Source organism: Streptomyces sp. NPDC093600 (assembly GCF_044764755.1).
Classification (GTDB): Bacteria; Actinomycetota; Actinomycetes; order Streptomycetales; family Streptomycetaceae; genus Streptomyces.
Map to the genome: position 1 here is coordinate 113861 of NZ_JBIWIU010000006.1, position 115343 is coordinate 229203.

The following is a 115343-nucleotide window of genomic DNA, read 5'->3' on the forward strand; positions in this document are numbered from 1 at the left end:
AACCAGAAGTTGACGCCGGTGAAGCCCAGCGCCGGGACCCGTACGCCCTGCCGCTCGTTGGTGTTGGCGAGGACGGTGAGCCAGCCCGTGTCGGCGGCGCGGGCGGCCGTCCGCGCCTGGCTCGCCCCCGGCATCAGGATGTAGGAGTACGAGGCCCACGTCGGATCGGTCCCGTGGTCGAACCAGAGGGTGAGGTACCGGCGGGTGACCGGATCGGACACGGCGCCCCTGTTGATGTCCGACCAGGCACCGGTGCGCGCCTGGCGCAGAGCCTTCAACGAGGTGGCGCCGCCCGGGAAGACATACCCGGCGTGTCCGGCGAGATGCGCCCACCGGGCCCCGGTGAGCGTGCCCGTCCAGCCGAGGGTGGTGGGCTGGACCGCGCCGTCGACGGTGAAGGCGTGGACGCCGCTCCCTCCGAGGTTGCGGTTCTCCACGACGGATTCCACCCCCGTGCCGTCCCGGCCGTGGATTCCGGCGCCCAGGCAGACGACCGCGTCGTCCAGGAAGAACCACGACTTCTTGGCCAGGAGCGTGGACGACAGCCCCTTGAGGTACTGCCCCACGGCCGCGTACGTGCCGTCGGTCGTCCCGCCGACCCAGCGCACGTCGGGCCGGGCCGCGCCCCAGACGCCGCCCTCGCCGTCGGCGAGCGGCTTGCGGGAGGCGGTGGTGCCGGGCAGCCGGTAGGGATCGACCGTCGGCCAGAAGCCGTCGCTGTACTGCCCGTTGGCGAAGTCGCCGCCCCACCAGTAGAGCATTCCGGATCCGCTGTGCCAGGCACGCAGGTTCTCGCCGTTGCCGTTCTCGTAGTACGTGATCCTGTTCGACGCCATGGACAGGCCGGCCGCCCAGCCCGGGCGGCGGTGCACGGCACGGTCCATCCCGGGGAAGAGGCGGTGCCCCGACGGCTCGGGACTCGCCGTGGACGTACCGTCGTCGACGGCCTTGAGGCGGGCCAGCGCGGAGACATTGAGAGCCGGGCTGGCGAGCAGCGGGCTGTAGTAGTCGCGCGCGATCCAGCCCTTGACCATGCCGTCCCAGCGGGTCTTCTCCGCCGTCGACGCGCTCTGCGAGAGCAGCGCGACGCAGGCGATGATCGCGTGGCCGCGCAGATGGTCGCTCTGCCGGATGCCCCGGGTGTCCGACCTCTGCACGCCCCGGCTGATCGCACGTCCCGAGACGGCGTCCATGGCCAGGCCGTTGAAGAGGAAGGGAGCGTACGCCTTCTCGACCGAGTCGAACACCACCTGCCGACCGCTGTCGGTGGCCTCCCACGCCGAGCCCTTGAGCAGCGCGAACAGCATCGACAGACCGCCGAGCATGACCGCGCCGTAGGAGCCCGCGTACGGGACGTGGGTGTGCTGGATGAAACTGCCGTCGGCGTGGAGCCCGTCGCCGGACGTCACGTACGGGAAGACCGGTGAGAGCGCGTCCCGGGCGAGGGCCAGCTTCGCCGCCGACGCGCCGACGACACCGCGCAGCGCGAGCACACGGCACAGATCGACCCGGTTGGCACCGGTGGAGGTGCCGGTGTAGTGCGCGACCGCGCTGTCCGGGACGAAGTGGTCGACGGCGGCGCAGTGTTCGGTGATACGGGCCGCGCCCAGGAACTCGTACAGGAGGGCGTCGATGTCGAGCAGCGCCTGCGGGATGCCGATCTGCCAGCTGTACCAGTTGCCGTAGCGGGCTTGGTTCGCGTTGTAGGCCTGGTCGTGGAGATGGTCGAGACCGGCGAGGATCTCGGCGCGCAGCGTCGCGTCACCGGTGAGACCGGTTCCCGGCTGGCAGTAGGCCTCGGCGAGGGTGCGCAGCCGGTTGAAGCTGGTGTTGAGGTTGCCGGAGTACGTGTACGACTCGGCGTCGGTGTCCGGCTCGGGGTCCGCGTAGGGCAGGTCCGGCCAGAGGGAGCCGTTCGCCGGGGCCATGGAGGAGCGCAGGTCGCGGGCGGTGGCGCCGAGCGCGGCGAGTTTCGAGGCGAAGGGCTCGGCGGCCGGGTCGAAGCCGGTGCCGAGGAGGAGGCCGCGCCACTTCAGGCGGAGCGTCTCGTAGGCGTCGGCGGCGTGGGCGGGTGTGGCGAAAACGGGGACCACGAGCGGCGCGGTGGCGGCGGCGCCCAGGGCCGCGCGGAGCAGGCCGCGCCGGGACAGCAGGGAGGCGGGGACGGAGGAGTGCATGGCAGAGCTGACCTCCTGGGGAGGAACGCCTGGGGGGTGGGCGGTCTGGCGGACAGCATGCCGGGGACAGAAAGCGATTGCTACCCCTGAGAACGGAGAAGGGCGGGCCGTGGGCGGCGGATTCGGAAGCAGACGCTCCACCCCGGGGAACCCTCGGCCCGTCCGGCCCGTCCGGCGTGGTCAGCCTCGCGCCCCCCGGTGGGCCGGCGCACGGGTGGCGGGTGGGGCGCCGGCCCCGGGGTGCGAGCCTGGCTACTCGGTCGTGTTGGGCCCGTGCGCCGTGCTCGAGCGACCGGCGGCGCCGTGGCCGCTGTCCGTCCGCACGGTGGCGGCCGGCTTCCTGAGCGAGTTCAGGTCGTGCGCGTAGGTGCCCACCGCGTGGGCGATGACGTCGATGTTGATGTCGAACGCCGTCATGCTGATGTTCTCGACGGTGTCGCCGGCCGCGTGGTAGTTCACGTCGAACGCGAGCCCCGCCGTACCGCCGAACTTCGCCGCCTCCGCAGGGGACTTGATCGCCTCCGCGCCGCTGAAGGTACCGCCGGAGGGGATACCGGCGTCGACGAACGGGCCGTGGTCGAAGCGCCCGACGAACGGCGTGCCCGCGTGCTGCAGGCTCCGCCGGCCGAGGAACCCGGCGATGTCGCGCTCCAGTTGGGCCGACCCCTCCGGGGCCATCTGGGTGTTGGCGCCGTCCGAGTTGTCGCCGTCGAAGACGAACAGGCCGTAGTTGGGCGAGGCGATCATCTCGAAGTTGAGGTAGAGCTTGATCTGCTGCTTCGCGAGGGGTGTGAGGCCGGCGAGGTAGTGATGGGAGCCGATCAGGCCGCTCTCGGCCGCCGACCACCAGGCGAAGCGCACCTTGTTGCGCGGGCTCTTCTCCTTCGCGGCCAGCTTCAGGGCGACGTCGAGCAGCCCGGCGGAGCCGGAGCCGTTGTCGTTGATGCCCGGTCCCGTCGGCACCGAGTCCAGATGCGCGCCGAGCATCACGGTCTCGGCCGCGTCACCACCGGGTGTCTCGGCGATGACGTTGGGCGTGGAGCGCTTCTCCTGGAGCTGGCGGATCTCGAAGGAGAGGTTCACCGGCCCCTCGGCGAGGTCGGCGGCGAGCCTCTCGCCCTCGGCCTTGCTGATCCCGCCGGTGGGTATTCTGGCGGCGGACGGGTCGCCGAGTGTGCCGGAGAGCGGGCCGTAGCCGGCGTCGATGTTGTTGTAGATGAGGGCGCCGATCGCGCCCGCGGCGGCGGCCTGCGCCTGCTTGGCGGCGAAGCTGCAGCCGCCGCGCTTGATCAGCGCGATCCTGCCGGTGAAGTCGCCCGCGGCGTAGTCACCGGGCTCGCAGCCGGTGGTGCCGTCGGCGTCGACCGGGACGGCGGCCAGATCGGCCCGGACACCGCCGACCGGAGTCGACGTGGTGTAGGTCAGGGCCTTGATCTCGATGTCGTGCGGTACGGGCGTGACGGCGGAGAGCTTCTCGGCCAGCGTCTCGGTGTAGACGAAGTCGAACCGCTGGTACGCGACGTCGTAGCCGGCCTTCTTCAGCTGCTGGTACACGTACGCGGCCGAAGCGTCGTGCCCGAGCGAGCCGGCGACCCGGTGACCGCCCGCCGAGTCGGCTATCGCCTGGAACGTCCGCAGGTGCCGGTGGGCGTCCTTCGCGGAGGCTTCGCGAACGAGCGCCTTCGAGAGCTTGGCGGCGTCCTTGCCCGGCGTGTCCTTGCGGGCCGATGCGGGCGGGGCGGAGGCCAGCAGGAGCGGGGTCGCGAGTGCGGCTGCGGCCAAGGTGGCCACGGCTCTGCGAGGGGATGCGTGCACAGAAGTCCTTCCCGGTGCGGACAAGTTGAGGGGAAGCTAGCGATATCGAGGGGGTTCTGTGAACAGATTCGCCACAACTCGCGTTGCGAGGCGCCGTGTTGGTATCGCCCCGCACGGGTCGCATTCGGAAGTGCCTTGACCGGTGCGACGTGCGGATTCCAGGCACATAAGGGCGAGGGTGTGCTGGATGAAAGGCTGAGTGGGTCGGCGATGGTGAACACCCGAGCGCCGTCGTGGTGTTGGCGGACGCCGATCGTCCGCTCGGCCGTACTCGGTGATCTTTGGTGTGGACCAGAAGTCGCTATGCCGGACGTTCGTGGCCGTCCGAGTTCTTTCGGTGGATTTGTATCGCCGAGCCATGGTGTCGAGGGGCCCGGATAGCGCAGGCGAGCCACTTGACGTCCTTTAGGCGGTACGGCATGATCATGCCGATCTCCGGCCTTTCTCTCCCTTTTGCACCTTCTGTGTGAGGGGAGAATCGGTCGCGGGAAGGGGTGGGAGGGGGAGCTGTGTCCGACATGTCGGCGCGGGGAAATCCATCGCAGGATTCTTGTGTCGAGGACGAAAGGCTGGCGGCGGAATTACTCGCCTGTGAGCCCGAGTTGCTCGACGTCTATCGGACCAGGCTCATCGAGCAGCGCAATCCGCTGGGGATGAATGCGGAATCCTGGGAATTGTGCCGCGACCAGGCCCGGGGAATCCTTTCGGAATGCCGTGACGCGCTGGCGAACGGCGCCGGGACGCCGCACGATCGGACCCCCGCCCGGCACCCGCGCCCTCCGGACGGCATCCGGACCGCCCAGGGCTCCGTGCCGGTCCACGCCCTGCGCGCGGGGTCCGCGCTGGTCCAGGTCGTGGCCGAGTTCCTGGGGCGATCCGTCACCCCCCGGCCGTACGGCTCCCTGAGCCGGATGAGGCTGATGGTGATGGTTCAGGAGGCCGTCACCCGCCGCCTGGAGGAGCGCGCGGACGCCGACGACCTGCGCCTGCTCGAAGCCGTACGGGAGTCCACCAGGCAGAGCCGCGAGGCGATGGCGCGGGAGATCCACGACCGCGTCGGCAGCGCGGCCGGCCTCGCCCTGCGCCGGCTGGAGCTCTACGAACTCACCCGGAACGTCTCGTCGGCGACGGACCCCCGGCTGGACGGCGTGAAACAGGCGATCCTGGAGACGATGCACAGCACCCGGGGCCTCGTGACCGGACTGCGCGGCCGTACGCACTCCGTCGGCTCGCTGAGGGTGGCGCTGTCCGCCTTCGTCACCGCCATGGCGATCGACAGGCCCGTGGTGGAGCTCCGGATCGAGGACGTGGACGACCCTCTGCCGGACACCCTCGGCGACGGCCTCTTCCTCGTCCTGCGTGAAGCTCTGCGCAACGCCCTGGCACACGCCCGCGCCTCCCGCGTCACCGTCGACGTGCGGAGCGAGACCAGGCGATTACAGGCGTCCGTCACCGATGACGGAGCCGGTCTGCCCCAGGAGTGCGGAGCCGGCAACGGCATCGCCTCCATGACGGAACGGATCCGGTCGCTGGGCGGCCGGTTGGAGATCACGAGCGCACCCGGGGGCGGCACGACCATCGAGCTCTCGGTGCCGATGGGGGAGGAATGGCATGCGGACGGATGACGAGCCGAGACCCTGGAGACCGGGCGAGCCGATTCGCATCGTCGCGGTCGACGACCACTCGCTGCTGCGCGGAGCTCTCTGCCAGCTGCTCAACGCGGAGGACGACCTGCGCGTCGTGGCCGAGGCCGACACGTCCCGGGGCCTCGGCGACCTGGTGGAGAGCACCGGAGCACACATCGTCCTGCTCGACGTGGAGATGCCCGACCACCACGCGCCCACCGTGGTCAGCGAGCTGACCGCGCGCTTCCCGGGACTGCGTGTGCTGATCCTGTCGATGCACGACGACCGCCCGCTCGTGGACGAACTGCTCGCCCGGGGGGCCCACGGCTATCTGCACAAGAGCGCCCCTCGCGCCTCGTTGCTGTGCGCCCTGCGCGGCGCCATGGCCCACCACACCCAGGTCATGATCGCCCTTCCGTGCAGCGCGACCCCGAAGAGCGCCTTCCGCGGCGCCGGACAGTCCCTCTCGCCTCGCGAGCGGGAGGTCCTCGCCCTTGTCGCCGGTGCGCTGAGCAACCGCCGTATCGCCGGCGAACTGGGCATCACCGAGGGGACGGTGAAGCGGCACCTGCGGAACATCTTCGAGAAGCTCGGCGCCGCCTCCCGCATCGAGGCCGTCAACATGGCCGTGGAGGCCCGGCTCATCGAGCCCGCGAGGAAAGGCCCGTACCCGCCGCTGATCACCGAGACGGCGCTCCGCCCGCGGGGGACGACGGGACTCGGCCGGGAGGCGCGTCACCGCACGGCCCGGTGACCGGCCGCACGTCACCGGGGGTTCGTACGCCTTTCGGAGTATGCCCGATGCTCCCTGCAGGGCATGGTGCGCCCCCGGTCGCCGGATTACATTCGCCGCCATGCCTCGAGTGACGCCCTGCCAGACGCACATGCACGGCAACGGGACTCCCGGCGCGTGGTCCGGACGTACCTCCCGGCGCGCGCCCTGGTGACCGGCCCGGGGTACTGACGCATCGCCGAGACGCCGCCGGCCGCCACCGGCCGGACGCACCGGCTCTTCATGGACGCACGATACGCGGCGCGACCCGCCGCCTTCGCGACCCCGGGGCCCGAACGGCCACCACCGGGACCCGACATGAGAACACGCGAGCCCGAGGGGTGAACGGGAACATGACCGGCACGGGGGCACCTCTACGCATCCAGCTCTTGGGACCGATACGTGCCTGGCGGCACGGAGAGGAGGTGGCGCTCGGCTCACCCAAACAACGTGCGGTCCTCAGCCTGCTCGCCAGCAGGGCGGGCGAGGTGGTGAGCGGGGAGACCATCACCAGCGCCCTGTGGGGCAGCGACACCCCGCAGACGGCGGTCAACGGCGTCCACACCTATGTGGCCAGGCTGCGCCGCGCCCTGGAGCCCGGCCGCGGCGCCAGGGCGGCCAGTACGGTCCTCTCCTCGGAACCCGGGGGCTACTGCCTGCGTGTGGACCCGGCGGAGGTGGACGCAGCGCTCTTCGTCGAGCGGCACGGCCACGCGCGCAGATCACGCGACGGCGGCAGTGCGGAAACGACTCTGCGGCTGTACGAGGACGCTCTGGCGCTGTGGCGGGGCGAGGCGTACTCCGGGATCCCCGGGCCCTTCGCCGCCATGGAAGGCATCCGCCTGCGGGACCTGAGACTGACCGCGGTCGAGGAGTGGGCCGCCGTCATGCTGGAGGCCGGCCGGTACGCCGAGGCGGTCGACGCGCTCTCGCGCGCCGTGTCGGAGGAACCGCTGCGCGAGAAGCTCCGCTGGCTGCTGATGCTGGCGCTCTACCACGCCGGCCGCCAGGCGCACGCGCTCGCCGTGTACACCGAGACCCGGCGGCTGCTGCGCCGGGAGCTGGGCATCGAGCCGGGAACCGAACTCCAGGACCTCCACCGGCGGATCCTCGCCGGGCAACGGGAACTGCGGCCCATCGGCGGGCACATGGCCCCCCGGCCCCGGCAGGGGCCAGGCTCCGGTGTCCCCAAGCCCGCCCAACTGCCCTCCACGGCCTGGGGTTTCACCGGGCGCGATCGGGAGCTGAGGCAGCTGGAGGGCCTCCTGGCCGACGCCTCCGCCCAGCGGAGCACCCCGGTGATCGTGGCCCACGGACCCGCCGGCGTCGGCAAGACCGCCCTCGTACTGGAACTGGCGTACCGGCTCGCGCCCCGCTTCCCCGACGGCCAGCTCTATGTGGACCTCTGCGGCAACGGGCTGCGCGGCCGGCCGCTGAGCGCATCGGACGCCCTGCTGCACCTGCTCACCAGCCTCGGAGCCGACAGCGCGCGGATACCCCGGGACGTGGCGGGCCGTGCCACGCTCTACCGCAGCCTGATGTACGGCAGACGCATGCTGGTGGTGCTCGACGACGCCCTGAGCGCGGATCAGCTCAGGCCCCTGATCCCGCGCGGCGCGTCGTGCGTCGTGGCCACGAGCCGTCAGCGGTTCGGCGGACTGGCCGCACGGGACGGGGCGCGCACGGTCGCCGTCGAACCGCTCGCCGACGAGGAGGCGGCGCGCCTGCTCATCACCCTGTCCGGAGGACGGCTCGCCGCAGGCGCCGAGGCCGCGCGGCGGCTGGCGGCGCTCTGCGGTGGCCTGCCGCTGGCGTTGCGCATCACCGCGGAGGGGCTCACCGCGAACCCGGGCGTCCCGCTGGGAACGCTGGTGGAGCGGTTCGCGGCGGAGAGCGGCCGACTGGACCGCCTCACCGTGGAGGACGACGCCCTGGCCAGCGTCCGCGACGCCTTCGAGACCTCGTACCAGGCGCTGCCCGCCGAAGCGGCGAGGATGTTCCGCCTCCTGGGGCTGTGCAAGGACGGGCCGATCACGGTCCCCGTCGCGGCGGCGCTCGCGGACACGGACCGCGACACCGCCCGCAGGCAGCTCGACCTGCTGGTCGCCGGCCATCTCCTGGAGGAGCACGGCCACCGCTACCGCCTCCACGACCTGCTGGGGATCTACGCGGCCGAGTGCGCGAACCGCGAGCCGATGCTGAACCGGAGGGCGGCCCTGGCACGCCTGGCCGAAGCGAGTCCGGGTGCCCCGCACGAGGGGGAGGCGGCGGCTGAGGACCGGAGCGAGGCCCTCGCGGTCGCCCCGGCGTAGCGCCCGGTCCCGGCCCGGGACCGCCGGGGATCTCACCGCGCGGTCAGGGCACTGTCGTCGGGCCCGGTCGGCATGGCGCGCAGTCTGCCGACCGGGGACAGGAAGATCGGGACCAGCATCGCGGCGGAGACCAGGCCCGCGATCCACAGGGCGCCGTGGAGACCCACCAGCACCGTCAGCAGACCCCCGACCGGCCCTCCCAGCGCGCCGCCGCCGTACAGCAGCATGCGCATCGCGGCCGTCATCCGGCCCATCAGGTGCTGCGGAGTGATGGTCTGGCGCAGACTCACGATGAGGACGTTGGAGACGCTGCTGCCGAAGTACTCCAGGAAGAACGAGGCCACGAACAGGCCGATGAGCAGCCAGCGCGGACCGCCCGCCACGGGTATCAGCAGGGGGCCCAGGAAGATGATCGACACCGACACCCGGTAGGCGGTGCCCACCGACAGCCGGCGCACCACCATGCCGGACACCAGCGCGCCCAGCAGACCTCCCACCGCGGCCGCTCCCATGACGAATCCGACCGCCGCCGCGGACAGTTCCCTGTCGCGCACGGCGTACAGCAGGAACAGCGTCTGCACCAAGGTGAGGAGGAAGTTGCAGGAGCAGCCGACCAGTCCCATCGCACGCAGCCAGCGGTTGCCGAACACCCAGCGCAGGCCCTCGGCGAGTTCGGCGCGCAGCCGGCGTTCGGTCGTGGGCGCCTCCGGGGCGGGTTCCGGCTTCCTGATGAGGAGCAGTGACAGCACCGACAGGGCGTACGAGAAGGCGTTGGCGGTCATGGCGAAGGGCGCCGAGAAGGCGCTCACCAGCGTGCCCGCAAGCCCCGGTCCGGCGATGTCCGCCGACGACAGCGTGGCGTTGAGCTTGGTGTTCGCCTCCAGCAGGCTGCGCCGGTCCTTCACGAGCACCGGAACGTACGCCATCCAGCTGACGTCGAAGAGGACCGACGCCACCCCGATGCCGAGCGCCAGGGCGTACAGCGCCGGGAGCGTCAGCAGGCCGAAGTGGTGGAGCAGGGGCACCAGACCGATCAGTACCATCCGGACCAGGTTGGCGCCCAGCATCACCGGCCGCTTGCGCATCCGGTCGACCCAGACGCCGAAGAGCAGGGCTAGCCCGAGGAAGGGCACCAGTTGGGCGAAGCGCAGCAGGCCCAGCTCCTCGGCCCCCACCTGGAAGACCAGTACCGCGGTGAGGGGCAGTGCGAGATGGGTGATCTGGGTGCCGTACAGGGAGAGCGCCTCGCCCGCCCAGAACACCATGAAGTCCCGGTTGCGCCAGAGCGACCGAGGGGGGCCCGCCGCCTCGGCCTCCGTGGCCGGTGCGGTGGGCGTGCCGTGCTCCGTCATGCGGGAGTCGCCTCTCGTAGGGCGTGGTCGACGATGGCGCTGATGGCGCTCAGCCCCGGGCCGTGCCACACGGAGTGATGGTCACCGGGTGCGTTGTGTTCGGTGAGCCGGCTGACATAGGGGCGCCAGTCCAGCAGCCTCTCCGTCGACTCCGTGGCCTTGATCAGGATCGCGGGGCCCTGGTGCACCGAGTCAAGGCGGTGCTCTCGCATGGCCCGGACGTGCGTACGGAACAGGGCGTACCGCTCCAGCAGGAACTCCGCGTCGAACTCCTCGGGCACGGCGCCGTCGCGCTCCACCGCGGCGAAGATCTCGCCCGGCTCCGCCTCCGGCCCCAAGCCCGCCAGCGCCTTGTCGACGGCGGGTGCCCGGTCGCGGGTCACGCCGAGGAAGTCGTACAGGAAGTAGCGGGCCAGTTGGTACTCGGGCGGCACCGCCTGCGTACCGGGCAGCGCCGCGTCGACGATGACGAGCAGGGGCACCTCCTCACCCGCGGCGGCCAGCAGCCGCGCCATCTCGTAGGCGACGACCCCGCCGAGGGACCAGCCGAGCAACTGGTACGGGCCGTGCGGGCGGGCCGCCCGGAGCGAGGCCGTGTGCAACTCGGCGAGCTCCGTGATCGATGTGGCCGGCTCGGAGACGCCGTCGAAACCGGGCGCCTCGAACCCGAACACGGGACGCCGCGGGTCCAGTTGGTGGGCCATCGGGGAGTAGCAGTACGGCGAGCCGGAGACCGGATGGACGCAGTGCAGCGGGAGCAGGTCGCCCCCCGCCCGGAGGGGGACGAGACTGTCGACGGAGGGTTCGATCATGGTGCCGGTGCTCCCTTCGAGGCCGGGGCGGGGGCCGGGGCCGGTGCGGCCTGCGCGAGCCGCTGGTCGATGACGGAGGCGATGTCGCCGACGGTGCTCCCGCCGTACAGGAGACGCACGTTCACCCTCACGCCGAAGTGCTTGTTCAGCCGCGTGACGGCGCGCATCGCCTGCAGGGAGTTGCCGCCGACGGTGAAGAAGCCGCTGTCCGCGCCGATCCCGGGCACTCCGAGCACGGCCGCGAAGATTTCGGCCACTTTCCGCTCGGTCTCCGTGGCGGGTGCCACCTGGCTCCCCCCGGGCCCGCCGGTGTCGTCGGGCGGTGCCGGCAGCGCCTTGCGGTCGACCTTGCCGTTGGGCGTCAGGGGCAGCTCGTCCAGGACGACGACGGTGCTCGGCACCATGAAACCGGGCAGGGACCGGGCAGCGTGCTCGCCCAGCGGCCCCGGCTCCACGGCCCGGCCCGCCTCGGCGACGACATAGGCGACCAGCCGCCGGTCACCCGTCCCGTCGGGGTGCGCGGTGACGACCGCCTCCCGGACGGAGCCGTGGGAGCGCAGCACGGCCTCGATCTCGCCCAACTCGATGCGCAGACCGTGCAGTTTGACCTGGAAGTCCGCCCTGCCCAGCAGCTCGATCAGCCCGTCGGGCCCGTAGCGGGCCACATCGCCCGTCCGGTAGAGCCGCTCACCCGACACCTCGCCGCAGGACCACTCGAAGAACCGCTCCGCCGTCTGCTCCGGCCGGCCGAGATACTCCCGGGCCAGCCCGATCCCCGCCAGGAACAGCTCGCCGGGAACACCCGGCGGCACCGGCTGGAGGAGTTCGTCGAGGATGTAGGTGCGCTGGTTGGCCATGGGGCGCCCGTACGGGATGCTCGTCCAGCGGGAATCGGTCTTCACCACCTCGTAGAGGGTGGAGTGGATGGACGACTCGGTGGCCCCGCCGAGGGCGACGAAGCGCAGGGCGGGGGCGATCGCCCGGGCCCGGTCCGGGAGCGACACGGGGATCCAGTCGCCGCCGAGCAGGGCCAGGCGCAGATCGCCGAGCGGCCGCGCACCCGTGCTGTCCAGGTGATCCACGACCATGTCGAGCAGGGCGGGAGCCGAGTTCCAGACGGTGACCCGGTGGGCGGCCAGCAGCTCCGCCCAGTGCTCGGGGTCCTTGGCACGCTCCGGCTCCGGCAGGACCACGGTGCCGCCCGCGGCCGTCAGCCCGAGGAACTCGTACACGGACATGTCGAAGCTCGGCGACGACAGCGCGAGGACCCGGTCGCCTGCCCCCACCCCGAAGCGGGTGTTGAGGTCCGCGATGTTGTTCATCACCCCGCGGTGGCGCAGGGCGATCGGCTTGGGCTCACCGGTGGAACCCGAGGTGTGGATGATGTACGCGAGATCGTCCGGTGTGGCGCCGCCCGCGGGCCGGTGGGCCGGGCGCTCGGTGAGGAGCGCCTCGTCCCGGTCGAGGAGCACCACCGGAGTGGACGGCCCGACGTCCGGGAGGCTCGCGGCCGGGCCGCTCCGGCTGACCACCACCGCGCAGTCGGTGCCGGTCACCATCGTGGCGAGGCGCCGGCGCGGGTAGTCGGGGTCGAGCGGCACATACGCGCCGCCCGCCTTGAGCACCCCGAGGATGGCGACCAGCAGTTCGGCGGACCGGTCCAGGCAGATGCCGACCCGCCGGTCGGGGCCGACGCCCAGGTCCCGCAGATGGTGGGCGAGGCGGTTCGCCGCCTCGTCGACCTCGCGGTACGTCCGCGTCCCGGCGCCGCCCACCAGGGCGTCGGCGTCGGGCGACGCGTCGGCGCGGGCCTCGAACGCGGTGTGCAGGCACACCCCGTGCGGCAGGTCCGCCTCGGTGTCGTTCCACTCGACGAGCATCCGGTGGAGTTCGTCCTCCGGGAGCAGGCGCAGCCGCGACACCGGCGTGTCCGGGTCGGCGAGCCCGTCCTCGAGGAGTGTGCGGTAGCCGGCGAGGAGACGGGCCATGGTGGCCCGGTCGAAGAGTTCGGGGGCGTACCGCAGCTCCGCTCGCGGAAGGCCCTCGTCGTCCTCGCCCGGCGGACGCAGCACCAGCTCGAACTCGTCCGGCGGCGTCGACCCCGCGACCGGCTCCGGTACGGCGTCCGCGTCGCCGGAGCGGGCCAGCTCGGCCAGGGTCGCCGTCCCGGTGACGGTCCGGTCCAGCCGGACGGCACCCCGCGCGGGAGTCCGTACGGCGAAGCCGAACGCGGACTGTCCGCTCCAGCGGTGGAGCAGCGCGGTGAAACCGGCCAGCAGCATCTCTTCCGTGGCGGTCCCGGCCGAGGGGCCGAGCCGCACGTCGACGTGGTCGGTACGTTCCGGAGTGGTTCCGGGCTTTCGCGGCCGGTCGGCCGGCAGCAGTGCGGGCGGCGCCGGTACGGGCGGCCTCAGGGGGGCGGTGTTCCGGCTCAAGACCTCTCTCCCGGCTCGCGGTCGGAGCCTTCGGCGCCACCGATGGCGGCGCCGAAGGGCAGGGGGTGGGTACGGCACAGGGCGGCGACCTCGGCCGCGACACGGTCGCGGACCTCGGGATCGGTGCGGAACTCGGTGTCGCCGAGCACGGTGGTGGCGGCGAGCACCTCGTCGAGCAGACCGGCGCAGACCCGCATCTCCTCGGGACCCATGCCGCGTTGCGCCGGCACGTTGGTGCCCAGTCGCAGTCCTCCGGCGACGAGCGGGGGCTTGGTGTCCTTGGGGATGCGGTTGCGGTTGGTGAGGATGCCGCACTCCTCCAGGGCGCGCTCGGCGACCACACCGGTGATGCCGCGGTCGAGCATGTCGAGGAGCACCATGTGGTTGTCCGTGCCGCCGGTCAAGACCCGGTGACCGAGGCCGGCCAGGGCGTCGGCGAGTGCCGCGGCGTCGTCGACGACCAGCCGCATGGTCGCCTTGAACGCCGGTTCCGCCACCAGCTTGAGCGCGTGGGCCTTGGCCGCGATCGACGCCGGGTTCGGCGTTCCCTGCGACTGGGGGAAGACCGCGCGCTGCATCAGCCGGGCGAGCGGCGTGCCGCGGCCGTCCGGGCCGGGCGTCCGGTGCTCCCGGCCGATGAGGATCAGCCCTCCGCGCGGCCCGCCCAGCTGCTTGTAGGTACTGGTGGTCGTCACATGGGCCAGGTCGATGGGGCTGGGGTGTTCCCCCGCGGCCACCAGACCGGCGATGTGCGAGATGTCGGCCACCAGATAGGCCCCGACCGAGTCCGCGATCGCCCGGAACCGGGCGAAGTCCAGCGTCCGCGGATAGGCGCTGGCGCCCGCGATGAGCACCGTGGGGCGGTGGGCCCGGGCCAGCTCGTCCACCTGGTCGTAGTCGATGAACCCCTCGTCGTCGAGGCCGTAGTGGACCGCCCTGTAGTGGCGCCCGGTCACGGAGGCGGCGGAGCCATGGGTGAGATGGCCGCCGGAGTCCAGGTCGAGGGCGAGCAGGACCCCGCCCGGGGGCAGCAGCGCGGCCAGTACGGCCTGGTTGGCCGAGGAGCAGGAGTGCGGCTGCACATTGGCGTAACGGGCGCCGAAGGCGTGTCTGGCCCGCTCGACGGCCAGCCGCTCCGCCACGTCGAACCGCGCCGCGCCGGGGTGGTAGCGGGCCCCCGGATAGCCCTCGGCGGTCACGTTCGACAGGGCCGCGCCGCCGGCCGCCAGGACCGCCGGGCTCGCGACGCTGGCGGACGCCACCATGGCCAGGGTGCCGGCCTGCTCCTCCACCTCGCGGTCGAGGACCCGGGCCAGTTCGGGATCGGTCCCGCTCAGCAGCGCCGCTCCCCGGCGCAGGAGCAGAGCCTGCGCCGAGTCGAAGCCGGAGGGGGCAGAGCCGGAGTCGGAGTCGGAGCGGGCGTCGGACACGGTGGCGGTGGCGGGCCGGGTCCCGAAGCTGTTCGGCCCGGTGTGCGGGGACGGGATGGGTACCCGTGGGGCATCAAGCACGGTTGCCCGACGCCTCCTTGGACGCCAGCAGCGCGTCGATGGCCGTCGCGACCGTGGCGACCGTGGCGCCGCCGTACAGCAGACGGACGTTGACCTTGACGCCGAAGTGCTTGTTGAGCCGGCTCACCACCCGCATCGCCTGGAGTGAATTGCCGCCCAGCTCGAAGAAGTTGGCGTCGGCGCTGATGTGCGGCACGGACAGGACGGCGCCGAAGACCTCGGCCACCTTCTCCTCGGTCGCGGTCACCGGGGCGACGAAGCTCGCCGTCCCGTCACCCGTACCCGACACCGGGGCGGGGAGCTTGGCACGGTCGATCTTGCGCGCCGCCGTCAGCGGGAACTCCGACAGCTCCACCCAGGCCGTCGGCACCATGTACTCGGGCATCGTGCGGCCCAGGTGCTCACGGAGTTCGGCCACGGTCGGGGAGGTGTCGCCCAGAACGGTGTAGTACGCCACCAGCTGCTTCTCCCCGTAGTCCTCGCGCAGCAGCACCAGAGCCATGCGGACCTTCGGGTGGGTGAGCAGCCCCGACTCGATCTCACCGAGCTCGATCCGCAGGCCGCGCAGCTTCACCTGGTTGTCGAGCCGCCCGATGAAGTCGATCTGCAGATCGCGGGTCCAGCGCACCAGGTCCCCGGTGCGGTAGACCCGGCCCTCACCCAGGAACGGGTCGGGGACGAACTTCTCGTCCGTCAGCTCCGGCAGGTTGAGATAGCCGCGGGCCAGGCCCTCGTCACCGCCGATCAGCAACTCGCCGGGGACACCGACCGGTACGAGGTTGAACTGCTTGTCCACCACGTAGTGCAGGCGGCTGAACTCGGGCCTGCCGATGGGCGGCGAGGACAGCCATTCCTTGTGCTCGCACAGGTACTCGGTGGTCGCGATCGACGCCTCGGTGGGGCCGTAGAGGTTCAGGAACATACGGCCCGGCAGGTTCCACTTGTTGACCAGTTCGGCCGGCAGGGCCTCCGCACCGCCCATGATGTACTTCAGATCCGGGTACGGCCCCGCCTCCACCACGGACAGGATCGCGGGGGACAGCCCGGCGTAGGTGACCCGCTGGTCGCGGATCAGGGCACCGAGGGCCTCGGGCGACGAGGCGTCCTCCGGCGCCACCAGCACCATCGCGGAGCCGCTGATCAGCCCGGCGAAGATCTCGCCCTGGGACATGTCGAAGGTCAGCGCCGGCAGCTGCAGCAGCCGGTCCTCGCTGGTCCACTCGCCGAAGCTGCGCCGGTACGCCTCGACGAACATCCGCAGGCCCCGCTGCTCGATCATCACGCCCTTGGGGCGCCCGGTCGAACCCGAGGTGTAGAGGACGTAGACCAGGGACTCGGGCCGCGCCCACTCCTCCAGCGGCTCGTCGTCCGGCTGCGCCTCGATGAGCTCCCAGTCGGCGTCGATGCGGACGCTCTCCCAGCCGCACGACTCCGGCAGGTCGCCCAGGGCGGCCGCCCGGGTGACGACCAGCGGGCTCCTGGTGTCCCGCAGCATGTGGTCCAGACGGGCGTTGGGGTGCGAGGGGTCGATGATCGTGTAGGCGGCGCCGGACACCATGACGCCCAGGATCGCCACGAGGGCGTCCAGGTCGCGGTCCATCGCGATCGTTACGACCTCTTCCTGCCGGACACCGCGGGAGCGGATGTACCGGGCGAGCTTGCCGGCCCGGCGCATCAGCTCGCCGTACGTCATCTCCACTCCGCGGCAGACGGCCGCGACCAGCTCCGGGTTGTCCCGGGCGATCCGCGCGATCGTCGCGTGCACCGGCTCCGTCGGGTAGTCGAAGTCCTCCCCTCGGCCCACTTCCAGCAGCTCGCGGCGCTCCTCCTCGGACAGCAGCGGCAGCGCGGAGACCGGGGTGTCCGGGGCGTCCGCGGCGGCGGCGAGCACGTTACGGAAGTGCCCGACCATGGCCTCGACGCGCCAGCGGTCGTACAGGTCGGTCGCGAACTCGACGATCAGACGCAGCCGTTCGGCCCCCTCCACGAAGCTGAAGGACAGGTCGAACCGCGAGCGGGAGGTGGCCAGCGTGATCGACTCGGACGTCAGCCCCGCCAGCTCCAGCGCGTCCCCGGTGCTCGACTCGCCGAGCAGCTGGCAGGCGATCTGGAACAGCGGATTGCGCCCCGCGTCGCGTGTCGTCTGCACCCGGTCCACGACGTGGTCGAACGGCACGTCCTGGTTGTCGTACATGTCGAGGTTCGCGTCGGCGATGCGCTCCAGGAGCTCGGTGAAGGTGACACCGCCGGACAGGTCGCAGCGCAGCACGGTCATGTTGATGAACAGACCGACGACGTCTTCCAGGTCGGGGTCGGTGCGGCCGAGCATGGGGACGCCGAGCGCGATGTCGTCCTGGCCGCTGTAACGGCTCAGTACGACGTTGAGCGCCGCGGCGACCACCATGTAGAGGGACGCGCCCTGCTCGTGGGCGAGGGTGCGGGCCTTCGCGAGCAGTTCGGCCGGGAAGTCGACCACGAAGGTCTCGCCGTTCTGCGTGGGCTCCGCCGGCCGGAGCCGGTCGGCGGGCAGTTCGAGCGCTTCGAGACCGGCGAGGCGCTCCTCCCAGAACTTCAGCTCCTCCTCCCAGACACCGTCGGCCCGCTGCTTGCGCTGCCGCTTGATGTGGTCGGCGTAGCCGACGGGCAGCTCCGGGAGGGAGGGTGTGCGGCCGGCGGCCAGATCCGTGTAGCCCTGGGAGATCTCCCGGCTGATGACACCGCCGGACCAGCCGTCGGTGACGATGTGGTGGAAGCTCATGCCGAGCACGTGGTCGTCGGGGGCCATCCGGAACAGCTGGAACCGGAAGACCGGCCCCGCGGCCAGGTCGAACGGGGTGTCCGCCTCGGTCTGCAGCGCCTGGTGCAGCGCGCTCTCGGCGTCCTCGGGGGACAGGCCGGAGAGGTCCCGCACGGGCAGCGGGCGGTCCTCCGCCGGTGAGACGACCTGGTAGGGGACGCCGTCCGCCGAGTGGAAGGTCACCCGCAGCTGCTCGTGGCGCTGCGCCAGCAGGTTGAGCGCGCCCTCCAGGGCGGAGGTGTCGAGGGGGCCGCGCAGTCGGTAGGCGAGGGGGACGTTGTAGGTGGTCTCCCCGGGGCTCATCTGGTCAAGGAACCACAACTGTTCCTGTCCGAAGGACAGTTGGATGCGCGAATCGGCGGTGTGCATGCTCATCGTCACAGGACTCCATTCGGCTGTTCAGGTGGGCGCCCGGCGGGCGCGGGAGCAGCCCGGCCGGACACACGGGGGCGGCGGAGCGAGCCCCTACGGCGGCAGCGAGCAGGGGCGGAGAGAGCGGGGGTGAGAGCCGGTGCCTCGGAGGACCGGGCGTCCCCTAGGGGAAGGGGGACGGCAGCCCCCGGGGCGGCGCGGCGGGACGACAGCCCCGGGGGGAAAGGACCGGGACCGGCAACCCCGGGGGAAAGGAGGACCGGGACGGTAGTCCCGGGGAAAGGAGTACCGGGATCGGCAGTCCCGGGTTCAGCGGGCCGGTGCCGTGCCGGCCGCCGCAGGAGAGGGCCTGAGCACCCGCTCGACGCGGCCCAGTCCCTCGGCCACCGCCTCGGGGGAGCGCGCGAAGCAGATCCGGAAGCCGTCACTGGCACCGAGCGTCTCGCCGGGCATGAGCAGCACGCCCTGGTCCAGCGCCCTGCGGCACATCGCCAGCGGCTCCTCGCCGGTGGTCAGCCAGAGCCAGGCGAACGGGGTGTCCTCGGGTTCCACGAGGGTCACCGCGTCCGCGTTGCGCCGGGCGAAGTCCCGGACCAGGGAAAGACCCTGGCGGGTGAGCTCGTGGTAGGAGCGCAGATGCCGCTCGCGATGGGCCAGCACATCGCAGGCGAGCGTCTCGCACAGCACCGAGTTGGAGATGGTGGACAGGAACTTGCGCCGGGCACAGCGCTCCACGACGTCCGGTGGGCCGTAGAGCCAGCCGACCCGCAGTCCGGGGAAGCCGTACACCTTGGAGAGGCTGGACACGGAGATCACCCGGTCGCTTCCGACGGCGGCGGAGCGCGAGAGGTCGAGCGCGTACTCCTCGTCGAGCAGCAGATGGGCTCCGGTACGCGACGCCAGCGCCACCAGGCCGTGCAGGTCCTTCTCCGCGATGCGCCGACCGGTCGGATTGCACGGGCTGTTGGCGACGATCAGCCGCACGTCGGGCCCGGCCACCGCCTCGGCGGCCTCGACGTCGAAGCTGAGATCGGGGCGGAACCCGACCAGTTCGACCTGGCAGCCGAGCTCGGGGGGCACGTCCCAGGACTGCTGCCAGCCGGGCCGGAAGGCGATCACCCGGGACCCGGGGGTCAGCAGCGCCGCGTAGACGAGGTAGAGCGCCTGCTGGGCGCCCTGGGTGACGAGGACCGAGTCGGCCGCCCCGCCGTACAGGCCGGCGATCGCCTCGCGCAGGGCGCCGAGGCCCCGGTCGTGCCCGTAGTCGAGCTCAAGCCCTGCCGGTACGTCGAGGGCGTCGAGGCGTCCGGGGACCATGTTGCTGTCGCCGAGGTCGATGTCGAAGCGGCCCACGGCGTCCTCGAACACCCACCGCTGGATGGGATAGTCGCGCGAGCGCGGCGAGGAGAGGGTCACCGTACGCTCCCCGCCGGCGCCGTCCGGTCGAGCCGCGCGCGCAGGGCGGGCGCGAACGATCCGGCGGCCACCTGCTCCGCGTCGCCGGTCATGGTGACCCGGCCGTCCTCGGCGACGGTGATCTCCACAGTGCCCCCGGGCATCCTCACCTCGACCCGGTCGTCGCACAGCCCGAGTTCGCGCGCGGCGGACACCGCGGCACAGGCACCGGCGCCGGACGCCGTCACGTACCCGGCGCCGCGCTCGAACACCTCCAGCTCCATCACGGCCCGGTCCACCATGCGCGCGAACTGCACGTTGGTGGCACGGGGGAACCGGACGTGCCGGGCTATCCCCGGGCCGAGCCGCCGGGCCAGCTGCGGGGACGGGGCGTCCACCATCACCACGGTGTGCGGATTGCCGTTGTACACGCAGGTGACGGTCAGCTCCTCGCCGTCCACGGACAGCGGTACGCGCACCGCCCGGCCGGTGTACGGGGACCCGTCCACCTGGAGCAGGGGCAGATCGGCGGCGTCGAAGCTGGGATGCCCCATCCCGACCTCCACCCGGCCCCGGCCCGCGTCGAGGACCCGTACCGCGGAGTCGCCCGCGGCCGTACGAAGGGTGAACTCACGGCCCGCGGCCCAGGCGCCCGCCTCCTGCTCGGCGAGGTGCAGGGCGAACATACGCAGACCGTTGCCGCTCCTGCCGCAGTCGGACCCGTCGGAGTTGTACAGGTCGAGCATGACCGGCACACCGGGGCGAGGCGGCTCCAGCGGTCCGTGGAGGACTCCGTCCGCCCCGACACCCCGGTGCCGGTCGCAGATCAGCCGGATCGCCTCGGGGGACAGGGGGACGTCGGTGTGGCGGGGGTCGATCACCAGATAGTCGTTGCCTGCGGCCTGGTACTTGAAGAAGTCGATCACGGATGATCTCCCTTGGCTGGGGGCGCGGCGCCGCCCCGAGGCGGCGTGCCTCACCCCGGGGCGGCGCCCCGGTTCACTGCTCGGCGAGAGCGGCGGCGTCGTGGTCGTCGCCGTACCACTTCTCCGCCCACCGGGAGAACGCGACGATGACGATGTCCCGGTGGCCCGGGCCGCCGTCGGCGGAGAGCACGTCCGTGACGTCATGGGCGAGCGCCCTGTCATCCAGCAGGACGGCCTGTCCCGCTTCGAGCGTGCCCGTCCAGAACGGCGCGTCGGCCCCGGGGTTCCACAGGCGGGTGGTGCCGCCCGCGACGTTCACCTTGTTGAGGACGGCGATCATCACGAACTCGTGCCCGTCGTGGTGCACCCCCTCCGGAGTGAGGGGCCCCGGCCTGCCGCCCTCGGCGCGGGTCCTGTTCTGGTGCACGTTGATCTGCCAGTCCTCGGATCTGTCGAGACCGAGTTCACCGATGCCGAATCTGATCAGCGGCGTGAAGTCCACCTTGATCGGCTCGTAGACGCGGCGGATGCCGCCACCGACCGCGTTGAACTTCTTGTACGTCGTGTAGTCGCGGTGCGGGAGACGCTCGAACGACCACTCGTCGTCGCCCTGAGGCGTGAGGCGGTACTGCGAGAACCGCTTGAAGCGGGTGCCGTTGCCCATGTACTCGTCGACCGGGCAGTCCTCGTAACTGGGCAGGATGTCGGGCGAGACTTCGGGCAGGTCGATGATGGCGAACCGTTCGCTGCCGAGGGGCATGGTCTCTCCTTCAGAAGTGAGGATCTCGTCGGACGTCAGGAGGCGACGGAGGGCATGCGCTCGTCGAGATAGGCGGCCGAGGAGTTGAGCCGCCACAGGATTCCGCGGGCGATGGCACGGCGCATGTGCGCCGATCCGGCGGCGGGCAGCACCACGTTGTGGAACCATCCCTGCGCGTGCTGGGAGTCGATGGTGATGTGCAGCCGGTGATAGGTGATCCCCACCTCCGGCAGACCCAGCCGCTCCCAGGCGTGGACGACCTGGACGAACCTGTCCGGTGCCATCCACTCGGTCATGCCCAGGAAGCCCACGGCCTCCGGGTACATGGAGCGGTGCCGGCACAGCATCACCGCGAGGTTGCCGTTGAGCAGCGAGGTGGCGGTGAGCGAGCGGTCGAGCTCGTCCTCCGAGATGTCGAAGACCTCGTAGATCTTGTTGAAGAGATGGGTGTGGACCTGGGCGTGATCGCCGTTGCCCATCTCGTCCCAGAAGTTGGCGGCGATCTCCATCTTGGCCGCGCCGGCGGTGCCCACCTGCATCATGGCGAGCAGGTCGTCGAAGCGGCCGTCCACGACCGACTCCTGCATCACGTAGTTCCGCAGGTCGCTCTCGGTGGCCGTGTTGCGGATGAACTCGTGGTAGTAGGGGTGCTTGTACACCCGGTGGTTGCGGGCGGTGTTCTTGAGCCAGGACAGGTACTCCCGCGGCTCGGTGGGCGCTTCTTCGAGCAGCCCCGGTTCGATCAGCCGGTCCTGGGCGGCGGCGGTGGCGGTCTCCAGGAGCCGGGCTATCTCGTACACGACGACCGATCCCTCGGCGCTCTGCTGCCGCGGGATCTTGGTGTACAGCTGGTAGATGCGGTCGAGCAGATACTGCTGCGCGTACAGGGCGCCGCTGTCGCCAGCGGCCGCCGCTGCGTTGATGTCGGCCACCTCGCCCAGGACGCGACTGCGCTCGCTGCCCGACAGCGCGGAGTCGACCTTCTCGGGTGCGGAACCGAGGCATGCGCACACCCTGTCCACGGTGGACAGAAGTGGGTCACCGGATACGGTCGGACCCTTGGAGCCGCCGACTTCTGGCATGTGTTTCCCCTTGGATTCACTGGGTGTGAACGAAACCCTGGCCGGCCGTCCCCGTCATGCGCGGAGAGCAGAACTCCCGCCGGGGAGGCGGCCGTTGCCATTCTGCGGGGCGCTCACTGGACGGATGATGTACACCGTCTGTACGAGCCAGGCGACGGGCGGCCGGGGGTGGGTCACCACCGAGGTGAAGCCGTTATGCGCCATCCGAGAGGCGGGCCAGGGCCACGGCGGCGTGGTGGCCCCGCGGGGCGAGGACGTCGGAGAGGGTCCACCCCGGGGGAGAGGCGGGGACCGGACCGGCACCGACGTAGTCGGCGGCCGGGTCGGCGGAGAGGCCGACGCCCGTCCCCTTGAGGTACGCCTCCTTGCGGGTCCACACCCGGGTGAAGGCCGGTGGACGCCCGGGGGCCGGCAGGATCGCGAGTTCGGCCGCCTCCCGAGGGTGCAGCACGTCGGCCACCTCGGCGATGGCCGCCGGGTCGGGGACCGGCTCCACGTCCACGCCCACGGGCGTGGTCGCGAAAGCGAGCAGGCTCAGGCCCTCGCAGTGCGACAGCGAGAAGTGCAGGCCGCCTCCGCGCACCACCGGTCTGCCGTGCGGCTCGTCGCAGTGCGCGCACGGGGCACGCTCGACGACCACCTCACGGGCCGCCACACCCAGGTAAGCGCCCAGCAGCAGGCGCAGGGCGACATGGGCGCACGCGTACGCGTCCCGGTCGGCGGCCCGCACCAACTGGGCGGCATGGGCGAGTTCTTGGTCGTCGAGGATGTCGGGGGCGTGCCGGGAGGCGTACGCCCGGTACTCGTCGGTGTCCACCAGCCACAGCGCGGGAACGGCCGGGCGCGGCGCGGCGGGCGGGTCGAGGCGGGAGCCGGACAGCCGGCGCGGAACCAGCAGCCGTCCGGTGTCGGTCGCGGCCACGCGGGGCGCCTCCGGGTCGGGGTGCTCGGGGCGCCGTCAGAGGAAGGCGGCCAGGCCGTCGAGGAACCTGTCCACGTCCTCCGCCGTGTTGTAGGGCGCCAGGCCCACCCGCAGCGCGGGGCCCTCCCACTTCAGCGCGGCGAAGGGCTCGTACGCGTAGAACTGCCCGGCCGGGGCCAGGACGCCGAGCCCGGCCAGGTGGACCTGCGCCTCGCGCGCGTCGCGGCCTTCGAGGGTCATCAGGAGCGTCGGGGTGCGGTCCTGGGCCTTGGAGAGCAGGGTGACGGCGTCGCCCAGGGCCCGCAGGCCCTCCTCCAGCCTTTCGCGCAGCGCCCGTTCGTGCTCGTGCACCGACTCCATGGACCGCGTCAGCCGCTCCCTGCGCGAGGCTCCCGTCCCCGGGTCCAGCGTCGCCAGGAAGTCCACGGCGGCGGTGGCGCCGGCCAGGATCTCGTACGGGAGCGTGCCGAACTCGAAACGCTCCGGCACGGTGTCGGAGGAGGGCAGGAGCTTGTCCGGGCGGAGGGTCTCCAGGAGTTCGGGCGCTCCGGCGAGCACCCCGCAGTGGGGACCGAGGAACTTGTACGGCGAGCACACGAACAGGTCCGCCCCCGACGCCGGCACGTCCACGAGGTGGTGCGCCGCGTAGTGCACCCCGTCCACGTACACCAGCGCGCCGACCTCGTGGGCCAGGTCGGCGATCCGGCGGACGGGCGGCTTGGTACCCAGCACGTTCGAGGCCGCCGTGACCGCGACCAACCGCGTCCGGGGGGAGAGGACGCGCTCGTACGAGTCGAGGTCCAGCTCCGTCGTCCCCGGGTCGATCTCGATCCAGCGGACCCGCACCCCGGCCCGCTCGGCCGCCTGGATCCAGGGCCGGACGTTGGAGTCGTGGTCGAGCCGGCTGACGACGATCTCGTCGCCCGCGTTCCACCCCTTGGCCAGGTGGCGGGAGAAGTCGTACGTGAGCTGCGTGGCGCTGCGCCCGTGGACGATGCCGTTCGCGGGCACGTGGAGGAGGTCGGCGTAGGCGGCGCGGAAGTCCGCGACGGCCCGCTCGGCGTTGAGCTCGGACGGACTGACGGTCCCCCGGTTGGAGAGGGGCCCGGTCAGCGTGGCGGCGATGGCGTCGGCGACGGGGCGGGGGGTCTGTGTGCCGCCCGGCCCGTCGAAGAAGGCGAGACCGTGATCGAGCGAGGGGAACTGCGCCCGGAGGGCGGTGACGTCGATGGCCATGGCCTCGGCTTTCTGTCGCACGACTTTGCCTGGGGGCGGGTGCCCGGAACCGACCTAGACTCTGGCAGCCGACGGCACTTCACGTAAACACAGCCTCATCCGAAACTTCCGGCCACCTTCCTGGCCGTCGTTCGATCCGAACCGCCGTGCGATCCGAGCGCGGCCCGTCAGGGGGCCCGGCGGGCGTTGAGCCGGGCGGCCTGGCGCGTCAGGTGATCGCGCTCGGCGAGGTTGGGCGCCTTCCGGGCCGCCTCGGCGTACAGCCGCGCCGCCGTCGCCAGGTCGCCGTCGCGCTCGTGCAGGTACGCCGCCACCGCGGTGCGGCGGGGCACCGCGTCCTCCCTGCCCGGGGAGTTCCGGGAGGAGTCGTCCAGCGCCGCGAGCGCCGCAAGGCCGGCGCGCGGTCCGTCGGCCTCGCCGACGGCCACCGCGCGGTTGAGCCGGGCGACCGGGCTGTCGGTCAGGCGCACGAGCTCGTCGTACCACTCGACGATCTGCACCCAGTCGGTCTCCTCGACGGTGGGCGCGTCGGCGTGGAGCGCCGCGATGGCGGCCTGGGCCTGGAACTCGCCCAGCCGGTCGCGGGCGAGGGCCGCCTGCAGGATCGCGACGCCCTCCGCGATCGACGCGGTGTCCCACCGGCCGCGGTCCTGCTCGGCGAGCGGCACCAGGCCGCCGTCGGGAGCGGTACGGGAGGCGCGCCGGGCGTGGTGGAGCAGCATGAGGGCGAGGAGCCCCGCCACCTCCGGGTGGTCGATCGCGGCCGCGAGCCGCCGGGTGAGCCGGATGGCCTCGGCGGCGAGGTCGACATCGCCGGAGTAGCCCTCGTTGAAGACGAGGTAGAGGACGCGCAGCACGGTGGCGACATCGCCGGGCTGGTCGAACCGCACGCCGGAGACGGTCCGCTTGGCCCGGCTGATGCGCTGCGCCATGGTCGCCTCGGGCACCAGGTAGGCCTGGGCGATCTGGCGGGTGGTGAGCCCGCCCACGGCGCGGAGCGTCAGCGCGACCGCCGACGACGGCGTCAGCGACGGGTGGGCGCACAGGAAGTAGAGCTGGAGCGTGTCGTCCACCGCGGGCGCCGGACCGGGCGCCGGCTCCTCGGCGACGAGGTCCTCACGGCGGCGGCGGGCGGTGTCCGCCCGGGTCGCGTCGAGGAACTTGCGCCAGGCCACCGTGACCAGCCAGCCCTTCGGGTCCCGGGGAGCCTCGGCCGACCAGACGCGGACCGCCTCGACCAGCGCCTCCTGGACGGCGTCCTCGGCCGCCGCGAAGTCGGCTCCGCGGCGGACGAGGACGGCGAGCACGCTCGGCGTGAGACTCCGGAGCAGCGCCTCGTTCATCGGTGCGGTCACTCCGTGATGGTGGGCGACTCGCCGTAGAACGGGCGCAGCTCCAGCCACTCGTGGATGGGCTTCCCGCCCGCTCCGGGGGCCGCCGACAGCTCCCCGGCCAGCTCGACGGCGCGGTCGTAGCTGTCGACGTCGATCACCATCCAGCCGGCGATGAGGTCCTTGGTCTCGGCGAACGGGCCGTCGGTGACCGGCGGGCGCCCCTCACCGTCGTACCGGACCCAGGCCCCCTCGGGGGCGAGCGCCTGTCCGTCGACGAACTCGCCGGTCTCCTCCAGCCGGGCCGCGAAGTCGCGCATGTACCGCATGTGCGCCGAGATCTCCTCCGGTGTCCACTGGTCCATGGGCACGTCGTTGACCGGAGCCGGAGCGCCGCGGTAGTGCTTGAGCAGCAGGTACTTGGCCATCGTGTCTCTCCTCGGTCCTGGTGCGACCATTCTGGTCACGTTCACCCCTGGGACGGAGCTGGCCACGGGTTCTCGACATGGCCGTACGAGATTTTTTCCGGCTCTCGTGGAGAAGCGTCCCGGTCGCGGGCTGATCGGTCGCTCGGCGTTGACGCGCCCGAAGTGTGAGCGTCCCCGCCATGATCCACGGCTCCTGGATCCCTGACACCGCCGTGTGAGGGCCCTTCCGACGAGGACTTCTCAGCGCGGCGGCAGGAGAAGCCGGGGCAGCTCGCCCGTCTGGCTCTGGGCGCCCGGCCGCAGCCCGGACGCGGTGCTGTTGGCCCACTCCATGGTCACCACGGGGGTCTCGCCGCCGCCCACCTCGACCGTGGCCCCGGCGAACCTCTCGCCGTCGGCCGTCTTGGTCCGCAGCGCGTCCGCGACGCCCCGGGCGTCCTCCGCGGACTCCGTCAGGGCGCACAGCCGCTCCCGCGACGTGCCGTCGGGCCGGGCGTGGGCTCCGATCGCGAACAGCGTGAGGCCGGGCAGCCGGTTCTCCGGGTCCTTGCCGTAGAAGGCGGCGTGGTAGGCACCCTCGCCGATGCGGCGGACGACGGCCTGGTAGGCCGGGTCGTCGGCGACCGAGGGCTCGGCCCGCGCCGGCGGCGGCAGACCGCCGCCCTGCCCGAAGGAGGAGGACCGGACGGTGTCCGAGACGGCCACCCGCGCGTCCTCCTTGCGGAGCACCACCCCTCCGACGGTGTTCTCCCTCGTCCAGCCACGCTTCGTCAGGGCGCCGGTGACGGCCGCGACGGCGAAGCGACCGGTCAGGCGGGCGGCCTGCCACAGGCCGCGACGCCCGCCAGGAGAGCTCCGGCGAGCACGCCCCCGTGCCGGTGCGCCATGTACGTCGGCCGTACCCTGTCATCCCGGTCCCCTCGTCCCCCGCGTCCCGCGCGCCCCCGCGGCCCGGTCCGGAGCAGTCTGCCGGCCCGGCCGCACGGCGGCGCGGTCTGGCTCGGTCGAAGATTCCTCGCGGAAACTTCGCCGTTTTCTGTTATCGAGGGGGCGCACCGCGGTCTCCCAAGTGCTGGGCATCGACAACAGGCGGGACAGGCAGGGTGAATCAAGGCGTGAGCACACAGAACGGCACGGACCTGGTCAGGGCGGCGCAGGGCGGAGCCCGGTGGGCGCAGGATCAGCTCGTCGCCGCCTATCTGCCCCTGGTCTACAACATCGTGGGCCGGGCGCTGAACGGTCACCACGACGTCGACGACGTCGTGCAGGAGACGATGCTGCGCGCGCTCGACGGGCTCGGCGGCCTGCGCTCGCCGGAGAGCTTCCGGTCCTGGCTGGTGGCCATCGCCATGAACCGCGTCCGCAGCCACCACCACACACAGCAGTCGGGTCTGCGTACCCATGGCCTCGACGACGCGGGCGAACTCGCCCACGCGGAAGCCGACTTCGTGGACCTGACGCTGGTCCGGCTGAACCTGTCCGGCCAGCGGCGCGAGACCGCCGAGGCGACCCGCTGGATGGAGCCGGACGACAGCGCCCTGCTGTCCCTGTGGTGGCTGGAGTGCGCCGGAGAGCTGACCCGGCACGAGGTGGCGGCCGCCCTCGGACTGTCCCCGGAGCACACGGCGGTGCGCGTGCGGCGGATGAAGGAGCAGCTGGAGGCCGCCCGCGTGGTCGTACGGGCCCTGTCCGAGAATCCGCTGTGCCCCACCCTCCACTCGGGGCTCGACACATGGGACGGCCGCCCCTCCGCGCTGTGGCGCAAGCGCATAGCCCGGCACGCACGCGACTGCGCGCACTGCGCGGGCCTGTGGAGCGGCCTCGTCCCGGCGGAGGGGCTGCTCGCCGGACTGCTGCTCGTACCCCCGGCGGCGCTGCTGCTCGCGAGCGTCCGCGAGCGCGCCGGCTTCGCGCCGGCGGCCGCGTCCGCCCCTTCCCCGACGCCCGGGTACGAGGGTGGCGGAACTGACGAGTTCGCGCCCGCGCCGGGATACGAGAGCGGTGGCGCCCACGAGCGGGGCGGGCCGGCGGGTCCCCGCGCGCCGTACGCCGCCCGGGGCGCCGGTCGCGCCGCCGGGCCGGGCACCCGGAGCGCCCGCCGCCACCAACGGCGCGCCCGCCGCCGGGCCGTCGTGGCCGCGGGCATCGCGGTGGTGGCGGTCACCGGCGGGTCCTTCGCCCTGATCACCGGCCCCGAGCGGGACACGGAGCCCGCCGACACGATACGCGCGGCCGCCCCCGGCACATCCCTGCCGGCCCGTCCGGAGCCGACCCGCCCCGAGCCGACCACGGCCTCACCCTCGGCCACTCCTTCGCCGTCGACGCCGCCGAGCCCCGTCAAGAGCCCGTCCGCCACCGCCGGCCGTTCCGCGAAGCCCTCGCCGCCGAAGGCCCCCGCCACGCGCACCGCGTCGCCCGCGCCCCGGCCGAAGTCCGCGGACACGACGGCGGAGTCCGCTGCGGACCCCACCGCTCAGCAGGTGATCGACCTGGCCAACTCGGAGCGTGCGCAGGCCGGTTGCGGCCCGCTGACCGCGAACCCCCTCCTCGACGAGGCCGCTCGGAGGCACTCCGAGGACATGGCGGCACGGGACTTCTTCGACCACACCAACCCGGACGGCGACGGCCCGGGCGAGCGCGTGACGGCCGCCGGATACCGGTGGACGACGTACGGCGAGAACATCGCGAAGGGGCAGCGCACCCCCGCGCAGGTGATGGAGTCCTGGATGAACAGCCCCGGGCACCGGGCGAACATCCTGAACTGCTCCTTCGAGGAGATCGGGATCGGCCTCCACGACAGCGGCGGCCCGTACTGGACCCAGGTCTTCGGCGCACGCTGAGCCGGGGCGCCGCCGCCGCGCGGCGACAACGGCGATCCCGCTACTTGTTGACGTCGAAGCCCTGGTCGGTGCCGTACGTGACGCTGGCCCGCTGCCAGTCCTCCAGGCCCTTGGAGAGCGGGGTCGAGGAGACGTACGCCTTGCCCACGGTGTCGTTGAAGACGGAGTTCGCGTACACCTGGTACGGCAGGTACGACCAGCCGGTGCCGACCGTGGCGGCCGACTCGGCGAAGATCTTGTTGGCCTGCTGGCCGCCGAAGTAGGGGAACGCGGTCTCGAGGAACTTCTTCGACTCCAGGTCCGCCGTGGTGGCCGGGAAGGCGCCCTCGGCGACGCGGGCCGAGGCACCTGCGCCGGTCGTGGCGTACTCGATGAAGGCGTAGGCCAGTTCCTTGTTCTCGGCGGCCCTCGGCACGGCGAGGGAGCTGCCGCCGTTCTCGGCGCTCGTACGGGCGCCCGCGCTCCACTGCGGAAGCGGCGCCACCCGCCAGTCACCGGAGGCAGAGGCGACGCCCGAGGTGAAGTTGGCGGGCATCCACGCGCCGATCGCCAGCGTGGCGATACTGCCGTCGGCCAGCCCCTTGTACCACTCGTCGCTCCAGGAGGTGATCGGCGCGACCAGGTCCTCGTCGAGCAGCTTCTGCCATGTGCCGGTGTACGTCTTGGTGCCGGCGTCCCCGAAGTCGATGGACACATCGGTACCGGACGTCTTGTAGGGGCGGCCCCCGGCCTGCCAGATGAGACTGGTGGTGGATCCCGCGTCGCCCGTGTCGTTGGTGATGAAGACCTTCGGGTCGGCCTTGTGCAGGGCGCGTGCCGCCTCCACGTACGCGTCCCAGGTGGCGGGGACCGCGATGCCGTGCTTGTCGAAGACCTTCTTGTTGTAGAAGAGGGCCATGGGGCCCGAGTCCATGGGCAGGGCGTAGACGGACCGGTCGTACGTCACCGCGTCCCACGGGCCGGGGCTGAACGTCTTGTCGAACGCGGCCGCGCCGTAACCCGAGAGGTCCTCCACCGACTTGGCGATGGCGAACTGACCCAGGGCGTAGTACTCCACCTGCGCCACGTCGGGGGCGCCCGAGCCGGCGGCGATGGCGTTCTGCAGCGCCGTGTACTGCTTGTCGCCGGTGCCGGCGTTGACCAGCTCGATGTCGACCTGGGGGTACTTCTTCTCGAAGTCGGCGGCCGCCTTCTTCAGCGTGGGTTCCCAGGCCCACACCGTCACCTTGCCGCCCTTCTCCAGAGCGGACTTCACGTCCTTCGGACCGCCGCCGCCGCCGGCGTCGTCGGCCGGGCCGGACGAGCCGCAGGCGGTCGCGCCGAGGACCATCGCACAGGCCGTGGCGACGGCACCGAGAAGCCGGCGGGTGCTGTTCGTTCTCATGGGGTGGTGCTCCTGGTTCGGTGTGCGGGCGGGCGGGCGGGCGGGCGGATGCGGATGCGGGGCGACGGGGAGCGCGCGGCTACTCCTTGACGCTGCCTGCGGCCAGGCCGGACTGCCAGTACCGCTGGAGCAGCAGGAAGACCGCGACGATCGGCACGATCGTGAGCAGCGAGCCCATGATGATGAGGTCGAAGACGGCCTCGCCGCCCGCTGTCTGCGCCTGGGCGTTCCAGGCGTTGAGCCCGAGCGTGAGCGGGTACCAGTCCGGGTCCTTGATCATGATCAGCGGCAGGAAGTAGTTGTTCCAGGTCGCGACCATCGAGAAGAGCAGCACGGTCACGGTGCCCGGCATCAGCAGGGGCAGCGCGATCCGGACGAAGGTGCGCAGTTCGCCGGACCCGTCGATGCGGGCCGCTTCGAGCAGTTCGGCCGGCACGGCCTCGCGGGTGAACACCCACATCAGGTACAGGCCGAAGGGGGAGATGAGGGAGGGGATGATGACGGCCCACGGCGTGTTGGTGAGCCCCATGTTGCTGAACATCAGGAAGGTCGGGACCGCCAGGGCCGTGCCCGGTACGGCCACCGCTCCGATGACGACGGCGAACACGGCGCGGCGCCCGGGGAAGTCGTACGTGGCGAGCGCGTAGCCGCCGAGGACGGCGAGGACGGTGGCGCCTCCGGCGCCCGCGGCGACGTACAGCACGGTGTTGAGCAGCCAGCGTACGAACACGCCGTCGTCGTACGTCAGCGTGCGGGAGAGGTTGCTCCAGAGGTCGAAGTCCTCGGCGAACCACAGGCCGAAGGAGTTGAGCAGGCCGTCCTGGTCCTTCGTGGAGTTGATGACCAGCCAGACGAGGGGGAGCAGGGTGTAGACGAGGACAAGACCGGTCAGGAGCGTCAGCGGAACGCTGCGACGGGGGTCGAGCGGGGTGTGGGGGCGCCGTCGCCGGGTGACCGGTCGGCCGGCGGTACGGGAGGACGTACGGGAGGGGGTACGGCTGGTGCGGGCCGTGGCGGTCGGAACGGGACCGGGATCGGGACCGTGATCGGGGTCCGCCGCGGCGTTCGCCCGGGTGTCGTCGAGGTCGGGGGTGGTCATGGCTCAGCCCTTCCGCATGCCGCGCAGCTGGACGGTGTAGGCGATGACCGCGGTGATGACACCCATCACGATCGCCACGGTCGCCGCGTAGTTGTGCTGCTGGCCGGAGAAGGACAGCGAGTAGGTGTACAGGTTGGGGGTGAAGTCGCTGGTGATCGCGTTCGGGGCGAGCTTCTGCAGGATGCTCGGTTCGTTGAAAAGCTGGAAGCTGCCGATGATCGAGAAGATCGTCGCGATGACCAGGGCGCCGCGGATGGCCGGCAGCTTGACCGAGGCCACGATCCGCCACTCCCCGGCGCCGTCGATCGCGGCCGCCTCGTAGAGCGAGCGAGGGACGACCTTGAGCGCCGAGTAGAGGATCAGCACGTTGTAGCCGACGAACTCCCAGGTCACGATGTTGCCGATGGAGGCAAGGACGAGCGCGGGGGAGAGCGGGTCGGGCAGCGAGACACCGAACGCGTCGTTGACGTTGCCGACCAGGCCGAACCGGGTGCCGTAGATGAACCCCCACATGAGGCCGGCGACCACGGCGGGCACGGCGTACGGCAGGAAGACCGCGATACGGAAGAAGCCCGTGCCGTACAGCCGGCCGCTGTCGATCGCGAGCGCGACCAGCAGGGCGATGCCCAGCATGACCGGCACCTGCACCGCGAGGAAGAGACCGACCCTGGCCAGGCCCTCCCAGAACTCCGGATCGGTCAGCGCCTGGCGGTAGTTGTCCAGGCCCACGAAGGAGGTCCCGCCGACGAGGCGGTCGCGGAAGAGGCTGAGGTAGAGCGCGTATCCGATCGGAGCGAGGAAGACGAGCCCGAAGACCGCGACGAACGGGCCGGCGAAGCCCCACCCGGCGAGCGCTTGCGCACCGGGGCGGAACCGCGCGCGTCGACGGGGTGGTGATACCGCCTTCGCGGACGTCGGCAGGAGCGTCATGGTGGGTCCTCGTGTCGGTGACCGACCGGTCCGGGCGGGGAGGGAGAAGGCCCTCGGGGCCGGAGAGAGCCGGATCGGGAGCTGCCCCGATGAGAAATGTTTACGTAATCATCGGTAGCGTGATGGTGACACTCCCACTGGGGGGCGTCAAGCACGAAGCAGTGGTGAATGGAAGGGATTCCGGTGGCGGAGAAGGATGCGCCCGCACGTACGGGGACGGGCGACGGGGGCGGGGGCCGGGCGGCCGAGAAGGGGCGGCGGCGGCGCGTCTCGATGGCGGACGTCGCACGGGTGGCGGGCGTCTCGTCGCAGACGGTCTCCCGCGTCTCCAACGGAGACCCGGCGGTGGTCGAGAAGACGCGGCAGAAGGTGCTCGACGCCATGCGGCAGCTCGGCTACCGGCCCAACAGCGCCGCCCGCGCCCTCAAACGCGGCGACTTCAGGACCATCGGCGTCATCACGATGAGCCTCTCCAGCACCGGCAACGTGCGGACGCTGGAGGCCATCGCGAGCTGCGCGTCCCGCGCGGGGTACGCGGTCACGCTGATCCCGCTCGACGCCCCGACGCAGGACAACGTCAAGGGCGCCTTCACGCGCCTCGACGAGCTCGCGGTGGACGCGGTCGTCCTCATCATGGAGGTGCATCTCCTCGACACGAGGTCGCTGACCCTGCCGCCCCATGTGACCGTGGTCGTCGTGGACTCCGACGCCGGCGACCGCTTCCACGTGGTGGACACCGACCAGGGCCAGGGCGCGCGGACGGCGGTACGGCACCTCCTGGAGCTCGGTCACCGCACGGTCTGGCACGTCGCCGGACCGGAGGAGTCCTTCGCGGCGGGCCGCCGCGAGGCCGCGTGGGAGGCGACGCTGCGCGCGGAGGGGTGTGAGGTGCCGCCGCTCCTGCGCGGTGACTGGACCTCGGAATCCGGCTACGAGGCGGGCCTCCGGCTGGCGGAGGAGGCCGGCTGCACTGCGGTGTTCGTGGCGAACGACCAGATGGCCCTCGGGGTGCTCCGCGCGCTGCACGAGCGCGGCAGGCGCGTGCCGGAGGAGGTCAGCGTGGTCGGTTTCGACGATGTGGCGGAGGCGGGCTCGTTCATCCCCCCGCTGACCACGGTCCACCAGGACTTCGCCAGGGTGGGGGAGTTGTGCGTCGACGCGGTCCTACGGGAGTTGAGCGGCGAAACACTGGACCGGGGCACGACGCTGGTCCCGACCCGCCTCGTGATCCGAGCCAGCACCGCCCCGAGCCCGGCGTGAAGGAGGCCCCGCTCGGCGGGGCTGGGCGCGACGGGCCCGGCGACCGGGCCGCGTGAACCGGCCGACTCGGCCGGTGCGGGCTGCACCTGACTGTTGTCGGTCGGCGGGGACGAACTCGACGACCTGGCCTGCACCGACGGGCGCGGCCGGAGAAACGCGACTGGCGCGGCCAGGCATGGGCGGTGTTCGGGAACGCACCTGACCGGCCGCCGGCGGCGGGAAGGAGCCCGGCGGGGCCGGCGTGCACCGGCTGTCGCGGTCGGGGAAGACCTGGGCGAGCCCGTCGGGCTGGCGTGCACCGGCCGACGCGGCCGGCCCTGCGGGCCGCACCTGACTGGTCGTCAGCCGAAGGCAAAGAGCCCGACGTGCTCGCCTGAACCGGCGGGCGGCGGTCGGCGCGACGGGCTCGGCGGCCGGTCCGGCCGGCGAGCGTCCCCGGGCCGAGCCGTGTGAAGCGCCGGGAGGCTGAGCCGCCGCCGACGTTCGCCGCCGGGCCTGGCCCCCGGTCAAGTCCCGCCGCGTCCCGGGGGCGGCGGGGCCGTGCTGGCGCGGACGACGAGGGACGGGTCCACCGCCATGCGGCGCGGGCCTTCCGTTCGGCCCTCGATCTGGGCGAGCAGGAGGGCGACGCAGTGGCGGCCCACCAGGTCGAAGTCCTGGCGCACCGTCGTCAGGGGTGGTGGGAAGAAGGCCGCCTCCGCGGTGTCGTCGAAGCCGATGACGCTGACGTCCCCCGGCACGTCGCGGCCGGCCTCGTGCAGGGCGCGCATCAGCCCGAGCGCCATCTGGTCGTTGGCGGCGAAGACGGCCGTCACGTCGGGGCGCCCGGCCAGTTCCCGGCCGGCCAGGTACCCGGACGCCGCCGTCCACTCCCCGTACAGGACAGGCGGGACCGGGGCCCCGGCCGCCGCGAGCGTGGCCCGCCAGGACTCCGCGCGCCGCCGGGCGGCGAAGGAGTCCCGGGGGCCCGCCACATGCCAGACCGTGCGGTGGCCGAGGCCCAGAAGATGGGTGACCGCGCTGTGCGCGCCGAGGGCCTGGTCGAAGTCGACGTGGGGATGGCGGTGTCCGGCGTCGCCGTCGGCGACGACGACCGGCATGGCGGGCGGCAGGCGCAGGGACGGCGTGTCCAGTATCTGCGACTCGACCAGCACGATGCCGTCGACGGACTGGAGCATCAGATGCTGGAACGCCCGCCGCACGGCCGCCTCCGTCTGAGCCCGTACGCCCATGAAGTTCACGGAGAAGTCCGCCTCCCGCGCGGCGTCGGCGATGGCGCCGAGCGTCCTCGCGTTCCCGTGGGCGCTCAGGTCGAAGCTGATGACGCCCAGCGCCCCGAACCTGCCGGTGACCAGGGCGCGCGCCGCCGTGTTGGGGCGGTAGCCGAGCGTCCGCATCGCCGCGAGGACCTTCTCGCGGGTCGTCGAGTCGACGTTCTCCCGGTTGTTGGAGACCCGGGAGACGGTCTGCGACGACACACCGGCCAGCGCTGCGACGTCCGCCATGGACGGCCACTGCCTCGCGGGCCGCGCGCGTGGCGTCCTCGTCCTCTTCTCGGTCGCCATCGGCCCGCCCCTCCGCCCGCCCCGAACCCCTGGAAGCCCTGGAAAGGGCGCTGCGCGGACACATGGCGCCGCAGCCGCATGTTGACGCAAACACATCTCCCGGTCAAACCGGTCCCCGTTCCTGTCGGGAGCCTTGACAGGCATGGAGGGCGCTCCCAGACTCTCCCCACAGCGCTGGTGTTTACGCAAACATTCGTCGATGGGCCTTGCCGGCCCGACAGGACGGCCGACCACGCCCCGCGCGCACACGCACACGCAGCTCGCCCCGCACACACCGCCCCACCCCCAGGGAGTCGCACGTGTCTGCCACCCGTACGCGATCAGTGCCCCGCCGTCGGCCCCGCGCCCGCCGTCGCATCGGGCCGCCGTCCCGCCGCCCGGTCGCGGCCCTCACCGCCGCCTGCGCCGTGGCCGTCCTCGCCACCACCGGAGCCACCGGAGCCACCGGCCACACCGGGCCCCGGGCGACGGCGGCCGAGGCGGCGGCCGGAACGCTGACGGTCCGCCTCGATCCCAGCTACCAGCAGCCGCCGTTCCAGGGCTGGGGCACCGCCCTCGCGTGGTTCGCCAACGTCACCGGCGGCTGGCCCGACGCCCAGCGGAACCGGCTGGCGGACGACCTGTACGGCGCGAACGGCCTCGGCTTCACCATCGCCCGGTACAACATCGGCGGCGGCGACAGCCCGGAGACCGCGCCCTACATGCGCGCGGGAGCGGCGGTGCCCGGCTACTGGAACCGGCCGGGACCGGAGTCGCCCGACTGGTGGGATCCCGCCAGGGCCGACCACTGGAACCCGAACGCCGACGCCAACCAGCGATGGTGGCTCACCGCGGCCAAGGCGCGCGGCGCCCGGACCTTCGAGGCGTTCTCCAACTCCGCTCCGTACTACATGACCAACAGCGGGCTCGTCTCGGGGGCCACGGACCCGAACAAGGACAACCTCCGCTCCGACCAGTACGAACGGTTCGCCGCCTATCTCTCCGGCGCCCTCCGGCGCGCACAGGACTCCACCGGCGTGCGGTTCGGCTCCCTCTCCCCGGTCAACGAGCCCAATACCGGATACTGGCGCGCCGGCGGCCGTCAGGAGGGCTCGCACTGGGACCCCGCCTCGCAGGCCCGCATGATCTCCACGCTCCGCGCCACGCTCGACGCCGACGGGGTCGCCACCCCGATCGCGGCCATGGACGAGACGAACTCCGGCCTGTTCCGTACCAACTGGGAGTCGTACGCCCCCGCCGTGCGCGACGCCGTCGGTCGCCTCAACACCCACACGTACGGCACCAACGGCCGCACCGGTGTGCGGGACATCGCCAAGGGCGAGGCCACCCCGCTGTGGATGTCCGAGGTGGACCTCGGCGGCAGCGTCCCGCAGTCCTTCACCGACATGAGCCCCGCCCTCGACCTGGCCCGTCGTATCAACGACGACATCAAGGAGCTGGAGCCCCGGGCCTGGGTGCTGTGGCAGGCCGTCGAGGACTACGAGAACATGACCCCGGACCGCGAGAACTCCAACTGGGGCCTGATCCAGACCGACTTCACCCCGGCCGACGCGGCGACCGAACCGATCCGCAAGAACAAGAAGTACTGGGCGATGGCGCAGTACAGCCGTTTCGTCCGCCCCGGCGCCCGCGTCATCAACACCGACGACCCGCACACCCTGGCCGCCCTGCGTCCCGGCGGGCAGGGAACCGTCGTCGTCCACACCAACCCCACCGCCGTGAACCGGGAGATCACTCTCGATCTGAACGGCTTCCAGAGCGTCAGCGACGCCTCCGTCCAGCGCTACACCACCGACGCCACCAGGAACCTCCAGCGCGAGGGCGACGTGACGGCCACGGGCAAGACCCTCAAGGTCACCGTCGGGCCCGGATCCGTCACGACCTTCGTCCTGCCCGGCGCCTCCGGCGTGAACAGGGCAGCCGCCACGGCGCCGGTCGGCGCGCCCCGCCAACTCGTCAACGACCACAGCGGCATGGCGCTCACCGTCACGACCGTCAACGGCGCGAGCGTGCCCGTGCAGCGCGTCTCCGATCCGGCCGACCCCGCCCAGCGGTGGACGTTCACCAAGCTCTCCTCGTCCGACTGGGACAACACCGCCACCTACCGCGTCACCCATGTGAGGACCGGCAGAGCCCTCTCCGTCGCCGGGGGAGCCCTGACCCTGTCGACGCCCGGATCGTCGACCGGGCAGCAGTGGATGCGCTCGACCACCGGCAACGGCCGCACCACACTGATCAACACCGCCACCGGCGGACTCCTCGACGTGACGGGTGCCTCGACGAGCGACGGCGCTCCCGTCGGCGTCTACCAGCCCACGACGGGCGCCAACCAGTCCTGGACCCTCCCCGTCGCCGCCGCGGCGAAGCCCTGACCGGCTACTCCTCGGTGGGGCCGAGGTCGTGCGTGTCCCTGAAGTCGACCGTACGGGCCCGGTGGGCGGCGTGGAGTTCCAGCAGGACGATTTCGTTGCTGCCGGGGCGCAGCACGGGTCCCGGGACGTAGAGGGACCGCTGGGGTCCTCGGGACCAGTACCGGCCGAGTGGGAAGCCGTTGATCCATGCGTTGCCCTTGGTCCATCCGCCGAGGTGGAGGAAGGTGTCGGCGAGGGGCCGGGAGGACGCGGCGCCGAGTTCGAAGGTGCCGCGGTGGAAAGTCGGACCGACCGGCGTGGCGGTGGTCGGGGCGAAGTCCAGACCGTCGAGGGAGGTCAGCGGCAGCGGCCGGTTGGTCCAGCCGACGAGTTCCGCGCCGTCCAGCGTCACGGTGCCGGGCAGTCCCTTGCGGTCATGGATGCCCGGCCCGTAATTGACGCGTCCCTGGTTCTCCACGAGCAGGCCGAGAACGGAGCCGGCGCGAGGCACTGTGAAGGCGATGGCGTGCTCGTGGTTCTCCCGCTCCAGGACTCCGACGGGCCGCCCGTCGAGGAGGACCAGGGCCCGGTCACGCACCTGCTCCACTTCGAGCAGGGCGGGTCCGGCGGCCGGCAGGGCCGTCTCGTACATAACGAATCCGAAGTCCTGCCCGAGCTCCTCCATCGTCAGCGGATGGCGGGAGGGCACGGCGTCGCCGAGCGCCGGAGCGCAGGCCGGCAGACCGGCGCTCTCGGTCAGCTCCACGACGCCCAGGGCGATTTTCTCGGCCCGCGCCGGCACGGGCTCCGCCGGGACCGGGGCGTACTTCGCGATCACCTCGCGAAAGGCGGTGAACTTCTCGGTCGGGTCCCCGGCCTCGTCGAGGGGCGCGTCGTAGTCGTACGAGGTGACGGTCGGCCGGTAGGTGTGTTTGTCGTTGGCGCCGTTGGTGAAACCGAAGTTGGTGCCGCCGTGGAACATGTAGAAGTTGACCGACGCGCCCGTGGCCAGGAGTGCGTCGAGCTCGCGGGCCGCCAGGTCGGGATCGCGGACGACGTGGTGACCGCCCCAGCGGTCGAACCAGCCGATCCAGAACTCCGAGGACAGCAGGGGCCCGGCCGGCCGGTGGGCGCGCAGGGCGGCGAGGTTCTCGGCGGAGCGGCTCCCGAAGTTCGCCGTCGCGAGCACCCCCGGCAGGGCGCCCCGCTCCAGATCGGCGGGCTGGTCGCAGGTGAAGAGGGGGACGTCCACACCGTTACGGCGGAGCGAGGTGGCGAGATGCTCCAGATAGGCGGTGTCGTCGCCGTACGCCCCGTACTCGTTCTCCACCTGCACGGCCAGCACCGGCCCGCCGCGCGTGGCGAGGTAGGGCGCGAGCGGGGTGAGGAGCCGCTCGAAGTAGTCGTCGACCGCGGAGAGGAAGCGGGGATCGCGGGAGCGCAACCGGATACCGGGCTCGGCAAGCAGCCACGAAGGCAGACCCCCGCCTTCCCATTCGGCGCAGATGTAGGGGCCGGGGCGGAGCAGGACGTGGAGCCCCTCGGCGGAGGCCAGGTCGAGGAAGGCGGGCAGATCGAGCGCGCCGTCCAGGTGGAACCGGTCCGGCCGCGGCTGGTGCAGGTTCCAGGGGACGTACGTCTCGACCGTGTTGAGGCCCATGAGGCGGGCCTTGCGCAGGCGGTCGGCCCACTGGGCGGGGTGGACCCGGAAGTAGTGCAGGCCGCCGGAGAGGAGCCGGAAGGGTTCGCCGTCGAGCCGGAATCCGCCGTCGTCGATCTGAAGAACGGGCATGTGCTGCTGCTCCTGTGCTGGAGGGGAGGCGCGTCGGTGGGCGCGTCGGCGCGGGCGGCCCTGCTGCCATCCCCTGTATGTTTACGTAAACATACAGCGGATGGCAAGCCCTTGAGGGCGGTCGTACGATGGCGGGCCAGGACCGGATCGGGCCGGGAGGACAGCGTGGACCTACTCCCCGTGGCAGACGTCGACCGGCTGCTCGCCGTCGTCGCCGACTGCCACTCCGCGCGTACGCTGCCGGAACTCGGCGGCCTGCTCACCGAGTCGCTGGCCGGGCGCCTGGACCTCCGGCACGCCGCCGTGCTCACCGGCGACACCCGCCCCCGTCTCTTCCGGGACGCGACGGCGCAGGCCTCGGGGCTCGCGGTGCCGACCATGGACGCGTACCGGGAATGCTTCCACCGGCTCGACCCCATCGCCCTCGCCGCCTCCCGGGGGACGGTCCGCGCGTCCGCGCGGCCCCTGACGCTGCTCGACGTGGAGCATCTGATCGAGGGGGAGCGGCGTTCGTACGTCGACGACTTCCTGACCCCGGCCGGTATCGGCGCGGTCATGGCCAAGTCGTGGTCCTCGCCCGACGCCGGTCTGCTCTTCGGCGTGGCGCTCTTCGACGGGGAGGAGAGGGCCTTCGGCGTCCGGGAGACGACCCTGCTCGGGTCGCTCGGCCCGGCGGTCCTGCGGATCGCGGCCGGGCTGCTCGACGCCAGGCCGCCCTGGGCGCCGCGGCTCACCCCGCGCGAGACGGAGGCGGTCGCCCTGCTCAGCGAGGGCCTGACCGACGATCAGATCGCTCAGCGCATGGTGGTGGACGTGGGGACGGTGAAGAAGCACCTCGCCGCGGCCCGCCGCAAGTCGGGCAGCCCCAACCGCGTCGCCCTCGCGCGGGCCTGGGCGGGCTGAACCGGACTCCGGCGGCCGCGGCCGGCTCGTCGCACCTCATCATCAGCGCCGGTCGGCCGCCTCCCCGGCTCCGTGCCCCGGCAACGACCACCCCCCTCGGGCCCCGTCGCTTCACCGTGCCGGTCCGGTCCCCCGTTCCGGACCGGCACAAGAGGAAGGCTGGCTTCCTCTCATGCGGCCCTCAGGATCGCCCATTACGGGGACACCGGCCATGGGTCGAAAGGAGAAGATCCGGCTCCGGGCTTGAGCGTCCGGTGCCACGTCCTACGGCCGGCCCACCCCTCCTGCGTTCACGGTCACAGATGGGCGGCGCGGTGCGTCGGCCGGCCGTCGACGAGCGTGAGAAGGACCGGGAGGTCCGGCAGGTCGGTGGCCTGCGTGGTGAGGGGGCTGTCCGCGAAGACCGTGAGGTCGGCGCGGTGGCCGACGGCGATGCGGCCCGCCTCGTGTTCCTCGCCCGCGGCACGGGCGGCGTTCACCGTCATGCCCTGGAGGGCCTCCAGGGCGGTGAGCGCCTGCTCGGGGCCGTGCGGCGGAAGGGTCAGGTCGCGGCTCGGCCTGCGGTGCCGGGCCCCCGCCATGACGCCCAGCGGCGGGTAGGGGGCGATGGGCCAGTCCGAGCCGAGGACGACGGTGGCGCCGGAGTCCCACAGGTCGCGGCAGCGCCACGCGCGGGAGGCGCGCTCCTCGCCCAGGCGCCGCGACCAGTTGTCGGTGTGGTCCGCGCGCGTGAAGTCGCAGCAGTGGGTGGGCTGCATGGAGGCGACGACGTCGAGAGCCGCGAAACGGCGCAGGGTGTCGTCGGGCACGGTCTCGATGTGCTCCACCCGGTGCCTGACCGGGCGGGCGGCGGTGCTCCCGCCTCCGCCGGCCAGGGCCTTCTCGACGGAGTCGAGGACGTGGCGTACGGCGGCGTCACCGATGGCGTGGGTGGCGGTGGGCACGGCGGCCCGGTGGAGTTCCCCGACGATGTGGGTGTACTCCGCCGGGTCCGGCCAGAAGGCGTGCGTGGACTCGCCGTGGCAGTCGGGGCGTTCGAGCCAGGCGGTGCCGTTGTCGACGGTGCCGTCCATGAAGAGCTTCACGCCCTCCGTACGCCACAGGTCACCGCCCGTGCCCTGCTGTTCGATGAGCCCGCGCAGCCCGTCGGCGTCGGTGCCCGGCTGGCACCAGGGCGCCACCCGCAGCCTCAGCGGCAGCTCGCCGGCCGCGTCGAGGTCGGCGTAGAGCGCGGGGCTGTCCCCGTTGGCGTCCATGACGTGCCCGCCGGTGAGCCCCGTGGCGGCCATGCCGCGCAGCGCGGCCGCCAGCCGGTCGCGGCGCTCCTCACGGGTCGGCCGCGGCGCGACCCGTTCCACCAGTTCGCACGCCGCGTCCTCCAGCAGGAGCCCGGTGGGCCGGCCGCCGGCATCGCAGACCACCTCGGCCGAGGCCTGGTCGAAGGTGCGCGGCCCGTCGACACCGGCCAGCTCCAGGGCGCGTCGGCTGGCGAGCATGGAGTGGGCGTCGAACAGCAGCAGGAGGGCCGGCACGCCGTCGAGTACGGCGTCGAAGGGGGCGGACTCGACCGGCCGGTCCCCGAAGACGTTCGGGTCCAGGCCCCAGCCGTGCAGCCACGCACCGGGTGCGAGGGTCCGCGCCTCCCGCGCCAGCGCCTCGCGCACCGCGCCCAGGTCCGGGCAACCCGACAGGTCCAGGCCGTGTGTGAGTTCGGCACCCGACACCGGGTGGAGGTGCCCGTCGACCAGGCCGGGGGTGACCACGGCCCCCTTGAGGTCGATCACCGTCGTCGAGGGGCCGGCGAGGGCGCGTATCCCGCCGTCGTCGCCCAGGGCGGAGATCCGGCCGCCGGACACGGCCACGGCGGTCTCCGGCAGGAACGTGCCGGTGGCCGGGTCGAGCAGACGGGCGGAGAGCAGGACGAGACGGGGGTGCACAGCGGCTCCTTGCAGGGCTTTTCCGGAACAGGTCAGTCGGTGGAGGCGGCGGAATCGGCGGGCCCGTCCGCCGGGGCGCACGGGGGCGCGAGCGTCCCGGCGGGCAGGCCCAGTTCGCGCTCCGCGGTGGTGACGGCCATGCGCGTCACCGCGGCGGGCCGGCCGGTGGTGTCCGTGTTGGCGTGGGCGCCGAGGCCGTCGACGACGACCAGGATCTGCACGGTCGTCAGGTACGGATCGTCCGTACGGAACTCCCCGCGCTGGACGCCCTCGCGGATCAGGCCCTCCAGGCGCCCGCGCCACGCGGCCTCCTGCGCCCCGACCCGGTCGCGCAGGACGGGCCGGTAACGGCTCAGATGCCGGGCGTTGATCCAGAGCCGGCTGATGTCGTCGTACGCCTCACCCGTCGCGTGTGCGAAGAAGCGCGCGAGATGGTCCGTCGGGGTTCCCTCCGGGCGGTCCGGCGGGACGAGGCGGTCGAGTTCGGCGGTGGCGGCGCTCCCGAACGCTTCGGCCACCAGGTCCTCCACCGCGGGGAAGTAGTGGCTGATCAGCCCGGGGCGGACGTCGAGCTGTTCGCCGATCCTCCGCAGGGTGATCGACTCCAGCCCCTCGGTCAGGGCGACCGTGGCGGCCGCGGCGACGATCTCCGCACGTCGGTCGGCCGGCGACTTCCGAACTCGCTTGCGCTGAACGCTTGACGACATACCCCGGATGCTATTGAGTGTCCGACCAATAAGCAAGCAGGTGGTACGCCGAGCACCCGGAGGGCCGAATGGCTTCCACGATTCCCGACCCGCACCAGGGCCCCCGCGACGCTTCCGACGCCCCCCGCGCGCCGGAGGCACCCGGTGCCTCTCATGGGCTCGGCGTTCCCGGACCGCCGTCGCCCTTCGAGCGGGCGGTCCGCGTCGAGCGGCACGGCATCGACCACATTCCCGACCGCGAACGCCACGGCCGCCCCCGGGACTTGTTCGCGGTCTGGGCCGCGGCCAACGTCAACTACCTGAGCCTGGTGGTCGGCGGTGCTCTGGTGCTGATGGGCCTGAGCCTGTGGCAGGCCGTCGGGGTGATCGTGGCCGGCAACCTCTTCTGGGTGCTGACCGGACTGCTCGCCGTCTCCGGCCCCGCCTCCGGGACGCCCAGCGAAGTGATCACCCGGGCGCTGTACGGCGTCCGCGGCAACCGCGTGAACAACGCCGTCGTCGGCTGGGCCATCTCCGTCTGCTACTTCGCCCTCAACCTCGCCGCCGCCGCGGTCGCCGCCTCCTCCCTCGTCGAGAGAGCCGGGATACCGGCGGGCGCCGGAGTCAAGGTCGCCGTCGTCGTCGCCATCGCCGCGCTCACCCTGACCATCAGCGTCTACGGCCACGCCGTGATCGTGAAGCTGTACCTCCCGATCACCCTGGCCCTGACCGCCGCCTTCGCCGTCGTCGCCTTCGGCGTCCTCGGGCACGCCGACCTCTCGTACACGCCCGCCGAGCCGCTGACCGGCGCCGGACTCTGGGCGACCCTCGCCGCCGGGGTCACCCTGATCGCCGCCGGACCGCTCTCGTACACCACCAGCGCCGACTTCTCCCGTTATCTGCCCCGTACGGCGTCGCCGAAGGCGGTCCTCGGGTGGACCGCCCTCGGCGGCTTCCTGCCCAGCGTCGCCGTCTGCACCCTCGGCGCGCTCGCCGCGACCGCGGTCGACATGAGCGACCCGCAGACCGCCCTTGAGGGGATCCTGCCCCGCTGGTTCACGCCGCTGTTCCCGGTCGCCCTGGTCGTGGGCACCATCTCCCTCAACGCCCTGACCGCCTACAGCGCGGGCCTGGCTCTCCAGGCCGTCGGCCTCCGCATCCGCCGCGCCCTCAGCGTCCTGGTCGACGGCGCCGTGGCCGTCGCCCTCACCCTCTACGCCCTGCTCGTCTCCGACTTCCTCGACACCGTCAGCAGCGTCCTCCAGCTGACCGTCGTCCTGCTCGGCCCCAGCATGGCCGTCTACGCCACCGACATCCTGCTGCGCCGCAACCGCTACGACGGGCCCGCGCTCACCGACGAGACGCCCGGCAGCCGCTTCTGGTACACCGCCGGCGTCCACGGCGCCGGTGCCGTCGCCCTCCTGGCCGGCACGACCGCGGCCGCCCTCTGCGTCGACACCCTCTACACCGGCCCGGTCGCGAGCGCCCTGGGCGGTGTGGACCTGTCCCTGCCGGTCGGCATCGTCGTCGCGTCCGCCACCTACGCGCTCCTGGCGCGCTTCCCCGCTCAGGACAGAGTGCTGACGACCTCTCGGACCTGAGCCGCCACGGAGTCGGGCAGGGGAGCGTGGTGGATCGAGGGCAGCAGCCGCTGCCCGTCCTCGCCCGCGGTGTAGGAGAGGAAGGACTTCAGAGCGGGCAGCGTCTCCGGATCGTTGCCCCTGTCGCAGACGATCTCGTACGTCACCAGGACGATCGGGTACGCGCCTTCGGCGGACGTCCGGTAGTCCAGGTTCAGCGCCAGGTCCCCGCCCTCACCGGCGACTTCGGCCTCGGCGATGCCCGCCGAGGCGCTCCGGGTGCTCGGCGCGACGGGCTCCGACGCGCCCGTGGCGATGCGTACGGTGTCGATCCCGCGCTTGACGGCGAAGGACAGCTCGAAGTAGCCGATGGCGCCCTCCGTCTGGGCCACCGTGCCGGCGACGCCGTCCGAACCCGTCCCCGACTGACCGCCCCTGGCCTGCCACTTCTTGCCCGCCGGGTACGGCCAGGACGTCCGGGCCGCGGCCTTGAGATAGGCGGTGAGGTTCTGGGTGGTGCCGGAGTCGTCGGCGCGGTGGACCGGGACCACGGGCAGGTCGGGCAAGGTCGCCCCGGGGTTGAGGCGTTGGATCGACGGATGGTTCCAGCGGGTGATCCGGGCGTCGAAGAGACGGGCGAGGGTCGGGGCGTCGAGCACCAGGCCGCTCACCCCCGGCACGTTGTGGCCGATGGCGATCGGGCCGCCGGTCATGGGCAGGTCGATCGCCCGCCCGCCGTCGCAGACGCCCTTGCTCTCCTCCACGTCCCGGCGGCTCAGCGCCTCGTCCGTGCCGCCGAACGCGGTGGCCCCGCGCTGGAACTGGGCCACGCCCGCCCCCGATCCGAGCGGGTTGTAGGCGACCTCCACCCCCGCGCACGCCCGCTGGTAATCCTGGATCCACCGCTTCATCGCGTTCTGCTGCGCGGAGGACCCGGACCCGCGCACCTTGCCGGACGCGACGCACTCGATGTCCGGTACGGCCTGCGCGGCCGACGGCGTGCCGTCGGCGTCGGAGCCGCCCGCGCCACAGGCCGCGACCAGCAGCGTTCCGGCCACCGCGACAGCCACGCCGCGCCGGCGGCCGGCCCGTCCCCTGCCTCGGAGCCGCACCATGTCCCCCCTGAGGTGTACGCGCGTGATCCTTGCGGACCGACGCGGATGAACGGCCGCGGCGCACACCGGCGGCCCGGTGCGAGAATGATCAGCGAGAGCGTGGAGCACGAGGTGGAGCCGAGGTGAACGCGAGTCGTCCTCCCGGCGACCTTCCGGCGGTGCGCGTCACCGCCTCCTCCACCGGGCGAGAGTTCGAGACTGTTCCTCGGTGGCCCCGGCGGCGCATACTGGCCTCACGATGACAAACCGATCCGCGCCCCGGCGCCACCTGCCCACCAGCCCCTTCGCGGCCCCTTCCGACCCCGTGATCAAAGATTTCTCCGTCGGCGACCGCGTGTCCCACGATCGTCACGGTCTGGGGACGATCATCGGCCAGGAGACGACGGGTGCCCTGCTCGTCGACTTCGGTGCCACCCGGCTCCGCATCCTGAGCCCCTACAAGGGCATGCACAAGCTCTGAGCACGCCCGTGAGCCCCGTCCCCCGGCGCGCAGTGCCGGGGGGCGGGGCTTTCGCGTGCGGCGGGAGGAGCGCCTGAGGCCCGCGCCTACGATGGGCGCATGGCCGAACGTGAGGGATCCACGACCGCGAACGGTGCGCACCAGCGCACCCCCGGCGCCGCCGAGCTCGCCGCCGCCGCCGGGGTGTTCGCGCTGCTCGCGGACCCGACCCGACTGCATCTGGTCTGGCTGCTGAGCCGGGGGGAGTCGGACGTCACCGCCCTCGCCGAGGCGTGCGGCGCCGCGCGCCCGGCCGTCAGCCAGCACCTGGCCAAGCTGAGGCTCGGCGGCCTCGTCCAGCACCGCAAGGACGGACGGCGGGTGGTCTACACCCTGCCGGACGGGCACATGCGACGCCTTGTGGTCGAGGCGATCAGCCACGCGGACCACCAGGTGACCGGGGAGCCCTGGCACGACTGACCCTCTCTCCCTCCCCTGGACTCGAATGTCAACATGTGCGCAAGCGTGCACATGTCGGTTACGGTGGGAGCGTCCCGTAGCCGAGCGAGGGGCGGGCCCATGCCGACCGTGCTGCGCCACCGGACGTACCGGCGCCTCCTCACCGCCCAGGTCGTCGCCCTGGCCGGCACCGGCCTCGCGACCGTCGCCCTCAGCCTGCTCGCCCACGACCTCGCGGGCGCCGACGCCACGGCGGTCCTCGGCACCGCCCTGGCCCTGAAGATGACCGCGTACGTCGGCATCGCACCCGTCATCAGCGCCCTCGCCCACCGCGTGCCCCGGCGGGCGCTGCTGGTCTCCATGGACCTGATCCGCGCCGCGGCCGCCCTCACCCTCCCGTTCGTCACCCAGGTCGGGCAGATCTACGCCCTGATCCTGCTGCTCCAGGCCGCCTCCGCCGCCTTCACCCCCACCTTCCAGGCCACCCTGCCCGACGTCCTGCCCGACGAGCGCGACTACACCCGCGCCCTGTCGCTCTCACGGCTCGCCCACGACCTGGAGAACGTCCTCAGCCCGGCCCTGGCCGCCGCCCTGCTGACCTGGTTCACCTACGACTGGCTGTTCGCCGGAACCGCCCTCGGCTTCCTCGCCTCCGGCGCCCTCGTCCTCTCCGTCCTGCTCCCCGGAGCGGAACCGGCCGAGCGCACCGGCGGCCTGTACGCCAGAGCCTCCTTCGGCACCCGGCTCTTCCTCGCCACCCCGCGCCTGCGCGCGCTCCTCGCCCTCGACCTGGTCGTCGCCGCCGGCGGGGCGATGGTCCTCGTCAACACCGTCGTCCTGGTACGCGACTTCCTCGGACGCTCCGCCGCCGACGTCCCCCTCGCTCTGGGCGCGTACGGCGCGGGCTCCATGATCGTGGCTCTGCTGGTGCCCCGCGCCCTCGACCGGATCGGCGAACGGAGCCTCATGCTGCCCGCCGCCTTCGTCCAGACGGCCGTCCTCGCCCTCCTCCCGCTCGGCCTGCGCCGCGGCGGAGCCTCCTGGTCCTGGCCCGCCCTGCCGGCCGCCTGGCTGATCCTCGGGGCCGCCACCTCGGCCGTCCTCACCCCCGCCGGACGGCTGCTGCGCCGCTCGGGGCGCCCGGCCGACCTCCCCGCCCTGTTCGCCGCCCGGTTCTCCCTCACCCACGCCTGCTGGCTGATCACCTATCCGCTCGCCGGCTGGACGGCCGCCCGCGCCGGTCTGCCGGCCTCGGCCACCGTCCTCACCGCGGTCGCCCTCGGCGGTACCGTCGCCGCCGTACGTCTGTGGCCGCGCACCGACACCGACGAGCGGGAAGACGACGATGCCGAACCGGCGCCGGTCCACCAGCCCCCGCCGGACGGTGACCGGCGCCACACTCATCCGGCCCCGTTCGGCTCCCCGCCCCCGCCCGGCGTCACCCCACGGCCGCCGAGCGGGCGAAACGGAGCGTGAGGAGCTCGAAGGGGCGCAGCCGAAGCTCCACGGCGCCGTCCACGACCCGCACGCCCTCCCCGGCGGAGTCGGCCGACGGGCGCTCCAGGAGGTCGCAGACCTCCACGCCGTCGAACCCGGGCAGCGCGGTGGTGAGCCGGGCCAGGGCGCGCCCGCCACGGGACTCGTAGACACGGACGACCAGATCCCCGCTGCGGTCGTCGGCGAGCTTCACGGCGCTCACCACCACGGCGTCGTCGTCCACGGCGACGAGCGGGACGACATCGGCGCCACCCGGCACCCGCCGCTCGGGCAGATTGACGCGATAGCCCTCGCGAACGGCGTCACCGACGGCCGCGCCGGGGACCAGGGCGTGGCGGAAACGGTGCACACCCTGGTCCGTGTGCGGGTCGGGGAAGCGCGGCGCACGCAGCAGGGAGATCCGTACGGTCGTCGTGGTGCCCCGGTCCTCGGACCGCACCGTTCGGGTGACGTCGTGGCCGTAGGTGGAGGCGGTGACGAGGGCGACCCCCCAGCCCGGCTCCTCCAGATGGACGAAGCGGTGGTTGCAGGCCTCGAACTTCGCCGCCTCCCAGCTGGTGTTGGTGTGGGTGGGCCGGTACAGATGGCCGAACTGTGTCTCCGCGGCGTAGCGGTCGGTGTGCAGGTCGAGCGGGAAGGCGGCCTTGAGGAACTTCTCCGTCTCGTGCCAGTCGATCTCCGTGTCCAGGTCGAGCCGCTTGGCCCCGGCGGACAGGGTGAGCGTCTGCACCGCCCGCGACGCGCCGAAGGAACGGGTCACCCGCACCGACACCGACCGAGGCCCGTCGGCGACCACCGTCACCTCGTCGGCCTCGGTCAGATCGGTGACCGTGTTGCGATAGAACTGGTCGACGTCCCAGGCGTCCCACATGTTGGGGAAGTCCGGGTGGATCTGCAGCAGGTTCGCGGCCGCGCCCGGCGCGATCGTCTCGCGGCCGGTGGCGAGGTCGACCACCGACACCACCAGACCCCGCGCGTCCACGCCCACCCGCAGCAGCCCGTTGGAGAGCACATGCCCGCCGTCCGGCGCCGACTCCACGGTGCAGGCGCCGGACGCCTCGGCGACCCTGCGGGCCCCACCGGCCGGCACCCCGGAGCGCTCGTGCGGGGCCGCGTTGAAGACCACCTCGCCGCCCGCCGCGCCATCGCCCGCGAGCGCCCGCTGAGCGCGCTCCACGATGCCGGTCAGCTCCTCGGCGACCTCCGCGTACGTCCGCTCCGCCTCACGGTGCACCCAGGCGATCGAGGAGCCCGGCAGGATGTCGTGGAACTGGTGCAGCAGCACCGTCTTCCAGATCCGGTCCAACTCCTCGTACGGGTAGGGGAAGCCGGCCCGCACGGCGGCGGTCGCGGCCCACAGCTCGGCCTCCCGGAGCAGGTTCTCGCTCGCCCGATTGCCCTGCTTGGTCCTCGCCTGGCTGGTCAGCGTCGCCCGGTGCAGCTCCAGATACAGCTCGCCCACCCACACCGGGGCGTCCGGGTACTCCGCCTCCGCCTTCGCGAAGAACTCGGCCGGCCGCTCCCAGCGCACCCGCGCCGAGCCCTCCAGATCCCTCAGCCGCGCGGCCTTCGCGACCATCTCCCGCGTGGTGCCGCCACCCCCGTCCCCCCATCCGGTCGGCGCGATCGAATGCCGCGCCCGCCCCTTGTCCTTGAAGTTGCGGACAGCGTGGGCGATCTCCTTGCCCCGCATCGAGCAGTTGTACGTGTCGATCGGCGGGAAATGCGTGAAGATCCGCGTCCCGTCGATGCCCTCCCACCAGAAGGTGTGGTGCGGAAAGGAGTTGACCTGGCTCCACGAGATCTTCTGGGTCAGCAGCCACTTGGACCCCGCCGCCTTGATGATCTGCGGCAGGCCACCGGCGAAACCGAAGGTGTCCGGCAGCCACGCCTCCTCGTTCTCGACCCCGAACTCCTCCAGGAAGAACCGCTTGCCGTGCACGAACTGGCGGGCCATCGCCTCCGAGCCCGGCATGTTCGTGTCCGACTCCACCCACATGCCGCCCGCCGGGACGAACCGGCCCTCCGCGACCGCCTTCTTCACCCGCGCGTACACCTCCGGCCGGTGCTCCTTGATCCACGCGTACTGCTGGGCCTGCGACATCGTGTACACGAAGTCCGGCTCGTCCTCCAGGAGCGCCGTCATGTTGGCGGTCGTCCGCGCCACCTTCCGTACCGTCTCGCGCAGCGGCCACAGCCAGGCCGAGTCGATATGGGCGTGGCCCACCGCGCTGATCCGGTGCGCCGACGGCTCGGCGGGCGACGCGAGGACTCCCGCGAGCCGCTCCCGGGCCGCGGCGGCCGTGCCGTTCACGTCCTGGAGGTCGATCGCGTCCAGGGCACGCTCGACGGCCCGCAGGACCTCCCAGCGGCGGGCGCCCTCCACCGGCAGCTCCGCCATCAGTTCACCGAGGACCTCCAGATCCATCACGAGCTGCCACACCGTCTCGTCGAAGACCGCCAGATCCATCCGCGCCAGGCGGTACTGCGGTGTGTCGCCGGCCGTCTCCCTGTCACCCAACTCGGTCGGCAGGAAGGGGTGGTAGTCCAGGATCACCGGGTTGGACGCGGCCTCCACATGCAGCAGCACCTCCTCTCCACCGGCCGCCGGGGCGGCGATCCGCACCCACTGGTTGCGCGGGTTGAGCCCCTTCACCGGAGAGCCGTCGGGGCGGTAGACCAGCCCTTCGCACTGGAACCCGGGCATGTTCGCGTCGAAGCCGAGGTCGATCAGGGCCTCGACGGTCCGGCCCGCCCAGGCCGCCGGCACCGTTCCCGACACGGTGAGCCAGCTCGTACCCCAGGGCGCGCCCCAGACGTCGCCGACGGAGATCGGGGTGCGGGGGGCGGCGAGCCCCTCGGCCACCGGCACCGGTTCGTCGGGCGCGGTCCAGATCCCGACCTCGAGCGGCACCGACTCCGGATGGATCGCCGGCCGGACGCGCTCGTCGAGGACGCGCTTGAGGCGGGACTCGATCAGGCTGCGGTCGTCGTGCATGGCAGTCGCTCCCTCGCGTGAAAAAGGTGGTCAGGCCCGGACGGCGCCGTCGACCGTGACCGTCTCGGTGATGCCGCGTCCGATGAGATGGTCGCGGTCCGCGGCGCGCGAGGCCAGTACGACCGCCGGCCGTGCGCCGTCGGCGGCCAGGCGCATGAACGCCTCGAAGAACACCCCGCCCGGCGCGCAGACCGAACGCCCGGTGGCCTCGTCGGGGAGGTCGAGGACCAGCGCCGTCGTCCGCGGCCGGGGCCGTGGCTCGCGCGTCCGCAGCTCGGCCACCACTCGGGCGAGCTCCCGCCCGGCCGGCTTCACCTCACGCCCGGTGGTCAAGAGGCCGAGGCTGTATTCGAGTTCGGGGAAGTCGGCCAGCGAGCGGTCGACGTCGTGGGAGCACCACCAGGTGACGCCCCAGAGGTCCGGGCAGTCGAGCGCGGCGGCCACCGTCGTACGGGTGAAGTCCGCGGCCCGCTCGGCGGCGATGTGCGGCGCGGGAGCGCCGACCTCCTGTAGCCAGACCGGCCGGTGCGGGTCCTCGGCCCACGCCTTGGACAGCTCGATCATGTACGCGGCGTGCTGACCGGTGGCGAAGGAGTCGGGGCCGTAGCGCTGCGCGGTGCCGTTGAAGACCCAGGAGTGCACGGCGGTCGCGGCGCCGAGCCGGGCCGCGTGGGCCGGCGTGAAGGGATGGTCGTCGAGGTACCAGGCGGCGTCGTACGCGGCGTGCAGATGGGTACGGCCCGGGGCGCCCTCCTCGCACGCCGTCAGCATCCGGCGCAGCCAGCGCTCCGCCTGCCCGGGGTTGATCCGGTCGGGGTCGGGATGCGGGTCGCCGGAGAACTGGTTGATCTCGTTGCCCAGCGTCATGCCCAGGAAGCCGGGCCGGTCCGCGAGCGCCGAGGCGAGGGTGCGCAGATAGGCCGCCTGCCCGTCGAGGACCTCGGGGTCGGTGAAGATGTTCCGCCGGTGCCAGGTGACGGTCCAGGACGGCTGGAAGTCGAAGCTGGAGAGATGACCCTGGAGCCCGTCGACGGCGACGTCCAGGCCGCGCTCGGCCGCCGCGTCGACCAGCCGCACCAGCTGCTCGACCGCGCGCGGGCGGATCAGGGTGCGGTTCGGCTGGAAGACGGGCCAGAGCGGGAACGCCCGGATGTGGTCCATGCCGAGCGCGGCGATCGAGTCCAGGTCGGCCCGGACGGCGTCGAGGTCGAAGTCGAGCCAGTGGTGGAACCAGCCTTCGCTGGGCGTGTAGTTGACCCCGAAGCGGGGGGCGGCGGCCCGGTGGCCGGCTCCGGCGGGGCTGCTGCCCTGAGGGGTGGTCATGGGTGCGGCGGATCCTTCCTGAGTGGGGTTCATCCCTTGACCGCGCCCTCCTCGACGCCCTTGAAGAAGAACCGCTGGAGCGCGGCGAACACGGCGACGATCGGCAGGAAGGCGATCATGGTGCCGGCCGCGATCAGCCGGGGGTTGGCGGAGAAGGTGCCGTTGAGGTACTGCAGTCCCACCGTGAGGGTGTAGCGGCTGGGGTCGTTGAGGACGATCAGTGGCCAGAGGAAGTCGTCCCAGGCGCCGATGAACGTGAAGATCACGACGACGCTGAGCATCCCCCGGACGTTCGGCAGCCCCACATGGATCAGCCGCTGCCAGACGGTGGCGCCGTCGACCAGGGCGGCCGCGTCGAGGTCGGGCGGAACGGCCTGGAACGCGGTGTACATCAGGAGCACGTTGAGCATCGCGATGGCACCGGGCAGGGCGACGCCGAGCAGGGTGTCGGTCAGACCGAGGCTGCGTACGGTCACGTACTGCGAGACGATGGTGACCTCGCCGGGCAGCACGAGCGTGGCCAGGAAGAGGCCGAGGAACAGCCGTACGCCGCGGAAGCGCAGCCGGGACAGCGCGAAGCCGGCGAGGGTGGCGCCGACCACGTTGCCGACCACCGCGACGGCCGCCACCACCAGGGAGTTGGCCGCGTAGGTCCACACCGGGACGGTGTCGGCGACCTTGCCGTAGTTGGCGAAGGTCGGATCCTGGGGCAGGAAGTCGGGCGTACGGGAGAAGACGTCCTCGCCGGGGCCCTTGAGGGAGGTCGACAGCTGCCACAGGAACGGTCCGATGGTGAGCAGCAGGACCAGCGCGAGCAGGGCGTAGCGCACCGCCTTCTCGGTCGGCGAGGGGGTGTTGAGGCTCCGGGCCACGGTCACACGCCCTTCCGGTTCAGCCGCGCGAGGAGCAGCATCGGGCCGACGGTGATCAGGAAGAGCAGCAGGCTGAGGGCGGAGGCGTAGCCGATGTGACCGGTGAAGCCGCGGCTGTACATCTGGATGAGCATGACCACCGACATGTCCCGGCCGCCCGGGCCGCCGGTGCCGTCGGACAGGACGTACAGCTCCGAGAAGACCCGCAGGGCGGAGACCGAGATCAGTACGGAGACCAGCATCATCGCGGGCCGTACGCCGGGCAGGGTGACGTGCCAGAAGCGGCGTACGGCCGACGCGCCGTCGACGGCGGCCGCCTCGTGCAGCTCGCGGCCGACGTTCCCGAGCGCGGACAGATAGATGACCATGTAGTAGCCGAGGCCCTTCCACACGGTGAGAGCGATCGCGCTGAACAGCAGCAGCCAGCGGTCGGTGAGGAAGGAGACCGGCCGGTCCGCCAGGCCCAGCTGCCCGAGCAGGCCGTTGAGCAGGCCGCGCTCGTCGAGGACCCAGCCCCAGATCAGCGCGACCACGACGGCGGAGGCGACGACCGGGGTGTAGAACGCGGTACGGAAGAAGGTGATGCCGGGCAGCTTCTTCTCCACGAGCAGGGCGAGGAGGAGGGGCAGCAGGGTGAGCAGCGGCAGACAGACGAGCAGATAGACGATGCTGTTGATCAGCGCGTCGATCAACTGCTCGTCGTTCAGGGCCCGTTCGTAGTTGTCGAGCCCGGTGAAGTGCCCGCCGCCGAGCGGCTTGGCGTTGGTGAACGACAGGATCACGGTGTTGACCGCGGGCCACAGGTTGAAGACGGCGAGCCAGACCACGGCCGGCCCGGCGAGCAGCCACGGGGTGAACCAGCGCCGGTGCGTCATGGGGTGCGGGGCCTTCCTGGCAGGGAGCGGCCGTGCGGACGGCGGGCCCGTCCGCACGGGGGCCGGTTCTCAGTCCTTGAGCATCCGGTTGCAGCGGGCGACCGCCGTGTCCAGCGCCTCCTTGGAGCCGGCCTGGCCGCTGAGGGCGAGCGCGATCTGCTGGTTGACGACCGTCTTGATCGCGTCGTTGGCCTGCACGGGCTCCAGCATCCGGGCGCCCGCGAGCGAGGTGAAGGCGGTGACCTTGGCATCGCCCGCGTTGGTCCCGTCGCTCCTGCTGAAGTACGCGTCGTCCGACGAGGCCTTCGTCGAGGGGAAGATGCTGGTGAGGCGGGCGAAGGCGGCCTGGTTCCCGGCGTTGGTCACCCACCGGGCCAGCGCCAGGGCGGTGGCCCGGTTCTCGGTCGCTCTGGAGACCGAGAGGCCCTGGACGTACAGCGGCGGGGTCCCCATGGCGGGGGAGGAGACCACCTTCGGGGCGAGGCTCGGGTTGTCGGTCGCCAGGGACGTGATGTAGTTGCCGCCGGCGGTGGTCCAGGCGGCCGTCCCGGAGTTGAACAGCTTGGTGTTCCCGGCGTACGTCTCGGTCAGCACGTCCTGGGGGAGCAGCCCCTCCTTGAACGCCGCGCGGTACGTGTCGAGCAGCGCGGCGGCCTCGGGGGTGTTGAAGGTGAAGCTCTTGCCGTCGTCGGACATCAGCTTCACCCCCGCGTTGGCGAAGTCCATCAAGCCGGGCTTGCGGCTCATCAGGTACACCGAGCCGCCGGACTCCCGCTTGACGGTCCTGGCCGCGGCGATCAGCTGGTCCAGGTCGGCCGGGGGCTTCTTGGGGTCGAGGCCGTAGCGGGTGAGGAGCTCGGCGTTCCAGTAGTTGACGTCGGTGTTGAGGTACCAGGGGTAGCCGTGGACGCCGGTGTGCCCCGCGAAGCGGTAGGCGTCGACGCCGCCTTCGACGTAGTCCGCCTCCAGCTTCGGGTCGGCGGCGGCCACGTCGAGCAGCATGCGCTGCTTCGCCAGCGGCAGGGCGAAGTCGGGCGGCAGATTCACCACGTCGGGCAGGCTTCCGCCGGCCGCCTGGCTGAGCACCTTCTCGGAGTAGCCCTCACCGGGCTGGTCGAGCCACTCCACCTGGACACCGGGATGCTTCTTCTCGAAGGCGTCGATCACGCCCTCCATGTACGCGGTGAACTTCGGCTTCAGGGCCCATGTCTGGAGCGAGACCTTGCCCTTCACCTCGCCGCCGCCGGCCGCGTCCCCGCCGTCGGTGCCGCTCGGGTCGCCGAGCCCGCAGCCCGCCAGCGCCGCCGCCGCGACCGCGGCCACGGCCATCCGTATCCAGTGGCTTCTTCGCATCTGAGAGATCTCCCGGTCTGTTCTGATCTGTTCGACGGGGGAAGCGGAGCTACTAAGGCGGAGCTACTAAGGCGGAGCTACTAAACCGGTCTAGCGATGGGGGACTATGCTCCCGCTAGACTCCGCTGTCAAGGGAGTGCGAAGAACGCGCGCGGGAGTGCCGGGGACGCGTGTGACGGAAGGGGCGCCGCGTGGGCAGACCGACGATCGCCGACATCGCCCGGCGGGCCGGCGTGTCCAAGGGCGCGGTGTCGTTCGCGCTGAACGGACGGCCGGGGGTCAGCGAGGCGACCCGCGAGCGGATCCTGCGCGTCGCCGAGGAGATGAACTGGCGCCCGCACAGCGCCGCACGCGCCCTGGGCGGGGCGCGGGCCGGAGCGGTCGGGCTGGTCATCGCCCGACCGGCCAGGACCATCGGTCTGGAACCGTTCTTCAGCCAGCTGCTGAGCGGACTGCAGGCCGGACTCTCGACGCGCGGTACGGCGCTGCAGCTCCTGGTGGTCGAGGACACGGCCGCCGAGATCGACGTCTACCGCCGCTGGACCTCCGAACACCGGGTCGACGGCTTCGTCCTGGTCGACCTCCAGGTGCGCGACCCCCGGATCCCCGTCCTCGAAGAGCTCGGCGTCCCGGCCATGGTGATCGGAGGGCCCGGCCGGCACGGCACCCTGCCCAGCATCTGGGCGGACGACCGCGAGGCGATGGTCTCGATCGTCGACTACCTCGCCGCGCTCGGCCACCGCCGGATCGCGCACCTCGCCGGACTCCCCGCCTTCCAGCACACCCAGCGCCGCATCCGCGCCGTCCGGGACAGCGCCCGCCGCCTCGGTCTCACCGAGGCCGTGTCGCTGCCGACCGACTTCAGCGACGCCGAGGGCGCCGCCGCCACCCGGGCGCTGCTCGCCCGCCCGCAGCGACCCACGGCGATCATCTACGACAGCGACGTGATGGCGGTCGCCGGACTCGGGGTGGCCGGCGAGATGGGCGTGGCGGTCCCGGGCGAGCTGTCGATCGTCTCCTTCGACGACTCCGCGCTCGCCCGGATCGTCCACCCCTCGCTCACCGCGCTCTCCCGCGACACCTTCGCGCTGGGCGAGCAGGTCGCGCGGGCGCTCCTCGCGGTCGTCGACGACCCGGGGACCGCGCGCGACATCAAGAACCCCACGCCGCGGCTCACGGTCCGCGAGAGCACGGCACCACCGGCCCCTTGACCCGGTCGACTAAAGCCGTTTAGCCTCCCGGGGCGAGACGGCCGGTTACTGCGCGGAGATCGCGCACCTGGGCGGGCCCGGAGCGGCCGCACAGCATGACCGGCCCGGGCTCGGGCGGGGCCGCCGAGGATCGGGCGAGCCTGGCCGCCCCGAGCCCGGGCGGAGGCTCGACCGAGCAGGACCCGGCCGAGCGGCCGAGCCCATCGAGCACGACCCCGGCCGACCGGCCGGGCCTCGACACGGCACCGCCGCGCACGACGCGCAGCACGCGCACCTCCTGCACCATGTGCGCCACACGCACCACGCGCAGCCCGTTCTTTCGCGTCATCCGCACCACCAGTACCTCCAGCACGCCCAGCACCCCCACCCTCCCGCTGGACCGGAGCATCGGATGAGACGACACCTCCCCCTCCTGCTGAGCGCGGCGCTGATCGCCGCCCTGCTCGGCCTCGCCCCCTTCACCCCCTACACGTCGGAGGCACGCGCCGCCGTACAGGCCGCCGGCGACCAGCCCTACGCCTCGTACTGGCACCCGAACACCCTCCTGGACTGGGACCCGGCCACCGACCCCGACGCGCGGTTCAACCGCTCCCGCGTCCCCTTGCGGCCGCGCGTCTCCGACCCCGCCCTGAAGGCCAACGCCAACGCCCGCCCGGGCGAGGGGAAGATCGCCTCCCTCGTCTCCTTCGGCCCCACCTCGAACAACCCCTCGCAGGGCTCGGACAACCCCCACTACTACGCCTTCGGCCACTGGCAGTACATCGACAAACTCGTCTTCTGGGGCGGCTCCGCCAGTGAGGGCCTCATCCTCGCCCCGAACGCGACCGTCATCGACGCCGCCCACCGCAACGGCGTCAAGGTCTACGGCACCGTCTTCTTCCCGCCCACCGCCTACGGCGGACAGATCCAGTGGGTCCGCGACTTCGCCCAGAAGTCGGGCGGCAGGTTCCCGGTCGCCGACAAGCTCGCGCAGGTCGCCCAGTACTACGGCTTCGACGGCTGGTTCATCAACCAGGAGACCGCCGGCGGCGACGCCGCCCTGGCGACCGCGCTGCGCGAGGAGATGCGCTACGCCCGCGGGCTCGGCCCGATCGAGTTCATGTGGTACGACGCGATGACCGAGTCCGGCGCGGTGAGCTGGCAGGACGCCCTCACCTCCGCCAACGACTCCTTCCTCCAGGAGGGGACGCGCCGCACCTCCGACTCGATGTTCCTCGACTTCGGGTGGAGCGCCTCGGGCCTCGACTCCTCCCGTACCCTCGCGCGGAGTCTCGGCCGCAGTGAGTACGAGCTGTTCTCCGGCATCGACACCGAGGCGAACGGCTACCACACCTCCGTCCCCTGGGCCTCCGTCTTCCCCGCCGGAAAACCGCACGTCACCTCCCTCGGCATCTACCGCCCCGAGTGGACCCACACCTCCTCCGCCGGCCGGGCCGACTCCCACGCCCGCGAGTCGCGTTACTGGGTCGGAGCCAACGGCGACCCGTCCGACACCACCACGACCTCCGCCTGGAAGGGCCTCGCCCACTACGTCCCCGAGTCGTCCGCCGTCACCGCCAAACCGTTCGTCACCTCCTTCGGCGCCGGGCAGGGCGACTTCTTCCACTCCGCGGGCGTACGGGTCTCGTCGTCCGGGTGGAACAACCTCTCGCTCCAGGACGTGCCGCCCACCTACCGCTGGCTGGTCGACTCCACGGGGACCCGCCTCACCCCCTCGATCGACTTCACCGACGCCTACGAGGGCGGCTCCTCCCTGCGCCTGACCGGCACCCTCGACGCCGTCAACACCGTCCGGCTGTACCAGACGAGGCTCCCGGTCGCCGCCGACACCAAGCTGTCGACGGTCGTCAAGACGCCCACGGCGGGACCCACCCGGCTCCAGGCCGCCGTCTCCTTCACCGACGCGCCGACCACGTTCACCACGCTCGACCTCGGCTCGACCAGCACCACGGGCTGGGAGCGCAGGACCTTCGATCTCTCCGCGCACCACGGCCGGACCATCGCCCAGATCGGTCTGCGGGCGTCCGGTTCCGACCCCTCGTACGACGTGAGGATCGGCCAGATCGCCGTCTACGACGGCACGGTGGACCGTACGACCGCCCCGACCGGCGTCACCGTCCTCGGCACCGCCGACGCCGGCCCCGCCCGGAAGTCACTGCGCCTGACCTGGACGGCTCCGGCGTCCGCGGCCGGTTCCGTGCACCACTACGAGGTGTTCCGGCGCAACGCCGACGGCACCCGCACCTTCCTGGGCGGCACGCCGAACGACGCCTACTTCGTCCCCCGGCTCGACCGGGCGGGGTCGGAGACCACGACCACCCTCGACGTCGAGGCGGTCTCCACCGAGTACGGCCGCTCGCCCGCCGCCACGACCACCGTCGCCTGGTCGAGCGCCACCGACACGAATCTCGCGCTGAACCGCCCAGCCACCGCGTCCGGCCGGTGCAACGCCGCCGAGACACCGGCCAAGGCGGTCAACGGCAGTGTCTCCGGCGGCAACGCCGACAAGTGGTGCACGACGACGACCGCCAAGTGGCTGGAGGTCGACCTCGGCTCGACCCGTACCCTCGACCGCTTCGTGGTGCGGCACGCGGGCGCGGGCGGTGAGGACACCGCCTGGAACACCCGCGACTTCGCGATCAAGGTCCGGGGCTCCACCGCCGACCCGTGGACCACCGCCGCCAACGTCACCGGCAACACCGCGGCGACCACCACCCACCCGGTGACCCTCACGGCCCGCCACATCCGCCTGGAGATCACCCGGCCCACGCAGACCGGCGACGCCGCCGCACGAATCTACGAGTTCGAGGCCTGGGGGTCTTGACGTAGGGCAAATAGGGAGGAAAATCTCAAATACACCAGAAAACCAGAGCGAGCCGCACTCGACGGTGGAGACGTTCACCGTCCCGCGTGACCCACTCGCTGGCTCTGGCCAGGCCCCCGGTAGAACTCCCGGGCTCCGAGCTTTCGGCGACGGCCGAAAACCCGGAGTGACGGTGACGGACTACCGGGGACTGTCATGTCCGGGCCTGCCCATGATGGTCCGGCCATGATGGTCCGGGTCGCGTGGCTCATGCCGTCAGGGTGTGACGCCGCGCTCCAGAATGGCCTTGAGGTTCTCCTCGTCCTTCGGGATCTCCTTCCGGGCCCGTGGCTTGACCATGAGGGGCACGAGCACCTTGCCGATGCCCTGACCCTCGAAGTCGACGGCGAGCGTCAGGCGTGAGCGCTCGCCGGTGCCGAGCGGCTCGATCCTGCCCTGGATGTCGCCGCGCACCGGGCCGTCGATGCCGTGCACGTGCCAGTACCGCGGCGGATCGACCTCGATGACCTGCATGGTGGTGGAGAATTCCCGCCGCCCGAGCCGCCGGGTGACCGCGACCTTCGAACCGACCCCCAGGGGCGCCTCACTGATCCGGCGGACCGAGACCGCGCTCTCCTGCCACTCGGGCAGGTGCGTGGGGTCGGCGATGTAGGAGAAGACCTCCGCGGGGCTACGGGAAATGTCGATGGTTTCCTTGATGGCAGACATTTCGCCCTCTTTGTGGTTGTTCCTCGTTACTCCACAGGAATCGTCCCACGGGGGGAAACGCCCCGCCAGGGAGCCGTCAGCCCCGCCGCGCCCGGTGGAGATCACGGATCAGCGCGATCTCGGCCCCGTGGTGCAGCAGCTCCTGGTTGACCCACCAGACGATGTCCACGAAGGCGTCCTCCGGGTCGCTGCCGTGCGGATACGTGCTGTGCCCCACCGTGTCGAGCGCCGTGTCGTCCGCCGCGAGCAGGGCCTCCCGCCAAGCCCGCGCGCCGGCCTCGAAGGCCGCGATCGCCGCGGCGGCGTCCCCGTGGCTCTCGTAGTCGTCGCGGGTCAGCCGGTGGCCGCCCACCGTGTGGTCCGCCCGCAGCGTCAGCAGCTCGCTCAGGTGGCTCAGCCGCCAGGCGATGGTCGTGAACGGCGGCGGCACGGGGTGCGGCGCGGGAGCCGTGTCCCGGCCCCACTCGCCGGCACCGGTCAGCGCCGTCGCGCGCGGCCCCGGCCCCTCCGCACGGCGGCGCACGGACCAGCACCCCGGGACCGGCTCCCAGAGGTACTCCTCGTCCGTCAGCGGAACCACCTCGACGTCCGTGCCGTTGCCGCTGTCCACGAAGGGTCCGGCCATGCGCCGCGTCAGCCGCTCCCGCGCGAAGTCGAACTGGTCGAGCAGAGGGGTCAGCCGGGCCGGTATCGCCATGGAACGCTCCAGGTCGCGTGGACGGTTCGGTCCGTACCCTGACACACTCGCCTGCCGCACGCCGCCGCTTTTCCCCGCACGTCAGGGGCGACGCGGGAGGGCTCACACACGCCCGCGCACGGATGTGTGACCAGCGTTACCGATCATGATCGGCCCGGTTGACACGGATGTAACGGGCGTTGCCTACCGTCGGGGTCCGAACGGTTCCACAGAGAGGCCCTCGGTGACGAAACACCCCACGCCGACCCCGCGGGCCGACACCGCCCGGGTGCGGACCGTCTGCTCCTACTGCGGTGTCGGCTGCGGCATGCTCCTCGACATCGCCACCGGCCCCGACGGCCGCCGCACCGTCCTCAAGGCGACCGGCGACAAGGACCACCCCGCCAACGCCGGACGGCTCTGCACCAAGGGCGCCACCACGGCCGACATGCTGGCCGCACCCGGCCGGCTGACCACCGCGCTGGTCCGGGAGAGCCGCGACGCCGCGCCCGTCCCCACCGACACCGACCGCGCCCTGGCCGACACCGCCCGCCGGCTGCGGGCGATCGTCGACGAGCACGGCCCCGACGCCGTCGCGCTCTACGTCTCCGGCCAGATGAGCCTGGAGGCGCAGTACCTCGCCAACAAGCTCGCCAAGGGCTTCCTCGGCACCAACCAGATCGAGTCCAACTCCCGCCTGTGCATGGCGAGCGCCGGAACCGGCTACAAACTGTCCCTCGGCGCCGACGGCCCGCCCGGCTCCTACGACGACTTCGACAAGGCCGACGTCTTCCTCGTCATCGGCTCCAACACGGCCGACTGCCACCCCGTCCTCTTCCTGCGGATGATGGAGCGCGTCAAGGCCGGGGCGAAGCTCATCGTCGTCGACCCCCGCCGCACCGCCACCGCCGACAAGGCCGACCTCTTCCTGCGGATCAGGCCGGGCACAGACCTCGCCCTCCTCAACGGCCTGCTCCACCTGCTGTACGAGAACGGGCACACCGACCCCGCCTTCATCGCCGCGCACACCGAGGGCTGGGAGGCGATGCCCGCCTTCCTCGCCGACTACCCGCCCGCCACCGTCGCCGAGATCACCGGCATACCCGAGCAGGACATCCGTACCGCCGCCGCCTGGATCGGCACGGCGGGGGAGTGGACCAGCTGCTGGACCATGGGCCTCAACCAGTCCACCCACGGCACCTGGAACACCAACGCCCTGATCAACCTGCACCTGGCCACCGGCGCGATCTGCCGCCCCGGCTCGGGCCCCTTCTCCCTGACAGGCCAGCCCAACGCCATGGGCGGCCGCGAGATGGGCTACATGGGCCCCGGCCTCCCCGGCCAGCGCTCGGTACTGGTCGCCGAGGACCGGGCCTTCGTCGAGGAGCTGTGGGACCTCACCCCCGGAACGCTCCGCGAGGACGGCTCGGGCCGGGGCACGGTCGACCTCTTCCGGCGGATGGCGGACGGGGAGATCAAGGCCTGCTGGATCATCTGCACCAACCCGGTCGCCTCCGTCGCCAACCGGCGTACCGTCGTCGACGGTCTGCGCGCCGCCGAACTGGTCATCACCCAGGACGCGTTCGCCGACACCGAGACCAACGCGTACGCCGATGTGATCCTGCCGGCCGCCCTCTGGACCGAGACCGAGGGCGTACTGATCAACAGCGAGCGCGGCCTCACCCTCGCCCAGCCCGCCGCCGACCCGCCCGGCGAAGCCCTCGCCGACTGGCGGATCATCACCCGCATCGCCCGGGCGATGGGGTACGAGAAGGCGTTCGCGTACGACACCGCCGAAGAGGTCTTCGAGGAGATCAAGCTCGCCCGGAACCCGAAGACCGGCTACGACCTCGGCGGGGTGACCTACGAGCGGTTGCGCGCGACCCCCGTGCAGTGGCCCGCCGCCACCATGGACGGCCCCGCCCGCAACCCGATCCGGTACGTCGGCGGCGAGGGCGCCGGACCCGTCTTCCCCACGGCGAGCGGCCGGGCCGTCTTCCACGCCCGCCCGCACATCGACGCGGCCGAGATGCCCGACGACGACCACCCGTTCGTCCTCAACACCGGTCGCCTCCAGCATCAGTGGCACACCCTCACCAAGACCGGCAGAGTCGCCAAGCTCAACAAGCTCAACCCCGCGCCCTTCGTCGAGGTGCACCCCGACGACGCCGAAAGGCTCGGCGTCGCGGACGGCGACCCGGTCGCGATCGTCTCCCGGCGCGGCCGGGCCGTGCTCCCGGCCGTCGTCACGGACCGGGTCGCGCCGGGCTGCTGCTTCGCCCCGTTCCACTGGAACGACCTGTACGGCGAGGAGCTGAGCGTCAACGCCGTCACCAGCGACGCGGTCGACCCCCTGTCCTTCCAGCCCGAGCTGAAGGTCTGCGCCGTCGCCCTGTCGAAGGCCCCCGCCGCCGAGGAGGACCGGGCGCTCACCACGACCGTTCCACCGAGCGCCGTCGTGCCGGCCGGGCCCGCCGCCGTCCTCGGCCTCGCCCCCGTGCCGCCGCCCGTCCTCTCCGAACGGGAGCGGCGCTACCTCGTCGGCTTCCTGGCCGGCCTGGAATCGGGCGCACCGGGCGTCCCCGTCCTGCCTCCTGGCGCGCCGTTCAGCGAGGAGCACGCCCAGTGGGTGAACGGCGTCCTCGCCGGTCTGTACTCCCGTACGCCGGACAGCGCGGTCACCGGCGCGTCCGCCGCGCCCGAGGCGGGCCGCGAGGTCGTGGTGCTGTGGGCCTCGCAGACCGGCAACGCGGAGGAGTTCGCCGCCGCCACCGCAGAACGGCTCACGTCGGCCGGGTACCGGGCCGAGCTCGCCGCCATGGACGGCACCGACCTCCGCACCCTGCCGCCCACCGCCGATCTGCTGCTGATCACCAGCACCTTCGGCGACGGTGACGCGCCCGACAACGGATCCGGGTTCTGGGACGCGCTCGCCGCCCACGACACCCCGCGCCTGGACGGGCGACGGTACGCCGTCCTCGCTTTCGGAGACTCCTCCTACGCCGACTTCTGCGGGCACGGCCGGCGCCTGGACCGGCGGCTGGACGAACTCGGGGCCGTACGCCTGGCACCCCGTACCGACTGCGAACCGGACTACGAACCCTCCGCCCACGCCTGGCTCGACCAGGTCCTCACCAGCCTCACCGGCCCCACCGGCCTCACGGACCAGCCGGTGGTCCCCGCGCCCGTGCCCACCGCGGGCGCGCGCCGACCCAGGCCCGCCACCGTGCTCGCCCGCCTCACCGGCAACCGGCTGCTGAGCCTGCCCGGCGCGGGCAAGGAGATACGGCGGTTCACCTTCGACACCAGCGGGAGCGAGACCCCGCTCCTCCACGAAGCCGGCGACGCCCTCGGCGTCCACCCCGTCAACTGCCCGGAGCTGGTCGCCGAATGGCTCGCCGTCACCGGCCTGGACGCGGCGGAGCCCGTCCAACTCCCCGGCCTGGACGCCGTACCGCTCGGCGAGGCCCTGCACCGCCACCTCGACATCACGCGCCTGACCCCCGCCCTCCTCGGCTTCGTCACCGAGCGGACCGGAGACCGTGACCTGAGACGGCTCCTGCGCCCCGACAACAAGGACGGGCTCGCCCAGTGGTCCTGGGGCCGGCAGGCCGTCGACGTGATCGCCGAGCACCCCGTGCGCGCCGGCGCGCAGGAGTGGGCCGACGTGCTGGGGCGCCTGCAGCCCCGGCTGTACTCGATCTCCTCCAGCCCGCTCACCGACCCCCACCGCGTGTCGGTCACCGTCTCCGTCGTCCGGTACGACAACCGTCACGGCCGCCCCCGCAAGGGCGTCTGCTCACCCTTCCTCGCCGATGCGGAACCCGGCGCCACGGTCCCGGTCTTCGTCCGCGCCGCCCCGCACTTCCGGCCTCCGGCGGACTCCGCCACACCGATGGTGATGGTGGGCCCCGGCACCGGAGTGGCCCCGTTCATCGGCTTCCTCGAAGAGCGCCGCGCCCTCGGCCACCCGGCCCCCAACTGGCTGTTCTTCGGCGAACAGCACCGCGCCACCGACTTCCTCTACGAGGAGGAGCTCACCGCCCTGCTCGCCGACGGAACCCTGGACCGCCTGGACACCGCCTTCTCACGGGACCAGCGCGCCAAGGTCTACGTCCAGGACCGGATGCGGGAGCACGGCGCCCAGCTGTGGTCCTGGCTCCGCTCGGGCGCCCACTTCTACGTCTGCGGCGACGCGGCGCGGATGGCCAAGGACGTCGACCGGGCGCTGCGCGACATCGCCGTCGCACACGGCGGCCTCGACGAGGAGGCCGCCGCCGTGTACGTCAAGCAGCTCGCCGCCGACAAGCGGTACGTCCGGGACGTCTACTGACCCGCCCGACGCGCCTCCGCCCGGGCCTCACAGGGCCACCAGGGTCACCTCGGTCGCCTTCACGCCGGTCCAGACGGGCACGCCGTCCGCAAGACCGAGCTCGGCCACGGCCTGCGGGGTGATCTCCGCGACGAGCGACGGTACCCGCTCGGACGTGATCAGCACCCGCAGCCTGCTGCCGCTCGCCGTGATCTCCCGTACGGTGCCCGGCCAGACGTTACGGGGGCTGCCGCCGGGCTTCTCGCGGTGGACGGAGACGGCCTCGGGCGCGATGATCGCGAGAGCGTCCGTCCCGGGCGGGAGCGGCTCGGCGGCGACCAGGCCGCCCCCGCCCCCGTCCGCGAGCGCGAGCCCGTCGGCGGTGGCCGTGCCCGGCCAGGCGTTGCGGCCGAGCAGCCTGGCCACCCACGGGGACCGGGGGTGGCGGGAGACCTCGGCGGGGGAGGCGTCCTGGAGGGTGCGGCCGTCCTCGAGGACCAGGACCCGGTCGGCGAGCGAGACCGCCTCCACGGGATCGTGGGTGACGATCAGACAGACACCGCCGAAGCCGGACAGATGGGTCCGCAGGGTGTGCCGCACATGGGCCCGGGTGGTCTGGTCGAGCGCGGCGAGCGGCTCGTCGAGGAGGAGCAGCCGGGGGCGGGCGGCGAGCGCGCGGGCGAGGGCGACCCGCTGCGCCTGGCCGCCGGAGAGCTGGGCGGGACGGCGGTGCGCGAGGTGGCCGACGCCGAGGCGGTCGAGCCACTCCCGCGCGTCGCGCCGGGCCGCGGCGCGCGGCACGCCACGGGCCCGCAGTCCGTAGGCGGTGTTGGCGAGCGCGGTCAGATGCGGGAAGAGGGCGCCGTCCTGCGGCACCCAGGCCACCTGCCGGCGGTGCGGGGGCAGCGCGGTCACGTCGTCCCCGCCGAGCCTGAGCGCGGCACGGGCCCGCGGCGTGAGACCCAGCAGAGCCCGCAGCAGAGTCGTCTTCCCGGCGCCGTTGGGGCCGACGACGGCGATCGTGGTGCCGGGCTCGGCGTCCAGGACGAGCTGGGTGAACCCGGTGACCTCCGCGTGCAGCGCCCAGCGCTCCTCCGGCCGTACGACGGGAGAGGCGTCGGCGTCCGGAGCCGGTTCCGCCACGGCCGGGCCCGGGGCGGCGGGCGCGGGCCGGGCCTCCGGGGCGCCACCGGTCCACCGGCCGCGCAGCGCGATCAGCACCGCCATCGCGATGGCGAGCAGCAGCAGGGAGACCGAGGTCGCCGCCGCGGGCTCCTCCTGGAGCAGCAGATACACCTGGAGCGGCAAGGTCTGGGTGGTGCCGGGCAGGTTCCCCGCGAAGGTGATGGTGGCGCCGAACTCGCCGAGCGCCCGCGCCCAGGTCAGGGCGGCGCCCGCGGCCAGACCCGGGGCGACCATCGGCATGGTGACGGTGAGGAAGACCCGGAGCGGTGAGGCTCCGAGGGAGGCGGCCGTCTCCTCGTACCCCGGCCGCAGCCCGCCCAGGGCGCCCTCCAGGCTGATCACCAGGAACGGCATGGCGACGAAGGTCGCCGCGACGACCGCGCCCGAGGTGTGGAAGGGGAGCGTGACGCCGAAGGTGCTCTCCAGCCAGGGCCCGAGCAGCCCGCGGCGGCCGAAGGCGAGCAGCAGCGCCACCCCGCCGACGGTCGGCGGCAGGACCATCGGCAGCAGGACGAGTGAGCGGACGAACGCCTTGCCGCGGAACGGCACGCGGGCCAGCAGCCAGGCCAGGGGGACGCCGAGCAGCAGGGAGAGGCCGAGAGCCCAGAACGAGACGATCAGCGACAGGCGCAGCGCCTCGACGGTGCCGGGGCCGGTCAGATGGCCGGCCAGCTCCCCCCACTCCGTACGGGCGAGGACGCCGATCAGCGGCAGCAGCAGGAACGCGACGGCCAGCAGCGCGGGCACGGCGAGCGCGATCGGGGTGCGGGGGCGGCCGGGTGTGCGGCGGGCGAGGCGTGTCATCGCTGTTCCGGGCTTTCTCGCTGCTTCCTCGGCGTCTTCCCTAGGGCTTCTGGAAGCCGGCGTCGTGGAGGATCTTCTGCGCTTCGGGCGTGTTCAGCCAGGCCACGAACGCCGCCGCGGCTTCCGTATTGCGCGAGCTCTTCAGGGTGGCGGCGGGGTAGGAGGCGATCGCGTTGCGGTCGTCGGGGATCTCGACGGCGTCGACCTTGTCGGCGGCGCCGGCCGCGTCGGTGCGGTAGACGAGACCGGCGTCGGCCTCGCCCAGTTCGACCTTGCTCAGGACGGACCGGACGCTCGGTTCCTGCGAGACGGGCCGCACCGGGATCTTCTGGGCGTCGAGGATCTGCCGGCTGTACCGGCCCGCAGGGACCTCGGGGGCGGCGAGCACGACCTTGAGCCCGGGGTCGCCGAGGTCCTTCAGCTCGTCGACCTTCTTCGGGTTTCCCTCGCCGGTGGCGATGACCAGCCGGTTCCTGGCGATGACGGTCGGCGTGCCGGTGTCGGCCCGCAGCCCGTCCATAGTCCGGGTGTCGGCGGTGACCAGCGCGTCGGCGGGAGCGCCCTGCCCGACCTGGGCGGCGAGCTCCTGGGAGCCGGCGAAGGAGAAGGACACCTTGGTGCCCGGGTGGCTCTTCTCGTAGGCGGCGCCGGCGGTCTTGAACACGTCGGTGAGCGAGGCGGCGGCCAGCACCGTCAGACGGGCCGCGGGAGCGCCCGCGGAGGACTCGGTGGACTCGGTGGACTTCGCGGCGCCGTCGGTACCGCTGCCACCGCATGCCGTGAGTGAGACGAGCAGTCCGGCCGTCAGGACGGCGGAGGCGGCACGACGGCCGGGGGAGAGGAGGGGCGAGGTCATGGGCAGGGGCTCCTTGGGCGCGGGGCCGCGTTCAGGCGCGGTCGATGCCCAATGGTGTAGGACTGCATATGCGTCACGTTAGGCCGCAGAGGCTCTCATCTGCAATCGATCCAGATCCATTTCGTAGCATCCGCGACCCGGCCTGGAGGAAGCCCCAAGAGTGCCGGTCAGAGCGGTGCGGAAGCCTCGGGCGCCGTCGGCGGGAAGACGGGAAGCAGGTGCGGACGCTTCGCCACCCGCCCGTCGCCGGAGGAGCGGCCCCGCAGTCGGCGGCCGAGCCAGGGCCCCAGGAAGGCGGCGGCCCAGCGAAGTTCGGCCGCCACCGCGCGCGAGCCGGTCGGAGCGGGTGTGCCCGGTGCGGGCAGCGGCAGGGACCAGGAGGCGTCGGCTCTCGGGAGCGCGAGCGCGTGGGCGAGCGCGGCGGCGATCCGCTCATGACCCAGAGGGCTCGCGTGCAGCCGGTCCGGGCTCCAGATCCGGGGGTCGGTGACCACCGCGTGGCGCGCGGTGTCCGCGACGACCACGCCGTGCCGGGCGGCCGCGGCGCGGACCAGCCGGTTCAGCTCCTCGATCCGGGGCGTCAGCGGCCGGGCGAGCGGAGTCAGCCTCGCCATGTCCGGGAAGGTCACCGTCGCGACCCGCGCCCCGGCGGTGGTGAGCGCGGCGAACATCGCCTCCAGGTGCTCGGCCACCTCCGCCGCGTCGAACCGGGGCCGCAGCAGGTCGTTCACCCCGGCCACCACGGTGGCCAGGTCGGGGCGGAGGTCGAGGGCGGGACCGAGCTGCTCCGCTCTCACCTGTCCGGCGAGCCGGCCGCGTACGCCCAGATTGGCGTACCGCACCGCGGGTTCGATCGCGGCGAGCCGCTCGGCCAGCCGGTCGGCGAACCCGCGCGTACCGACCAGGTCGTCCCCGTCGCCCAGCCCCTCCGTCTGGCTGTCGCCCAGGGCGACATAGCGGAGGCAGGGCGGGTGTGACGGGCTGTCGGTCGGCGGCATGGGGTCACCCTAGGGACAAGGGCGCCACTAATCAACAAATTGACTAGCGCCTCTGCTTCCTCCCGGCTCAGTCGTCACGCGCCGACGCCCGCCCTACCGCCTCCACCAGCGGCAGCAGCCGGTGCGGAACCCGCTCGCGCAGCGCCATCTCCGTACGGGTGCGGACCACGCCCGGCAGCTGGATCAGCCGCTGGATGACATCCTCCAAGTGGCCGTTGTCCCGAGCCACCACGCGCGTCAGCAGATCTCCGCCGCCCGTGATCGAGAACGCCTCGACGATCTCCGGGATCGCGGCGAGCGCGTCCCCGACCTCGTCGAGATGCCCCTGGGTCACCTCGATGTGGACGAAGGCCAGCACCGGATGACCGAGCGCCGCGGGGGAGAGGACCGGGCCGGTCGCGGTGATCACGCCGTCGCGCTCCAGCCGGTCGATGCGGGCCTGCACCGTGCCCCGGGCCACCCCGAGGATCCGCGCGTACTCGCGCACGCTGGTGCGCGGCCGCTCGATCAGCAGCCTCAGGATGCGGGTGTCGAGCTCGTCCACCGCCATGGTCCGTTGGCCTCCTCCTGGCTGAGTTCTACCCGCGATGACTGTACCAATGGCCCACCACCGGCGGGATGAGTTGAGCCAGCGGCGAGCAGGTGTTTTCCTACGGAAGAGTACGAACAGATGGCGCCGCGCACGCGCCGGACCGGCGACGCGGCCGGTGCCGGCCCCGCGGCGCCTTTCCCATGCCCGGCGGCCGCCACAAGCAGGCCGGGGCACGAGAGCATGTCGAAGAGGGTGTGTGTACGGCAGCGGGGGCGGAACGACCGTCGTGAAGAGGGGCCTGGCGGCCTGCCGCCGCCTGGTCCGGCATATGTTCGTGGCCCCCGATCCGGGCCGGGTCCGGCTTCGGATCTCCTCGCGCGCCGTGCTCGGCGTCGGCCTCTCCGTCGCCGCGGCCGAACTCTCCGGACTCTCCCTCACCGCCTCCATCACCGGCGGTCTCGCCGCGCTGCTCGCGCTCTTCACCGTCGGCGATCCCACCGTCCGCCGCCAGGCCGTCACCACGGCCCTGCTGCCCGCCATCGGATTCCCCGTCCTCGCACTGGCCACCGTGCTGCACGGGGCGCCGCTGCTACGGGACGCCGCCTGGCTGTCCGTCGTCCTCGCCGGCGTCTACGCCCGCCGCTGGGGACCGCGCGGCCACGCACTGGGCATCTTCGCCTTCATGATGTTCTTCGTCACCCAGTTCCTGCACGCGCTCCCCGCGCAACTGCCGGAGCTGTACGCGGCGGTGGCGCTCGCCCTCGTCGTCTCCGGCGCGGTCCGCTTCGTGGCCTGGTGCATCGAGCGGCGCGTCCCGCCGCCCGCCGCACCCGCCCCGCTGCCGGGCAGCGGCCTCGCCCGCCCCACCACCCGGCAGGCCGTCCAGGCCACCGTCGCCTGCGCCGTCGCGCTCGCCGCCGGACAGTTCATCTCCCACGAGCGCTGGTACTGGGCCGTCGGCACCGCCTGGTGGATCTTCGTCAACACCGCCTCCCGCGGCGAGACCCTCGTCCGCGGATTCCGCCGGGTCGTCGGCACGGTCACCGGCATCGCCGCCGGGTTCCTCATCGCCGTCCCGCTGGCCGGCGCCCCCGCCCCGACGGCCGCCCTGGTCGCCGTCTGCGTCTTCGGCATCTTCTACACCGCCCCCCTCTCGTACAGCTGGATGATGTTCTTCGTCACCGTCATGGCGGGCCTGCTCTACGGCCTGCTCGGCGTGCTGCACCCCGGGCTGCTGCTGCTCCGCTTCGAGGAGACGGCCGTCGGCGCGCTCGGCGCCGCCGTCGGCGTCGTCCTGCTGCCCGTCACCACCCACGCGGCCACCAACGCCTGGATCGAGCGGGCCGTCACCTGCGTGCACGACTGCACCACCGCCGCCGCCCGGCGCCTGGCCGGCGACCCCGAGGCCGACCCGGCGCCGCTCGTCGCCGAGCTGGAGCTGCTGCTCGGCCGGGTCCGGCTCTCGCTCGCGCCGCTCGTCCACCCGCTCAGCCCGCTGCGCGCCCGCAAGGCCCGCGCCCGCCGCGTGCTCGCCCTGCTCGACGACTGCGCCCGGGAGATCAAGGGACTCACGGCCGTCGCCGCCGACCCGGACGCCTCCCACGACGCACGGCTCGCCGCCGCGGCCTGGCGCGTGGAGGCGGCCGTCCACGCCCTGGTGCGCCCGGCCCGCCCCGCCCGGCCGGCGGTGGCGGACGTCGCCGCGCTCCCGCCGCACCACCCCGGCGCCGAGGCCGCCCTCGGCCATCTGTACGGCCTGGAGCGGGCCTTGGTCGACCTGGCCGCCCCTCTGCGTACGGCACCGGGCGCCCCCGTCGTCCCCGCGGCCTGATCCCGCTCCCGAAGGCCCTGCTGGTCTAGACCGCCTGCTACCGTCTGCCGCGACTACGGCCGGTCGACCGCGACCGGCCGGCGGACAGGGGAGGCGCCGTGCGTGACGCGGAGGCGGGTCGGACCGGCGAGCGGGACAGCGAGCGTGTGACGGTTTCGGGCGGCCCTCAGAGCCGCCCTCGCGCGTTCATCGGGTCCTTCACCTCGGCGGGCGGCCGCGGCGTCCTCACGGCCGATGTGGACGCCGCCACGGGCGCCCTGACCATCACCGGGACGAGTGACACGGTCGCCGACCCGTCCTTCCTCACCCTCGCCGGAACCACCCTCTACGCCGTCTCCGAGACCGAGCACGGCGCCGCGGCCGCCTTCGACGTCAGCGGTGCCGTACCCCGACCGCTCGGCGCCCCCACGCCCGTACACGGCGCGGCGCCCACCCACCTCTGCGTCGCCGCCGGCCACCTCCTGACCGCGAACTACACCTCCGGCAGCGTCACCGTCCTGCCCCTCGCCGAGGACGGCTCCCTCCGCCCCGCCACCGACCGCGCCCGGCACGAAGGATCCGGACCCGTCGCGGGCCGCCAGGACGCCCCGCACGCCCACCAGGTGCTGCCCGACCCCGCCGGGCGCTGGGTGACAGCCGTGGACCTCGGCACCGACTCGGTGCGCGTCTACGCCCTCGACGCCGCGCCGGGCGCCCTGCGGCCGCACGGCGAGACCGCCCTGCGGCCCGGCACCGGCCCCCGCCATCTGGCCTTCCACCCCGCAGGTACGCACGCGTACGTCCTGAACGAGCTGGAGCCGACCCTCACCGTCTGCCGCTGGGACGCCGGCGCCGGAGTCCTCGAACCGCTCGGCGAGACCCCCGTCCTGCCCGAGGGCGCCGCCGAGCCCAGCCACCCCTCCGCGGTCGTCGTCGCCCGCGACGGACGCTTCCTCTATGCCGCCGTCCGCGGCGACGACTCCCTCGCCGTCCTCGCCCTCGACGCGAGCGGCGGGAAGGCCGAGCTCGTCACCACCGTGCCCTGCGGCGGCCACTGGCCCCGCGACCTCACGCTCGACCCGGCCGGGCGGCGCCTCTACGCGGCCAACGAGCGCTCCGGGGACGTCACCTGGTTCGACATCGACGCGGAGACCGGCGTCCCGCACCGTGCGGGCGCCGTCGAGGCCCCCGCCGCCTCCTGCGTCGTCCTCGGCTGAGCCGCCCCGCGACGCGCGGGAGGGCCCGCACCGGACAACTCCGGTGCGGGCCCTCCCGTACAGCTTGCCGGGCCGCGCGCATCCCACCGGACGCGGCGCGACGGATCAGAGGGCAGGGGCGCCCTGCGCCTGCTGAGGGGCGATGCCGAGCACGGCCGTGTACTGCGAGAGCACCAGCTTGCCGATGGCCGGGTACGCGCCGAGCGGTTCGGCGGAGGCGCAGCCGGCCTCCTGCGCGGCGGCGTCGAGCAGCCCCTCGGCCAGCTCCGGACCGATCAGATACGGGGCCAGCGCCAGCTGCTCCGAGCCGGAGGCGCGCAGCTGCTCCGCGACCGCGGTGATCGAGCCCTCCTGGTCCAGCGCGGCGGCGATCACGGGGACGGCCAGACGCGCGGCGAGCAGCATGCCGGTGATACCGGCGGCCTGGACCGCCTCCTCGCCGCCGACCGTGGCGAGCACGATGCCGTCGGCGGCCGTGGCGACCGTGAACAGCCGGGCGCGGTCGGCACGGGCCAGACCGGCCTCCGACAGGCGCACGTGCAGGGCCTCGGCGAGCAGCGGGTGCGGGCCGAGGACGTCGGTCAGCTCGGCCAGGTTGCCGCTGTCCATCACGGCCTGGCGGACCTGGCGCATCAGGGCACTGTCCGGGCCGGCGAGCAGCGGGACCACGACGGCGGCCGGGCCCTCGGGGGCGCTGACCTCGCGGCCGGCGGCCAGAGCCAGCTCGTACCGCTCGGTGCGCAGCGCGGCCACCCGCGCGAGGACCGTCGCGAGGGTGGGGTACTCGGCGTCGTCGCCGTCCAGGTAGCCGATCGCGGCCTCCAGGCCGGGCAGCTCGGAGCGGGCGATGCTCACGACCTCTTCGGCCAGCGAGCGTATGGCGGCCGACGGCGCGCCGGGGACGGCGAGAACGAGTGCGGGAGCGCCCTCGGGCGCCGCCGCGGGTTCGGGGCGACGGTGCCGTCCGGTCTGGCGGGGTCGCGGCATTCGTACAGGCAGGCCGGAAGCAGGCCCAGTGGGGGAGCTCATGCGCCCGCATGCTACTGGTTTCGCCCGCCGCGCACTGCGGTGAGGTGCGGTCGAGCGTGGGATGCCCCTGTATGTCCGGACCGTGGTTCAGCCGACGAGATGGAGCATCCGGGGCTCCCGGGGCAGCCGCAGGGAACCGGAGGCGAGAGCCGAGGCGAGGGTGACGGCGCCGTCGAGCGGATCCCCGGCGGCGGACACGGTTCGCGTGGCGGGCAGCCGCTCCGCGAGCTCCTCGGCCAGCGGCACGAGGAGGGGGTCGCCCATCTTGAACAGGCCGCCCGTCAGGGCCACATCGCACGGCCCGTCGTCGGGGCAGGCCGCCGCGGCCGCCTCGGCGATGTGCGCGGCGGCCCGGGCGAGGATCTCCGCCGCGACCTGGTCGCCGTCCGCGGCACCGCGAGCGACGTCGGGCGCGAAGGAGGCCAGCACGGCGGGCCGGTCCGTACGGGGGTAGAGAGCACCCGGCAGGCCGGCGGCCGGCCCGAACCGCGCCTCGGCACAGGCCAGGAGCGCGCCCGAGCCACCGGGGCGGCCGTCGAAGGCGCGCATCGCCGCCTCAAGGCCCGCCCGGCCGATCCACGCGCCGCTGCCGCAGTCGCCCAGCAGATGACCCCAGCCGTCGGCCCGGCGCCAGGAGACGAGATCCGTGCCGAGCGCGATCAGGCCCGTGCCGCCCGCGACGACCGCCCCCGGGCGCTGGCCGAGCGCTCCCGCGTACGCGGTGACGGCATCGGCCGCGAGCGCCAGCCTCCGCACCCCGAGCGCCTGCTCCAGGGCGCCGGGGAGCACCGCCCGCAACGCGTCGCCGAGCGTCGCCATCCCGGCGGCCCCGATCGCCACGGCGGCCACGGGGCCTTCGCCTCCGGCCCGCCGCAGCATCGCCTCGGCGGCGGGCAGCAGTTGCTCCAGGAGATGGGCGGCGTCGATCCCGCCCGGCCCGGTGCGGACCGGCTCGCGTGAGGAGACCGTCTCCACGACGCGGCCGTCCGCGGCGTCCGCCAGAGCGATCCGCAGCCCAGAGCCGCCCGAGTCGACGCCGAGGACCCGGCCGCCGGTCGTCACGGAAGCCGCCGGTTCGTCACGGCAGCCGCCAGTCGACCTCCTGCGCCCCCTGGCGCAGCAGGAGTTCGTTGGTGCGGCTGAACGGGCGGGAGCCGAAGAAGCCCCGGTCCGCGGACATCGGCGAGGGGTGCGAGGACTCGATGGCCGGCAGATCGCCGAGCAGCGGACGCAGATTGCGCGCGTCACGCCCCCACAGCACCGAGACGAGCGGCTTGCCCCGGGCGGCCAGCGCCTTGATGGCCTGCTCGGTCACCGCCTCCCACCCCTTGTCCCGGTGCGCGCCCGGCTTGCGCGGGGCCGTGGTGAGCGCCCGGTTGAGCAGCAGCACCCCCTGGCGGGTCCAGGGCGTCAGATCACCGTTCGAGGGACGCGGAAGCCCCAGGTCGGTGTTCATCTCCCGGAAGATGTTCTCCAGACTGGGCGGCAGCGGCCGCACGTCCGGTGCCACGGAGAAGCTCAGGCCCACCGCGTGCCCCGGCGTCGGGTACGGGTCCTGGCCGACGATCAGGACCCTCACCTCGTCGAAGGGCTGTTGGAAGGCCCGGAGCACATTGGCCCCGGACGGCAGGTAGGTGCGCCCAGCGGCGATCTCCTGTCTCAGGAAGTCGCCCATGGAGGCGATGCGTTCGGCCACGGGCGCGAGCGCGTGTGCCCACCCCGGCTCGACGATCTCGTTCAACGGTCGTGCTGCCACGGCCGTCACTCTACTGGCGCAGCGCCCCGGCCCTCACCGGACCGGCCTCTCAGTCGATCACCGCCGCCCGCACGCACAGCACGTCCGGCAGGTGCTCGGCCAGCAGGGCCCAGCTGTCCCCGTCGTCCGCGCTGCCGTACACCTCGCCGTTGCGGTTGCCGAAATAGACACCCGTCGGGTCCCCGCCGTCCGTGCACATCGCGTCCCGCAGCACGGTGCCGTAGTGGTCGCCCTCGGGAAGTCCGTGGGTGAGCGCCTCCCAGCTGCCGCCGGCGTCGCTCGTGCGGTAGACACGGCAGCGGCGTCCGGCGGGCACCCGGTCGCTGTCGGCGTTGATCGGGAAGACATAGGCCACATCGGCCCGATGGGGGTGGGCGGCGACGGTGAAGCCGAAGTCGGACGGCAGCCCGGCCCCGATGTCGGTCCACTTCGCGCCCGCGTCGTCGCTGCGGTACACCCCCCAGTGGTTCTGCAGATACAGCCGGTCCAGATTGCCCGCGTCCTGCGCGATCTTGTGGACGCACTGGCCGAACTCGGGGTTCGGATCGGGCAGGAAGACCGCCGACACGCCCTGGTTGGACGGCGCCCAACTGGCCCCGCCGTCCAGGGTGCGGAACACCCCCGCCGCCGACACGGCGACCGTCACGGCCTCCGGGTCGCGCCGGTCGGTGACGACCGTGTGCACGGCCTCGCCGCCGCCGCCCGGCTCCCAGCGGGAGCGGGTCGGGTGCTCCCACAGCGGGCGCACCAGCTCGAACGACTCGCCGCCGTCGGTGGACTTGAACAGCGCGGCGGGCTCCGTCCCGGCGTACACGACGTCCGGGGAGTGGGCGGGCGCGGGGTGCAACTGCCAGACGCGCTCCAGGGAGACGCCCGTGTCCTGCGGGAACCTGACCGCCGGCCGGGGCGGTTCGGTCCAGGTCGCTCCGAGGTCGTCGGAGTGGAACACCGAGGGACCCCAGTGGTCGCTGACCGCGCCGACCAGCAGGCGCGGGGTGCCGCGGCGGGTGTCGATGCCGATCGAATAGACGGCCTGCGCGTTGAAGCGGGGTTCGTCGAACTCCCACCGCCCCGCACGCCGGTGGCCGATGAACAGACCCTTGCGGGTGCCTACGGTGAGTACTACGTCGGGCATGGCCGACACCTCCAGGACGCCGTTGTCGCGGATAGGGGCAAGTCTGCACCCGACCACTGACAGTGGCCCCTGGAGAGAGCGTCGCCGCAGGTCGGAGGCGTGTTTCATGCGACGCGAGGAGACCTGGCGGCAGGTCCCGGAGCGGGGACCGGTTCAGATGGCCCAGGCGTACGGCGCCGGCGTGTGCGTCTCGGCGCCGAGCTCGCGCGCGGCCCGCCGGGCCCAGGAGGCGTCGCGCAGCAGCTCGCGCCCGAGCAGTACGGCGTCCGCCTCCCCGTTGGCGACGATCTTCTCGGCCTGCGCGCTCTCCGTGATCATGCCCACGGCGGCGACCGGAAGCCCCGTCTCGGCCCTCACCCGGGCCGCGAACGGCACCTGGTAGCCGGGACCGACGGGAATGTCGGCCGGGCCGCCGTTGCCGCCGCTGGAGACGTCGAGGAGGTCGACACCGTGCTCGCGCAGCAGGGCCGCGAGGCGGACGGTCTCGTCCGCGGTCCAGCCCTGCTCCCCGAGCCAGTCCGTGGCGGAGACCCGGAAGAAGACGGGCAGCTCCTCGGGCCACACGGCCCGTACGGCGTCGACCACTTCGAGGGCGAGGCGGGTGCGGTTCTCGAAGGAACCGCCGTAGGCGTCGGTGCGGCGGTTGCTGTGCGGGGAGAGGAACTCGCCGATGAGATAGCCGTGGGCGCCGTGCACCTCGATCACCTGGAACCCCGCGGCGAGAGCGCGTCGGGCCGCGTCGGCGAACTGGCCGACGATCTCCTCGATGCCCTCGGTCGTGAGCTCGGTCGGCACGGGGTACCCCTCGGCGAACGCGACGGGGCTCGGTCCGACCGGCTGCCAGCCGTGCCCGTCCTCACCGACCGGACCGCGGCCCTCCCAGGGGCGCCTGGTGGCCGCCTTGCGGCCGGCGTGACCGATCTGGATGCCGGGCACGGTCCCGTGCGCCTTGAGGAAGCCGGCGATCCTGCGCAACGCCTCGACCTGCGTGTCGTTCCAGATGCCGAGGTCGGCGGGGCTGATCCGGCCCTCGGCCGAGACGGCGGTCGCCTCGACGAGGATCAGGCCCGTGCCGCCGGTGGCGCGGGAGGCGTAGTGAGCGAAGTGCCAGTCGTTCGCGACGCCCGCCTTCGGGCCGGACGCCTCTGCCGAGTACTGGTCCATCGGCGACATCCAGACGCGGTTGGGGATGGTCAGCGATCGGAGGGTGAGGGGCTCGAAGAGGGCGGCGCTCATGGCGGACTCCGTTTCGGGGGGCCTGGCTGGGTGGTCGTACGATACGCATCGTAGTACGGCATCTGTCAAACTACGAGAGTCGTCGTACAATGCTGGTACCCGATGAAGTGGAGCCGCCGTGACGACCGGGACCAACGCTCGCGTCCTCGAACACCCCGCGCGGGACGAGATCCGCCTGGAAGGGGTGCTGCACGCGCTGTCGGACGCGGTGAGGCTGCGGATCGTGCGCGAGATGGCCCGCGAGGAGACGGCGCTGAGCTGCTCGTACTTCGACCTTCCGGTGACGAAGTCGACCTCGACGCATCACTTCCGGGTGCTGCGCGAGAGCGGCGTCATCCAGCAGATCTACCGCGGCACGGCCAAGCTGAACGGTCTGCGCCGCGACGACCTGGACGCCCTCTTCCCCGGCCTCCTCGACAGCGTCCTCGCGGCGGCGGAGGGCCAGGAACTCCGCCTGGCCGGTCGGCCCGACACCCCCTGAGCCTTACGAACGAAAGCCCCTACGGGGCGATGGGGTGGCCCAGGGCCGCCTCGCGCAGACCCGCCCAGTCCGCGATCTTCACCCGGCCCCGGCCGAGTGAGTGGCCGAGGGCCGTCTCGGCGCTCTCGATGGCCAGCCATCCGGGCCATGCCACCGGCTCGTGGCCCAGCTCGCGCAGGGCCGTCAGCGGGTCGGCCGCCACCGTTCGCCCGGCAGCGAGATCCGCGGCGTCGGCCAGCAGTGAGGTCACCGTCTCCTTCGCGCAGGGGCGATTGGTGCCGATGACGCCCGTGGGCCCCCGCTTGATCCAGCCCGCGACGTACTCACCGGGGGACGGCACGCCCTCCCGCAGCACCCGGCCCGCCTCGTTCGGAACCGTCCCCCGGGTCTCGTCGAACGGCAGCCCGGGCAGCGCGACCCCCTTGTAGCCGACGGCCCGCAGCACCAACTGGGCCTCGATCTCCTCGAACCGGCCCGTACCCCGCACACCCCCGGCGCCGTCCGGCTCGGTCCGCTCGAAACGGACCGCCGCCACCCGCCCGTCCCGGCCGAGCAGCTCCACCGGCCGCAGGAAGAACCGCAGCGTGATGGAGCGCCCGCCCTCCGGACCGGCCGGCTCCGCCGCCCAGCCCCGTACGACCTCCACGTTCCGACGGTTCACGGCCGCCAGCCCGGACGGGTCCGCGTACGACGGATCCAGCGCCAGGTCCGCCGGCTCCACCCGCACCCGCGCCGCGGGCAGCGCGCCCAGCTCACGCAGCTCCTTGGTGGTGAACTTGGCCTGCCCCGGGCCCCGGCGGCCCACCATGTGCACCTCGCGCACCCGGCTGGCCTCCAGAGCCGAGAGCGCCCGCTCCGGCACATCCGTCAGCCGCAGCTCGCCCGGGCCGCGTGCCAGGATCCGGGCGACGTCCACCGCCACGTTCCCGACCCCGATCACCACCGCCGAACGCCCGCCGAGCCCGAAGCCGTCGGCCACGGCGTCGGGGTGCGCGCTGTACCAGGAGACGAAGTCCGTCGCCGAGAAGCTGCCGGCCAGATCCTCGCCCGGCACCCCCAGCCGCCGGTCCCTGGCCGCGCCGACGCAGTACACGACGGCGTGGTAGAGCTCAAGCAGGCGGGCCGGGGTCAGACCGTGAGCGCCGACCTCGACATTGCCGAGGAAGCCGATCCGCTCGTCCTCCAGGACGGCCCGAAGGTTCTGCTGCAGGGATTTGATCTTCTCGTGGTCCGGCGCGACGCCGTAGCGCACCAGCCCGTACGGACAGGGCAGCCGGTCCAGGACGTCCACCCGGACGCCGGGCACCACCGACTGCTGGACCAGCGCCTGGGCGGTGTAGACCCCGCTGGGCCCGGAACCGACGACAGCGACACGAAGCACGGCCGTACTCCTTCCCGCCGCGGGGATTCCCGCCGAGAGGCTTCCAGCATGGCACCGACCGGCCCCCGCGCGGGAGGGCCGTGCGGGGGACGGTGCCCGTGCCGTCGGCGGCGCGCTGCATCGACCGCATCGGGTTACATCGACCGCATCCGGTTGATCTCCGCCGTCTGCTGCGCGATCACGTCACTGGCCATCTCCTCCACCAGCACGTTGTTCCCGTCGCTCAGCGCCTGGGCCGCCATCGTCACCGCTCCCTCGTGGTGGGTGATCATCAGTCTCAGGAACAGCTCGTCGAAGGCCTTGCCCTTGGCGTTCCGCAGCTCCGCCAGTTGCGCCTCGGTCGCCATCCCCGGCATCGAGTGATGGTCGTGGTCGCCCTGGGGGCGCGGCCCACCGTTGTTTTTCAGCCAACCTTCCATCGCGCCGATCTCGGGCTGCTGAGCCGCGGCGATACGCTCCGCCACCTTCTTCACCTGTGTCGACTCCGCCCGCCCCGGGGCCAGCGAGGTCATCGTCAGCGCCTGCCGGTGGTGCACGATCATCATCTGCGTGTACGTGAAGTCCGCGGCGTTGGGCTTGTCGTCCGGCAGCAGCCGGGCCGCCTCCTCCGGCGATATCCGCCGCGCCTCCTCGCCCGGCTTACCGGGCGCCACCACCGCGGGAGCCGAGGAGCCCTTGCTCCGGGGAGCCTCCTCTCCCGGCCCCGACTCGCAGCCGGTCAGCGCCCATACGGTCACGGCGCCGAGCGCGACGTGGACAGCTCCACGGATACGGCGGTTCAACAAGACGACCTCCACGGGGACTTACTTTCGGGACACTCCCGAGCAGGCTTCCTCGGGCCGCTGATCAAAAACCTTGATGACGTCTGTGTTGCCATCTGTTGAGATGTGCACGCTAAGGACGATACTGCCGGAGTCCATCGACCGTTCGACTCGAACGGATACAAGGGAGGACGGAGTGACTTCGTTGCGTACCACGCGTACTCCGCGAACACGGATCAGAGGTCTGGGTGTGGCCACCGCCGCGGCCGGACTGCTGGTCGGCCTGCTCGCGACCGGCCCCGCGGCCGCCACACCCGACCCGGGCGACAGCCCCGTGCGGGGCACCGTCTCCTCGGAGCAGGCCGCCGAGGCGCGGTCCGCCATTCAGAGCGGCGAGATACCCGGTGTGGACCAGATCGTCCACACCGACAACATCAAGCACCTCGTGAACATCCCCAAGGACGCGCTCAAGGGCACCAACTCCGACCTTGCCTTCCAGGGCAAGTACGCCTTCGCCGGCAACTACGACGGCTTCCGGATCTTCGACATCAGCAACCCGGCCGCCCCCAAGACGGTCGCCCAGGTACTCTGCCCCGGCTCGCAGAACGACATCTCCGTCTCCGGTGACCTGCTCTTCCTCTCCACCGACTCCTCCCGCAGCGACGACTCCTGTGCCAGCAGCAGCCAGCCGGCCACGGAGAAGTCCTCGTGGGAGGGCATGAAGATCTTCGACATCAGCGACGTCACCAACCCGAGGTACGTCGCCGCCGTCGAGACCGCCTGCGGCTCGCACACCCACACCCTGGTGCCCGAGCGCAGGAACGTGTACGTCTACGTCTCCTCCTACTCGCCCAACGCCGCGTTCCCGGACTGCCAGCCTCCGCACGACGGCATCACGGTCATCAAGGTGCCCCGCAAGGCGCCCCAGAAGGCCGTGATCACCGGCTTCCCCGTCCTCTTCCCGGGCGAGGGCCCGGACGGCGGCGGCAACCCGGGCGGTCCGACCAACCCGGGAGTCTCCAAGACCACCGGCTGCCACGACATCACCGTGCTGCCTTCGAAGGACCTGGCGGCCGGTGCCTGCATGGGTGACGGCATCCTGTTCGACATCAAGGACCCCGAGCGCCCCCGGGTGATCGACCAGGTCCAGGACAACGTCAACTTCGCGTTCTGGCACTCGGCGACCTTCAACCAGAAGGCGAACAAGGTCGTCTTCACCGACGAGCTCGGTGGCGGCGGCGCGGCCACCTGCAACGCGGCCGTCGGGCCCAACCGGGGCGCGAACGGCATCTACGACATCGTCGGCAAGGGCGGCAAGCGCGATCTCGTCTTCCGCAGTTACTACAAGATCCCGCGCCACCAGGCGGACACCGAGAACTGCGTCGCCCACAACGGCTCGCTGATCCCGGTCAAGGGCAAGGACCTCATGGTCCAGGCGTGGTACCAGGGCGGCGTCTCCGTCTGGGACTTCACCGACTCCCGCAAGCCGAAGGAGATCGCCTACTTCGAGCGCGGTCCCATCTCCGCCACGACGTTCGCGGGCGGCGGTTCCTGGTCGGCGTACTACTACAACGGCCACATCTACTCGAACGACATGGTCAAGGGCTTCGACGTGCTGAGGCTCGACGACCGCCGCACCGACTCCGCGAAGCGGGTCCGGATGGACGAGCTCAACGTCCAGACGCAGCCGGACTACTTCGACGACTTCGACGACGACTGACGCGGCACCCCGGCCGGTAATCCGGACGGGGCCGCTCGCATGCCGTCGGGTGGGACTCCGCCCGGCGGCATGCCCATGTCCCAGTCGAGCCCGTACCGCTGGAACAGCTCCGCCCGCAGCCGCGCCTCCGGCATCGGTGCGCCCGGCAGCAGCACCGCCACGACCGCGCCCATCAACAGGGCCCGAAGCAGCGGGTACTCCGTGTCCACGTCCGGGGAGCCGTACCGCTTCACCGTGTCCCGCAGCAGGAACGCGAGCCGCTGCTGCTCCGGACACTGCACGAACCCCTCGGCCTGCAGGATGCCCGCCATGTGCGTCCGCATCAGGACCGGACGGCTCACGGCCAGGCCCAGGATCGCGTCGATCGCCCGCGCCAGCCTCTCCCGCCCGTCCTCCGTGCGCGGCTCGCGCTCCAGCGCCTCCTCCAGGGTCAGATGCATCAGCCGGTGCACCGCGGACTGCAGCAGCTGCCGCTTGCCCGGGAAGTAGTACGAGATCAGGCCGCGCGCCGAACCGGCCCGCTCGGCGATGTCGGCCAGTGTCGTGGCTTCGTAACCACGCTCCGAGACCAGTTCGACGGTGGCTTGCAGAAGCCGTTCGCGAGAACGCCTTCGAAGCTCTTCATTGACCGATGCGCTACGCGGGGACATGCTGGACTCCTGCGTTGACTGGCTCGCAGCCAATATACTCAGCGCATCCTGCTGTCGCGCCTTCGTGCCTGGTCAGCGGGTTTGCCGTCTGTTCTGGGCGACGCGGGGGATCGTCCAGGACAGGCGGCTTCAGTGCGTTTCTCCCATTCTCCTCCGATCGCTCCCGGGGCCGTTCTCTCCGCCCCCGTTCCCGCCGCTCCGGCGGTACGTGACGATCGCCACAGCGGCCAGGCTCCAGCCGAGCAGCCAGCCGCCCACGACGTCCGACGCCCAGTGCACGCCGAGATAGACCCGGGTCCATCCCACGCCGAGCACCGACACCACGGCCACCACGGCGAGGAGGCTCCAGCCCCGCCACGACTCGCGCCAGTGCAGCGCGAGCACCCACAGCAGCAGCCCGCACGTCACGGTCGCCGTCAGCGCGTGGCCCGAGGGAAACGCCGCGTACTGCGCCGAGTCGACAGGATCGGGCCAACTCGGCCGCTCCCGGCCGATCGCCGCCTTCACCCCCTGCTGGACGGCCGCCGCCACCAGGCTCGTCCCCGCGAGCCACAGGGCCGGCCGCCGCCGGCCCCGCCACCAGAGCGTCACCACGGCGACGGCCATCAGCGCACGCATGGTCCACGGGTCCCACACCCAGTCGGTGAGAACCCGGTTGAGCCGGGTGAAGCCGGGCTCGGCGACGGCGCTTTCGTGCAGGGCCTCGGAGACCGACCGGTCCAGCGAGAGCAGCGGTGGCCATCCGACGGCCACCAAAACGAGCAGCAGCAGGGCCAGGGCACCGGAGACGACGGCGGAGAAGCGCATGAGACGATCTTCCCCGACCTCTCCGGTCTACTCCCGCCGGGCTAACCGAGAGCCTTCAACGCCGGGACGAAGGCCACCAGGACGGGCACCACGGGTACGCACGCCGCCGCCGCGGTCAGCCGCAGCCGTCGCCCCGCCGTGAGGCGGGGAGCGGCCGTCAGAAGCCGGTTCACCCGGTGCGGCAGATCCCCGTCCGGCACCTGGCCCGGCCCGAACACGCCCCGCTCCTCGTTGAGTTCCACCAGCGCCAGCGCGATCGTCAGCCGTCCGAAGCGGCGCGAGGCGACATCGTCGGCGGCCAGCTCCACCAGTCGGTGCATCTGGTCACGGAAGGCCGCGAAGACGGGGATCCCGGGGAACCCGCCGGCCAGCGCGGCGGAGCAGTGCAGCAGCCAGTCGTGGCGCGCCCGGGCGTGTCCCTGCTCGTGCGCGAGTACGGCGTCCAGCTGCCGTCCCTTCAGCCTGCGCAGCGCGGCCGTCGTGATGACCAGCTGGGGTGCCGCCCCCGGCAGCCACCATGCGTCCGCGCGCTCGCCCTCCAGGACCACCAGCCGCTCGCCGCCCGGCTCCTCGCCCGGCAGGAGCGGGGAACGGACCAGGAGGTCACGGCGGCGCTGCCGACGCCGGGCCCGCGCCCGGCTGATCTCCCGGCCCAGCATCGCCCCGGTCCACAGCCCGCCGCAGGCCAGGGCCACGGCGAGCACCGCCGACCAGGGCCGGTGGGTGCCCAGTTCGTACGCCTCCAGCACCCCGTGCGGGGCGGGAGCGAAGATCCGTCCCCGTACCACCTGCCAGGCGGCCGCCGCGCTGAACGTCATCGACAGGGCGAAGCTCACCAGGACCGCCGCCACCACGCACTGCCACACCCACAGGGCGACCACGGGCTCACGTTCCGCCCAGTCGGACCGCGACAGCAGTCGCGGCGCCACGACGGCGGTCAGGAGGCCGAGCGCGAGCAGCGCGAGGGAGACCAACATGGCGTCAGCCTATGAGCGCGGTGCTACCCGGGGGTATGACCTCGCACGGCAAGTGACGTACGCCACGGTTTCACAGCGCCACCAGCATCGCCAGCATCGCCAGTGCCATCGACAGCCGGCAGACGCGGGTGAACTCGGGCCGGCCGTCCCGGCCGGGCGGCGGACCGGCGCCCGGCACCCCCACCGGAACCAGCCGCGCCCCGGAACGCAGCACGTACACCGCGAAGTACGCGAGGAGCACCCCCGTCAGGAGCGGTATGCCCCCGCTGCCGTGGCCGCCGTGCCCCCCGTGCGCTCCCTGCGCCGGGGCCGCCATCGCCACCGCCATGTAGACCATGGCCGCCGAGCCCACCAGATGGTGCAGATGATGCCCGCCGCGCCGGACCCCGAAGAGCGCGCCCACCGCCGTCGCGCCGAACACCGCCGCGTAGACCGCCCAGCTCCAGACCGGCGGCGTGAGCACCGCCGCGGGCAGCGCCATCGCCGCCATCCCGAAGCCCATCACGGCCTCGCCCGCCGCCGCCCTGCGCTCAGGACCGGCGCAACCGCGCGTCCGCAGCAGGCAGTAGACCCCGCTCGCCGCGCACAACACCGTCGCCAGCCACGCCGGCCACGCCGCGAACCCCGCTCCGTGCACGGCAGACCTCCCCCTCCGACGGTGCCGCTCGGCCTCCAGTGCATGCCCGGCCCCGCGGGGTCACACGCGAGCGCAGAGGCGCGCGAGGGGGTACGAGGGGGGCGCGCCGCCCGCGTTAGGCTCGGGGCGATCGCCTCCACCGATCGTCAGCGCCCCGAGGGGAGACCGAACACCATGGACACCGCCGCGCCCCAGGACACCGGCCGGATCACGTACCGCGACGCGGTGGAGGAGGACGTGCCGGTCCTCGTGCCGCTCGTCGAGTCGGCCTACCGGGGCGACTCCAGCCGGACCGGCTGGACGACGGAGGCGGACTTCCTGAGCGGGCAGCGCACCGACGCGGAGGGCGTGCGCGCCGTCATCACCACCCCCGGCAGCCGGCTGATGGTCGTTGAGCGCGACGGTGAGATCGTCGCCTGCTGCCAGCTCGAACAGCGCGGCGAGGTCGCCTACTTCGGCATGTTCGCCGTACGCCCCGAGCTCCAGGGCGCCGGTCTGGGCCGCCGGATCATCGCCGAGGCGGAGCGCCGGGTGCGCGAGATCTGGGGCGCGCGGGAGATGCACATGACGGTGATCTCGGTGCGCGAGGAGCTCATCGCCTGGTACGAGCGGCGCGGCTACCGCCGTACGGGAGAGATGACGCCGTTCCCGTACGGCGACGAGCGCTTCGGTCTGCCGCAGCGCGACGACCTCCAGTTCGAGCTCCTGGTCAAGCCGTTGGTCTGACCGGGGCCGTCGGCCGACGGCGGGTGCCTGGTCCGGGCCGGGCCGTCGTTCCGTGGCGGGTGCCTGGTCCCGGCCGGGCCGTCACGCGGTGAAGCGGCCGGTGCGGCGGATCTCCGGTCGGTCGGTCGTCGCGCCGTCCAGATTCAGGGCCCGGGCCAGCCGCAGGTCGTCCTGGGTGTTCACGACCCAGCCGATGACCCGCAGTCCCTCGCGGTGGGCCCGCTCCACGGTCTCCAGGGTGAGGTGCCGGATGTTGAGCACCAGGGCGCCGGCCCCGACCGCCTTCGCCCGGTCCACCACGTCCGCGCCCCAGCGGTCCGCCACGAGCGCGGTACGGACGCCGGGAACCAGCCGGGAGATCTCCGCGAGGGCCTCGTCGTGGAAGGAGAGGACCTCCACGCGGTCGGCCAGGTCGCGGCGCACCATCACCTCGGCGAGGGCCTTGGCCGCCGCCACGTCCTTGATCTCCGCCTGGAGGGGGGAGGTCACCGCGTCCAGGACCTCCTCGAAGACCGGCACACGCTCCCCTTCTCCGGCGTCCAGCTCCCGCAGCTCGGCGAGGGTCAGCTCGGCGATCGGGCCGCTGCCGTCCGTGGTCCGGTCGACGTCGGCGTCGTGCATGACGACGAGGGCGCCGTCCTTGCTCAGATGCAGATCCAGCTCGATGGCGTCCATGCCGGCCTGCTCGGCGCGGACGAAGGAGCGCAGCGTGTTCTCGGGTTCGACGCCCATGACTCCGCGATGACCGATGGTGAGGAAACTCAAGATCTTCTCGCTTCCGTCGATGTCCGTGCCCGGGTCCCTCCGGTCTCCCCGGTGGTGGCGCAGCCTAATCGCTGGGGCCGGAGAGGGAAGCGCACGCGCGGGGGGCGTGGGAACGCGCCGTTCCGAGGCCCCGCCGCCGTGCGGCCGGTACCGAGCCAGGCGGTGGATGCGAGCGCCCCAGCCCCTCCCGACAGGAAAATTCACGGTGACCATAGGGGTGGGGCAGGATAATTTCCCCTTGCTCCACTTGTGGGAAGGAACCGCGAATGGATACGGTGTCTTGACGCGAGGTTCTCCTGTGGAGGAAGTGGAATGACGGAAATTCTTGTGCAGGACGTGATCGGTGGGGGGATATCCACCTCTGACCCGGTGATCGACCACCCTGCCTGGCCCGAGCTCAAGAATGCCGTGGAGGAGATCCGCCCCTGGCAGAGCAAGGACGGATCCATCGACTTCGACGCCGAGGGCGCGCCGTCCCGCGCGGTCGCCGAGGCCACCGTCGAGCGGATCGTCGCCGCGGTGGAGCGGCTCTCCCCGCTGCTCCCGCACGACGCCGAGTACCACCGCGCCGCCATCGCCGACCTGCGCAAGTGGGCCGAGGGCGGCTTCGAGGTCCCCGACTTCCTCGACTCGCTGCTCGCCTTCCAGCCGGCTGCCGAGCGCGTGGACGGGCGCCAGCACCTGGCGCTCTTCCCGATGTACACGCAGAACGGCAACCCGGACCGCAACCTCGAAGCCGTCGTGCTGCGCATGGTCTGGCCGGACTGGCTCTCCGAGCTGGAGCGCACCCGCTACGACAACCCGCTGTTCTGCGGCATCACCTTCGAGGACTTCACCGCCGGTTACGACACCAACTCGGCCGTCCTCTTCCCCGAGACCATCGCCGTGCGCGAGGCCCCCGAGCGCTTCAGCTGGGGCGGCATCTTCTGCGACCGCGAGGCCGCCCGCTTCCGCAAGGTCACCGAGGCCGCCGTCGACATCCTGCGCATCGACCTGCCCGAGGACATCGCCGCCATGGTCCACGACCAGCAGCGCTGCGAGTCCGCTTTCGTGCTGTGGGACATGGTCCACGACCGCACCCACAGCCACGGCGACCTGCCCTTCGACCCCTTCATGATCAAGCAGCGCCAGCCGTTCTGGATGTACGGCCTGGAGGAGCTGCGCTGCGACCTCACCGCCTTCAAGGAGGCCGTGAAGCTCGACGCCGAGGGCAACCCCCACGGTCGCGACGTGCAGTACGCCGTCCTCTTCGACCGGATGTTCCGCTTCCCGGTCTCCGGCGACCGCAACCGCAACTACGACGGCCTGGGCGGCCAGCTCCTCTTCGCGTACCTCCACAAGCACGACGTGGTGCGCTGGACGGACAACACGCTCAAGATCGACTGGCAGCGTGCCCCCGAGGTCACCAACCAGCTCTGCGCCGAGATCGAGAAGCTGTACCGCGACGGCATCGACCGCCCCAAGCTGGTCCACTGGTTCAAGGCGTACGAACTCGTCTCCACCTACCTCGCCCCGCACCCCGGCTCGCGCTGGGCCAAGGGCCCCGACGCCCTCGACCTGACGCAGCCGCCGCGCAAGCTCGTCGACGACGTGCTTCCGGACGAGTTTCCGCTCAGCATGTTCTATGAGGCCCTTGCCAAGAAGCTCAAGGGCGTGATCGCGTCCACCAAGGGCATCACGGCCGCGAACGCTTCGCGGTCCGAGCAGGCTGCCGCGTGAACTCAGTCACGGAGGAGGCGACGACCATGAACGGGAACGGCGGATCGCTGGAGGGTGCCGTCATCGCGGTCGCGGGAGCGGCGGGCCCCGCGGGCCGGGCCGCGCTGATGCGGCTGGCGGAAGCCGGTGCGATCGTCGTCGCCTCCGACGCCGATCCCGCCCGCCTCGCCGAGGCGGTCGACGCCGCCCGGTACGCGCATGGCGGCGCCACCGTCGTCGGGGACACGGTCGACCTCCTGGACGTCGGCGCGGCCCGCGAATGGGCCGACAAGACCGAGAAGGAGTTCGGCCGGATCGACGGCCTCGTCCACCTCGTCGGCGGCTGGCGCGGCAGCGCCTCCTTCGCCGAGAGCGACCTGGCCGACTGGAGCTTCCTGGAGAAGCTGCTGATCCGCACCGTCCAGTCCACCTCGCTGGCCTTCCACGACCCGCTGCTGCGCAGCGACCGCGGCCGCTATGTGCTCATCAGCGCCGCGGGCGCCTCCCAGCCCACCGCGGGGAACGCCGCCTACGCCGCCGCCAAGGCCGCGGCCGAGGCGTGGACCCTCGCCATGGGCGACGCCTTCCGCAAGGCGGGGGGCGACGACGGTCCGAAGGCGGCGGCTACGATCCTGGTGATCAAGGCACTGGTGCACGACGCCATGCGCGCCGAGCGACCGAACGCGAAGTTCGCGGGCTTCACCGACGTCAAGGATCTGGCCGACGAGATCGCCGGTGTCTGGGACCGGCCCGCCCAGGAAGTGAATGGACAGCGTCTGTGGCTGACCCCCAAGCCGTGACATCGGCGATGCCCCCCAAGACCGACGCGAGTCGTCACCACGACCCGTCGGTCCGGGGTTTCGCGAGCGACAACTACGCCGGAGCGCACCCCGAGGTGCTCGCCGCGATCGCGCTCGCCAACGGCGGTCATCAGATCGCCTACGGCGAGGACGACTACACCGAGCACCTCCAGCGGATCATGCACAGCCACTTCGGCCCGACCGCCGAAGCCTTCCCGGTCTTCAACGGCACGGGAGCGAACGTCACCGCCCTCCAGGCGCTGACGGACCGCTGGGGCGCGGTGATCTGCGCCGAGTCCGCGCACATCAACGTGGACGAGGGCGGAGCGCCCGAGCGCATGGGCGGTCTCAAGCTGCTCACGGTGCCCACCCCGGACGGCAAGCTCACGCCCGAGCTCATCGACCGGCAGGCCTGGGGCTGGGAGGACGAGCACCGCGCCATGCCGCAGGTCGTCTCGATCACCCAGAACACCGAGCTGGGCACGGTCTACACCGTGGAGGAGATCCGCGCCATCGTGGAGCACGCCCACGGCAAGGGCATGAAGGTGCACCTCGACGGTGCCCGGATAGCCAACGCCGCCGCGTCGTTGGACGTCCCCATGCGGGCGTTCACCAACGCGGTGGGCGTGGACGTCCTCTCGTACGGCGGGACCAAGAACGGCATGCTGTTCGGCGAGGCCGTGGTGGTCCTCAACCCGGACGCGGTGAGCCATATGAAGCATCTGCGCAAGCTGTCCATGCAGCTCGCGTCCAAGATGCGGTTCGTGTCGGTGCAGCTGGAGGCGCTGCTCGCCAAGGACTTGTGGCTGCGCAACGCCCGCCACGCCAACGCGATGGCGCAGCGGCTCGCGGCGGGCGTGCGCGGGGTCGACGGCGTGGAGATCCTCTACCCCGTCCAGGCCAACGCGGTCTTCGCACGGCTCCCGCACGAGGTGAGCACCCGGCTGCAGAAGCGCTTCCGCTTCTACTTCTGGGACGAGGCGGCCGGCGACGTGCGCTGGATGTGCTCCTTCGACACCACGGAGGACGACGTCGACGCGTTCCTCCAGGCGCTGAAGGAAGAGATGGCGCGATAGACGCGCATGCATAGATATACGGCCGACCGGAAATCGATTGACTCCGGTCGGCCGTCTTCCTACGCTCCGGGTGCATGGAACTCATCCAGCCGGACCCGGACTCCGCCTACCTCGCCGCCGACGCGGCCATCGACCATGAGCACCCGCTCGTACGGGAGACCGCGGCCCGGCTGCGCGCCCAGCTCCCCGACGCCAGTGCATACGCTTACGCCAAGGCGGCCTACGAGTTCGTCCGCGACATCATCCCGCACTCGTTCGACTCCGGGGACATGCGAGTCACCTGGCGCGCCTCCGATGTCCTCGCCCACGGCACCGGCATCTGCTACGCCAAGTCGCACGCGCTCGTCGCGCTGCTCCGCGCGGAGGGGATCCCCGCCGCGCTCTGCTACCAGCGGCTCACCGACGACGACGGCACGAACCCGGTCGTCCACGGGCTGATCGCCCTGCGGCTCCCGGGCGAGACCGCGTGGTCGAGGCAGGACCCCCGGGGGAACAAGCCCGGCGTCGACGCGCAGTTCTCCCTGGGTGCGGAACGGCTGGCATGGCCCGTCCGGCCGGAGTGCAGTGAAGTGGATTATCCGGTGCTCTATGCTGAACCACATCCGGCCGTCCTGAGCGCTCTGGACTCCGCTCGCGACCGGCCGCACCTCTCGCGGACCCTTCCGACGGAACTCTGACGCAAGGACGACGATGCCCCTCACCCTGACCGTGTCCGACGAGGTACGTGCCCTCGTCCCCGGCTTCACCCATCTCGCCGTCGAGGCCCACGGTCTCGTCAACGGGCCGAGCGACGAGGCCAGTTCGGCACTGCTCGACGACGCGGCGCGACGCCTGGCGGAGCGGCTCGCCGGGGCCGGCCCGGACAAGGACCCGCACATCGCGGCCTGGCGCGCGGCGTACTCGGCGTTCGGGGCGAAGCCGTCCCGTACCCGCAACTCCGCCGAGGCCCTCGCCAAGCGCGCACTCGCCGACAACGGGGACGGCGGGGCCGGCGGCCTGCCCCGGATCAACCGGCTCGTCGACGCCTACAACGCGATCAGCGTCGCCCATCTCATTCCGGTGGGCGGCGAGGACCTGGACAAGATCCAGGGCGGGATGCGCCTCGTACGGGCCACCGGTGACGAGCCGTTCGTGACCATGGCCGGCGGCGAGGAGACCGTCGAGCACCCGGAGCCGGGCGAGATCGTCTGGTGCGACGAGGCGGGTGTCACCTGCCGCCGCTGGAACTGGCGCCAGGGGCCGCGCACCCGGATCGAGGACGGCACGGTCAACGCGATCTTCCTGCTGGAGTCGCTGGCCCCCATGACAGTCGCAGAGCTGACGGCGGCGGGCACGGAGCTCGCCGAGTCGCTGGAGAAGCTGAGCCCCGGGGCGCGGATCACGGTCCGCACCCCGGAGTGACCTTCCGGTGCGGGGCGGGCCGACCGGTCAGCCGGCTTCCTTGACCTGAGCCGGAGTCGGAGCCGTACCCCCGAGGTGCGCGGGCACCCACCAGGTGTCGCCCGCGTCCTTGGGGCGTACGGGATAGGCGCGCTGCGCGGCCTCCAGAAGCTCCTGGACCCGGTCGCGCAGCCGTCGGGTGATCGCGCCCGCGTACTGGTCCGCCGGAGCCTCCATCGGCTCGCCGACCCGGATCGTCACCGGGATGTGGCTGCGCTTGAAGTTGCGGGGACGGCCCTTGGTCCAGATCCGCTGCGTGCCCCACAGGGCCATGGGGATCAGCGGAACCCCGGCCTCCTGCGCGAGCCGCGCGGCACCCGACTTGAAGCTCTTGAGCGTGAACGACTGCGAGATGGTCGCCTCGGGGAAGACCCCGATGATCTCGCCGGCCCGCAGCGACTCCAGCGCGTGCTGGTACGCGTGCTCGCCCTGGGAGCGGTCCACCGGGATGTGCTTCATGCCGCGCATGAGCGGGCCGGAGACCGTGTGCCGGAACACCGAGTCCTTGGCCATGAAGCGCACCAGCCGCTTCTGCGGCAGTGCGGCCAGGCCCGTGAAGATGAAGTCCAGATAGCTGATGTGGTTGCTCACGAGCACCGCACCACCCGTGCGCGGGATGTGTTCCGAACCCTGAGTGTCGATCTTGAGGTCGAGCGCCTTGAACAGCGTGAGTGCGGCGCCGATGACCGGCCGATAGACGAGTTCTGCCATCTGAGAGGAACCCCTTCTTCTGTGCCTGGGGAGGGTTCTCCCGGCGGAAGTTACGCAGCCGTAGGTTTTCGGCTTTGGGCAGATCGTGCCCCATGCGGCCGCCGGTGACCAGTCCTGACGGCTTCGTACGGGGAGATTCTCGTCACGCCTGCCCGCTGTGGCGGGAATCGAACCCCGCCGTGGGACGCTGCAGGGAGCGGTACCAGACGGCGGGAGAGTGGAGAACGGACATGAGCGGGCAGCCGGACGCGCTGGGCGCCGAGGTGCTGGGCGCCCCGCTGGGGGAGCGGGCCACCCTCGTGCAGTTCTCGACGGCGTTCTGCCAGCCCTGCCGCGCCACCCGGCGGACCCTCTCCGAGGTCGCGGGCATGATCGAGGGCGTGGGGCACGTGGAGATCGACGCCGAGGAGCGGCTCGACCTCGTGCGCGCGATGGAGATCGTCCGGACCCCCACGGTGCTCGTTCTCGACCGCGCCGGGCGGATCGTCGTCCGGGCCTCGGGGCAGCCCCGCCGGGCCGATGTCATCGCCGCGCTCGGCCGGGCCGTCTGACGCGGTGACACATCTCCCACATCCCGGGACGCGCTTGACGGCACCCGCCGACGATCGACAGGCTGGCCAGATGCCCTCAGAACTCCTTCTCCACGGGCGGGCCCACGTCGACCCGGCCCGCGACGCGAGCGCGCGCTGTCCGGGTGCCTGAGAACCCCCGCACCCCTTTCACGACGCCCCCGCAGAAGGACAGTTCCATGACGGTTTCGCCCGAGCTCCGCACCGTGCGTGCTCCCCGGCAGGCCTCGCCCGACCTCCTCCGCTCCGTCTTCCGGCAGCACGCCGCCGGTGTCGCGGTCATCACCGCCGGCGGCGCGGACCGCCCCGTCGGCTTCACCGCCACCTCCCTCACCTCGGTCGCCGCGGAGCCTCCCCTGATCTCCTTCGGCGTGGGCACCTCCTCCTCCAGCTGGCCGGTGATCGCCGAGGCGGAGCACGTCGGCGTCCACATACTCGGCGAGCACCAGCGCGAGCTGGCCGAGACGTTCGCGCGCAGCGGCGCCGACCGGTTCGGCGACCCCACCCGCTGGAGCGTGGGCCCCGAGGGGGTCCCGGTCCTCGACGGCGTCCTCGCCTGGCTGGTCTGCCGGGTGGTGGCCAGGGTCCCGGCCGGCGACCACCGGATCGTGATGGCCCAAGCGGTCGCCGGAGACCCCGCGGGAGCGGGCCGGCCGCTGCTCTACCACCAGGGCCGCTTCAACGCCCTGCGCGACTGAGAGTTCCGCTCCTCGCGCGTTGCTAACGTCACACACCTGAGCGCTTGCTTACCGGTAACGAACTGGGTGTACTGACGAGTAATATTTCGATCGGGGCCCAAGCCGCCCCAACCGGAAACCCGCCCTTCAGGCGCCTATGCTGCGAGCAACAAGGCAGCCCAGTTATGACGATGCAGTAGGAGAGCCGGCGTGAGCTTGAGGATCGTTGTCTGTGTGAAGTACGTGCCCGACGCCACCGGCGACCGGCACTTCGCCGATGACCTGACCGTCGACCGCGACGACGTCGACGGCCTGCTGTCGGAGCTCGACGAGTACGCGGTCGAGCAGGCGCTGCAGATCGCCGAAGAGGCGGACGACGCCGAGGTCACCGTGCTCACGGTCGGCCCCGAGGACGCCAAGGACGCGCTGCGCAAGGCGCTGTCCATGGGCGCCGACAAGGCCGTTCACGTCGAGGACGACGACCTGCACGGCACCGACGTCATGGGCACCTCGCTGGTGCTCGCCAAGGCGATCGAGAAGACCGGCTACGACATCGTCATCGCCGGTATGGCCTCCACCGACGGCACCATGGGTGTCCTCCCGGCCATCCTCGCCGAGCGCCTGGGCGTCCCGCAGGTCACGCTGCTGTCCGAGGTCAAGGTCGAGGACGGCGTCGTGAAGGGCCGCCGTGACGGCGACACCGCGTCGGAGCAGCTGGAGGCGTCCCTCCCGGCCGTCGTGTCGGTGACGGACCAGTCGGGCGAGGCCCGCTACCCGTCCTTCAAGGGCATCATGGCCGCCAAGAAGAAGCCGGTGGAGTCCCTGGACCTCTCCGACCTCGAGATCGAGGCCGAGGAAGTGGGTCTGGAGGGCGCCTGGACCGCGGTCGACTCGGCGGCGGAGCGTCCGGCCCGCACGGCCGGCACGATCGTCAAGGACGAGGGCGAGGGCGGCAAGCAGCTGGCCGAGTACCTCGCGAGCCAGAAGTTCATCTAAGGGCTCGCGCGAGCCGCTGAAGTCCGCCCCCTTTTCGTTCGCAGGAGATTGAATCCCCATGGCTGAGATTCTCGTCTACGTCGACCACGTCGACGGCGCCGTCCGCAAGCCCACCCTTGAGCTGCTGACGCTGGCCCGCCGCCTCGGCGAGCCCGTCGCCGTCGCGCTGGGCTCCGGCGCCGAGGCCACCGCCCCGGCCCTCGCCGAGCACGGCGCCACCCGCGTCCTGACCGCCGACGCCCCCGAGTTCGCCGAGTACCTCGTCGTACCGAAGGTCGACGCGCTGCAGGCCGCGTACGAGGCTGTGTCCCCGGCCGCCGTGCTCGTCCCGTCCTCCGCCGAGGGCAAGGAGATCGCGGCCCGCCTCGCGGTCCGCATCGGCTCCGGCATCATCACCGACGCCGTCGACCTCGAGGCCGGCGACGAGGGCCCGGTCGCGACGCAGTCCGCGTTCGCCGCCTCCTTCACCACCAAGTCCCGTGTCTCCAAGGGCACCCCGGTCATCACGGTCAAGCCGAACTCGGCCCCCGTGGAGGCCGCCCCGGCCGCGGGCGCCGTCGAGCCCCTCGCGGTCTCCTTCGGCGCGCTGGCCACCGGCACCAAGGTCACAGGGCGCACCCCGCGCGAGTCGACCGGCCGCCCGGAGCTGACCGAGGCCGCGATCGTCGTCTCCGGCGGCCGCGGTGTCAACGGCGCCGAGAACTTCGCGATCATCGAGTCGCTCGCCGACTCGCTCGGTGCCGCCGTCGGCGCCTCGCGCGCCGCCGTCGACGCCGGCTGGTACCCGCACTCCAACCAGGTCGGCCAGACCGGCAAGTCGGTCTCGCCGCAGCTGTACATCGCCTCCGGCATCTCCGGCGCGATCCAGCACCGTGCCGGTATGCAGACGTCGAAGACGATCGTCGCGATCAACAAGGACGCCGAGGCCCCGATCTTCGACCTCGTCGACTACGGCGTCGTCGGCGACCTCTTCGAGGTCGTCCCGCAGCTGACCGAGGAGATCAAGGCCCGCAAGGGCTGACCTGCAGTTCTGTACGGTCCGGGGGCCGCGCGGTGATGATCACCGCGCGGCCCCCGGCCGTTTCGGACAACCATTGACTCAGGTCCCGACCGGCTACTAACTTCGCTATACGGATTGTTGATTCCGTGAAGCGGAAAAGAGAAGGGTGTGGGAATGGGTCAGCAGGAGAAGGTCGCCACGAGCCTCGCGGGCGCGGTCAGCGAGGGCATCAGCGCCTCCCTCGCCGCCGTGGACGCCGAGCTGGACCGCCGCTACCCGGGAGACCCCGGCACCCGCCAGCCCGTCCACACCGTCTACGTCCCCGGCAACGTCTTCGACGCCGGAACCATCCGCTCCTGGGGCGACCAGGCCCTCGCCGCCCTCGACGAGCACGCGCCCGACGCCGACTCCTTCGCCGCCGTCCTCGGCCTCCCGGACGCGCTCGCGCAGGACGTGTACGGCCGCGTACGGGCCAAGCTGGAGCGCGAGCCGATCGAGGACCTCCGGGTCGACTTCGAGGACGGCTACGCGGGTGCGGGCCCGGACGCCGAAGACCTCGACGCCGCCCGCGCCGCCCGGCTGATCTCGGAGGCGTACGAGAACGGCACCGCCGCCCCGTACATGGGCATCCGGATGAAGTGCATGGAGGCCGCCGTACGCGACCGCGGCATCCGCACCACCGACGTCTTCCTCACCGGCCTCATGGAGCACGGCGGCCTCCCCGACGGCCTCGTCCTCACCCTGCCCAAGGTGACCTACCCCGAGCAGGTCTCCGCCTTCGTGCGCCTCCTGGAGGCCTTCGAGAAGGCCCACGGCCTCGACGCCGGCCGCCTCGGCTTCGAGATCCAGATCGAGACCAGCCAGTCCATCCTCGCCGCCGACGGCACCGCCGCCGTGGCCCGCATGATCGACGCCGCCGAGGGCCGCGCCACCGGACTGCACTACGGCACCTTCGACTACAGCGCCTGCCTCGGCGTCTCCGCCGCCTACCAGGCCAGCGACCACCCGGCCGCCGACCACGCCAAGGCGATCATGCAGGTCGCCGCCGCCGGTACGGGCGTACGCGTCTCCGACGGTTCCACCAACGTCCTGCCCGTCGGCTCCACCGAGCACGTCCACGAGGCCTGGCGCCTGCACTACGGCCTCACCCGCCGCGCCCTCGCCCGCGCCTACTACCAGGGCTGGGACATGCACCCGGCACACATCCCCACCCGCTACGCCGCCGTCTTCGCCTTCTACCGCGAGGGCTTCGAGGCCGCCGCCAAGCGCCTGTCCGCCTACGCCAACCACGCCGGCGGCGACGTCATGGACGAGCCCGCCACCGCCAAGGCCCTCAGCTCGTACCTGCTGCGCGGCATCGACTGCGGAGCCCTGGACACCGCCGAGGTCGACGCCCTCACCGGTCTGACCCGCGCCGCCCTCGACCGCTTCGCCGCACCGCGCCGCGGCGACCTGACCGGCACCGCCCCGTAACCCCCACGGAACCACCGCACGAAGGTCGCCACCGGGCCCCGTACTCTGTACGCGTTCCACACAGCCGACAGAGAACGGGGCATCGGTGTCTTCGGGGGAGAACGAGCGGCTCGCCGGCCGCTATCGAGTCGTACGCCAACTGGGCCGCGGCGGCATGGGCGTCGTCTGGCGCGCCGTCGACGAGGTCCTCGGCCGCGAAGTGGCCGTCAAGGAACTGCGGGCCTTCAACGACTCCTCGGGTCCGGAACTGGCCGATCTGCGCCTGCGGATGCAGCGCGAGGCGCGCGCCGCGGCCCGGGTACGGCACCCCGGAGTCATCGCCGTCCACGACGTGACCGACCATCAGGGCCGCCCCGTCATCGTCATGGAGCTGGTCGACGGACCCTCGCTCGACGACGTCCTGAGCGAGCGCGGCGTCCTCGACCCACGGGAGGCCGCCCGGATCGGCGCCGCCGTCCTGGAGGCGCTCGCGGCCGCGCACGAGGTCGGGGTGCTCCACCGCGACGTGAAGCCCGGCAACGTCCTCCTCGACCGGAGCGGGCGGGTCGTCCTGACCGACTTCGGGATCGCCGCCATGGACGACCCGGGCGACGGCGCCGACACCCGTCTCACCCGCAGCGGTGAGATCGTCGGCTCGCTGGACTACCTGGCACCGGAGCGCGCCCAGGGACAGCAGCCGGGAGCCGCCTCCGACGTCTGGGCGCTGGGCGCCACGCTGTACGCGGCCGTGGAGGGCTCCTCGCCGTTCCGCCGCACGTCCACCTGGTCGACCCTGAACGCCATCGTCGTGGAGCCCCTGCCGGAGCCGCGCAACGCCGGCCCCCTCGGGCCCGTCCTGCGGCAGCTGATGGACAAGGACCCGGCGCAGCGCCCCGACGCCAGGTCGGCGGCCGCCCTTCTCGCCGCCGTGGCCCGGGGCGGCGACACCGGCCCCGTCGCGCCGTACGCCTCCACCGGCCCCGTCGCGCCGTACGGGGTTCCGGGGGCCGCCCCCGTACCGACCGAACCGAACGCGGTTCCGCACCGTCCCGAGGGCTTCGGCCCCGCGGTGCCGCCCGCCGAAGGATTCGCCCCCGCGGCGCCCGCGGCCACCCACCCCTCCACCACACCGGCCGGCGGGTTCCCGTCCGCCGGTCACACCGCCGCCGGGCCGCCCGCGCGCAAGCGGTCGACGGCGCTGGTCGCCGCCGCCGTCGCGGCCGTCCTGCTGGCGGGCGGCGGCGTGACCTACGCCCTCGTCGGGCCCGGCGACGGCACGGACCGGGAGCGACTTGCCGGAGGGCAGACCTCGCCGAGCAGCCCCGCGGCAGACCCCGGGCGCGCCCTCGACCAGGGCGGCGTGGGCGCGGCGACCGGGTCCGCCGCTCCCTCGAAGGCGGGCGCGACGAACTCCGCGTCGCCGTCCGCGTCCGCGTCGAAGGCGTCGAAGCCGCCGGTGCCCGGCTCCGGCGGCGGCGGTACGGACGGTGGAGCCACCACGACCGGCGGAAGCGCCTCCGGAGGCGGTTCGGCGAGCGGCGGCGGCACGAGCGGAGGCAGCGGTACGACCGGGGGCACGGCCACGACGAGCGGCGGCGGGCAGTCCACGCAGCCCGCACCGGTCTGCCACCCCCGGGGCGGAGGGAAGTACGACTGCCAGGTGTGGCGCACGGCGACGTCGTACAACCAGTCGGGCGCCGCCATGGGCACGCTCAACGCCGGTACCAACTACTTCTACTGCCAGAGCGATCTGGGGCGGCGTGAGACGCACGGCGAGTGGACCAACGTCTGGGCCGCCAGGACGGACGACGACAGCGGCAACACCAACGTCTACGTCAACGTCGTGAATCTCAAGGGCGGCGAGAACGACCAGCCGCTGCCGGGCCTCCCCGTCTGCTGAGCACGGACCGGCCCAGGTCCGCCGGGGACACGTGCTACGCCGGCGGGGCGATCTCGCCCGACCCCCGGGGTATCAGGGTCGTCTCCAGGACCACCCGGGCCGGAGCCTCGTCGGCGCCGTCCAGGCGGCGGAAGAGGCGTTCCGCCGCCGTACGGCCCAGCGCCGCCGCGTCCTGGGCGATGACGGTGATGCCGAGCAGGTCGGCCAGCTCGATGTCGTCGAACCCCACCAGCGCCACCGGGTGCCGGCGGCCCGCCAGCGCGCGCACCGCCGTGACCGTGACCCGGTTGTTCCCCGCGAAGACCGCGGTGACCGGCTCGGGGCCCGACACCATCCCGGTCACCGCGTCCCGTACCCGCTCCGGGTCCGTCGGCCCCAGCGAGACCCACGAGCCGTCGACCGCCAGACCCGCGTCCTCCATCGCCGCGCGGTAGCCGCGCAGCCGCTCGGTCGCGGTGTGGATGCGCGGCTGGTCACCGATGAAGCCGATCCGGCGGTGGCCGTGGGCGATCAGATGGGCCACGCCGGCCCGCGCGCCGCCGAAGCTGTCCGAGAGGACCGCGTCGGCGTCGATCCGGCCCGCCGGCCGGTCGACGAAGACGGTGGCGACCCCCGCCTTCATCTCCGGCTCCAGATAACGGTGGTCGGAGCCGGCCGGGATGACGATGAGCCCGTCCACCCGGCGGGCGCAGAGCGCCAGCGCCAGCTCCCGCTCACGGTCCGGGTCCTCCGCGCTGGAACCGTTGATGAGCAGTGCCCCGTGGGCCCGGGCCACCTCCTCCACGGCACGGCTGAGCGGGCCGTAGAAGGGGTCGGCCAGGTCCTCCAGGACCAGCCCGACCGAGGCGGTGCGGCCCTTGCGCAGGACGCGCGCGCTGTCGTTGCGCCGGAAGCCGAGGGACTCGATCGCCTCCTGGACCCGCCGCTCGGTGTCGGGAGTGACCCCGGGCTCGCCGTTGACCACGCGCGAGACCGTCTTGAGTCCGACACCGGCCCGGGACGCCACATCCTTCATCGTGGGCCGATTGCCGTAACGGTGTTCGGGGCGGCGGGCGTTGTCGGCCACGGTGCGCGGATCCTCTGTCTCGTCGGACGGCTCTTCGGACGGCTCGGCGGATGCCGTCGTGATGTTGTCGAGCATAGGCCCTGGACAACGTTGTCAGAGGAGAGGAGACTGTACGTCACACCCATCACCGCCCTCGCCTGCCCTCCGGGAGACCTCGCGCCATGCACACCGACCTCGCCGCCGGCCTCGTCGTCGCCCTGGACATCGGCGGCACCAAGATCGCCGGGGCGCTGGTGGACTGCGGCGGCCGGATTCTCGTACGGTCGCAGCGGCCGACGCCCGCGCGGGAGGACGGCGAGACGGTGATGCGCGCGGTCGAGGAGGTGCTCGCCGAGCTGGCGGGCTCGTCCCTGGGGGAGGCGGCGCACGCGGTGGGCATCGGCAGCGCGGGCCCGGTGGACGCCGGCGCCGGCACGGTCAGCCCGGTCAACATCCCCGGCTGGCGCGGGTTTCCGCTGGTGGAGCGGGTGCGCAGGGTGGTCGGCGGCCGACCCGTCGCCCTCGTCGGCGACGGAGTCGCCATGACGGCGGCCGAACACTGGCAGGGTGCGGCCCGCGGCCATGACAACGCCCTGTGCCTGGTCGTCTCCACGGGCGTCGGTGGGGGACTGGTGCTCGGCGGGCGGGTGCACCCGGGCCCCACCGGAAACGCCGGCCACATCGGCCACGTCAGCGTGGATCTGGACGGCGACCTGTGCGCCTGCGGCGGACGCGGCTGCGTCGAGCGGATCGCCAGCGGGCCCCACATCGCGCGCCGTGCCCTGGAGAACGGCTGGCGTCCCGGCCCCGACGGTGACACCTCGGCCGCCGCGGTCGCCGCCGCGGCGCGGGCCGGGGACCCGGTCGCCGTCGCCTCCTTCGAGCGCGCCGCGCAGGCGCTCGCGGCCGGAATCGCCGCCACCGCCACGCTGGTCGAGATCGACATCGCCGTCATCGGCGGGGGAGTGGCGGGTGCGGGGGAGGTCCTCTTCGCCCCGCTGCGGCGCAGCCTGCGCTCCTACGCGACGCTGTCCTTCGTCCGCGACCTCACCGTCGCCCCCGCCCTCACGGGCACGGACGCCGGCCTCCTCGGCGCGGCCGCGGCGGCGGTCCCCACGCCTCGCGACGGGGCCCCGGTCGCGGGCTGATCGTGCCGGCGCGACGCCGAGCGTACGGGGCACGTTCGCACCCGCATCCGCCGGTATGCGACGGCACGTTCGTACGCGCACCCGCATCCGCGCCGGTACGCGGCGGCACGTCCGCACGCGCGCGCCGCGGCCGCTGACGGGCGGTCAGCGGCCGCTCTGAGCCGAGGCCGCTGACGGGCGGTCAGCGGCCGCTCTGAGCCGAGGCCGACGCCGAGGTTCGTGCCGACGCCTTCGCTCCGGCCGGCTTCGCCGTCCGTGCCGTCCGCTGTTCCACGATCACCAGGAACGCGTCGTTCTCCAGGTCCATCACCACCTGCGCCGGGAGCCCCTCGCCCCGGCGTGCGCTGGCGAACTCCTCGGCCGGCCAGCTGCCCCGCGGCCCTCCCGCGGGAAACCTCTCCAATACCGTTCGCTTCATCTCGCCACCCCTTGCCTTGCTCATCCAACGACAGTTCGCCCCGAAGCGTCACGCATCGTCCCGTACGCGCGTTCGCTCCGTGAGACGCCCTGTACTGCGCGTACCCCCGACCGGCCGACTCAGGCCCCCGCGACGACCGGATCACCCGGTCACCCACGGGTGTTTCCGTGGCAGGGTGTTGCGGGCAAGCCACTGAGGGCTACCGAAGAGGGGGAATCGTGATCGTCTGGATCAACGGTGCGTTCGGCGCGGGGAAGTCGACCACCGCGCGCGAGCTGGTCGATCTGATCCCGAACAGCACCCTGTACGACCCCGAACTGATCGGCGGCGCGATGAACTGGCTGCTGCCGCAGAAACGACTCGCCGAGGTCAACGACTTCCAGGACCTGCGGATCTGGCGCCGTCTGGTCGTCGACGCGGCCGCCGCCCTGCTCGCCGAGGTCGGCGGAGTGCTCGTCGTCCCCATGACCCTGTTGCGCCAGGAGTACCGCGACGAGATATTCGGCGGTCTCGCCGCCCGCCGTATCGAGGTGCTGCACGTGCTGCTCGCCCCGGACGAAACGATCCTGCGTGAGCGGATCACCACCCGCACACCCGACGACTCCGACCCCGAGGCCCTCGAACGCGTCCGCCGCTGGTCCCTCGACCACATCGAGCCCTACCGGGCCGCCCGCGCCGACTGGCTCGCCGCCGACGCCCACACCGTCGACACCTCGGCCCTCACCCCCGCCGAGGCGGCCGCCGCCGTCGCCGAAGCCCTCCACACCGGCACCGCCGGTTCCTGCGGCATCGTCCAGACACCCGAGCCGACCGGCGAGACGCTGGCCGCCGGCGTCCTGCTCTTCGACGAACGGGACCGCGTCCTGCTCGTCGACCCCACCTACAAGCCCGGCTGGGAGTTCCCCGGCGGCGTCGTCGAACCCGGGGAGCCGCCCGCCCGCGCGGGGATGCGCGAGGTGGCCGAGGAGATCGGGCTCGAACTCGACGCCGTACCCCGTCTGCTGCTCGTCGACTGGGAACGGCCCCAGCCTCCGGGCTACGGCGGCCTGCGGCTCCTCTTCGACGGGGGCCGGCTGCCCGCCGCCCGCGCCGACCACCTGCTCCTCCCCGGCGCCGAGCTGCGCGGCTGGCGCTTCGTCACCGAGGAGGAGGCCGCCGACCTCCTCCCGCCCGTCCGCTACCGGCGCCTGCGGTGGGCCCTGCGTGCCCGCGAACGCGGCACCGTACTCAACCTCGAGGCGGGCGTGCCCGTCGGCTGAGAGAACGGACCCCCGGGCTATCCGAGCGCCGCCGACAGTTGCCCCGCCGCGTCCGCCGTCACCGGTTCCCCGTGGCCGCAGCAGATCACCGAGGGCTTCAGCTCCGCCAGCCGCCGCATCGAGTCCATGGCGCGCTCGCGGTCCACATGGAAGACGCCGAACGACACGCCCTGGACCGATGCCACGGTGTCCCCGGTGAACAGCACGCCGTGGCGCGGCAGATGGACCGCGAGCGACCCGTCCGTGTGCCCCGGGGTGTGCACGACGACGGCCCCGTCGCCGAAGTCCAGCACGTCCCCGTCCTCGAGCTCCCGGTCGACCCGGGTGGGCGGCGCCTCGGGCACGGTCAGGCCGTGCTCGTACAGCGTGACCTCCCAGTCGAGCAGCACCGGCTCGGGGACCGGGGCCTCGCCCCGGATCACCGGGGCGTCCAGGCGGTGGGCCAGGATCTCCGCCCCGTACCGCTCCGCGAGCTCCCCCGCCGACCCGACATGGTCCCGATGACAGTGCGTGAGCACGATCCGGCGCAACCGGGCCGGGTCCAGGCCCGTCTCCCGCAGCGCCGTCTCCATCGCGTCGGCCGAGCCCACCCACCCGGCGTCGATCAGCGTCAACTCCGCCCCGTCCCGCCACAGATACGCCTGGCCGATGGAGAAGCGGAGCATGTGGAGCCGCGGGGTGATCTCGATGAGGTCCATACGGCGAACGTACGCGGCCGCGCACGCCCGCCGTATGCCTCTACGCTCTCGGCGAGTTCGCCGAACGCTGAACCTGAGGGGGTGTCAGTATCCCGCCGCTCAGACCTGCTTGGAGCGCGCGTAGTTCAGCAGGAAGTGCGCCTCGGCCACCGAGAGCCGCTCGAGCTCCTCCGGCGACACCGACTCGTTCACCGCGTGGATCTGCGCCTCCGGCTCGCTCAGACCGATCAGCAGGATCTCCGCCTTCGGGTAGAGCGCGGCGAGCGTGTTGCACAGCGGGATCGAGCCGCCCATGCCCGACGCCTGCATCTCCTCACCCGGGTAGGCGATCCGCATCGCCTCGGCCATCGACGTGTACGCCGGGCTGGTCACGTCCGCGCTGAACGCCTGGCCCTGGCCGACCTGCTCGAAGCTCACCCGGGCGTTCCACGGCACCCGCTTCTTGATGTGGGCGTAGAGCAGCTGGGTCGCCTCGGCGGCGTCCTGGCCCGGCGGCACCCGCAGGCTGATCTGCGCGCGGGCGGTCGACGGGATCGACGGCGTCGCGCCGGCGACCGGGTGGCAGTCGATGCCGATGACGGTGACGGCCGGACGCGCCCAGATGCGGTCCGCGACCGTGCCGTGGCCCGGCAAGCCGACGCCGTCCAGGACCCTGGCGTCCTTGCGGAACTCCTCCTCCGGGTACTGCAGACCCTCCCACACCGCGTCGGCCGGCAGCCCGTCGATGACCGTGGAGCCGTCCTCGGCCCGCAGCGTGTCCAGTACGCGGATCAGCGCGGCCAGCGCGTCGGGCGCCGCTCCACCGAACTGGCCGGAGTGCAGGTTGCCTTCGAGGGTGTCGATCCGGACCCGGATCATGGTCATGCCGCGCAGGGTCGCGGTCACCGTCGGCAGGCCGACACGGAAGTTGCCGGTGTCACCGATCACGATCGCGTCGGCGGACAGCAGATCGGGGTGCGCCTCGGCGTACCGCTCCAGGCCGCCCGTGCCCTGCTCCTCCGAGCCCTCCACGATCACCTTGACCGTGACGGGCACGCCGCCGTTCGCCTTGAGCGCGCGCAGCGCGAGGAGGTGCATGATGAAGCCGCCCTTGCAGTCGGCCGCGCCACGCCCGTACCAGCGCCCGTTCCGCTCCGTCAGCTGGAACGGCGGGCTCAGCCACGCCGACTCGTCCAGCTTCGGCTGTACGTCGTAGTGCGCGTAGAGCAGGACGGTCGGGGCCCCGAGCGGCCCGGGCAGCACGCCGTACACCGACTGGGAACCGTCGGGGGTGTCGAGCAGCGCCACCTCCTGGAAGCCCTCCGCGCGCAGCGCGTCGGCGACCCAGTTCGCGGCGCCCTCGCACTCGCTGCGCGGCGCCACGGCCTCGTCCGCCACCGACTCGAAGGCCACCAGCTCCGTCAGCTCCGCCTTGGCGCGGGGCATCAGGCCGGCGACGGTCTCGGCGATCGGATTCGTGGTCATGGGCACGCTCCTCGTGGGTGCGACGTTGTGAAGGGCGGCGCCGTAAGTCGGTTGTACGGCGCACGTACGGCCGATCCTACGGCGCGGGCTGCCGGAGGCCGCGCCGTAGGATGCCGTACAGAGCACGGACCACCGGTCGGATCAGGAGCAGAAGCACATCGTGAGCAGCGAGAACGCAGACGCCGGAGCGGAAGAGTCTGAAGCGGCGGAGGCCGCCCGGGAGACGCGCACCGGGGCAGGGGCCCCGGGGGCGTCGGCCGATGCCGAGACCGGGGGGACGTCGGCCACGACCGGTACCGAGGCCGGGGCGGAGGAGCTGTTCCCGGAGGGCGCCGCGACCGTCTGGGACGTGATCGTCGTCGGGGCGGGCCCCGCCGGAGCGTCCGCGGCCTACGCGGCGGCCGTCGCCGGCCGCCGGGTGCTGCTGCTGGAGAAGGCGGAACTGCCGCGCTACAAGACCTGCGGCGGCGGCATCATCGGACCCTCGCGCGACGCCCTGCCGCCCGGCTTCGAACTGCCCCTCCAGGACCGGGTGCACGCCGTCACCTTCTCCCACAACGGACGCTTCGCCCGCACCCGCCGCTCGCGCCGGATGCTCTTCGGGCTCGTCAACCGGCCGGAGTTCGACGCCGGGCTCGTCGAGCAGGCGCAGAAGGCGGGCGCCGAGCTGCGCACCGGCGCCACCGTCTCGCGCGTCGAGCAGCACGGCCCCGCGGTCCCGGACCGGCGGACGGTCGCCGTGGTCCTCACCGACGGGGAGACGCTCCTCGCGCGGGCGGTCGTCGGCGCGGACGGCAGCGCCGGCCGGATAGGAGCGCACGTCGGGGTCAAGCTGGACCAGGTGGACCTCGGCCTGGAGGCGGAGATCCCGGTTCCGGCGTCGGTGGCCGAGGACTGGAAGGGGCGGATCCTCATCGACTGGGGGCCGATGCCCGGCAGTTACGGCTGGGTGTTCCCCAAGGGCGACACGCTCACCGTCGGCGTCATCTCGGCGCGCGGTGAGGGCGCGGCGACCAAGCGCTATCTGGAGGACTTCATCGCCCGGCTCGGGCTCGCGGGCTTCGAACCGGCGATCTCGTCCGGCCATCTCACACGCTGCCGCAGCGACGACTCGCCGCTGTCGCGCGGCCGCGTCCTGGTGTGCGGCGACGCGGCCGGCCTGCTGGAGCCGTGGACCCGCGAGGGCATCTCGTTCGCGCTGCGCTCGGGGCGGCTCGCGGGGGAGTGGGCGGTACGGATCGCCGAGGCGAACGACGCCGTCGACGCCCGCCGTCAGGCGCTGAACTACGCCTTCGCCATCAAGGCGGGCCTCGGCGTGGAGATGGCGGTCGGCCGGCGGATGCTGGCCCTGTTCGAGCGCCGGCCGGGCCTGCTGCACGCGGCCGTCACCGGCCTTCGGCCGGCCTGGAACGCCTTCACGGACATCACCCGCGGCTCCACCACGCTCGCCGGGTACGTCCGTTCGAACGGCCTGGCGCGCCGGGCGCTCGACCTCCTCGACCGCCGGTTGGCGGCGACGGCCGGTGCGTCCGGCAGGGGCGCGACGCCCCATGCCGAGGACGGCGGCCGGAACGCCGTACGGCAGGACGGGGCGGGGGCCGCGAGCGAGGCGGGGTCGCCGGAGCCCACCACCGCCGAGCGCCCTGGGGGCCCGGAGCCGACGGTGCCGGAAACGCCCTGAGCGATCTCAGACGGCGTCGGCCGCGGACCGGCGCCGCGCGAGCCTAGGACCAGGTGATGCCGGAATTCTCCCGCCACAGCCGGGCGAGCGAGGCGTCGCCGGTGACGGTCACGGCCGAGTCGGGGAGCCGGTTCCAGAGCGTCAGATAGAGGCGGCCGGCGGGCCCGCTCAGCTCGCAGTCCGCCGGGCCGTCGGAGGTCCGTTCGGTGTGCGGCGCCCCCTGTGACAGGCGCGTCGTCCACACGTCGCCGGTGTCCGTCGCCCGGACGCGCAGCGTGCGGGGCTCAGGCGTCCGCACCCGGCTCCGGTCGCGGGCGTGGAAGCCCCGCAGCAGCTCGTCGATCCCGTCCACGGCGATGACCGGGTCCACCGGTCCCGGCCGCCCTTCGAGCGAGGCCGATTCGGCGTCCGCGCGGTGGACCGTCGTCTCGTGGGCCTGCCGTCGGGCCCAGAAGGCGAGAGGGGAGGGGGCGGGCAGGAAGGTCCAGCACTCCAGGTCCGCGGGCGCCGCCCGCAGAGCGGCGACGAGGTCCGCGTGCCCCGCGCGGTAGTGGGCGAGCAGCGCGTCGCCGTCGAGATCCGGCTCGCCGCCGTCGGGGTGGTAGGAGGTGTGCCCCTCGGTGACGAAGGCGGTCGCCCAGCGGTGCACCATCGTCGTGTGCCGCAGCAGATCACGCACTCGCCATCCGGGGCAGGTCACGACCTCGGCGTCCGTACCGGCTTCGGCGGCGGCGTCGGCCAGGGAGCGGCCCGCCGCGCCAAGGGCCTCGATGTGCTCGTCGACTTTTATGATCTCCATGCGTCGGGATTCTGCCAGTCACCGCGACCGGTCGGTGGCTGTTCACGCCTCGCCGTCGACCGGCCGCCCCGCGACCGGTTCAGGCGCGCCTACGGTCGCAGGACCTAGGTGTATTGCCCCGGAAAGTCTCACCTGGTGTGCGGCGCCCTGCACGCGCTCCCCCGTAGCCCTTCGGGCACGGGAGGTGCCCCCACGCCGCGTTGTCGTCGGTCGCCATGGCTCCGCCATTGTCTCCCTCCTCCGTCTTGCGATCGCACGCACCGGACGCCGCACACCCCGCCCTCCGGGCGGACGGCGATACTTTCCGGACACTCCCTAGCAGTCAACCCGCCTCGGGCGCCCGCGCGTTGCGGGCCGCGTAACCGATCACCGCGGCGCCCGCCGCGAGCGCGGCGACGGTGGTGAGGGCGATCGGGAGCGAGAACCAGTCGGCGAGGAACCCGATGGACGGCGGGCCCAGGAGCATGCCGCCGTAGCCAAGGGTGGAGGCGGTGGCGACACCGCTGGGACCGGCCAGCGCGCCCGCGCGGGCCACGGCGACCGGGAAGATGTTGGCCAGGCCGAGCCCGGTCACGGCGAAACCCAGCAGGGCGGCCCAGACGCTCGGGGCGAGCGCGCCGAGCAGCATGCCGGCGGCGGCCGTGGCACCGCCCGCGACCAGGGTGCGGGTCTGGCCGAGGCGCTCGAGGAGCACGGTGCCCGAGAGCCGGCCGGCCGTCATCGTCAGCGCGAAGACGGAGTAGCCGGCGGCCGCCACACCCGGGTGCGCGTGAAGGTCCTGCTCCAGGTGCAGGGCGCCCCAGTCGGCCAGGGCGCCCTCGCCGTACGCGGTGCACAGCGCGATGACACCGAACACGACGACGAGCCCGCGCGAACCGGTCCTGGCCCGGGGCCGGTCGGCGGCGCGCTCCTCCTCCGGCGGGGCGGGGGAGGGCGTACGGAGCAGGACGGGGCCGGCGAGGGCCGTCAGGAGCAGGCCGACGACGGTGAGGCCGAACAGATGGGCCGCGGGGGAGAGGCTTCCGGCGACGAGCCCGCCGAGGCCCGCGCCGAGCATGCCGCCGAGGCTGAAGGCGGCGTGGAAGCTGGGCATCACGGGGCGGCGCAGCGCGGCGACGAGATCGACGGCCGCGCTGTTCATGGCGACGTTGATCCCGCCGTACGCCGCGCCGAAGAGGAGCAGCACGAGGCCGAGGGAGAGCGGTGACCCGGTCAGGGCGGGCAGGGCGATCGAGAGGGAGAGCAGGACGGCCGTGATGACGGTGACGGCGTGGCTGCCGTAGCGCCGGCACAGGCGTCCGGTCAGCGTCATGGTCACCACGGCACCGGCGGAGACGCCGAGCAGGGCGAGTCCGAGGTCGCTGGCGGTGGCGCCGGTCTGCTGCTTGATGGCGGGGATCCGGACCACCCAGCCGGCGAAGAGGAAGCCGTCGAGGGCGAAGAAGAGGGTCAGGGCGGAGCGGAGGCGGAACAGGGAGCGATCGGCGGTGTTTCCGCCGGGACCCCCCGGAACGGCCGTCCTTACTTTGTTTAGTAGCGGCACAAACTCAGGATAGGGGTCAGGCCGCCGTCATTTCAACCGGGCGACCGGTCAGGCCCGGGAAGCCGGTGCGGAGGTACGTGATCGATACGGTGAGGGCCACTGCGAGGGGCCCGAGCCGGAGAGCGGGGTCGTCAGGCCGCAGCCCGGTGGCTGTCCTTCGTGCCCCGCTCCAGCGAGACCCGCACCAAGGCCGCCGCCAGCGCCGGGAGCTCCTCGCGCGGCACCAGCCGCGCCAGGGCCTCGCGGTCCGTGGGCAGGTGGGCGCGGCGGGCGCCCTTCAGCGCGCGCTCATCCAGGAAGGGGCCCATTTCCGGCCAGATTCCCTGCACCTCGCGCAGGAAGATGTCCGCACCGGCCGGGCCGATCCCCGGCATCTCGCGCAGAGCCGCCCGCAGCGCGTCCACGTCACCGTCCGCCTCGGCCCGCATCCGGCGCAGATCGCCGCCGTACTTCTCCAGGACCAGCTCGGCCTCCTCGCCCAGCTGCGTGGCCGTCCGCTCGTCGTAGCGCCGGTAACCGCCCTCGCCGAGCGCGTCCACCCGCTCCTGCCAGCTCGCGTCCCGCATCCGCCGTGGACTGCGCATCCCGGCCGCGAACAGCGCCCTCGCCGCCGCCACCGCCGTCTCCGCCCGGATGCGGGCGCTCAGCAGATGGGCCAGGACGAGGAGCTGGTACAGCGGCTGCGGGGTGTCCTTCAGACGGACGTCCGCCTCGTCGGCGTACGTCCGGCCGGTGTCGTCCCCCAGCAGCTCCCGTACACGTGCCGCCGCCTCGGAGCGTGCCATGACGCCTCCCGATACACCGCTCGCACCGCTCGATGTCGCCGCGCCGCTACCCGCTCGGCCACCGCCGAAACCGGGCGCCTGCCCGATCATGGGAGACTCGCCACCATGAACGGCAAGGCGACGACGGCCAGGACACGGCTGGACAGGGGGCGCGGCGCGCTCGGGCCCGCACTCGAACTGGTGCACACGGGCCGCGCTCCCACCCGCGCCGTCCTGACCGCCGAGCTCGGGGTCACCCGGGCCACCGCCGGAGCCGTCGCCGCCGAGCTGGAGGCGCTCGGTCTCATCCGGGTCGACTCCAACCCCGGCGCCGCCGCCGGCTCCCAGGGGCGCCCCTCGCACCGCCTCGCCGTCGCCGACAAGGGACCCGTAGCCCTCGCCGCCCAGGTCCACTCCGACGGCTTCCGGGCCGCGCTCGTCGCGCTCGGCGGCACCATCGTCGCCACCGCCCCCGGCTGTGTCACGGTCTCCGCCGACCCCGCCCAGGTGCTCGGCGCCGTCGTCGAGGCGGGCGCCGCCCTGCTCCGCGAGAGCGGGCGCCGCTGTGTGGGGGCCGGGCTCGCCGCGCCCTCCGCCGTCGCCGAGCCCGAGGGCACCGCCCTCAACCCGCTCCACCTCGCCTGGCCGGCCGGCGCGCCGGTCCGGGAGATCTTCGCCGAACGCGTCCGCGCCGCGGGGATCGAGGGCCCCGCCTTCACCGGCAACGACGTCAACCTCGCCGCCCTCGCCGAGCACCGCCACGGCGCCGGCCGCGGCGCCAAGGACCTGCTCTGCGTGGCCACCGGCCACCGGGGCGTGGGCGGCGCGCTCGTCCTCGACGGCCGCCTGCACACCGGCAGTTCGGGCCTCGCCCTCGAAGTGGGGCACCTCACCGTGAACCCCGAGGGGCGCCCCTGCCACTGCGGCAGCCGGGGCTGCCTGGACGTCGAGACCGACCCGCTCGCCTTCCTCACGGTCGCGGGGCGCGAGCCGGGGCCGGAGGTGTCCCTGCTCCAGCAGGCGCGCGATCTGCTCCGTACCAGGCCCGACGATCCGGGCGTGCGGGCCGCGACCGAGGAGCTGATCGACCGTCTGGGCCTGGGGCTCGCCGGCCTTGTGAACATCCTCAACCCGGACCGGATCATCCTCGGCGGTCTGCACCGCGAGCTGCTCGACGCCGACCCCGAGCGGCTCCGCGCGGTCGTCGCCGACCGCAGTCTGTGGGGCCGCAGTGGCGGCGTACCGATCCTGCCCTGCACCCTCGACCACAACAGCCTGGTCGGCGCGGCGGAGCTGGCCTGGCAGCCGGTCCTCGACGACCCGCTGGCCGCTCTCGGCAGAGCGGAGTCGTAGGGCCGCTCTCCCCGGCCGGGCCCGCTGAAAATCGCGGCGGAGAGACGAGAGGGAAAGCTAGCGTCCGATCATGACGGAAACCGGTCTTCCTCCACGCCTCGGCAGCCTCACCTTCCACGGTCCGCTCTCCGAGACGAGAGCCACCCGCATGATCGAGCGGCTCGCCGCGTCCGCGCCGGCCACCGTGCTCGACATCGGCTGCGGCTGGGGCGAACTCCTGCTGCGTGTCCTGGAGGCGGCGCCCGGCGCGACCGGCGTCGGCCTCGACATCAACGCCGAGGACCTGACCCGGGGCCGCGTCCTCGCCGAGAAGCGGGGGCTCGCCGACCGCGTGGAGTTCGCCGAGGAGTCGGCGCGCGGCACGACCAGGGGCCCCGTCGACGCGATCCTCTGCCTCGGTTCCAGTCAGGCGCTCTGCGACCCTGAGCTGCCGCACGACCCGGCCGCCGCGCTGCGCGAGCTGCGCCGCCTGGTCAGGCCCGGCGGGCGGGTGGTGCTGGGCGAGGGATTCTGGGAGCGTACGCCGACGGACGAGGAGCTCGCCGCGATGTGGCCGGGCGCCCGGGCCGACGACCACCTCCCGCTCGCCGGGCTGGTGGACCTGGCGATCGAGGCGGGCTTCCGGCCCGCCTGGATCGAGACGGCCAGCCGCGAGGAGTGGGAGGAGTTCGAGTCGGCCTACCGCCACGACACCGAACTGTGGCTGGCCGCGCACCCGGAGCACCCCCTCGCCGCCGAGACCCGCGACCACGTCGACCGCCAGCGCTCCGCCTGGCTGGCCGGTTACCGCACGGTGCTCGGCATCGCGTACCTGACCCTGGTCCCGGTCGACTGACGGGGGGCGGCGGTCGCCGGGCGGGCTCTGGCTCACGGCCGGCCGGTGGCGGTCGGGCCGATGCGTCACCCGCCGGCCGGTGACGGCCGGGCAGATGGCTCACCGCGGCCGGTGGCGGTCGGGCTCCGGCTCACTGCCGGCCGTAGCGGTCGAGCCGATGCCTCACCCGCCGGCCGATGGCGGTCGGGCCGATGCCTCACCGCCGACCCGTGGCCGGCCACGCCCGCTCCGCGCGTCGTACGCGCGTGCGCTCCCGGCCCCCGTCCGGCCCACCCCCGGGGGTCGCCGGTCCGCCCGGAGCCACGTGGGCGCCGGGCCGGACCGGCGACCGCCCGTCAGCCCGCGAGGGCCGACCGGGCGACGGCCGGTGCGCGGACCGGCTCCGCCGGGGTGCCGAACGGGACGCCCTCCAGCGTCGTGCCATGGGCGCCGTGGAAGCGGCTCTGACCGGCGAAGGGGCCGTCGGTGGTCGCGCCGTAGACGGCGTGGGAACGGGACGGGATCGCCACGGCCGGCGTCGGCGCCGGAAGCGTGAACCACACGACCTTTCCGGTCTCGCCGTGCGGGCGGATGCCCCAGCTCTCGCTGACCGCCTCGATGATGGCCAGACCGCGGCCCGAAGTGGCGAACTGGTCGACGTCGTCGGGGTTCCTGAGCCCCGACGCCGGGTCGACGCACGGTATCCGCGGATCGTTGTCGCGGACCGAGACCGTGAGACGGTCGAGCAGCAGCTCGAGCTCGACGGTGCACATCTTGTCCGGTTGTGCGTGCCGGTGAACATTGGTCAGCAGCTCGGTGACTCCGAGCGCCGCATGGTCGATCAAGGCATCGAGATGCCAGTAGCGCAGATGCGCCGATACGATTCTGCGGACCTGACCGATCCGCGACGGCAGGGCCTGGAGCTCCACCGTGCAGTGCCTGCTTGGCTCGCTGATCACGGCTGCGACTCCCCGAAGTAGGTCCGGAAGAAGACGAAGGATCGGATCTTTTCTTGCGCTGTGCACGGCGGCGGCGGGCTGGATCACAGCCATCGCCGCGACCACAGCGTCACCGCCGGTAAACCCTCTGTGAGGTGGTTACAGCGTGAACCAGTGGTGACCGCCCCGCAACTCGCGGCGATGCCCCGCAGGTCAACGCCGCCTCACCCGCTCGTCACCCGACCGGCCCGTCGGGCGCCTCGTCACCGGCTCTTGGCCGCCCTCTTCAGCGCCTCCAGGAAACGGCCCGGCCCCGACGCGCGGTCCTGCGGGCCGTCCATGGTCAGGCGGTAGCGCGTCCCGTTCACCTTCGCCACCGTCTCGTCCGGCTTCGCGAACCACGGCCGGCCCGCCCGCACCGCGTTCACCGGAGCGCTGTCGATCTCGCTGCCGTAACTGGTCAGCAGCGACAGCCGACCGTCCTCGATCCGGACCTCGCCCGCCCTGGTCAACGACCGGGGCCAGCGCTCGATCCGTACGCCCGTGGCCGTGAACTCCGGTTCTTCCATGTCACTCCGCCCCCTTCGCACCGGTTGTTCCCCCCAGTGTGCCGGGCGGGCGGCGGGCGCACCAGAGGCCCTCCTGCAAGCGACTCCTATGGACCCCCAAAGCGAACGTTTGCGCAGGTGAGCGGGTTATCGTCGGCAATGGGAACCGGATGGGGACCGAGGAGAGGGACGAGGGACGCATGAGCACCACGGAGAACACCGTGCCGGACGCCGCACCGGGCGCCGCCGCCACCATCGACGTCGACCGGAGCGACCCGGCGTACCGCGCCTGGCTCAAGGAGGCGGTCCGCAAGGTGCAGGCCGACGCCAACCGCTCCGCCGACACCCACCTGCTGCGCTTCCCGCTCCCGGAGAAGTGGGGCATCGACCTCTACCTCAAGGACGAGTCGACCCACCCGACCGGCAGCCTCAAGCACCGACTCGCCCGTTCGCTCTTCCTCTACGGCCTGTGCAACGGATGGATCCGGCCGGACAGGCCCGTCATCGAGGCCTCCAGCGGCTCGACGGCCGTCTCCGAGGCGTACTTCGCCAAGCTGATCGGCGTCCCCTTCATCGCCGTGATGCCCCGCACCACCAGCCCGGAGAAGTGCCGGCTGATCGAATTCCACGGCGGCCGCTGCCACTTCGTCGACGACTCGCGCAAGATGTACGAGGAGTCCGCCGCCCTCGCCGAGCGGACCGGCGGCCACTACATGGACCAGTTCACCTACGCCGAGCGGGCCACCGACTGGCGCGGCAACAACAACATCGCCGAATCGATGTACCAGCAGCTCAGGTTGGAGCGCTACCCCGAGCCCGCCTGGATCGTCGCCACCGCCGGCACCGGCGGCACCTCCGCCACCATCGCCCGCTATGTGCACTACATGCAGCACGACACCCGGATCTGCGTCGCCGACCCGGAGAACTCCTGCTTCTTCGACGGCTGGACCCACAACGACCCGCTGGCGACGGCCGATTGCGGCTCCCGCATCGAGGGCATCGGCCGGCCCCGTATGGAGCCCAGTTTCGTGCCCGGCGCCATCGACCGGATGATGAAGGTCCCCGACGCGGCCAGCGTCGCCGCCGTCCGCGCCCTGGAGACCGCGATCGGCCGCAAGGCCGGCGGCTCCACCGGCACCGGACTCTGGAGCGCCCTGAAGATCGTCGCCGAAATGGTCGAACGCGGCTCCACCGGCAGCGTCGTGACCCTGATCTGCGACCCGGGCGACCGCTATCTCGACAAGTACTACTCCGACACCTGGCTGGCCGGCCAGGGCCTGGACATCGCGCCCTACGCGGCTGCTATCGACCGGTTCCTGGCGACGGGTGCCTGGCCGGAGTGAGCCGCCGGTCCAGACGGCGCATCGCGTCCCGGAAGGACCGGCCGACGCCCGGTCGGGCCAGCCGCATCGCGAGCAGGTACGGGGCGGGGCCGTCCACGGCCATCGTCCAGCGGACCCGCGTGCCGGGCCCCACGGGGGAGAGGACCCACTCCTCCACCATGGCGCGTACGGCGGGCGCGTTGGTCTCGTCGACCCGGTAGGCGTAGCGCGTCTCCGGGTCGGCCGCCATGACCGTCTCCTGGAAGCGGACCCCGCCGCGCAGCCGGACCGTACGCCCCGCGCCGCCACCGGTCGGGGCCGCGCGGACCACGGCGGGGAACCAGGAGGGCCAGCTGCCGACCTCCTCCGCCAGCGAGCGGTAGACCGCGACCGGCGGCGCGGCCAGCTCGGCCGTGAACACCAGGCGCAGCGGCGCGGACGAGGCGAAGTCGAGCTCCACGAGCCGGAGTCGGCGTGCCATGGACCGTACCTCCCTAGGGGTCGTGCCGAGGTCCGCACACCATAGCTGTCGGTCCGTCAGATGCCCAGGAGTCCGTCCAAGGCGCGGCCGAAAAGCCGCCGCCCCGCGAAGGCCAGTACGGGATCCAGGGCGCGGGGCACCCCGCGTACCCGCAGCTCCTCCGTCCACACCGCGCGCGAGCCGCCGGACGGCCCGGCGTACACCTCGATCCGCGCCCGGCCGAGCACCACGCGGCCG

General features: G+C 72.6%; 96 protein-coding genes (2 of these 96 running past the window's edge). 36 read left to right on the forward strand and 60 right to left on the reverse strand.

From position 1 onward, the window contains the following. Positions 1–2177, reverse strand: the 5' portion of a protein-coding gene (locus ACIRB4_RS17150; RefSeq protein ID WP_403292030.1) for a polysaccharide lyase 8 family protein. Its footprint begins 259 nt before the window's first position; only the first 2177 of its 2436 coding nucleotides appear in the window; it begins with the start codon at positions 2175–2177; its stop codon lies beyond the left edge, outside the window. 252 nt (positions 2178–2429) lie between these two features. Beyond that, positions 2430–3968 carry a M28 family peptidase gene (locus ACIRB4_RS17155; protein WP_403292398.1) on the reverse strand — a complete coding sequence of 513 codons (1539 nt, stop codon included), beginning with the start codon at positions 3966–3968 and terminating at the stop codon, positions 2430–2432. A gap of 626 nt (positions 3969–4594) precedes the next feature. On the opposite strand from ACIRB4_RS17155, the gene ACIRB4_RS17160 reads away from it, so the two are divergent. From ACIRB4_RS17160 to ACIRB4_RS17170, 3 genes are all read left to right on the forward strand, one after another. After that, positions 4595–5617, forward strand: a complete 1023-nt coding sequence (locus ACIRB4_RS17160) for a sensor histidine kinase (protein ID WP_403292031.1) — start codon at positions 4595–4597, stop codon at positions 5615–5617. Beyond that, positions 5604–6371: a LuxR C-terminal-related transcriptional regulator gene (locus ACIRB4_RS17165; protein WP_403292033.1), complete on the forward strand. Its 768-nt coding sequence runs from the start codon at positions 5604–5606 to the stop codon at positions 6369–6371. Before ACIRB4_RS17160 ends, ACIRB4_RS17165 begins: the two co-directional genes overlap by 14 nt. A 407-nt stretch (positions 6372–6778) precedes the next feature. Further along, positions 6779–8701: a BTAD domain-containing putative transcriptional regulator gene (locus ACIRB4_RS17170; RefSeq protein WP_403292035.1), complete on the forward strand. Its 1923-nt coding sequence runs from the start codon at positions 6779–6781 to the stop codon at positions 8699–8701. Positions 8702–8733: 32 nt separating this feature from the next. Here the strand turns inward: ACIRB4_RS17170 and ACIRB4_RS17175 are convergent, their stop codons facing one another. From ACIRB4_RS17175 to ACIRB4_RS17240, 14 genes are all read right to left on the reverse strand, one after another. After that, positions 8734–10053 carry an MFS transporter gene (locus ACIRB4_RS17175; protein ID WP_403292037.1) on the reverse strand — a complete coding sequence of 440 codons (1320 nt, stop codon included), beginning with the start codon at positions 10051–10053 and terminating at the stop codon, positions 8734–8736. Then, positions 10050–10865: an alpha/beta fold hydrolase gene (locus ACIRB4_RS17180; RefSeq protein ID WP_403292039.1), complete on the reverse strand. Its 816-nt coding sequence runs from the start codon at positions 10863–10865 to the stop codon at positions 10050–10052. The genes ACIRB4_RS17175 and ACIRB4_RS17180 overlap by 4 nt, the downstream gene beginning before the upstream one ends. After that, positions 10862–13300, reverse strand: coding sequence for an amino acid adenylation domain-containing protein (locus ACIRB4_RS17185; RefSeq protein ID WP_403292040.1), 2439 nt, complete (start codon positions 13298–13300; stop codon positions 10862–10864). Before ACIRB4_RS17185 ends, ACIRB4_RS17180 begins: the two co-directional genes overlap by 4 nt. After that, complete coding sequence (glyA, locus tag ACIRB4_RS17190) at positions 13297–14811, reverse strand: serine hydroxymethyltransferase (RefSeq protein ID WP_403292042.1); 1515 nt, start codon at positions 14809–14811, stop codon at positions 13297–13299. Before glyA ends, ACIRB4_RS17185 begins: the two co-directional genes overlap by 4 nt. Next, the gene (locus tag ACIRB4_RS17195) at positions 14804–17983 is read right to left on the reverse strand and encodes an amino acid adenylation domain-containing protein (protein ID WP_403292043.1); all 3180 of its coding nucleotides are present in this window, start codon (positions 17981–17983) and stop codon (positions 14804–14806) included. Before ACIRB4_RS17195 ends, glyA begins: the two co-directional genes overlap by 8 nt. Positions 17984–18289: 306 nt before the next feature. Continuing rightward, positions 18290–19396: an aminotransferase class I/II-fold pyridoxal phosphate-dependent enzyme gene (locus ACIRB4_RS17200; RefSeq protein WP_403292045.1), complete on the reverse strand. Its 1107-nt coding sequence runs from the start codon at positions 19394–19396 to the stop codon at positions 18290–18292. After that, positions 19393–20301 carry a diaminopimelate epimerase gene (gene dapF / locus ACIRB4_RS17205; RefSeq protein WP_403292047.1) on the reverse strand — a complete coding sequence of 303 codons (909 nt, stop codon included), beginning with the start codon at positions 20299–20301 and terminating at the stop codon, positions 19393–19395. Before dapF ends, ACIRB4_RS17200 begins: the two co-directional genes overlap by 4 nt. Positions 20302–20374: 73 nt before the next feature. Continuing rightward, a complete protein-coding gene (locus ACIRB4_RS17210) occupies positions 20375–21061 on the reverse strand; it encodes a 2OG-Fe dioxygenase family protein (protein ID WP_403292049.1) in 687 nt (228 codons plus the stop codon). A gap of 35 nt (positions 21062–21096) precedes the next feature. Continuing rightward, complete coding sequence (locus ACIRB4_RS17215; RefSeq protein WP_403292051.1) at positions 21097–22074, reverse strand: iron-containing redox enzyme family protein; 978 nt, start codon at positions 22072–22074, stop codon at positions 21097–21099. Positions 22075–22336: 262 nt separating this feature from the next. Next, complete coding sequence (locus tag ACIRB4_RS17220; protein WP_403292052.1) at positions 22337–23065, reverse strand: 4'-phosphopantetheinyl transferase family protein; 729 nt, start codon at positions 23063–23065, stop codon at positions 22337–22339. A gap of 36 nt (positions 23066–23101) precedes the next feature. Then, positions 23102–24301, reverse strand: coding sequence for a cysteine desulfurase-like protein (locus ACIRB4_RS17225; RefSeq protein WP_403292400.1), 1200 nt, complete (start codon positions 24299–24301; stop codon positions 23102–23104). A 167-nt stretch (positions 24302–24468) separates the two neighbouring features. Then, a complete protein-coding gene (locus ACIRB4_RS17230; RefSeq protein ID WP_403292402.1) occupies positions 24469–25644 on the reverse strand; it encodes an RNA polymerase sigma factor in 1176 nt (391 codons plus the stop codon). 8 nt (positions 25645–25652) lie between these two features. Then, positions 25653–26060, reverse strand: a complete 408-nt coding sequence (locus ACIRB4_RS17235) for a YciI family protein (protein WP_403292053.1) — start codon at positions 26058–26060, stop codon at positions 25653–25655. Between the two features lie 240 nt (positions 26061–26300). Continuing rightward, entirely contained in the window at positions 26301–26792 is a 492-nt protein-coding gene (locus ACIRB4_RS17240; RefSeq protein WP_403292054.1) for a hypothetical protein, read from the reverse strand. Positions 26793–27175: 383 nt separating this feature from the next. Here ACIRB4_RS17240 and ACIRB4_RS17245 point away from each other — a divergent pair, with 383 nt between their 5' ends. Beyond that, entirely contained in the window at positions 27176–28900 is a 1725-nt protein-coding gene (locus tag ACIRB4_RS17245; RefSeq protein WP_403292055.1) for a sigma-70 family RNA polymerase sigma factor, read from the forward strand. A 40-nt stretch (positions 28901–28940) separates the two neighbouring features. Here the strand turns inward: ACIRB4_RS17245 and ACIRB4_RS17250 are convergent, their stop codons facing one another. The 3 genes from ACIRB4_RS17250 to ACIRB4_RS17260 all read right to left on the reverse strand — a co-directional run bounded on the left by ACIRB4_RS17250 (position 28941) and on the right by ACIRB4_RS17260 (position 32313). Further along, a complete protein-coding gene (locus tag ACIRB4_RS17250) occupies positions 28941–30284 on the reverse strand; it encodes an ABC transporter substrate-binding protein (protein ID WP_403292056.1) in 1344 nt (447 codons plus the stop codon). Between the two features lie 79 nt (positions 30285–30363). Further along, on the reverse strand, positions 30364–31383 hold the full coding sequence (locus ACIRB4_RS17255) for a carbohydrate ABC transporter permease (protein WP_403292057.1): 1020 nt from the start codon (positions 31381–31383) through the stop codon (positions 30364–30366). 3 nt (positions 31384–31386) lie between these two features. Next, the gene (locus tag ACIRB4_RS17260; protein WP_403292058.1) at positions 31387–32313 is read right to left on the reverse strand and encodes a carbohydrate ABC transporter permease; all 927 of its coding nucleotides are present in this window, start codon (positions 32311–32313) and stop codon (positions 31387–31389) included. 273 nt (positions 32314–32586) lie between these two features. Between ACIRB4_RS17260 and ACIRB4_RS17265 the strand changes: the two genes are divergently transcribed. Then, entirely contained in the window at positions 32587–33573 is a 987-nt protein-coding gene (locus ACIRB4_RS17265) for a LacI family DNA-binding transcriptional regulator (protein ID WP_403292404.1), read from the forward strand. Positions 33574–34079: 506 nt separating this feature from the next. On the opposite strand, the gene ACIRB4_RS17270 is transcribed toward ACIRB4_RS17265, so the two are convergent. After that, complete coding sequence (locus ACIRB4_RS17270) at positions 34080–35078, reverse strand: LacI family DNA-binding transcriptional regulator (protein WP_403292059.1); 999 nt, start codon at positions 35076–35078, stop codon at positions 34080–34082. Positions 35079–35437: 359 nt separating this feature from the next. Between ACIRB4_RS17270 and ACIRB4_RS17275 the strand changes: the two genes are divergently transcribed. Beyond that, a complete protein-coding gene (locus tag ACIRB4_RS17275; RefSeq protein ID WP_403292061.1) occupies positions 35438–37510 on the forward strand; it encodes a glycoside hydrolase in 2073 nt (690 codons plus the stop codon). Positions 37511–37514: 4 nt separating this feature from the next. Here the strand turns inward: ACIRB4_RS17275 and ACIRB4_RS17280 are convergent, their stop codons facing one another. Then, the gene (locus ACIRB4_RS17280; RefSeq protein ID WP_403292062.1) at positions 37515–39281 is read right to left on the reverse strand and encodes a beta-galactosidase family protein; all 1767 of its coding nucleotides are present in this window, start codon (positions 39279–39281) and stop codon (positions 37515–37517) included. A 165-nt stretch (positions 39282–39446) separates the two neighbouring features. Here ACIRB4_RS17280 and ACIRB4_RS17285 point away from each other — a divergent pair, with 165 nt between their 5' ends. Next, positions 39447–40184: a LuxR C-terminal-related transcriptional regulator gene (locus ACIRB4_RS17285; RefSeq protein ID WP_403292064.1), complete on the forward strand. Its 738-nt coding sequence runs from the start codon at positions 39447–39449 to the stop codon at positions 40182–40184. A 296-nt stretch (positions 40185–40480) separates the two neighbouring features. On the opposite strand, the gene ACIRB4_RS17290 is transcribed toward ACIRB4_RS17285, so the two are convergent. Together ACIRB4_RS17290 and ACIRB4_RS17295 are read right to left on the reverse strand one after the other, a co-directional pair. Next, a complete protein-coding gene (locus tag ACIRB4_RS17290) occupies positions 40481–42121 on the reverse strand; it encodes an amidohydrolase (RefSeq protein ID WP_403292066.1) in 1641 nt (546 codons plus the stop codon). 32 nt (positions 42122–42153) lie between these two features. Next, positions 42154–42828 (reverse strand): TetR/AcrR family transcriptional regulator, encoded by a 675-nt coding sequence (locus tag ACIRB4_RS17295; protein ID WP_403292068.1) that lies wholly within the window; start codon positions 42826–42828, stop codon positions 42154–42156. A 68-nt stretch (positions 42829–42896) separates the two neighbouring features. On the opposite strand from ACIRB4_RS17295, the gene ACIRB4_RS17300 reads away from it, so the two are divergent. Next, entirely contained in the window at positions 42897–44408 is a 1512-nt protein-coding gene (locus tag ACIRB4_RS17300; protein ID WP_403292069.1) for a purine-cytosine permease family protein, read from the forward strand. Here ACIRB4_RS17300 and pstS read toward each other — a convergent pair. Beyond that, positions 44375–45502 carry a phosphate ABC transporter substrate-binding protein PstS gene (gene pstS / locus ACIRB4_RS17305; RefSeq protein WP_403292071.1) on the reverse strand — a complete coding sequence of 376 codons (1128 nt, stop codon included), beginning with the start codon at positions 45500–45502 and terminating at the stop codon, positions 44375–44377. The genes ACIRB4_RS17300 and pstS overlap by 34 nt on opposite strands. Positions 45503–45740: 238 nt before the next feature. Between pstS and ACIRB4_RS17310 the strand changes: the two genes are divergently transcribed. The 3 genes from ACIRB4_RS17310 (at position 45741) to ACIRB4_RS17320 (ending at position 47876) form a co-directional block, all read left to right on the forward strand. Continuing rightward, a complete protein-coding gene (locus ACIRB4_RS17310) occupies positions 45741–45962 on the forward strand; it encodes a hypothetical protein (protein WP_403292072.1) in 222 nt (73 codons plus the stop codon). Between the two features lie 99 nt (positions 45963–46061). Then, entirely contained in the window at positions 46062–46421 is a 360-nt protein-coding gene (locus ACIRB4_RS17315) for an ArsR/SmtB family transcription factor (RefSeq protein ID WP_403292074.1), read from the forward strand. 99 nt (positions 46422–46520) lie between these two features. Further along, a complete protein-coding gene (locus ACIRB4_RS17320; RefSeq protein ID WP_403292075.1) occupies positions 46521–47876 on the forward strand; it encodes an MFS transporter in 1356 nt (451 codons plus the stop codon). On the opposite strand, the gene ACIRB4_RS17325 is transcribed toward ACIRB4_RS17320, so the two are convergent. The 5 genes from ACIRB4_RS17325 to ACIRB4_RS17345 form a co-directional block, all read right to left on the reverse strand. Beyond that, complete coding sequence (locus tag ACIRB4_RS17325; RefSeq protein WP_403292077.1) at positions 47839–50895, reverse strand: alpha-mannosidase; 3057 nt, start codon at positions 50893–50895, stop codon at positions 47839–47841. The genes ACIRB4_RS17320 and ACIRB4_RS17325 overlap by 38 nt on opposite strands. 30 nt (positions 50896–50925) lie before the next feature. After that, entirely contained in the window at positions 50926–52218 is a 1293-nt protein-coding gene (locus tag ACIRB4_RS17330) for a glycosyl hydrolase (RefSeq protein ID WP_403292079.1), read from the reverse strand. Between the two features lie 29 nt (positions 52219–52247). Further along, entirely contained in the window at positions 52248–53096 is an 849-nt protein-coding gene (locus tag ACIRB4_RS17335) for a carbohydrate ABC transporter permease (protein WP_403292081.1), read from the reverse strand. Then, positions 53093–53965, reverse strand: a complete 873-nt coding sequence (locus tag ACIRB4_RS17340; protein WP_403292083.1) for a carbohydrate ABC transporter permease — start codon at positions 53963–53965, stop codon at positions 53093–53095. The genes ACIRB4_RS17335 and ACIRB4_RS17340 overlap by 4 nt, the downstream gene beginning before the upstream one ends. A gap of 69 nt (positions 53966–54034) precedes the next feature. Beyond that, on the reverse strand, positions 54035–55318 hold the full coding sequence (locus ACIRB4_RS17345; protein WP_403292085.1) for an ABC transporter substrate-binding protein: 1284 nt from the start codon (positions 55316–55318) through the stop codon (positions 54035–54037). 191 nt (positions 55319–55509) lie between these two features. Between ACIRB4_RS17345 and ACIRB4_RS17350 the strand changes: the two genes are divergently transcribed. Then, positions 55510–56529 carry a LacI family DNA-binding transcriptional regulator gene (locus ACIRB4_RS17350; RefSeq protein WP_403292087.1) on the forward strand — a complete coding sequence of 340 codons (1020 nt, stop codon included), beginning with the start codon at positions 55510–55512 and terminating at the stop codon, positions 56527–56529. 19 nt (positions 56530–56548) lie between these two features. Here ACIRB4_RS17350 and ACIRB4_RS17355 read toward each other — a convergent pair whose 3' ends face one another. Then, positions 56549–56881 (reverse strand): hypothetical protein, encoded by a 333-nt coding sequence (locus tag ACIRB4_RS17355; RefSeq protein WP_403292088.1) that lies wholly within the window; start codon positions 56879–56881, stop codon positions 56549–56551. 39 nt (positions 56882–56920) lie between these two features. Between ACIRB4_RS17355 and ACIRB4_RS17360 the strand changes: the two genes are divergently transcribed. Next, the gene (locus ACIRB4_RS17360; RefSeq protein WP_403292090.1) at positions 56921–59353 is read left to right on the forward strand and encodes a discoidin domain-containing protein; all 2433 of its coding nucleotides are present in this window, start codon (positions 56921–56923) and stop codon (positions 59351–59353) included. A gap of 255 nt (positions 59354–59608) precedes the next feature. Here the strand turns inward: ACIRB4_RS17360 and ACIRB4_RS17365 are convergent, their stop codons facing one another. Further along, positions 59609–60061 (reverse strand): SRPBCC family protein, encoded by a 453-nt coding sequence (locus tag ACIRB4_RS17365; RefSeq protein WP_403292092.1) that lies wholly within the window; start codon positions 60059–60061, stop codon positions 59609–59611. 76 nt (positions 60062–60137) lie between these two features. Beyond that, positions 60138–60758, reverse strand: a complete 621-nt coding sequence (locus ACIRB4_RS17370; RefSeq protein ID WP_403292094.1) for a DinB family protein — start codon at positions 60756–60758, stop codon at positions 60138–60140. A gap of 307 nt (positions 60759–61065) precedes the next feature. On the opposite strand from ACIRB4_RS17370, the gene ACIRB4_RS17375 reads away from it, so the two are divergent. After that, entirely contained in the window at positions 61066–65070 is a 4005-nt protein-coding gene (locus ACIRB4_RS17375) for a molybdopterin-dependent oxidoreductase (protein ID WP_403292405.1), read from the forward strand. 27 nt (positions 65071–65097) lie between these two features. Here the strand turns inward: ACIRB4_RS17375 and ACIRB4_RS17380 are convergent, their stop codons facing one another. The 4 genes from ACIRB4_RS17380 to ACIRB4_RS17395 form a co-directional block, all read right to left on the reverse strand. Next, positions 65098–67038 carry an ABC transporter permease gene (locus tag ACIRB4_RS17380; protein ID WP_403292095.1) on the reverse strand — a complete coding sequence of 647 codons (1941 nt, stop codon included), beginning with the start codon at positions 67036–67038 and terminating at the stop codon, positions 65098–65100. Between the two features lie 40 nt (positions 67039–67078). Next, a complete protein-coding gene (gene modA, locus ACIRB4_RS17385; protein ID WP_403292097.1) occupies positions 67079–67894 on the reverse strand; it encodes a molybdate ABC transporter substrate-binding protein in 816 nt (271 codons plus the stop codon). Positions 67895–68061: 167 nt separating this feature from the next. Next, the gene (locus ACIRB4_RS17390; protein ID WP_403292099.1) at positions 68062–68892 is read right to left on the reverse strand and encodes an SGNH/GDSL hydrolase family protein; all 831 of its coding nucleotides are present in this window, start codon (positions 68890–68892) and stop codon (positions 68062–68064) included. 67 nt (positions 68893–68959) lie between these two features. Beyond that, complete coding sequence (locus ACIRB4_RS17395; RefSeq protein WP_403292101.1) at positions 68960–69442, reverse strand: Lrp/AsnC family transcriptional regulator; 483 nt, start codon at positions 69440–69442, stop codon at positions 68960–68962. A 310-nt stretch (positions 69443–69752) separates the two neighbouring features. On the opposite strand from ACIRB4_RS17395, the gene ACIRB4_RS17400 reads away from it, so the two are divergent. Continuing rightward, on the forward strand, positions 69753–71255 hold the full coding sequence (locus ACIRB4_RS17400; RefSeq protein WP_403292407.1) for an FUSC family protein: 1503 nt from the start codon (positions 69753–69755) through the stop codon (positions 71253–71255). Between the two features lie 146 nt (positions 71256–71401). Then, on the forward strand, positions 71402–72451 hold the full coding sequence (locus ACIRB4_RS17405; protein WP_403292408.1) for a lactonase family protein: 1050 nt from the start codon (positions 71402–71404) through the stop codon (positions 72449–72451). A 105-nt stretch (positions 72452–72556) separates the two neighbouring features. Here the strand turns inward: ACIRB4_RS17405 and ACIRB4_RS17410 are convergent, their stop codons facing one another. The 5 genes from ACIRB4_RS17410 to ACIRB4_RS17430 all read right to left on the reverse strand — a co-directional run bounded on the left by ACIRB4_RS17410 (position 72557) and on the right by ACIRB4_RS17430 (position 77607). Continuing rightward, positions 72557–73480 carry a sirohydrochlorin chelatase gene (locus ACIRB4_RS17410; protein ID WP_403292103.1) on the reverse strand — a complete coding sequence of 308 codons (924 nt, stop codon included), beginning with the start codon at positions 73478–73480 and terminating at the stop codon, positions 72557–72559. 87 nt (positions 73481–73567) lie between these two features. Next, positions 73568–74542: an N-acetylglucosamine kinase gene (locus tag ACIRB4_RS17415; RefSeq protein ID WP_403292104.1), complete on the reverse strand. Its 975-nt coding sequence runs from the start codon at positions 74540–74542 to the stop codon at positions 73568–73570. A 16-nt stretch (positions 74543–74558) separates the two neighbouring features. Beyond that, entirely contained in the window at positions 74559–75236 is a 678-nt protein-coding gene (locus ACIRB4_RS17420; protein WP_403292105.1) for a uracil-DNA glycosylase, read from the reverse strand. Positions 75237–75285: 49 nt separating this feature from the next. Beyond that, on the reverse strand, positions 75286–76371 hold the full coding sequence (locus ACIRB4_RS17425) for a WD40/YVTN/BNR-like repeat-containing protein (RefSeq protein ID WP_403292107.1): 1086 nt from the start codon (positions 76369–76371) through the stop codon (positions 75286–75288). Positions 76372–76524: 153 nt separating this feature from the next. Next, on the reverse strand, positions 76525–77607 hold the full coding sequence (locus tag ACIRB4_RS17430) for an NADH:flavin oxidoreductase/NADH oxidase (protein ID WP_403292109.1): 1083 nt from the start codon (positions 77605–77607) through the stop codon (positions 76525–76527). A 118-nt stretch (positions 77608–77725) separates the two neighbouring features. Here ACIRB4_RS17430 and ACIRB4_RS17435 point away from each other — a divergent pair, with 118 nt between their 5' ends. After that, entirely contained in the window at positions 77726–78088 is a 363-nt protein-coding gene (locus ACIRB4_RS17435; protein ID WP_403292110.1) for an ArsR/SmtB family transcription factor, read from the forward strand. Positions 78089–78107: 19 nt separating this feature from the next. On the opposite strand, the gene ACIRB4_RS17440 is transcribed toward ACIRB4_RS17435, so the two are convergent. After that, a complete protein-coding gene (locus ACIRB4_RS17440; protein WP_403292112.1) occupies positions 78108–79469 on the reverse strand; it encodes an FAD-dependent oxidoreductase in 1362 nt (453 codons plus the stop codon). 134 nt (positions 79470–79603) lie between these two features. Beyond that, the gene (locus tag ACIRB4_RS17445) at positions 79604–80251 is read right to left on the reverse strand and encodes a DUF305 domain-containing protein (RefSeq protein WP_403292113.1); all 648 of its coding nucleotides are present in this window, start codon (positions 80249–80251) and stop codon (positions 79604–79606) included. 175 nt (positions 80252–80426) lie between these two features. Between ACIRB4_RS17445 and ACIRB4_RS17450 the strand changes: the two genes are divergently transcribed. Beyond that, the gene (locus tag ACIRB4_RS17450) at positions 80427–81950 is read left to right on the forward strand and encodes an LVIVD repeat-containing protein (RefSeq protein WP_403292115.1); all 1524 of its coding nucleotides are present in this window, start codon (positions 80427–80429) and stop codon (positions 81948–81950) included. Here the strand turns inward: ACIRB4_RS17450 and ACIRB4_RS17455 are convergent. The 4 genes from ACIRB4_RS17455 to ACIRB4_RS17470 all read right to left on the reverse strand — a co-directional run bounded on the left by ACIRB4_RS17455 (position 81923) and on the right by ACIRB4_RS17470 (position 85021). Next, positions 81923–82600: a TetR/AcrR family transcriptional regulator gene (locus ACIRB4_RS17455; protein WP_403292117.1), complete on the reverse strand. Its 678-nt coding sequence runs from the start codon at positions 82598–82600 to the stop codon at positions 81923–81925. The genes ACIRB4_RS17450 and ACIRB4_RS17455 overlap by 28 nt on opposite strands. A 129-nt stretch (positions 82601–82729) precedes the next feature. Next, complete coding sequence (locus tag ACIRB4_RS17460) at positions 82730–83407, reverse strand: phosphatase PAP2 family protein (RefSeq protein WP_403292119.1); 678 nt, start codon at positions 83405–83407, stop codon at positions 82730–82732. A 41-nt stretch (positions 83408–83448) separates the two neighbouring features. Further along, positions 83449–84384: a M56 family metallopeptidase gene (locus ACIRB4_RS17465; RefSeq protein WP_403292121.1), complete on the reverse strand. Its 936-nt coding sequence runs from the start codon at positions 84382–84384 to the stop codon at positions 83449–83451. Positions 84385–84454: 70 nt separating this feature from the next. Continuing rightward, the gene (locus tag ACIRB4_RS17470) at positions 84455–85021 is read right to left on the reverse strand and encodes a DUF5134 domain-containing protein (protein ID WP_403292123.1); all 567 of its coding nucleotides are present in this window, start codon (positions 85019–85021) and stop codon (positions 84455–84457) included. Between the two features lie 174 nt (positions 85022–85195). Here ACIRB4_RS17470 and ACIRB4_RS17475 point away from each other — a divergent pair, with 174 nt between their 5' ends. Beyond that, complete coding sequence (locus tag ACIRB4_RS17475; RefSeq protein WP_403292125.1) at positions 85196–85747, forward strand: GNAT family N-acetyltransferase; 552 nt, start codon at positions 85196–85198, stop codon at positions 85745–85747. A gap of 81 nt (positions 85748–85828) precedes the next feature. On the opposite strand, the gene ACIRB4_RS17480 is transcribed toward ACIRB4_RS17475, so the two are convergent. After that, positions 85829–86512: a glycerophosphodiester phosphodiesterase gene (locus ACIRB4_RS17480; RefSeq protein WP_403292127.1), complete on the reverse strand. Its 684-nt coding sequence runs from the start codon at positions 86510–86512 to the stop codon at positions 85829–85831. Between the two features lie 312 nt (positions 86513–86824). Between ACIRB4_RS17480 and ACIRB4_RS17485 the strand changes: the two genes are divergently transcribed. The 5 genes from ACIRB4_RS17485 (at position 86825) to ACIRB4_RS17505 (ending at position 91487) form a co-directional block, all read left to right on the forward strand. Then, positions 86825–88231 (forward strand): DUF6421 family protein, encoded by a 1407-nt coding sequence (locus tag ACIRB4_RS17485; protein WP_403292129.1) that lies wholly within the window; start codon positions 86825–86827, stop codon positions 88229–88231. Positions 88232–88257: 26 nt separating this feature from the next. Further along, positions 88258–89010 (forward strand): SDR family NAD(P)-dependent oxidoreductase, encoded by a 753-nt coding sequence (locus ACIRB4_RS17490; RefSeq protein ID WP_403292409.1) that lies wholly within the window; start codon positions 88258–88260, stop codon positions 89008–89010. A gap of 8 nt (positions 89011–89018) precedes the next feature. Further along, positions 89019–90086, forward strand: a complete 1068-nt coding sequence (locus ACIRB4_RS17495) for a threonine aldolase family protein (RefSeq protein ID WP_403292411.1) — start codon at positions 89019–89021, stop codon at positions 90084–90086. A 74-nt stretch (positions 90087–90160) separates the two neighbouring features. Then, positions 90161–90763, forward strand: a complete 603-nt coding sequence (locus ACIRB4_RS17500; protein ID WP_403292131.1) for a transglutaminase family protein — start codon at positions 90161–90163, stop codon at positions 90761–90763. A gap of 13 nt (positions 90764–90776) precedes the next feature. Beyond that, positions 90777–91487 carry a B3/4 domain-containing protein gene (locus tag ACIRB4_RS17505; protein ID WP_403292133.1) on the forward strand — a complete coding sequence of 237 codons (711 nt, stop codon included), beginning with the start codon at positions 90777–90779 and terminating at the stop codon, positions 91485–91487. Positions 91488–91514: 27 nt separating this feature from the next. On the opposite strand, the gene ACIRB4_RS17510 is transcribed toward ACIRB4_RS17505, so the two are convergent. Continuing rightward, positions 91515–92237, reverse strand: coding sequence for a lysophospholipid acyltransferase family protein (locus ACIRB4_RS17510; protein ID WP_403292135.1), 723 nt, complete (start codon positions 92235–92237; stop codon positions 91515–91517). A 230-nt stretch (positions 92238–92467) separates the two neighbouring features. On the opposite strand from ACIRB4_RS17510, the gene ACIRB4_RS17515 reads away from it, so the two are divergent. The 6 genes from ACIRB4_RS17515 to ACIRB4_RS17540 all read left to right on the forward strand — a co-directional run bounded on the left by ACIRB4_RS17515 (position 92468) and on the right by ACIRB4_RS17540 (position 98831). Then, entirely contained in the window at positions 92468–92788 is a 321-nt protein-coding gene (locus ACIRB4_RS17515; protein WP_403292137.1) for a TlpA family protein disulfide reductase, read from the forward strand. A 197-nt stretch (positions 92789–92985) separates the two neighbouring features. Beyond that, on the forward strand, positions 92986–93504 hold the full coding sequence (locus ACIRB4_RS17520) for a flavin reductase family protein (protein ID WP_403292138.1): 519 nt from the start codon (positions 92986–92988) through the stop codon (positions 93502–93504). A gap of 189 nt (positions 93505–93693) precedes the next feature. Continuing rightward, complete coding sequence (locus ACIRB4_RS17525; protein ID WP_403292140.1) at positions 93694–94479, forward strand: electron transfer flavoprotein subunit beta/FixA family protein; 786 nt, start codon at positions 93694–93696, stop codon at positions 94477–94479. 58 nt (positions 94480–94537) lie between these two features. After that, positions 94538–95500, forward strand: a complete 963-nt coding sequence (locus ACIRB4_RS17530; protein ID WP_403292142.1) for an electron transfer flavoprotein subunit alpha/FixB family protein — start codon at positions 94538–94540, stop codon at positions 95498–95500. 153 nt (positions 95501–95653) lie between these two features. Continuing rightward, positions 95654–96952 carry a DUF6986 family protein gene (locus ACIRB4_RS17535; RefSeq protein ID WP_403292143.1) on the forward strand — a complete coding sequence of 433 codons (1299 nt, stop codon included), beginning with the start codon at positions 95654–95656 and terminating at the stop codon, positions 96950–96952. 85 nt (positions 96953–97037) lie between these two features. Continuing rightward, positions 97038–98831 (forward strand): serine/threonine-protein kinase, encoded by a 1794-nt coding sequence (locus tag ACIRB4_RS17540; RefSeq protein WP_403292145.1) that lies wholly within the window; start codon positions 97038–97040, stop codon positions 98829–98831. Positions 98832–98865: 34 nt separating this feature from the next. On the opposite strand, the gene ACIRB4_RS17545 is transcribed toward ACIRB4_RS17540, so the two are convergent. Continuing rightward, positions 98866–99897: a LacI family DNA-binding transcriptional regulator gene (locus tag ACIRB4_RS17545; protein WP_403292147.1), complete on the reverse strand. Its 1032-nt coding sequence runs from the start codon at positions 99895–99897 to the stop codon at positions 98866–98868. A gap of 161 nt (positions 99898–100058) precedes the next feature. Here ACIRB4_RS17545 and ACIRB4_RS17550 point away from each other — a divergent pair, with 161 nt between their 5' ends. Then, positions 100059–101024: an ROK family protein gene (locus tag ACIRB4_RS17550; RefSeq protein WP_403292148.1), complete on the forward strand. Its 966-nt coding sequence runs from the start codon at positions 100059–100061 to the stop codon at positions 101022–101024. Positions 101025–101205: 181 nt separating this feature from the next. Here the strand turns inward: ACIRB4_RS17550 and ACIRB4_RS17555 are convergent, their stop codons facing one another. Continuing rightward, positions 101206–101442 (reverse strand): hypothetical protein, encoded by a 237-nt coding sequence (locus ACIRB4_RS17555; RefSeq protein WP_403292149.1) that lies wholly within the window; start codon positions 101440–101442, stop codon positions 101206–101208. A 215-nt stretch (positions 101443–101657) separates the two neighbouring features. On the opposite strand from ACIRB4_RS17555, the gene ACIRB4_RS17560 reads away from it, so the two are divergent. Beyond that, on the forward strand, positions 101658–102701 hold the full coding sequence (locus ACIRB4_RS17560) for an NUDIX domain-containing protein (protein ID WP_403292413.1): 1044 nt from the start codon (positions 101658–101660) through the stop codon (positions 102699–102701). A 17-nt stretch (positions 102702–102718) separates the two neighbouring features. Here the strand turns inward: ACIRB4_RS17560 and ACIRB4_RS17565 are convergent, their stop codons facing one another. Further along, complete coding sequence (locus ACIRB4_RS17565) at positions 102719–103399, reverse strand: MBL fold metallo-hydrolase (RefSeq protein WP_403292151.1); 681 nt, start codon at positions 103397–103399, stop codon at positions 102719–102721. Positions 103400–103498: 99 nt separating this feature from the next. Further along, positions 103499–104863, reverse strand: a complete 1365-nt coding sequence (locus ACIRB4_RS17570; protein WP_403292153.1) for a dipeptidase — start codon at positions 104861–104863, stop codon at positions 103499–103501. A 316-nt stretch (positions 104864–105179) separates the two neighbouring features. On the opposite strand from ACIRB4_RS17570, the gene ACIRB4_RS17575 reads away from it, so the two are divergent. Continuing rightward, entirely contained in the window at positions 105180–106544 is a 1365-nt protein-coding gene (locus ACIRB4_RS17575) for a geranylgeranyl reductase family protein (RefSeq protein WP_403292415.1), read from the forward strand. Positions 106545–106587: 43 nt separating this feature from the next. On the opposite strand, the gene ACIRB4_RS17580 is transcribed toward ACIRB4_RS17575, so the two are convergent. The 3 genes from ACIRB4_RS17580 to ACIRB4_RS17590 all read right to left on the reverse strand — a co-directional run bounded on the left by ACIRB4_RS17580 (position 106588) and on the right by ACIRB4_RS17590 (position 109671). Then, positions 106588–107334, reverse strand: coding sequence for a maleylpyruvate isomerase family mycothiol-dependent enzyme (locus ACIRB4_RS17580; RefSeq protein ID WP_403292417.1), 747 nt, complete (start codon positions 107332–107334; stop codon positions 106588–106590). Positions 107335–107665: 331 nt separating this feature from the next. After that, positions 107666–108886 (reverse strand): MFS transporter, encoded by a 1221-nt coding sequence (locus ACIRB4_RS17585; RefSeq protein WP_403292154.1) that lies wholly within the window; start codon positions 108884–108886, stop codon positions 107666–107668. A gap of 131 nt (positions 108887–109017) precedes the next feature. Beyond that, on the reverse strand, positions 109018–109671 hold the full coding sequence (locus tag ACIRB4_RS17590) for an endonuclease (RefSeq protein WP_403292156.1): 654 nt from the start codon (positions 109669–109671) through the stop codon (positions 109018–109020). A gap of 105 nt (positions 109672–109776) precedes the next feature. Here ACIRB4_RS17590 and ACIRB4_RS17595 point away from each other — a divergent pair, with 105 nt between their 5' ends. After that, entirely contained in the window at positions 109777–111003 is a 1227-nt protein-coding gene (locus ACIRB4_RS17595) for an ROK family protein (protein ID WP_403292158.1), read from the forward strand. Between the two features lie 70 nt (positions 111004–111073). Next, entirely contained in the window at positions 111074–111838 is a 765-nt protein-coding gene (locus ACIRB4_RS17600) for an SAM-dependent methyltransferase (RefSeq protein ID WP_403292160.1), read from the forward strand. Positions 111839–112173: 335 nt separating this feature from the next. Here ACIRB4_RS17600 and ACIRB4_RS17605 read toward each other — a convergent pair whose 3' ends face one another. Together ACIRB4_RS17605 and ACIRB4_RS17610 are read right to left on the reverse strand one after the other, a co-directional pair. Continuing rightward, complete coding sequence (locus ACIRB4_RS17605) at positions 112174–112776, reverse strand: ATP-binding protein (protein WP_403292162.1); 603 nt, start codon at positions 112774–112776, stop codon at positions 112174–112176. A gap of 242 nt (positions 112777–113018) precedes the next feature. Further along, positions 113019–113324: a hypothetical protein gene (locus tag ACIRB4_RS17610; protein ID WP_403292163.1), complete on the reverse strand. Its 306-nt coding sequence runs from the start codon at positions 113322–113324 to the stop codon at positions 113019–113021. Between the two features lie 179 nt (positions 113325–113503). On the opposite strand from ACIRB4_RS17610, the gene ACIRB4_RS17615 reads away from it, so the two are divergent. Next, entirely contained in the window at positions 113504–114646 is a 1143-nt protein-coding gene (locus tag ACIRB4_RS17615; RefSeq protein ID WP_403292164.1) for a PLP-dependent cysteine synthase family protein, read from the forward strand. Here ACIRB4_RS17615 and ACIRB4_RS17620 read toward each other — a convergent pair. Next, on the reverse strand, positions 114606–115106 hold the full coding sequence (locus ACIRB4_RS17620; RefSeq protein ID WP_403292166.1) for an SRPBCC family protein: 501 nt from the start codon (positions 115104–115106) through the stop codon (positions 114606–114608). The two genes, ACIRB4_RS17615 and ACIRB4_RS17620, sit on opposite strands and share 41 nt — an antisense overlap. Positions 115107–115162: 56 nt before the next feature. Then, positions 115163–115343 carry the final stretch of an SRPBCC family protein gene (locus tag ACIRB4_RS17625; protein WP_403292168.1) on the reverse strand. 269 nt of this gene lie beyond the right edge of the window, so 181 of the gene's 450 nt are visible here — the last part of the coding sequence; its start codon lies beyond the right edge, outside the window; the stop codon is at positions 115163–115165.

What these genes read in the sequence shown, in the direction of transcription:
- ACIRB4_RS17165 (WP_403292033.1), top strand. Translation starts at nt 5,604, where the DNA reads ATGCGGACGGATGACGAGCCGAGACCCTGGAGACCGGGCGAGCCGATT.
- ACIRB4_RS17175 (WP_403292037.1), bottom strand. Translation starts at nt 10,053, where the DNA reads ATGACGGAGCACGGCACGCCCACCGCACCGGCCACGGAGGCCGAGGCG.
- ACIRB4_RS17180 (WP_403292039.1), bottom strand. Translation starts at nt 10,865, where the DNA reads ATGATCGAACCCTCCGTCGACAGTCTCGTCCCCCTCCGGGCGGGGGGC.
- ACIRB4_RS17195 (WP_403292043.1), bottom strand. Translation starts at nt 17,983, where the DNA reads ATGAGCATGCACACCGCCGATTCGCGCATCCAACTGTCCTTCGGACAG.
- ACIRB4_RS17210 (WP_403292049.1), bottom strand. Translation starts at nt 21,061, where the DNA reads ATGCCCCTCGGCAGCGAACGGTTCGCCATCATCGACCTGCCCGAAGTC.
- ACIRB4_RS17225 (WP_403292400.1), bottom strand. Translation starts at nt 24,301, where the DNA reads ATGGCCATCGACGTCACCGCCCTCCGGGCGCAGTTCCCCTCGCTCGAT.
- ACIRB4_RS17230 (WP_403292402.1), bottom strand. Translation starts at nt 25,644, where the DNA reads ATGAACGAGGCGCTGCTCCGGAGTCTCACGCCGAGCGTGCTCGCCGTC.
- ACIRB4_RS17235 (WP_403292053.1), bottom strand. Translation starts at nt 26,060, where the DNA reads ATGGCCAAGTACCTGCTGCTCAAGCACTACCGCGGCGCTCCGGCTCCG.
- ACIRB4_RS17250 (WP_403292056.1), bottom strand. Translation starts at nt 30,284, where the DNA reads ATGAGAACGAACAGCACCCGCCGGCTTCTCGGTGCCGTCGCCACGGCC.
- ACIRB4_RS17255 (WP_403292057.1), bottom strand. Translation starts at nt 31,383, where the DNA reads ATGACCACCCCCGACCTCGACGACACCCGGGCGAACGCCGCGGCGGAC.
- ACIRB4_RS17260 (WP_403292058.1), bottom strand. Translation starts at nt 32,313, where the DNA reads ATGACGCTCCTGCCGACGTCCGCGAAGGCGGTATCACCACCCCGTCGA.
- ACIRB4_RS17265 (WP_403292404.1), top strand. Translation starts at nt 32,587, where the DNA reads ATGGCGGACGTCGCACGGGTGGCGGGCGTCTCGTCGCAGACGGTCTCC.
- ACIRB4_RS17270 (WP_403292059.1), bottom strand. Translation starts at nt 35,078, where the DNA reads ATGGCGGACGTCGCAGCGCTGGCCGGTGTGTCGTCGCAGACCGTCTCC.
- ACIRB4_RS17280 (WP_403292062.1), bottom strand. Translation starts at nt 39,281, where the DNA reads ATGCCCGTTCTTCAGATCGACGACGGCGGATTCCGGCTCGACGGCGAA.
- ACIRB4_RS17295 (WP_403292068.1), bottom strand. Translation starts at nt 42,828, where the DNA reads ATGTCGTCAAGCGTTCAGCGCAAGCGAGTTCGGAAGTCGCCGGCCGAC.
- ACIRB4_RS17300 (WP_403292069.1), top strand. Translation starts at nt 42,897, where the DNA reads ATGGCTTCCACGATTCCCGACCCGCACCAGGGCCCCCGCGACGCTTCC.
- pstS (WP_403292071.1), bottom strand. Translation starts at nt 45,502, where the DNA reads ATGGTGCGGCTCCGAGGCAGGGGACGGGCCGGCCGCCGGCGCGGCGTG.
- ACIRB4_RS17310 (WP_403292072.1), top strand. Translation starts at nt 45,741, where the DNA reads ATGACAAACCGATCCGCGCCCCGGCGCCACCTGCCCACCAGCCCCTTC.
- ACIRB4_RS17315 (WP_403292074.1), top strand. Translation starts at nt 46,062, where the DNA reads ATGGCCGAACGTGAGGGATCCACGACCGCGAACGGTGCGCACCAGCGC.
- ACIRB4_RS17320 (WP_403292075.1), top strand. Translation starts at nt 46,521, where the DNA reads ATGCCGACCGTGCTGCGCCACCGGACGTACCGGCGCCTCCTCACCGCC.
- ACIRB4_RS17325 (WP_403292077.1), bottom strand. Translation starts at nt 50,895, where the DNA reads ATGCACGACGACCGCAGCCTGATCGAGTCCCGCCTCAAGCGCGTCCTC.
- ACIRB4_RS17330 (WP_403292079.1), bottom strand. Translation starts at nt 52,218, where the DNA reads ATGACCACCCCTCAGGGCAGCAGCCCCGCCGGAGCCGGCCACCGGGCC.
- ACIRB4_RS17340 (WP_403292083.1), bottom strand. Translation starts at nt 53,965, where the DNA reads ATGACGCACCGGCGCTGGTTCACCCCGTGGCTGCTCGCCGGGCCGGCC.
- ACIRB4_RS17345 (WP_403292085.1), bottom strand. Translation starts at nt 55,318, where the DNA reads ATGCGAAGAAGCCACTGGATACGGATGGCCGTGGCCGCGGTCGCGGCG.
- ACIRB4_RS17360 (WP_403292090.1), top strand. Translation starts at nt 56,921, where the DNA reads ATGAGACGACACCTCCCCCTCCTGCTGAGCGCGGCGCTGATCGCCGCC.
- ACIRB4_RS17365 (WP_403292092.1), bottom strand. Translation starts at nt 60,061, where the DNA reads ATGTCTGCCATCAAGGAAACCATCGACATTTCCCGTAGCCCCGCGGAG.
- ACIRB4_RS17370 (WP_403292094.1), bottom strand. Translation starts at nt 60,758, where the DNA reads ATGGCGATACCGGCCCGGCTGACCCCTCTGCTCGACCAGTTCGACTTC.
- ACIRB4_RS17375 (WP_403292405.1), top strand. Translation starts at nt 61,066, where the DNA reads ATGCTCCTCGACATCGCCACCGGCCCCGACGGCCGCCGCACCGTCCTC.
- ACIRB4_RS17380 (WP_403292095.1), bottom strand. Translation starts at nt 67,038, where the DNA reads ATGACACGCCTCGCCCGCCGCACACCCGGCCGCCCCCGCACCCCGATC.
- modA (WP_403292097.1), bottom strand. Translation starts at nt 67,894, where the DNA reads ATGACCTCGCCCCTCCTCTCCCCCGGCCGTCGTGCCGCCTCCGCCGTC.
- ACIRB4_RS17390 (WP_403292099.1), bottom strand. Translation starts at nt 68,892, where the DNA reads ATGCCGCCGACCGACAGCCCGTCACACCCGCCCTGCCTCCGCTATGTC.
- ACIRB4_RS17395 (WP_403292101.1), bottom strand. Translation starts at nt 69,442, where the DNA reads ATGGCGGTGGACGAGCTCGACACCCGCATCCTGAGGCTGCTGATCGAG.
- ACIRB4_RS17400 (WP_403292407.1), top strand. Translation starts at nt 69,753, where the DNA reads ATGTTCGTGGCCCCCGATCCGGGCCGGGTCCGGCTTCGGATCTCCTCG.
- ACIRB4_RS17410 (WP_403292103.1), bottom strand. Translation starts at nt 73,480, where the DNA reads ATGAGCTCCCCCACTGGGCCTGCTTCCGGCCTGCCTGTACGAATGCCG.
- ACIRB4_RS17425 (WP_403292107.1), bottom strand. Translation starts at nt 76,371, where the DNA reads ATGCCCGACGTAGTACTCACCGTAGGCACCCGCAAGGGTCTGTTCATC.
- ACIRB4_RS17430 (WP_403292109.1), bottom strand. Translation starts at nt 77,607, where the DNA reads ATGAGCGCCGCCCTCTTCGAGCCCCTCACCCTCCGATCGCTGACCATC.
- ACIRB4_RS17455 (WP_403292117.1), bottom strand. Translation starts at nt 82,600, where the DNA reads ATGTCCCCGCGTAGCGCATCGGTCAATGAAGAGCTTCGAAGGCGTTCT.
- ACIRB4_RS17460 (WP_403292119.1), bottom strand. Translation starts at nt 83,407, where the DNA reads ATGCGCTTCTCCGCCGTCGTCTCCGGTGCCCTGGCCCTGCTGCTGCTC.
- ACIRB4_RS17465 (WP_403292121.1), bottom strand. Translation starts at nt 84,384, where the DNA reads ATGTTGGTCTCCCTCGCGCTGCTCGCGCTCGGCCTCCTGACCGCCGTC.
- ACIRB4_RS17475 (WP_403292125.1), top strand. Translation starts at nt 85,196, where the DNA reads ATGGACACCGCCGCGCCCCAGGACACCGGCCGGATCACGTACCGCGAC.
- ACIRB4_RS17485 (WP_403292129.1), top strand. Translation starts at nt 86,825, where the DNA reads ATGACGGAAATTCTTGTGCAGGACGTGATCGGTGGGGGGATATCCACC.
- ACIRB4_RS17490 (WP_403292409.1), top strand. Translation starts at nt 88,258, where the DNA reads ATGAACGGGAACGGCGGATCGCTGGAGGGTGCCGTCATCGCGGTCGCG.
- ACIRB4_RS17495 (WP_403292411.1), top strand. Translation starts at nt 89,019, where the DNA reads ATGCCCCCCAAGACCGACGCGAGTCGTCACCACGACCCGTCGGTCCGG.
- ACIRB4_RS17500 (WP_403292131.1), top strand. Translation starts at nt 90,161, where the DNA reads ATGGAACTCATCCAGCCGGACCCGGACTCCGCCTACCTCGCCGCCGAC.
- ACIRB4_RS17505 (WP_403292133.1), top strand. Translation starts at nt 90,777, where the DNA reads ATGCCCCTCACCCTGACCGTGTCCGACGAGGTACGTGCCCTCGTCCCC.
- ACIRB4_RS17510 (WP_403292135.1), bottom strand. Translation starts at nt 92,237, where the DNA reads ATGGCAGAACTCGTCTATCGGCCGGTCATCGGCGCCGCACTCACGCTG.
- ACIRB4_RS17515 (WP_403292137.1), top strand. Translation starts at nt 92,468, where the DNA reads ATGAGCGGGCAGCCGGACGCGCTGGGCGCCGAGGTGCTGGGCGCCCCG.
- ACIRB4_RS17520 (WP_403292138.1), top strand. Translation starts at nt 92,986, where the DNA reads ATGACGGTTTCGCCCGAGCTCCGCACCGTGCGTGCTCCCCGGCAGGCC.
- ACIRB4_RS17530 (WP_403292142.1), top strand. Translation starts at nt 94,538, where the DNA reads ATGGCTGAGATTCTCGTCTACGTCGACCACGTCGACGGCGCCGTCCGC.
- ACIRB4_RS17535 (WP_403292143.1), top strand. Translation starts at nt 95,654, where the DNA reads ATGGGTCAGCAGGAGAAGGTCGCCACGAGCCTCGCGGGCGCGGTCAGC.
- ACIRB4_RS17550 (WP_403292148.1), top strand. Translation starts at nt 100,059, where the DNA reads ATGCACACCGACCTCGCCGCCGGCCTCGTCGTCGCCCTGGACATCGGC.
- ACIRB4_RS17555 (WP_403292149.1), bottom strand. Translation starts at nt 101,442, where the DNA reads ATGAAGCGAACGGTATTGGAGAGGTTTCCCGCGGGAGGGCCGCGGGGC.
- ACIRB4_RS17565 (WP_403292151.1), bottom strand. Translation starts at nt 103,399, where the DNA reads ATGGACCTCATCGAGATCACCCCGCGGCTCCACATGCTCCGCTTCTCC.
- ACIRB4_RS17570 (WP_403292153.1), bottom strand. Translation starts at nt 104,863, where the DNA reads ATGACCACGAATCCGATCGCCGAGACCGTCGCCGGCCTGATGCCCCGC.
- ACIRB4_RS17590 (WP_403292156.1), bottom strand. Translation starts at nt 109,671, where the DNA reads ATGGCACGCTCCGAGGCGGCGGCACGTGTACGGGAGCTGCTGGGGGAC.
- ACIRB4_RS17595 (WP_403292158.1), top strand. Translation starts at nt 109,777, where the DNA reads ATGAACGGCAAGGCGACGACGGCCAGGACACGGCTGGACAGGGGGCGC.
- ACIRB4_RS17600 (WP_403292160.1), top strand. Translation starts at nt 111,074, where the DNA reads ATGACGGAAACCGGTCTTCCTCCACGCCTCGGCAGCCTCACCTTCCAC.
- ACIRB4_RS17610 (WP_403292163.1), bottom strand. Translation starts at nt 113,324, where the DNA reads ATGGAAGAACCGGAGTTCACGGCCACGGGCGTACGGATCGAGCGCTGG.
- ACIRB4_RS17615 (WP_403292164.1), top strand. Translation starts at nt 113,504, where the DNA reads ATGAGCACCACGGAGAACACCGTGCCGGACGCCGCACCGGGCGCCGCC.
- ACIRB4_RS17620 (WP_403292166.1), bottom strand. Translation starts at nt 115,106, where the DNA reads ATGGCACGCCGACTCCGGCTCGTGGAGCTCGACTTCGCCTCGTCCGCG.